Raw genomic sequence first — 110,776 nt, forward strand, 5'->3', positions numbered from 1 at the left:
GCCGCCGAGTGGCGGGTCGACCTCTTCACGCCGTTCACCGACGGCGGCGGGGGCGATCCGGCGCAGGCAGTCGCCGCGCTCGAGCGGCTGGTGGGGCTCCTGCCGAACACCCCGATCCTCGCGACGTTCCGCACCACCGCCGAGGGCGGGTCGGCCGAGATCGCCGCCGACTCCTACGTCGCGCTGATCGACGCCGTGGCCGCCACCGGCCTGGCCGCGGCTGTGGACGTGGAGTACAGGCACCCGCAGGCGGACCGGGCTATCGCCGCGGCGCACCGGCACGGCGTTCCGGTCGTGGCCTCCAACCACGACTTCGACGCCACGCCCCCCACCGAGGTGATCGTGGCCCGACTCGAGGCCATGGAGACTGCCGGGGCGGACGTGGCGAAGATCGCGGTCATGCCGCGCTCGGCTGCCGACGTGGTGTCGCTCCTGGACGCGACCGAACGCCGCTACCGGCAGGCGCGGATCCCGCTCATCACCATGTCGATGGGCACGCTCGGCGCGGTCACCCGTATCAGCGGAGGTGCGTTTGGATCCGCGGCGACCTTCGCCACCGTCGGCGCGGCATCGGCCCCGGGCCAGCTCCCCGCCGACGGGGTGCGGGCCGCGCTGGACCTCCTGCACCGCGGGCGCTAGCTAGCCGTAGCGGCGCAGGACCTCTGTGCGCAGGCCCTTGGTGGCCGTGTCGGCGATGCTCTTCTGCGCCTTCTTGACCACCATGCCGGGGAGCTTGATCTTCAGGTCCACCTCGAGGTCGAAGATCACCTCGGTGGTGCCGTCGCCGTTGTCGGTGAGCCGGTAGCGCGCGTTCTGCAGCTTCTGCGAACCGCTCTCGATCAGCGACCAGCTCACCTCGCCGTCGTACCACTCGTACCTGACGACCATCTCGTCGGTGACCCCGTACTGCGAGATCTTCTCCCACACGACTATCGGCCAGCCGTCCGCGTCCTCCTCACGGACCTCCACCGCACGGTGGGCGTCCGACCAGTCGACGAGGGACCTGACGTCCGCCATGACCTCCATGATCTCGGGGATACCGGCCTCGATGGTGATGACTGATTGCACTGAGACTGCCATGCTCAGTAAAGCTACCCTCACGCCCGCGCAACGGTGCGAGGATCAGTACATGGCGGACCAGCACACGGACTCGGGCACACACCGCGCGGTGGCACTGCTGCGCGGGATCAACGTGGGCAAGGGCAACCGGATAGCGATGGCCGAGCTCCGCGCCGTGACCGAGAACGCCGGCTGCACAGCCGTCGCGACCGTGCTGGCCAGCGGAAACGTGGTGGTCACCGACCCGCGCTCCCCGGCCGAACTGCGGCAGGCACTCGAATCGGCCTACTCCGCGGCCTTCGGTTACGACGCGGTGGTTCAGGTCCTCACGCGCGACGCCGTCGCGGCAGCGGTCGACGCGTACCCGTTCGAGACGCTCGACGAGCACCACGACTACCTGGTGTTCTCCGACTCCGAGGAGGTCACCGCGCGAGTCCTGCGCGACATGACGGACGCAGTCCGGCCCGGCACCACGGAAATCGTGGCTGCCGGGCCGGGCTGCGTGTACTGGCGGGTGTCCCGTGGCGATTCGTTGGCGTCAACGGCGGCGAAGGTCACCGCGGCCAGGGAGTACGCGCGTCATCTCACCACGCGGAACCTCAATACCCTGCACAAGATTCTCGCGCTGGGCTAGAGACGGATCGGTCAGTGACTGATCAGGGCGCCTCGACGGACGCGCCGAGGGTGTCGACCAGGGCCGCCAGGGGGCCGAAGATGGCGGGGAAGATTCCGTCCCACATTGCCTGCAGCTGGGTGAGGTCGAACTGGGGCATCGGTCACTCTCCTTCTATTCAAGGACGGCGCGCGGCTGTTCCGCAGGCACCGCATTCCTATTGTCACAGGATCCAGGCACGCGTGCCCGTTTGCAACCCCGGCGCCGTGGCAGACTGCCTCCGATGCCCCACCACCACGCCCGCCGATCCCTCGCCGCCGCATTCGTGGTGGCCACCCTGACCACGGTCGGCTGCTCGACCGGCGCGTCCGGGAAGGAGGAAACGGCTGTGGGGTCGGACACCCCGGCCACGTCGAGCTCCTCGCCCTCGCCCTCGCCATCGACCGGGTCGCCGTCGACCGGGCCGACGGCGTTGTCGTCGTCGACCCCGTCGCCACGTCCTTCGTCGCCCGCACCGGCCCCCGCCACTCCGCCGTTCGTCGCGTCGGCGACCTGGGGCGACTCCGACTACGGCGTCACCCTTCGCGTGGCGCCGACACCCTCGGCGCTCCGGGCGACCGGCCCCGCCGACGCGGCCACGGCCTGGGCCGAGGTGCTGCGCCTGGCCCCCGACGCCGACACCCCCGGCATGCGCGAGCAGTTCGACTGCCACTGGACCTGGGCGCGGCTGCTCGAGCCGGACAAGCCCACGTGGAACCTCGAACCGTGGCGGCCGGACGTGACGGCTGACGTGATGCTGCTGGAGGGCTGCAACCCGGGAGGGCCGGAGGTATGACGACGACGAGGTCCACGCACACCAGCGCCGGCGGGGACGGGGCGGCCCTGGCCCGCGATCTCCGGGGCGACGGGGCCCCGGTGGTGCAGCTGCACGGACTGTCCTCGAGTCGGCGCCGCGATGAACTGCGGGGCCTGGACCTCACGGCGGGCCGGGAGGGACTGCGCGTCCTGCGTTATGACGCGCGCGGCCATGGCCGGTCGCCCGGATCGCCCGATCCGGCCGCGTACACGTGGCCCGCGCTCGCCGGGGACCTGCTGGGACTGCTCGACGAGGTCTTCCCCGGCCGCGCGGTGCACGGGGTGGGCACCTCGATGGGGACGGCGACCCTGCTCACGGCCGCCGTGGCCGAGCCGGCGCGGTTCGCCTCGCTCACGCTGGGGATCACGCCGACCGCGTGGGAGTGGCGCGCGGAACAGTCGAAGCTCTACGAACTGGGTGCGCGGCAGGTGGCGCGGTGGGGCGTGGCCCGGTGGGCGGAGCTGACGCACCGGCCGCCCACCTCGCCGGCGATCGACCCGGACCGCCCGTTCCTGCCGCCGGATGTGGCGGACGAGTGGCTGCCAGCGGCGTTCCGGGGCGCGGCGGCCTCCGATCTTCCGTCGCGGGACGAGGTGGCGCGGCTGACGATGCCGGTCCTGTTGCCGGCCTGGCCGGACGACGCCTCGCACCCGCTGGAGGTGGCCGCCGAGCTGGCGGGGCTGCTACCCGACGCACGGCTCGAGGTCGCGCGCTCCCCGGTGGAGGTCGAGGCGTGGCCGCGGGCGGTGTCGGCCTTCATCGGGGGCCTCACTGACGAGACCGGAGCAGCCCCGCCTCGGTAGCGCGGGTGGCCACCGCGGCGCGGCTGCGGGCGCCGAGCCTGGTGATGATGCGGCTGACGCGGTCCTTTACCGTGTGCACGCTCAGGTGGACCCGGTCGGAGATCTCCTGGTTGGAGTAGCCGTCGGCGATCAGCGCGATGATCTCCAGGTCGTCCTGCAGACCCATCACTCGCGCCGTCTCGAGCTGGAGCGAGCTCTCCACGGCGTCGAGCGCCTGCTCCGTCCGGCCCGGGTCACCGCCGGCGCGGCCGACCATGAGGTTGAGGCGCCGGTAGACCTCGAGCGCGGCGCGCTGCTGCTCCTCGAGGAGTTCCAGGCGCCTGGTCTTGGTGGCCAGGTTCGCCTGGAGTCGCCGCAGCTCGGTCATGTCCCGGCCGACGCCCTGCCGGCCGACCAGCCGGCCGTCGAGGTAGATGTTCCCGGCGTGGATCTCCAGGTCGCGGAGCTGGCCGTCCGGCTGCAGGATCCGCGTCTCGAAGTAGCGTCCCGGGTCGGCGCTGGCCATCCCCAGTCGGAAGTGTTCGACCGTCTCGGCGAGGGCGTCGGGGTCGATGACCTTGGAGAAGTGCTCGCCGATCAGATCCGCGACGTCCCAGCCGAAGATCCGCTCGCCGGCGGGGTTGATGTAGGTGAACCTGCCGTCGGTGTCGACGGCGTAGACGACATCCGCCAGGCGGGCCAGGAGGTCCCGGTAGTCGAGGGACGGATCGTCGTGCATCAGCCCAGGCTACGGCAGCGTGCGTGTCCGGCCCGGCCCGCCGGGGTCGGCACCCGTTCGGGTGCTCTTCCACGACCTCCGGGGGTGTCACCGCGCCCGCGCGGTGGCCGAGAATGTGAGCCAGCCGACACTGCGACCACCCCGACGAGCCCCAGGAAGCCACCGTGACCTCCACCGCCACCCCGTCCGCCTCCGCGATCGCCACCCGCCTGGCGGAGTCGGGCACCCTCGCCGACCTGTTCCTCGCGACGGCCGCCGCCCACCCGGGCGCGGTCGCGCTCCGCTCCCACGAGACGGGAGCCGAGGTCACGTACGCACAGGCCCGGGCGCGGGTCGGGGCGATCGCCGGCACGCTCCGCGAGCTGGGTGTGGCCCCGGGCGAGCCGGTCGCCCTGATGCTGCGCAACCGGCCGGAGTTCCACCTCGTGGACACCGCCGTGATGATGCTCGGCGCCGTGCCGTTCAGTCTCTACAACACGTCGGCGCCGGATCAGCTCGCCTACGTCCTGGCGGACGCCGGTGTGAAGACCATCGTGACCGAGTCGGCGTTCGTCGAGGTCCTCGAGGCCGCACGGGGCTCCGCCCCGGCGGTGGAGCGGCTCGTCCTGGTGGACGAGAACCCGGACGACCACGACGACCTGCTGGACGAGTTGGCCGCCGAGGAGACCGCTTTCGACTTCTCCTGCGCCGAGGCGATCCGCCCCGACGACCTGCTGACGCTCATCTACACCTCCGGCACCACGGGACCGCAGAAGGGCGTCGAGCTCACCCACGAAGGCATGCTCACGCAGCTTCGCGGGGTCCATGCCGCGGTCCCGCTGCCGGGACACGGGCGCCAGATCTCGTTCCTGCCCGCGGCCCACGTGGCCGATCGCTGGACCTCGCACTACTCCGGCTTCATGGCCTACGCCAACACGGTGACGTGCGTGGCCGACATGGCGGAGCTGCCGGCCGCGCTCGCGGCCACGCGCCCGACCCAGTTCGGCGCCGTCCCGCGGGTGTGGGAGAAGCTCAAGGCCGCGCTCGAGACGGGCTACCCGGGTGACGCGGTGGCCGACTCCGTCGCGAACCCGCAGGTAGCCGAGGCGCTGCGGGCCAAGATCGGACTCGACGAGGCCCGCTGGGTCGTGACCGGGGCGGCCCCGACCCCTCGCGGCGTGCTGGAGTTCTTCACCGCCCTCGGTCTCCCGCTGTGCGAGATGCTGGGGATGTCCGAGGTCTCGTGCTGCGTGGCCACCAACACCCCGGACGCCATCAAGCTCGGGAGCGTCGGAAAACCGCTCGACACCGTCGAGGTCCGGATCGCCGAGGACGGCGAGGTGGCGGTGCGCGGCCCGCAGGTCATGCGCGGGTACCGCGGTGCGCCGGAGAAGACCGCCGAGGCGATCGACGGCGACGGGTGGCTCCACACGGGCGATATCGGCCGGCTCGACGAGGACGGCTACCTGTGGATCGTCGACCGCAAGAAGGAGCTGATCATCAACGCGGCCGGCAAGAACATGTCCCCGGCCAACATCGAGATGGCCATCCGCTCGGCGGGCAACGCGATCTCCCACGTGGCCGTGATCGGCGATCAGCGTCCCTACAACGTCGCCCTGATCGTGGCGGACCCGCAGCGGGCGGGCGACCCGGAACTCGAGGAGACGATCCGGGCGCAGGTCGATCGCGCCAACGCCACGCTGTCGCGGGTCGAGCAGATCAAGAAGTACACGGTGCTGCGGCAGGACTGGCGCCCCGGGCACGAGCTCACGCCCACGATGAAGCTGCGGCGCCGGGTGGTCGACGATCTCTACGCGGCGGAGATCGAGCAACTCTTCGCCTGAGCGCGGCCTCCGGCCTCCGGTGGCGCGCCGCCGCGGCGCATCCACACAATGGGGCCATGCGCGAGAAGCAGCGAACGATCATCGATGCCCTGAGGGTCCGGCCCGAGATCGACCCGGCCGCCGAGGTCGAGCGGCGGATCCGGTTCCTGGTCGACTATCTGCACGCGAGTGGGGCCCGCGGCTATGTGCTGGGCGTCTCCGGCGGCGTGGACTCCACCCTCGCCGCTCGCCTGGCGCAGCTGGCCGTGGAGCGCGTGCGCGCCGACGGCGGCGAGGCGCGGTTCGTCGGGATGCGCCTGCCCTACAAGGTGCAGCACGACGAGGCCGACGCGGCGGCCGCCGTGGAGTTCATCGGCGCCGACGAGGTGCTCACCGTCAACGTGGCGCCCGGTGTCGACGCCCTCGACACCGAGATCGCCCGGGCCGCGGGCGCCGAGCTGACGGACTTCACCAAGGGCAACGCCAAGGCCCGCCACCGGATGGTCGCCCAGTACGCGCTGGCCGGGGACCGGGGGCTGCTGGTGATCGGTGCGGACCACGCGGCGGAGAACGTCACCGCGTTCTTCACCAAGTTCGGCGACGGCGCCGCGGACGTCCTGCCGCTGTCCGGCCTGGACAAGCGCCAGTGCCGAGCGCTGCTCCGGCACCTCGACGCCCCGCGCCAGCTGTGGGCCAAGGTCCCCACCGCCGACCTGCTCGATGAGAACGTCGGGCAGACCGACGAGGACGAGCTGGGCCTGAGTTACGACGACATCGACGACTACCTCGAGGGCCGCGACGTCCCGGACGCGGCGGCCGAGCGCATCGAGGCGGCGTGGGACCGGGGCCGCCACAAGCGCACCATGCCGGTCTCGGTGTCCGACACGTGGTGGCGCCCCGGGCCGCCGACGGCGCTCGCGGTGATCGACATGCAGAACTCGTATTTCGAGTTCCCGGACCTGGCGGAGGTGCGCGACGAGCTGGTCGCGCGCGTCAACGAGCTCATCGCCGCCGCCCACGGCGCCGGCCGGCCCGTGGTGTTGGTGCGGACCGAGCACGCCCGTGACGGTTCCACGTGGACCCTCAACATGTGCGACGACGACGAGGGGTTCGCTTTCCCGGGAACGGAGCAGGCCCAATTCCTGGACGGTCTGGACACCGGCGGGCATGTGGAGGTGGTCAAGACCCGCGACAGCGCGTTCTTCAAGACCTCGCTCGCCGCCGAGTTGGCCCGGCTGGGGGTGGACCACCTGCTGCTGTGCGGGGTCTCGACGCACAGCTGCGTTGCACAGACCGCGATCGACGGGTTCGCGGAGAACGTCCACATCGCGGTGGCGCGCGACGCCATCGCCTCGGATGACGCCGCGCTGTCCGCCGCGCTGCTGGAGTTCCTGTCGGACCAGATGCGCCAACCGATCATCGATCAGTCGGCGGCCCTGGAGCTGCTCCGGACCGGCGACTGGCCGGACTAACTCGCCTCGGCCGGCCGCTTCTCCGTGCCGTCGGGGTAGCGGGCGAAGCGCGTCTGGCCGTGCGGGTGGACCGGTCCGTTGCTCGGCAGGTCCCACTGCCCGAACACCCCGGCGCGGTACTCGTCCATCGCGGCGATGATGTCCTCGCGGGTGTTGCCGACGAACGGCCCCTGCTGGACGACGGGCGCGCCGATGGGCCGTGCCTGGAGGATGAGGAACGCGGCGCCGTCGTCTCCGGCGGTCACCGTGACCGGCTCCGGTGCGAGGACCGCGGCGTCATAGCCGATCTCCTGCCCGTCGACGGTGACCCCGCCGCCGTAGTTGTAGAGCACCCGCCCGGCCGAGGCGTCGAATGCGGGGAGCTCGGTGCTCACGCCGGGGTCGAGAGTGACGATCCAGATGGCCAGGTGGTTCTCCGGGCGGGCGGCCCACGAGTTCGGTGGTGGGTCGAGCGCGCGTACGCCGTCGAGTTCGCCGGCGATCACGCGGAACCGCGCGGCGGCGCCCTCCTCGCCGCGCACGACGATCGGGGTCTCCTCGGCCCAGAACATGTCGAAGTGCGGCTCGGCCGCCTTGTCCTCGGGGGCGAGGTTGAGCCAGATCTGGAAAAGCTCGAGCGGGTTGGGGGCGTCGTCGTTGAGCAGCGGCATCATCTCCGAATGGGAGATGCCGGCCCCGGCGGTGAGCCACTGGGTGTCGCCGTGGCCGAAGCGCGCGGCGGCGCCGAGCGAGTCGGAGTGGTCGACGATGCCGTCGAGCACCACGGTGACGGTCTCGAAGCCGCGGTGCGGATGCTGGGGGAAGCCCGGAACGGTGTCTCCGTGGTACATGGACCAGCCGTCCTTGCCGGAGAAGTCCTGGCCGATCGACCGCCCCTCGAGCGAAGTGGCGGGACGCATGGTGGTGCCGTCGGCGGCAGGGAACTCGTCCCGGTGGTGGGCGGTGAACAGGAACGGGTCGATGCCCGGCCACTGGGCCCCGAGCGGAACGACCTGACGGATGGCGGACATGGGCTCCTCCTATGGCGGGACAATTTTGCTGTCACATCATCCAACTGGCGGCGGGCCGGTGTTATTCCGCGGGCCGCCCGTCAGACTCCAGCCTGGCCTGCGCACGCTCCTGCAGCCACCGGCGCACGAGGAACGCCACCACCAGGACGCCGATCGCCGCCACCACGGCGTTGGAGAACCAGCCGGCCACCGCCTCGATCCGATGCCACTGACCACCGAGCAGGTAGCCACCCACCACGAAGATCGAGTTCCAGATCAGACTGCCGGCGAGGGTCAGCGCCAGGAACAGCGGGAAATTCATGCGTGCCACCCCGGCCGGGATGGAGATGAGGCTGCGCACCACCGGCACCATGCGACCGAAGAACACCGACGCGGCGCCGTGCCGGTGAAACCATCCCTCGGCCTTGTCGAAGTCCTCGACCTTCATCAGCGGGACGCGCCCGAAGATCGCGCGCACGCGGTCGGCCCCGAGCCAGAAGCCCAGGGCATAGGCGAGGATCGCCCCGAGCACCGAGCCGAGGGTGGTCCAGAAGATCGCCCCGGCGAGAGTGAAGGTCCCCTGCGCGGCGCTGAACCCGGCCAGCGGGAGGATGACCTCGCTGGGAATGGGCGGGAAGACGTTCTCCAGCCCCACGATGATGGACGCACCCGGGCCACCGAGCGCGTCCATCAGGCCCACGGCCCAGCCGGCGATGCCGCCGAGTTCGCCCTCGGCCGCGAGGACCGACGACGGGGAACCGGGAACGGGTATCAGCCCCGCGCCACCACGCCGGTGACGGGGATACGACCGTCGACCGCCTGGCGGAAGTTGAGGACCGCCCGGTTGAGGTGGAAGTCGTTGGTCACCACCACGGCGCCGGTGGTGCCGCGCTCACGGAAGATCTGGTCGGTGAACTGGGCGTTCTGCACCGTCGAGTTGGAGTTGCCCTCCTCGGTGATGCGCCACGGGGCGATGCCGGCACCGCGCAGCCAGTCGCCCATCGCGCGCGCCTCGGTGAGACCGTTCTTCGGCACGCCGCCGGTGACGATGATCCGCGAGGTCGGGTACTGGGAGGCGAGCCGGAAGCCCGTACGCAGCCGCTCCTCGAGAATCGGCGGGATATGGCCCTCGGGGCTCAGGCCCGCGCCGAGGATGACGATGTCGGTGGTGAACGGGTTGATCGTGAGCACCGCGGGATCATCTGTGCCGAAATTGTCGAGATCGCCGCACGACGGCAGTAGCGCCTGGTCCACGACCTGGCACCCCAGCATCACGGCGCCGTTGTACAACGCGGTGGTCGACGGCATCTCCGCCGACCCGGCCGAGGCGGTGCCGGCCCCCAAGCTCATCGCCATGGCCGCGGTCGCGGCGACTGCAGCGATACGCTTTTGTGTCTTTCCCACGAATTCGGTCCTCTCCCAAGCAAAGTTGTGACCCATCGGTTATCGGCGCTGGCAGCCGAGGCGTTACCTTCAAACTCGGATCGATCACGAATGCGCGCGTAACGTGCACGTCATGACGGAAGGATACGACAAAGTAACGGCTGTACAACACCTCCGTCGGGCAGATTTTCTGCTTAGCGCCCATATCGATTCTGTCGGCCCCTGCACCCTCAACCCACCCCCGGATGCGGGAACCCACATGCTTTTCGACCGTTTGGCGTCGTCGATCCTGTCCCAGCAACTGTCGGTCAAGGCCGCCGCGACGATCGCCGGACGCCTCCGCGACCGCGCCAGCACCACAGGCCACACTAGCCCCACCGGTGCCCGCCCGCTCCTCGCCCCGGACCTTGTTGCCGCCCTGTCCGACGAGGAGCTGCGCGCGTGCGGGATCTCGCGGCCGAAGGTAGCTGCCCTTCGAGACCTCGCCGACGCGGTCCGGTCGGGACGGATCCCCACCCTCGAGGTGCTTCGCGGATATGACGACGACGACGTCATCAGCGCCCTGACCGCCGTCCGCGGGATAGGCCGCTGGACCGCCGAGATGCAGTTGATCTTCCTGCTGGACAGACCCGACGTCTTTCCCCTGGCCGATGTGGGGGTCCGCCGCGGCTTCGAACGGGTGCTGGGCCTCGAGGCCAAGGCCACGCCCGCCCAGATGGCCGAGCACGCACAGGCCTGGGCGCCGTACCGGTCGGTCGCGTCCTGGTATCTGTGGCGCGCGGTGGACCAGACCGGGGAATCCGCCCCTCCGGCCTGACGCAGACCCCGCCGCCGGCGAAGGGCCCCTGACCTGCAGTGCCCTGCTCACCCTCTCCAGGGCACCCCAGGTCAGAGGCCCGAACGACCTTTCAGTGGATACCGGACACAACCTCTCGCTCTGCCACTGTCCTGTCCTCGCGCTCGCGTCCCTGCCGACGTCTGCAGCCCGCTGACCTGCGGTGCCCTGCTCACCCCGCACAGGGCATCCCAGGTGAGGACCGGGAGCGCCCCGCGCCGACGGTCCACGTCCTAGTCTCGTCCCATGACCACGTCCGCCGAGGGGCCCACGCCCGAGCCGGAGAACCAGCCAGCACTGCCGGCGGAGCGCTGGGCCCGCATGCGCGCGGCGGCGACCCGGGTGGCCACGGGAGCCTACGACGCCAACCGGCACCCGACGTCGGTCGAGATGGCCCGGCGGATCCGGCGGGTGCTGCCGGGGGACTCGGGATTCGGGGACCCGCTCTCGGCGGCGGGACGCGACGGCGCCGGCACTATCGCGCGGATCGCCGGCCGACTGTTCGACGAACGCCCCACGGCCACACGCGAGGTGACGCTCGGCGGCCTGCAGCTGTGGCACGCGCTGCGGGAGCGGGCGGGCCGAGGGGTCGGCGAGCACGAGGTGACGATCGTGTTCACCGACCTGGTGGGGTTCTCGAACTGGGCGATGCGCGCTGGCGACGAGGAGGCCCTGCGGCTGCTGCGGCGGGTCGCGGCCGCCACCGAACCCGAGGTCGTGGCGCACCGCGGGGCCGTGGTCAAGCGGCTGGGCGACGGGATGATGGCCGTGTTCCCGTCCCCGCAGCTCGCGCTCGACGCGGTCGCCGCGTGTCTGGAGGGTGTGGGACGGATCGAGGTCGGCGGGTGGCGGACACGGCTGCGGGTGGGGGTCCACACCGGGCATCCGCGGCGGATCGGCGACGACTACCTGGGCATGGACGTCAACATCGCCGCGCGCCTCGGCGAGAAGGCCGGAGCGGGAGAGATCCTCATCAGCGAGGCGACGCGCGCGGGCCTGGATCCGGCGCGGGTGGCGACCCGCCCCAAGCGGACGTTTCGGCTCGGCGGGGTCAAGGGAGTGCCTGACGACGTGGTGGTCCACGTGGCGACTCCCCACCGACGCTGAGGCCCGCCGTGCGGTAGAACGGACTCATGGCAACCACCGCATTCAAGGGCAACCCCGTCTCCACGTCCGGCGAGCTTCCCGCCGTCGGCTCGACCGCGCCGGCCTTCGACCTGGTCGGCTCCGACCTGTCGGCCGTCACCTCCGAGTCGCTGGCCGGCAAGAAGGTCGTGCTCAACATCTTCCCGAGCGTCGACACCGGCGTGTGCGCGACCTCCGTCCGCACCTTCAACGAGAAGGCCGCCGGCCTGGAGAACACCGCCGTGGTCTGCGTGTCCGCCGACCTGCCGTTCGCCGCCGCGCGCTTCTGCGCCGCCGAGGGCATCGAGAACGTCTCCACGGGCTCGACCTTCCGCAGCACCTTCTCCACCGACTACGGCGTCAAGATGATCGACGGCCCGCTGGCCGGCCTCAACGCCCGCTCGGTCGTCGTGCTCGACGCCGCCGGCAAGGTCCTCTACACCCAGCTCGTCGACGAGATCACCACCGAGCCGGACTACGACGCCGCGCTCGCCGCCCTGAACTGACACACACGACCGCGGCCCGCCCCCTGCACAGGGGGCGGGCCGCTGTCATGCTCACGGCTCAGCGCTCATGCGGCGCGTCGCGCTCTCGAGCTGATCGAACACGGTCGCGATCTCCCGGGTGCGGCGCTCGGCCGGCGCCACGCCGTCGTCGTCGAACTCGGCGAACGTGCTCAGCGGGACCTGCTGGCGCACGCCGAACATGCGGAAGTTGGCGACGATCTGGCGCCAGTGCTCGACCGCCCGGACGCCGCCCTCGGCGCCGTAGGACACGAAGGCCACGGCCTTGTCGGCCCACTCGCCCCCGAGCGAGTCGAAGGCGTTCTTCAGCCCGCCCGGCACGCTGTGGTTGTACTCGGGGGTGACAAAGACGAAGCCGTCGTAGGAGTCAATCGCGGCGCTCCAGCGGGTCACGCGCTCGTCGTCGTACTGCTTGTTCGCCGCGCCCGGCACGGTGGCCGAGGTGAGCAGCGGGACGTCGAAGGTCTTGAGGTCGACCAGCTCGTAGGTCACGCCCTCGCGCGACGCGGCCTGCTCGGCCACCCACCGCGCGACGGACTCGCCGGCGCGCCCCTCACGGATGCTGCCCAGGATGATGCCGATCTTCACGTCTGGTCCCCTCTCGTCGGTCGGTCCGGCCGCCCCTAACCCTGCCCGTAGACGGTGACCGATGCCACCGCGCACACGCGACCGCGGTCGTCGAGCGTGGTGGCCCGCGCGATGCCCCAGCTCCGGCCGTCGTGCACGGCCTCCGCACGCACGGTGACCGGCTCGACCAGGGGGACCTGCCGGATGTAGTGGACCTCGAGCGACGACGAGCTGACCTCGCGCTCGTGCGGGAAGACGGCCGCACCCGCGATCTCCGCGACCGCCGCGAACACTCCCCCGTGCAGATTGCCCAGCGGGTTGGCCAGCGCTGGCTCCGGGGCGATCACGGCCTCCACCGCGCGGGTGCCGCCCGGGCCGTCATCGCGCTCGTCGAGCGTCAGGCACAGCACCTCCGACAGCGTCCCCGGCGCGAGCAGGGAGGGCCACGGGGGCTCGTCGTCGAACTCGTCCGGGTCGACGCCGATCGCGAACTCCATGGACTTGACCAGTGCGGCGGCGACCACCTCGTCGTCGTCGTCGACGATCTCACCGCGCGTGGTGAGGACACGGCCGTCCCCGCCCAGGTGGTCCGAGCGCACGCCCAGGCCGGTCGAGCCCTCGCGCGGCGGCGAGACGAGGTCGATGCGCAGCTCGGTGGTGACCGTCCACATCCCGCTCGGCCGGCGGCGGTGGTTCTCGGCGCCGAGCCCCGAGTCGACCAGGACCGCCAGTCCGCCCGTGGCGAAGCGTCCGCCGGGGCCGATGAACTGGTCGCCGACCGGCTGGTGCCAGGTGATGGATCCGTCCCCGGCCTCGTCGAAGGTCACGCCCAGGCGCGGCTCGGGGCCTCTGTACTGCGATTCTCTCACCCCGCGACGCTAACACGCGTTCTAGTTTCCGCCGGGCACGCACAATGGGACCGTGCCCCTGAACCGCGACGTCCTCACCACTCCCCACCGGTGGCCCATCCGCGTCGCGACCACCGTGATCGCCACCGCGATCGTCATGCTCGTGCTGGCCGCCGCGGCCGGCGGCGCGTGGCTGATGCTGCGCTCGGCCGTGCACAGCACGATCGACACCCTGAACCGCAACCGCGCCGTCGAGGTGGCCGGGCAGCTCGCCACCCGCGGGCCGCAGGCCTCGCTCGAGATCGTCGCCGAGCCGCTCGCGGGCGTCGACATGGTGCGCATCATCACCCCCGACGAGACGATCCTCGCCGGTCAGGTCATGCACGGGCTGGAGAACGTCCCCGTGCTGACCGCGCCGGCGGCGGGGGAATTGGTCCGGCACCGGTTCCGCGCGCCGAACGGCGACGACGTGCGGGTCACCTCCGTCGGCGTCGACGTGCGCGGGACCACGTTCGTCGTGCAGGTCGGCGCCGGTACCGACCGCTACGACTCCCTGCTCGACACCGGCGCGATCCTGTTCCTGTCGTTCGTGCCCGTCGCGGGCCTGGCCACCGCGGTGTTCGTCCACTACGCGATGGGCCGCGTGCTGCGCCCGGTCGAGGCGATCCGCTCACGGGTCGCCGAGATCTCCACGTCCGGCCACGGCGAGCGGGTCCCGGTGCCGGAGGCCGAGGACGAGATCGCCCGCCTCGCCGAGACCATGAACGCCATGCTCGCCCGCCTGGATTCCGCCCGCACCGCGCAGGTGGCGTTCATCGGCGACGCCTCCCACGAGCTGCGCAGCCCGCTGTCCACGCTGTCGACGATGCTCGAGCTGTCCTCCACCTCGGGCACGCCGGTCGACGTCGAGACCGTCGACGAACTGTTGCTGCCCGAGGTCGCGCGGATGCGCTCGATGGTCGAGGACCTGCTGCTGCTCGCCAAGAACGACGAGTACGGCATGCCGCTGCGCCGCGACGACGTGGACCTCGACGACATCGTGCTCTCCGAGGGCACGCGGGCGCGGGGCCTGGGCACCGCGGCCGGCGCTGGGCTGCAGGTGGCAGTGTCGGTTGAGCCGGCGCGCCTGTGCGGTGACCCCGACGCGCTGCAGCGCGTGGTGCGCAACCTGGTGGACAACGCGCGTCGGCACGCGCGCGAGCGGATGTCGCTGGGGCTCACCGTCGACCGGTCGGCCGCCGGGTCGCCGCGCGCGGTGATCGTGGTCGACGACGACGGCGACGGCGTTCCCGCGGACCAGCGACATTCCGTGTTCGATCGCTTCGCCCGCCTCGATGCCGACCGCGCCCGCGGCAAGGGCGGTTCGGGGCTGGGCCTGGCGATCGTCGCGGAGATCACGCGCTCCCACGGCGGCAGCGTGCGGGTCGAGGACGCTCCCGACGGCGGTGCCCGGTTCGTAGTGGAGCTGCCGGTCGAGGAACTCGAGGAGTTCGGGGACTAACCGGCCGTGCTGTCCACGAGCCGGTAGCCCTGGCCGCGGACCGTCTCGATCGAGCGCGCCTTGAACGGCGTGTCGATCTTGCGGCGCAGATAGCCGACGTACACCTCGACGATGTTGTCGTCGCCGTCGTAGGCCGAGTCCCACACGGACCGCATGATCTGGGTCTTGGACACCACCTGGTTGCGGTTCCGGATCAGGTACTCCAGGACCGCGTACTCCCGCGAGGTCACGGTGATCCGGGTGTCACCGCGGCGGACCTCCCGCGCGGCCGGGTCCACCACGAGGTCGCCGGCCTCGAACACCGCGGGGCGCTCGGGGGCGCCCCGGCGGACCAGCGCGCGCAGGCGCGCCTCGAGCACCACGAACGAGAACGGCTTGACCAGGTAGTCGTCCGCTCCGAGGTCGAACGCGTCGGCCTCGTCGTACTCGCCGTCCTTGGCGGTGAGCACGAGCACGGGCGTCCAGATCTCGCGGCGGCGCATCTCGCGCACCACCTCGTAGCCGTTGCGGCGCGGCATCATGATGTCGAGCACCACGACGTCGTACTCCTCGTCGGCGGCCATCGCGAGACCGGCCTCGCCGTCACCGGCGGTGTCGACGGCCCAGCCGCCGGCGACCAGTCCGCGGCGCAGGCTCTCCCGCAGCGCAGGCTCGTCGTCGACGACCAGGACGCGCATCTGCCCTCAGGCCTCGGAGTCGATCTTGTGGTCCATCTGCTCGGCCGGGACCACCGAATCGGCGTGACGGCGCACCACCTTGGCCGGCACCCCGGCAACCGTGGTGTGCGGCGGCACCTCGTGCAGGACCACCGAGCCGCCGGCCACCCGCGCGCAGTCGCCCACACGGACGTTGCCCAGCACGATCGAGCCGGCGGACAGCAGCACGCCGGAGCCGATCTTGGGATGGCGGTCGCCGTCCTCATTGCCGGTGCCGCCGAGGGTGACGCCCTGCAGGATGGACACGCCGTCGCCGATCACGCAGGTCTCGCCCACGACGATGCCGGTGGCGTGGTCGACGAGAATGCCCGACCCCACGCGCGCGGCAGGATGGATGTCCATCGCGAACACCTCGGAGATGCGGCTCTGCAGGAACGAGGCCGCCATGACGCGCCCGGAGTGCCACATCTCGTGAGCGACCCGGTGCACCTGCAGGCCGAGGAACCCCTTGGCGAACAGGTACGGCACCAGGTAGTTGGGGTAGGCCGGGTTGCGCTCGTAGCTCACCACGAGGTCCGCCGCGACCGCCTCCAGGACGTGCGGGTTCTCCGCCAGGACGGCGCGGATCTCCTTCTCCAGCACGTGGCGGCCGATCTCCGGCGTCGCGATGCGGGAGGCCGCCAGCCGGGACAGGGATTCACCCAGGTCATCGCACCCGTCGATGAGGTCAAGGACGAGGCCGGCGATCAGCGGCTCGGTCCTGCTGGAGGCCGCGTCGAGCGACAACTGGTTCCAGACCGCACGCACGGAGGAGTCGGCCTCCGCCTGCGGCACGCACGGGTTCTCGATGCTCAGCTCGATGGTCACCCCACCCAGGGTAGGCCCGCGTCGTGGCGGGGGTCGAGTCGCACCGGTCGGAGAACGCGGCATCATGGGGGCATGATGCTCATCAACGTCCGTTTCGACGTCAAGCCCGAACACGCCGATTCCTGGCTCGAGATCACCCGCGAGTTCACCGAGGCCACCCGCGCCGAGCCGGGCAACCTGTGGTTCGACTGGTACCGCTCCACCGAGACGCCCACCGAGTTCCTGCTGTGCGAGGCGTTCCGCGACGGCGACGCCCCCGCCGAGCACGTGGGGTCCGCCCACTTCCAGGCGTTCACCGGCTCCGCCGCGCAATACCTGCAGCGCACTCCGCGGATCATCAACACCACGCTCGAGGGCGATGCGTGGGGGACGATGGGCGAGATCACCGTCGAGTGAGCTCCCGGGCCGCAAATAGGCGCTGACCTGGGGTGCCCTGCACACAGCGTGCAGGGCACCCCAGGTCAGAGGTGTTCGTGGGTCGGTGCCGGGGCGCGGGTCAGCTCTGGCTGCCGAGCGCCGACTGCGCGAGGGCGGCCGGGTCGATCGACCACCACTGGCCGTAGTCGAGGGCGTAGACGCGGTTCAGGTCCGAAACCACACCACCCACGGTGACCTGCTGCTTGACCGGCAGCTGGTGGATGGTGGCATGCGGGTTGAGGCGCCCGTTCGAGCCCCAGTCGTGCTGCCAGAAGTACTCGCCGAGGTTGCGGCCACGGCACCAGTCGATGGTGGGGGCGTTGGCATACACGCCGAGCTTCATACCCGCGCCGTTGAGATGGTGTCGCCACCGCTCGAGGTACGGCGCGATCTGGTTCTCGAACTGCCACCACGTCGGGTTGTCGTCGATCGCGACGTACATCGGCACCCTGCCGGGGCCGCCGGCCTCACGGTGGATCCGGATACCGACGGGCGCGTGGGTGTCCGCGCCGCCGGCCCCGCTCTTCCAGTCGGCGGTCTCGGCGCGACCGTACTGGTAGCACGACACCATACTGAGGCCGTGGGCGCGGAAGTCGTCCACCTCGCGGCGCAGCAGCGGCTTCCCGCTCATCCACTCGGCGCCGGCACGACGATTGGAACAGTAGCGGACGGCGCCCATGTGCCCGGCGGCGCGGATCGCTGCTGCCGACGGAGGGCCCGAAGCGTAGTCGAGCAGGGTCCCGATCGGGATCCCGGCCGCGGCACCGGGGAGGCCTCCGAGCCCGGCGGGGATGGAGGACTGGGCGCCGACGGCGGGCGTGATGCCCGCCGCGAGGGCGCCGGCCCCGGCCACGCCGATACCGGCGCGACGGAGGAAGGTTCGGCGGTCGAACGTCATGGAGGTACTCCGGGTTCTCGGTCAGTGACGGTGGCGCGTGTGGCGGATGGGGCTCGAGCCCCCGACGAGTGTGACACAAGAACGTCGCGGCGTCTCCCCCCGGCGTTACCACACGGGTGGAGCGCCATCGGCCAGGCGCGGCTGGTTGACTGATGTTCATGACCCGCTCGCGCAGATGGAACACCGCCGACATCACTGATCAGACCGGCCGCACCTTCGTCGTCACCGGCGCCAACACGGGGATTGGCTTCGCCACCACCAGGGCCCTCGCCGAGCGGGGCGCGCGCGTGATCATGGCCTGCCGGAACATCGAGAAGGCCGAGGCCGCGCGTGCCACCCTGCCGGCCGTCTCGCGGGCACTCACCGAGGTCCGCCGGCTCGACCTGGCGGACCTGGACTCGGTGGCCGCGTTCGTCGCCGACGCCACCACCGGCGAGGGCGCGCTCGAGCGGATCGACGTGCTCATCAACAACGCGGGCCTGATGAACATCCCCCACGGCCTCACCGCCCAGGGCCACGAGATGCAGTTCGGCGTCAACACGCTGGCCCACCATGCGCTCACGATGGGGCTGGCGCCGCTGCTGACCGACCGCGTCGTCTGGCTCGGCTCGCTGGCCCACCTGTGGGGCCGCATCGACACCGACGACCTGGACTCGGAGCGCCGCGGCTACCGCCCGCTGGGCGCATACGGGAATTCCAAGCTGGGCTGCATCATGCTCGCCTACGAGTGGCAGCGCCGCTTCGACCGTGAGGGCAGGGGCCTGCGCTCGGTCGCCGCGCACCCCGGGTACACGGCCACCGAGCTCATCCGGCAGAGCGGCCGCCCCCTCGCCGACCGGTTCTTCGAGCTCGGCAACTCGATCCCGGGCGCCGGGCTCAGCCCGGAGCAGGGTGCACTGCCGGTCCTGTACGCGGCCACGGTCCCGGACATCGCCGGCGGCGCGTTCGTCGGGCCCGACCGGGCCGGGGGTCTGCGCGGCTACCCGCGGATCACCTGGTCGACGCGCCGCTCACACGACGCCGCCGTCTCCGCGGATCTGTGGCAGCGCTGCACCGACATGGCGGCGTTCCGCTAGCCGAGCAGGCCGGCGGCGGCGAGCCCGGTCCGGAGCTTCTCCTGGTGCTCGGCCGGCCCCTGGAGCAGCGGCATGCGCAGCCGGTCAGAGTCGATGATGCCCTGCATCTTCAGGGCCGCCTTGACCTGGATCGCGCCCTGCGAGGTGTGCATGATCGCGTCCACGGCCGGAATGAGGCGGGCGTGGATCTCCCGGGCACGGCCGAGATCGCCGGCGTCGACCGCGTCGACCATCGCGCGGTAGTCGTTGCCGGCCACGTGGCCCACGACCGAGACGACGCCGGTCGCACCCAGCGCCAGGAAGGCGAGGTTGAGCACGTCGTCGCCGGAGAACCACAGCAGGTCGGTCTCGGCCATGAGGCGACTGGCCTCGAACAGGTCGCACTTGGCGTCCTTGACCGCGCGCACCTGAGGGATCATCGCGAGCTGACGGATGGTGTCCGTGGTCAGGGCGGTGCCGGTACGGCCGGGGATGTCGTACGCCATGACGGGCCGGTCGGCGGCCTCGGCGATCATCCGGAAGTGCTCGACGATCCCGTGCTGGGTGGGCTTGTTGTAGTACGGGGTCACCACGAGCAGCGAGTCGGCGCCACGGGCGACCATCTCGCGGGCAGCGCGCATCGAGTGCTCGGTGTCGTTGGTGCCGCAGCCGGCCATCACCTTGACCCGGTCCCCGACCGCCTCGACGACGGCCGCGACGGAGTCATAATCCTCGTCGTCGGTGGTCGTCGCGGACTCGCCGGTCGTGCCGTTGACCAGCAGGCCGTCGTGACCGTTGTCGGCCAGGTGGACCGCGAGCCGCTGCAGACCGTCGAAATCGATCGAGCCGTCGTCATGCATGGGGGTCACCATCGCGGTGATGACCCGACCGAAGGGGTTGTCGGACATGCGCACCAGACTAGGCCACATCAGTGGTGATGCGCGCCCGGGCGGGCGCGGGTGCGGCGTACATCACCTCCGCAGGGCCGCCGTCCTAGCGGACCTTGTCGGGGTCGGTGTTGAGGAATCGGCCGAGAGTGTTGTCCACGACGATATGGGCCACCTCGTTGGTGGTGGCTACACCCACGCGAAGGGTGGTGATCAACGCGTTCTGCAGCATCGGATATACCTCCTACATACTGTGACGCTCATCACCGTACGCCGCCCGGTGACACGGCATCAAATATTCGGCAAACTTTCTGGACGGACGTATTGGACGAACGTACTAGACGAGGAGGTCCCCGTGTCAGTGAAGATTCGACGCTCATTCTCGCGCTCCCACGACGGTGGCGGCTGGCTGGACTCGCGCCACTCGTTCTCGTTCGCCCGCCACCAGGACCCGATGAACACCCACTTCGGGCGGCTGCTGGTGAACAACGACGACCGCATCGCCGCCGGCTCGGGGTTCGACACCCACGGTCACCGCGACATGGAGATCGTCACCTGGGTCCTGTCCGGCTCGCTCGTCCACCAGGACTCCGAGGGCCACAGCGGCATCATCTACCCCGGCCTGGCCCAACGCATGAGCGCCGGGAGCGGCATCCTGCACTCCGAACGCAACGACACCCCGACCGATCCGGTCCATCTAGTGCAGATGTGGGTCGTGCCGGACGAGACCGGCGGGGACCCCGGATACGAACAGCTCGAAATCGACCCCGGGGAGCTGGAGAACACGCTCGTCGTCGTCGCCGGAGGGCTCCCCGCCTACGCCGACCGGGCGGCCATCCGGATCCGCAACCGCACGTCGGCCCTGCTCGCCTCCCGCCTGGCGCCGGGCCGATCCGTCCAGCTCCCCGACGCCCCCTACCTTCACCTCTACGTGCCGGTGGGCTCCGTGGCGCTCGAGGGCGAGGGCGTGCTCGCCACCGGCGACGCCGCCCGCATGACCGCCTCAGGCGGGCGGCGCGTCACCGCCGGGGACTCCGGCGCCGAGATCCTCGTGTGGGAGATGCACGCCGGAATGACCATGCTCGACGTGCGCGGACACTAGGTGTCCAGGAGCAACTAGGCCCCGTCGTCCTCCTCGACGCCGGCACCATCCTCGTCGGGGATGGCATGCAGCGGGTGAACCGGCTCGGGCGAGGGCGCCTCCTCGTTCTTCTCCAGCTCATCGGCCGAGTAGGCACGATCCCACTGACGGGTGACCGTGGGCAGGCGGTCGCCCGTGTCGCCGCTGAGCCCCTTCACGAGGCTGTACATCATGACGAAACCCATCACGAAGAAGGGCAATCCGATCACCGTGATGACCTGCTGCAGGGCAGTGAGCCCGCCCTCGCCGGTACTGACGAGGATCGTGGCGGCGACCGCACCCATCAGCACGCCCCAGATGATGCGCTGGTGGGTGGGCGAGACCTGGACGTCGTCGTCCGTGCCCGACGCCATCATGTCGACGACCATCGCCGCCGAGTCGACCGATGTGGTGAAGAAGATCACGACCAGCAACACGGCGATGCCAGAGATGAGAGTCGCCAGCGGGTAGTTCGACAGGAATTCGAACAGGGCGCCGGGGATGTCCCCCTCGACGGCCACCCGCTCTGCCAGCCCGCCGTCGCCGTTGAGCTCGATGTCAAACGAGGCCATTCCGAAGATCCCGAACCAGAGGATGGAGAACGCGACGGGCAGACCCAGGACGCCGAAGACGAACTCGCGGATCGTGCGGCCCCTGGAGATCCGTGCGATGAAGATGCCCACGAACGGCGACCAGGTGATGGTCCACGCCCAGTAGAAGACGGTCCACGTGTTCTGCCACGAGGCCAGGTCGTCACTGGCCGGGAAGACGTTGTTCCACAGCGCCAGCTCCGGCAACGACGTGAGGTACACACCGAGCGACTCGACCGTACCCTTGAGCAGGAACAGCGTGGGGCCCGTGACGAGGATGAAGATCAGCAGGGCGACGGCCATCGCGATGTTGAGGTTGGACAGCCGCTTGATGCCCTTTTCCAGACCCAACGCGACCGAGATGCAGGCGATCGTGGTGACGATCGCGATGATGAGCATCTGCACGTACGGCGACACCGCGATGCCGAACAGCTCGTTGAGCCCGGCGTTGATCTGGAGAGTTCCCAGGCCGACCGAGGTGGCCACGCCGAACACGGTGCCGATGACGGCCACCACGTCGATGGTCTTGCCGAGCGGTCCGAACACCTTGTCGCCGAGCAGCGGCGAGAAGATCGAACTCACGCGCGGCGGCATCTTGCGCTTATAGATGAAGTACGCGAAAGCCAATGAGGGCAGCGCGAAGATCGTCCACGTATGTAGACCGAAATGGTAAAGAGTGAACGCCATGGCCTCGGTGGCGGCCTCGGTACTGCCGGCCTCCATTCCCCCTCGGGGCGGGTTGGCGAAGTGGGAAATCGGCTCGGCCACCCCCCAGAACATGAGGATCGTGCCGATGCCGGCGGCGAACAGCATGCCGAACCAGGCCAGGGTCGAATGCTCTGGTTCCTCTCCGTCCGCACCCAGGCGGACGTGCCCGAATCGGCTCATGGCCACCCAGATGAGGAAGAACAGGAACGCCGTGACGCCGAAGATGTAGAACCAACCCAGGTTCGTCATGATCCAGCTCGAGGCGACGCCGAAGACCTCTCCCACCCAATCGCCGAACAGGATCGTGATGACGACGAACGCCACGATGGTCCCGACCGTGACGAGGAAGATCCCCGGGTCCGTCTTGAGTTTCAGTGCTCGCGTGATCCGTTCGGACATGGTCTCCCTCGTCGCGTGCGTCTCAGATCAACTTCAGTACGCGAAGTTGTGTACCACGAAAACTTTGCCGGCCCCGTAGGCAATGCCCATGCCCGCCGAACGGTAATCGGGATCGAGCAGGTTCACGTTGTGCCCGGGCGAGCGCTTCCAGAGGTCCACGAGACAGGTCGCGCCGCAGAAGGTCCCGGCGGAGACGATGTTCTCGCCGTGCCCGCGGTTGATCAGCGCGTCGTTGTGCACCACCACGTCGCGCGCCGCGAGCCACTCCGCCCACGCCTGGGCCTCGTGGTCGAGTCCGGGGTTCGGCGCGAGTGTGCCGAGGCCGTGGGCCACGCGGTAGCCGTTGATCTCCGCGATGATGCCCTCGCGCAGCCCGCCGGAGACGTCCTGGTAGGTCATGCCCGTCGATCCGGCCGCCGCCCACACCTCGGGGGGCAGCGCCGCGCGCACCTGGGAGAGCACCTGCTCGGCCTGGGGGACCAGGTGCGGCGGGACGAACGACGGCACCGCCTGAGCGGACGCCGTCGCCGCACCGCCACCCCCGATCAGAGCGGCGGAGGTGACGGCAACGGTCGCGAGTGACGTGATGAGCCTGGAGCGCATGGTGGTGATCATGCCGCCTCGGCGAGCCTGAAGCGAACCGTTTGACAGATGAGGTAGCCGATTCGGAAACGCCTGTGACCTGCAGTTATTGATGGGACTCGTGTGACTGAAGTGACCGCGGCACGAGGAACCGACCCGCGCCCGGCAGCACCTCGACCGTGACCGGAAGCGGCGCCACCGAATCGCCGTCGGCGAACGCCTCGACGTCCGGGGCCTCGAGCCGGACCGTCCGGCAGCGCCGCGTCACGACCCGGTCCAGGTCCACGTGCCGCCCCGAGTAGATCTTGGGGAAGTGCCACGCGAACCTGAGCTTGGGGATCCTGCCCACGTACACCACGTCGAGGAGCCCGTCCGAGCGGTCCGCGTCCGGCGCGATCTTCATGTCCCCGCCGTAGCTGCGCGTGATCGCGAAGGCACTGAGCAGCACCTCGGTCTCGACGACCTCCTCGGTCGGCAGCCCGGCGTCGAACGTCATCCGGAAGCGGCGCGGCCGGTAGAGCGGGAACTCGATCACCGACGCCAGCACGTACCGCAGCGGCCCGCCGAGCACCCGCATTTCGTTGACGCGTCGGTTGACCTTGGAGTCCAGCCCGGCACAGAGGATCGATCCGAACACCTGCGGCTCGTCGCCGTCGGGGGTCGCCTGCCCCAGGTCCACGCACTCGACGCGCCCGCCGGCCACCACGTCCGCGGCCGCCTCGGGATCGCCGAGCGGGATGCCGTAGTCACGGGCCAGGTCGTTTCCGGTGCCGGCGGGGATGATGCCCACCGGGACCTCGGAGTGGGCCTGCGCCTTGACCGCGAGCGAAACCATTCCGTCTCCGCCGCACACCGCCAGCGCGTCGACGCCGTCGGCCACCGCGGCGCGCGCCAACTCGAGCGATTCCTGCGCGCTCGTGCCGATCAGCCGGGTCACCGTGATCCCGTGGCCACGCAGCCGCGCCTCGGCTCTGTCCGCGACCGCCCCGACCCTGCCCCCGCCCGCGGCCGGGTTGACCAGCAGGGCGACGGTGCGGATCTCGCGGTCTATCAGCTTCGCGCTCATGGGATGAGTGTCCCCGGGTTGCACACACCGCGCGGGTCGACGGCGGCCTTGACCGCGCGCAGCATCCGCACGCCGACCTCGCCGATCTCCGCCGCGAGGTACGGGCGGTGGTCCACGCCGACCGCGTGGTGGTGGGTGATGGTGCCGCCGTGGGCGCCGATCGCCTCGGACGCGGCGCGCTTGGCGTCCATCCACTGCGCGATCGGGTCCTCGCCGCGCTGCCCGGCCACGACGGTGAAGTACAGCGACGCACCCGTGGGATAGACGTGGCTGATGTGGCACATGACCAGCGCGGGAGTGCCGCTCGCCTCGAGGGAGGTGGCGAGGGCGACGACGACGGCGTCGCGCAGCGCCGGGATCCCCGACCAATCGATGGCCGTCTCCAGCGTCTCCACCAGTGCGCCGTTGTCCAGCAGTGAGTCGCGCAGCACCGGAGCGCCGAAGCGGCCGTGCTCCCACGACTCGGCCGGGCCCGCGCCGAGGGACGTCCCGCCGTGGGCCAGGAGCACCGCGCGCGTCTCGGCCTGTCGCGACTCGGCGTGCTCGGGCGTGCCCTCGAACAGGCACAGGCACAGGCAGCCGCCCTGGTCCCCGCCCTCGGACTGCTGGCCGATCGACTCGGTGGCCGTGGCGAGGTTGACCATCGTCTCCGTCTCGTCGGACAGGCGGATGACGGTGGGGCCGGCGCCCTGCTGCTCGACGGCCCGCAGCGCGGCGGCGCCGGTGGCGAAATCCGGGAAGCGGAACGCCTCGTGCCGCACGACCTCCGGCACGGGGTGGATGCGCACGCGCACGCGGGTGCACACGCCGAACGCGCCCTCGGAGCCCATCAACCACTGCCGCAGGTCCGGGCCGGCCGCCGACGCTGGCGCGCGACTGGCCTCGATCACGCCGACCGGGGTCACCACGGTCAGGCCGCGGACCATCTCGTCGAACCGTCCGTAGCCGGCCGAGCTCTGCCCCGACGAGCGGGTCATGGCGTACCCGCCCAGCGAGGCGTACGGGAAGGACTGTGGGAAGTGCCCGAGCGAGAACCCGTGCTCGGCCAGCAACTCCTCGGCGCGGGGACCGGTGACGCCGGCGCCGAACACCGCCTCTCCGGACTCGGTGTCGATCGACTCGAGCTCGTTGAACCGGATCAGGTCGACGCTCACCACGGCCCGGTGCGCGCCGGCGTCCGGAGTGAGGCCGCCGACCACCGAGGTGCCGCCGCCGAACGGGACCACCGCCACCGACTCGCGTCCGCACCACGCCAGCAGGGCCACCACGTCGTCGTCGCTCCCCGGGGCCACCACCGCGTCAGGGCAGCCCACCTCGGGGCGCAGGCGCCACGCGAGGAGGTCGGGGGTCGACTTGCCCCGGGCCCGGGGCAGGCGCTGGGCGTCGTCGACGGACACGTTGCCGGCACCTACGAGGCCGACCAGCGCGGCGATGTCGTCGTCGCCGAGCCTGGACGGTGAGGCCGTCACCGCGGCCGGGTCGAACATGACGGCGGTCTCGGCGGTCACGCCCAGCACGTCGCGCAGCAGGCCCCGGATCCCCTCGTTCAGGTCCTTGGCCTCGGCTTCGGTGCCCCAGCGGGACAGTGCCATGGGCGGCAGCGGGAGCCCGCCAGCGGAATTGTCGGGATTGTCTGCAGACGAGAAGTCGCTCATACTGGAACAGTAAAGCACAATCTGTTCCATTCTTGCCCGTCTACCAGGAGGACCGGTGGCCGCCCCGACCCCGACCCGTGACCGCGCGCTCGACGCCGCTCACTCCTCGATCCTCGAGCTCGGCACCGAGCGCACCACGATGGTCGAGGTCGCCCGCCGCTCCGGCGTCGGTCGCACCACCCTCTACCGGCACTGGGCCGACATCACCGCGCTGTTCGCCGACCTGCTCACCCGCGAGCTCACCGCGGCCGTCACGCGCGTCGGCCCGGGCCTGGCCGACCCGACCCTCCAACGCGACGCCGACGAGATCGCCGACCAGCTGTGCGGCATCGCCGACCAGATCCGCACGGACCCGCTGCTCGACGCGATGCGCCGCCACGAGGCAGGCCTCCTCGCCGAGTACCTCCTACACCGTCTCGGGGCCTCCCAGCACGCCCTCATCGCGATGCTGACCGGCGTCCTCGCCCACTCCCCCGACCCGCGCCTGGCCGGCCGCGACCCAGGGACCGTCGCGACCATGCTCTACCTGGCCGTCCAGGGCGCCGTCCTGTCCGCACCACTCGCCGACCCACCGCTCGACCCCGTCACCTGGCGGACCGAGCTCCACCGACTCATCAGGGGGTACCTGATCCCATGAACGCGCCCACCACGCCCGACACCGCCCTGTCCGCCGCCCGTCGCGCCCGCGAGCTCGCCGACCTGCGCGAGCGCACGACCCCCGTCGACCTCGTCGTGATCGGCGGCGGCATCACCGGCACCGGCATCGCCCTGGACGCCGCCTCGCGCGGGCTCGAGGTGGTGTTGCTCGAGGCGCACGACCTGGCGTTCGGGACGAGCCGCTGGTCGTCCAAGCTCGCCCACGGAGGGCTGCGCTATCTGGCCACCGGCAACGTCGGTATCGCGCGCCGCTCGGCCGTCGAACGCGGCATCCTCCTCGACCGCACTGCCCCCCACCTGGTGCGCCCGCTCGCCCAGGTGGTGCCGGTGTTCCGCGACACGTCGCCGCTCGGCGCGGTGCTGCCGGGACTGGGGTTCGTGGCGGGCACCCTGCTCTCGCGTCTGGCGGGGACCGGCGCCGACCGCCTCCCGGGCGCGCGGATCGTCGGCCCGCGGCGCGTGGCCGCCTATGTGCCGGGCGTCCGCCGCGAGGGGCTGCGGTTCGGCCACGTGAACTGGGACTGCCAGCTCGTCGACGACGCCCGCCTCGTCACCGCCGTCGCGCGCACTGCCGCCGGGCACGGGGCCCGGATCATCACGCGGGCGCGGGTGGTCGAGGCGTCAGGGACCCGGGTCACCGTGCGGGACGAGGCCCCGAGCCACGACGACGACGCCGGTGCCGCCGGTGCCCGCGAGTTCACCCTCTCCGCCCGGGCCGTCATCTCGGCGACCGGCGTGTGGGCCGGTGAGACCGCTCCGGAGGTGAGGGTGCGCCCGTCGCGGGGTACGCACCTGGTGATCGACGCGGCCGCCCTCGGCCACCCGGCCGGGGCGCTGACCGTGCCCGTCCCGGGCGAGACCAACCGGTTCTGCTTCGCGCTGCCCGCCGGTTTCGGGCGCCTGCACGTGGGCCTGACCGACGTCGACGCACCCGGCCCGATCCCCGACGTCCCCGAGTCCTCCGACGACGAGATCGACTTCCTCCTCGACGTCGTCAACCGCGCGCTCGCCACCGCCCTGACCCGCGACGACGTCCTGGGCACCTTCGCCGGGCTGCGACCGCTGGTCGATTCGGGTTCCGGCTCCGGCGAGACGGCCGACCTGTCCCGCGAGCACGCCGTGCTGCAGTCCGAGAACGGACTCATCACGATCACCGGCGGGAAGCTCACCGAGTACCGGCTCATGGCCGAGCAGGCGGTCGACCTCGTCGTCGACCGGACCGGACTGCCCGCCTCGCCGTGCCGCACCGCCGACCTGCCGCTCGTCGGAGCGCCCGGGCATCCCGTGGCCGTTGGGGCCGGCGGGGCCACGTCCCCCGGCCGCCTGCCCGCGTCGCTCGTGGAACGCTACGGGCAGGAGGCCGCCGCCGTGGTGGCGGCGAGCCTGCTGGACCGGCCACTCGAGCCGGTCGCGGAGGGCCTCGACGTGACGCGCGCCGAGTTCTCGTACGCCGTCACCCACGAGGGGGCGCTGACGGTGGACGACATCCTCGACCGACGCAGCCGTGTGGGGCTCGCGCCGGCCGACCGCGCGGCCGCCGAGGCCGCCGCGCAAGAGGCGGTGGGGCTGATCAGCTGACGGGCGCCGGGGCGGGGAACTCGGCCGTGAAGTTATCGAAAGAGAACGTGGCCAGGGCCCGCGCGCGGGTCAGTCCCAGCGCGCGGACGGCCTCGGCGAACCGGGCGACGTGGGTGTCGCCGTCCCCGGCACCCGCGGCGACCGAGATCGTCGCGCCACCTGCCGGTCGGATCCGGCCGCCGGAGACCGCGGCCTGTGCTCCCACCAGGACGGGCTCGCCGCCCAGGACTTGGATGCAGTTCATGCCGATCGACTGATTTCCCGGCAGCGGGATCCCGCGGCGGGTGTCGAGCCTGATGTCGATGCCCGAGGCGCCGCCCGAGCCGACCGCGCCGAGGCGGGCGTCATCGAGCGCGCCGCCGGCCGTGCCGACCATGTCGCCCTTCCACTTGGGAAAGCCCCACAGCTCGTTGCCGGCGGCCAGCGTGAAGTCCTGGTCGACCGGCAGCTCGTGGATGTGCACCCGCGTCCCGACGCCCGGGACCTTGACCTGGAACGCCAGCCCGACCTCGTGGTACGCGCCCAGCACGTTGCCCGGGACGTCGTGGTAGCGGACGTGGATGACGACGACCGGCGTGCGACCGCCGGGCAGGGCGACGGGCTCGGCGCCGGCCGCGTCGAGCACCGCCGACTGGGCGCCGCCGGCGATCAGTCTGCGGGCGACCGCGGCCTTACCGAGGAAGGCCGCGCCGGAGATCGAGGCGGACACGACGGGAACGGGAAACGTGATCTCACGGCCCGCGACGACCTGTGAAGTGGAAGAGCTCATACCGAGACGGTAGCTGGTCAGGTGACCAGTATCACTATGTTGCGAAGCTAAATTCTCGCGCGTTCGCTACTCCGGCAGCGCGACACCCGGAGGCGCCATGCGGCCCTTGTACTTCGGCCGCAGGAGATTGGCCGGGGACAGGATGTCATCGAGTTCCGCCTCCGAGAGCAGACCCATTTCCAGCACCACGTCCCGCACGCCACGACCGGACCGCGCACACTCGCGGCCCACGAGGTCGCCGTTGTGGTGGCCGATGACCGGGTTGAGATAGGTGACGATCCCGATCGAGTCCATGACGTTCCGGCGCGCGATCTCCACGTTCGCGGTGATGCCCCGCACGCACTTGTCGGTAAGGGTCTCCATGGCCGAGGTGAGAAGCGAGATGGACTCGAACATCGCCTGGGCGATCACCGGCTCCATCACGTTGAGCTGGAGCTGGCCCGCCTCGGCCGCCATCGTGACGGTGACGTCGTTGCCGATCACCTTGAAGCACACCTGGTTGACCACCTCGGGGATCACCGGGTTGACCTTGGCCGGCATGATCGACGATCCCGCCTGCAGTTCCGGCAGGTTGATCTCGTTGAGCCCGGCCCGCGGCCCGGAGGACAGCAGCCGCAGGTCGTTGCAGATCTTGGACAGCTTGGCAGCGGTCCGCTTGAGGGCGGCGTGGACGTTGACGTAGTCCCCGGTGTCGCTGGTGGCCTCGATGAGGTTCATCGCCCCGGAGACCGGCAGCCCGGTCACGGCCCGCAGATGACTGATGACGGACCGGCGGTAGTCGGGCGGGGTGTTGACCCCGGTGCCGATCGCCGTGGCGCCGAGGTTGACGGCCAGCAGCATCCGCGCGGCCGAACCCAGGACATGCAGCTCCTCGTCGAGGGTCACCGCGAATCCGCCGAACTCCTGGCCGAGCGACATCGGGACCGCGTCCTGCAGCTGGGTGCGGCCCATCTTGAGGACCTCGCGGAACTCCTCCGACTTGTCGTAGCAGGCCTCCCGCAGCGCGACGATCGTCGGCTCCAGCCGCTCGAGCGCGTGCCACAGCGCGATCCGGAAACCGGTCGGGTAGGCGTCGTTGGTCGACTGCGAACGGTTGACGTCGTCGTTCGGACTGATGAACTCGTACGCGCCCTTCGGGTGGCCGAGCCGCTCGAGCGCCAGGTTCGCGACCACCTCGTTGGCGTTCATGTTGACCGACGTGCCCGCGCCGCCCTGGAACACGCTGGACGGGAACTGGTCCATGCAGCGGCCGTCTACCAGGATCTCGTCGCACGCCCCGACGATCGCCTCCGCGACCTTCTCGTCGAGGACGCCCATCTCGAGGTTGGCCAGCGCGGCGGCCTTCTTCACCATGACCATCCCGCGGACGAAATCCGGGATGTCGCTGATCGTGGAGGAGCCGATCGGGAAGTTCTCCACGGCCCGCACCGTGTGGACGCCGTAATAGGCATCCGCCGGCACCTCCCGTGTCCCGAGCAGATCTTCTTCCACACGTGTCCGGCTCATTCGTCCTCCCTCTCTCGGATCTGGGGGTCGCGGTGCGTCCCGCCAACAGTAACCGCGCCGCCGCGCCTTCCGTCAGGATCCACGGCGGTTCACCGCACTCGCTGCATAGTGTGGATTCATGTCGCCCCAGACGAGCCACAGCCCCGGCCCCGGCCCCGGCCCCGGCCCCGGCCGGATCCTGCCCCCGGCGCGAGATCTCGTCGGCAGCATCGTCGATCGCCAGGAGGTGCCGCTCCCCCGCGGGACATGGCGGGTCTTCGGTCTCGCGTTCGCCGGATTCGCGACGCCGGTGATCGGCTTCGTCGAGCTGGCCCAGCGCATCCAGGGCGAGGCAAAACTGCCGTTTGATCGCGCACTCATGATGTGGGCCCGCCGCCGACATTCGCCGCGTCGGACCCGGATCGTCCGGGCCGTCACTGAACTCGGCGGTGTCACGGCGGTGCCGGTGGTCGCACTGTCCGCGGCCGGCTATCTCGCCGCCGTCCGGGGCAGCCGCCGACCGGCAACGCTGCTCACGGTCTCACTGGTGGGGTCGACGGTCATCAACTCGATCCTCAAGGTGATGTACCGGAGGGCGCGCCCGACCTTCTTCCCCCACATCGTGCAGGAGAAGAGCTACTCGTTCCCCAGCGGACACGCCATGGCCAGCGCAGCCCTGGCCGGCTGCGCGTGTGTTCTGGCCTGGCCGACGAGGTGGCGCGCTCCCGTCATGGCAGGCTCCGCCGTCTACGTCCCCACCATCGGCGCCACCCGCGTCTACCTGGGTGTGCACTTCCCCAGCGACATCCTGGCCGGCTGGTGCGTGAGCCTGGCCTGGGTCGGCGAGGTCGCCACCATCATGTGGCTCGCGGACCGGTTCGACCGATCCGCGAGCCACTGAGCCGGGCCCACTCATACAGGCCCGCCGGGTCAGATCCGGTCGACCAGCAGCTTGGCGAACGCCGCCGGATCGGCGAGCGTACCGCCCTCCGCCAGGACCGCCGCACCGGAGATCAGCCGCGCCGTCTCCGCGAGCCCGTCCGCCGACGGATCCTCGGCGTGCTGGCGACGCAGCCGCTCCACCAGCGGGTGCGACGGGTTGAGCTCCAGAATCCGCTTGCTCGTCGGCAGCTCCATTCCGGAGGCCCGGTACATCGCCTCGAGCTGCGGGGTCATGTCGAATTCGTCGCCCACCATGCAGGCCGCGGACTCGGTGAGCCGGTGCGACAGCCGCACCTGCTTGACCTCGCCCTCCAGCTCCTCACCGAGCCAGGTGAGCAGGTCGGTGAACTCCGCCGCGTCCGGCTGATCCTCACCCTCCTGCGTGTCCGCACCGATTCCCGACAGGTCCACGTCGCCCTTGGCCACGGACCGCAGCCTCTTGCCCTCGACCTCGCCGACCGCGTCCACCCAGACCTCGTCGACCGGGTCGGTGAGGACCAGCACCTCGACACCGCGCGCGCGGAACGCCTCCAGGTGCGGGGAGCTCTCCACCGCGGCGCGCGACGTTCCGGTCAGGTAGTAGATCTCCTCCTGCCCGTCCACCATCCGGGAGATGTACTCGGCGATGGTGGTGCCCGCCTCGGCGTCCGCAGCACCCTCCGCACCGTCCGCACTCTCGACCGCCGGCCGCGTCGAGGCGAACGTGCTGACCGCGAGCAGCTGATCCCGCGCGTCGACATCCGCGATCAGGCCCTCCTTGAGGACCGCGCCGAAGTTCGCCCAGAAGCTCCGGAACTCCTCGGGACGATCCCGCTTGACCTGCTCGATCGCCTGCAGCACCCGCTTGACCAGCCGCTTGCGGATCGCGCGGATCTGGCGGTCCTGCTGCAGGATCTCGCGGGAGACGTTCAGCGAGAGATCCTGGGCGTCGACGATGCCCTTGACGAAGCGCAGGAACGGCGGAACCAGCTCCTCACAGTCGTCCATGATGAACACCCGACGCACGTAGAGCTGCACACCCCGCTTGACGTCCGGCGAGAACAGATCGAACGGCACCTGCGAGGGAAGGAACAGCAGCGCCTGGTACTCGAACGTGCCCTCCGCCTTGAGCGTAATGGTCTCGAGCGGCTCGTCCCACGCGTGCGAGATATGGCGGTAGAACTCCGCGTACTCCTCGTCCGAGACCTCGGACTTGGGGCGCGTCCAGAGCGCCTTCTGCGAGTTCAGCGTGACGGTCTCGGTGATGGAGTTCTCGGCCGAGGGATCGTTGGCCTCGTCGTGGTCCCCCGTATCGCCCTCCGGCTCCGGCGCGGGACGCTCCACCTCCATCCGGATCGGCCACGCGATGAAGTCGGAGTACGTCCGGACGACACGCCGCAGCGTGTTCTCGTCGGCGTAATCAGGCAGCGCGGCGTCCCCACCGGCAGGCTTGAGCTGCAGGATCACCGACGTGCCCTGGGGCGCGTCCGCGTCCTCCTCGATCGTGTACGTGTCCTCGCCACTGGAGACCCAGCGCGTGCCAGCCGACTCCCCGGCCTTGCGGGTGACGAGCGTGACCGAGTCCGCGACCATGAACGTCGAGTAGAAGCCGATGCCGAACTGACCGATCAGGTCGGCGGTGGCCTGCTCCGAGATCTCGCCCGATTCCTGCGCCGCCCGCGCGGCCGACAGCGCCTCACGCATCTGCCCGGTACCCGACTTGGCGAGCGTGCCGATGAGGTCCACGACCTCCTCACGGGACATACCGATGCCGTTGTCCCTGATCACGAGGCTGCGGGCCTGCTCGTCCGGGATGAGCTCGATGTGCAGATCGGACGTGTCCACGCCCAGCGTCGAGTCCTGCAGCGCCGCCAACCGCAGCTTGTCCAGCGCGTCGGACGAGTTGGAGATGACCTCGCGCAGGAACGTGTCCGGATTGGAATAGATCGAGTGGATCATCAGATCCAGCAACTGTCGGGTCTCCGCCTGGAATTCCCTGGTCTCGGCATTCCCGGTGTGCTGACTCATCGCGACATCCATTCCCTTCCGCGCGTAAATGCGCCCCTGTTTTCGGCCACTGCACGTCCCTTGCGGCCGTGGTCTGACGAGGACAACCTATCCGGCCGGTCCGACATTCCCGGGTGGGCGGTCCTCGTCGTCATCCCCGCCCCGGCCTCCCACCCAGGCCCCACCGCCCACCTGCGGTGCCCTGCGCGATGCCTGCAGGGCACCGCAGGTCAGAGGCCATTTCGAGCGGCTCCGCTGCTGACGATCGTCCCGCGCCGCGCGCCAACCACCGCGCACCAACCACCGCCCGCCGACCGCGCCAGCGGAGCCCGCCCGCGCCACGTCGCCGCACCGCCCTGACCTGCGGTGCCCTGCTCGACATGTTCAGGGCACCACAGGTCAGGGGGACCGAGCGCGCGTGGCCACACCGGGGGCGACGACGACACCATCGCAACCGTGTCGTACCTCGAACATACTGTCGATCCATGACCGCTACCCAGACCTCCTCCCGCACCGATTCCCCGTTCCCCGGCCCGCTGCCCGGCGGGCACTTCGAGACCCCGCCCGGCTTCACCACCACGACCGGCCCGGCGGCCGATGTGCTGGTCCCCGAGGCCTACGCCAGGTGGGACCCCGGGCAGCGCCGCGGCTACCTCGCCAGACGACTGGTCAACGCGGCCGAGGGCGGCACCCTGCTCTACGCCTATGACTGCGTCCGGACGGCGCGCGAACGGGATGAAGTCCGCGACCCGTGGGAGACGGCGGCCACCATGATCGGGGCGTCCATGTCGATGTCGCGGCACGGGGCGGCGCGGCTCATCTCCACCGCCGTGGAACTCATCGACCGGCTGCCGCGGACGGCGGCCCTGTTGCTGACCGGGTGGATCGGGTTGCTCGCGGCGCACACCATCGCCGAGGAGACCGCGCTCGTCGCCGACGAGATGATGCCCGAGATCGACCGCCGGATCTGCGAGGGGCTCGCCCCCACCCGGCGGCGCACCCACCCACCCCGGCTCGGACCGCTGCGGAAGATGCTGACCAAGACCATCAACAAATACGACCCGGTAGGCGCGGATGCCCGCGCTGAACAGGCGCGACGCGGGGTGGACGTGGAGATGGTCCCGCTCGGGAACGACCGCGGGATGCTCAGCGCCACGCTCAAAGCGGAGGACGCGATCGAGATCTTCCAGCGCCTGGAAGGCCTCGTGCGCAGCGCCGATCCGGATGATCCGCGCACTGCCGGGCAACTCCGCGCCGCCGGACTGCTCGCGATGAGCCGCGGCTGGACCTGCCTGCCCGATCCCGACGGCGAACATCCCGCCGACCCCGCCGCGCAGGACGCCGCGAGACGAGTCGTGATCCACGCGTACGACGACGGCAGCGCCGACAATCGCGGGCTCAGTCTCTACGGGTACGGACCGATCACCCGGCACACGGCGGATCAGCTGGACCGCAGCGCCCGGCGCAGGCTCGACGAGCTCGCGCACCTCGCCGACCCGCACAGCGACTCCGCAGGCCGGTACCGCCCGTCGGAGGCGCTGGCCCGGTTCTGTCGCGGAAGGGACGGGACCTGCGTGTTCCCCGGATGCCAGACCCTGGCCGAGCATGCGGACCTGGACCACATCATCCCGTTCGACCACGACGATCCGGCCCGGGGCGGTCGCACGACGAGTGACGATCTGGGCTGCCTGTGCCGGACCCATCACCGGCTCAAGACCGACGGCGTGTGGGCGTATTACCGCGACGTCGACGGGTCGTACGTGTGGCTCCACGGGCCCAACCACCCCGAGCCCGACCGTGGCACCCGCGTCATTACGGGCCCGACCGGATCCCTGGCGCACCTCTCCGCCCCGCGGCATCCCGACAGCAGCCGGCGCCAGATGGCCGCCGCCGAATCCGGGCGCACCGGCGGGCGGGGCGCGGATGACGGGCGCAGGCGCCGTCCGCACCTCGCGGACCGGCGTCGGGCGGACCGTCGGATCCGCCGCGAACGGGCTGAACAGCGCCTGGCGGACCGGTCGAGGCAGGTGACGCCGGTGACGCCGGTGATGCCGGTGATGCCGGACGACGAGCCACCATTCTGAGCCGCGAAACCGAGGCTGCATAACCGTTGCCGACGACAGCTCCGCGGATTAGCGTCCCTGTGGAGGAGACGCCACACGACGCCCCCTGACCCCTACCCAGCGAAAGGTGCCGTCATGGCCCTGACCACCAGTCCCTACCTCTCGTTCCCGGGTAACGCCGGCGAGGCGTTTCCGTACTACCAGGAACTCTTCGGCGGAGAGCTCGAGGTGCAGACCTACGACGCGATGCCGTCACTGGACGGATTCCCGTTCACGCCGCCGCCCGGGGCTGTGGCCCACGCGACGCTGACGGCGCCCGGGATCACGCTTGCCGGGGGCGACGGCATGGGCGACAATCTGCCGTCGCTGTCCAGCGATGTCTACTCGTTCCTGCTCACGTTCGACTCCGTCGACGAGGCCCGCGGGTTCATCGACAAGGTCGTCGGGGGCGGCGGCGCGGCGGGCATGCCGTTCGAGGAGGCTCCGTGGGGAGATATGTACGGACAGGTCACGGACCGGTTCGGGATCCGATGGGACGTCAGCGTGCCGGCCCGACGGTGATTTCGCGCCGCAAGAACACGTAGCCCCCGTAGCGATCAACTCTGCTTGTTACTGTGCGGTCATGGATATTTCTGGAGCAAGTGCGATCGTCACGGGCGGCGCGTCGGGCATCGGCGCCGCCGTCGTCCGTCAGCTCGCCGCGAAGGGCGCGAAGGTCGTCATCGCCGACCTGAACGCCGACAAGGGTGAGGCCCTCGCCAAGGAGGTCGGCGGCGCGTTCGTGTCCGTCGACGTGACCAAGACCGACCAGAACGAGAAGGCCGTCGCGGCCGCTCTCGAGCTGGGCCCGCTGCGCTACCTCGTCAACTCGGCCGGCATCGGCTGGGCGCAGCGCACCATCGGTCGCGACGGCGAGTACTCCTCGGCGTTCGACCTGGACTCGTTCCGCAAGGTCATCGAGATCAACCTCATCGGCTCCTTCGACATGCTGCGTCTGGCCGCCACCAAGATGAGCCTCAACGAGGCCGACGAGGACGGGCAGAAGGGCGCCATCGTCAACATGGCCTCCGTCGCCGCGTTCGACGGTCAGATCGGCCAGGCCGCCTACTCCGCTTCCAAGGGCGGCATCGTGGGCCTGACCCTGCCCGTCGCTCGTGACCTGTCGGCCGCCGGCATCCGCCTCAACACCGTGGCCCCCGGACTGATCGACACCCCGATCTACGGCGAGGGCCCGGATTCGGAGGCGTTCAAGGCCAAGCTGGGCGAGAGCGTCCTGTTCCCCAAGCGCCTCGGCTCGGGCGACGAGCTCGCCTCCATGGTCATGGAACTGCTCGGCAACCCGTACATGAACGCGCAGACCATCCGCGTCGACGGCGGTATCCGGATGCCACCGAAGTGACCTGAAACGGTCAGCACGGCGAAGGGCCCCACCGGAGCAGTTTCCGGTGGGGCCCTTCGCTGTGTTGGTCCCGTGGCTGTGTGGCGTCCCGGCTCAGGACCTGGCGCGCCGCTTCTTGAGACGACCTTCGAGGTACACGGCGAGCTTGGTGAGCGAGTAGTTGATGATGATGAACAGGATGCCGGCGACGATGTACGCCGGCACGGTGTTCGCGTACGCCGACCCGAGTGTCTTTGACCAGGTCAGCAGCTCCAGGTAGGTGATGCCGTAGCCGAGCGCGGAGTCCTTGAGGACCACGACCAGCTGACCGACGAGCGCCGGGAGCATGGCGGTGAGCGCCTGGGGAAGCTCGATCGACCGGAGCACCTGTCCGGGTGTGAGTCCGACAGCGAGCCCAGCCTCGGCCTGGCCCTTGGGCAGACCGTGCACGCCGGAGCGCACGAGTTCGGCGATCACGGCCCCGTTGTAGAGCGTCAGCGCCGTGACCACCGCGGCGAGCGGGGCGTGCACGTTGGGCACCAGGTCAGAGGTGGCGAAGTAGCCGAAGTAGGCGAACACCATCATCAGCAGTACCGGGACCGCGCGGAAGAACTCGACGATGACGCTGCAGAACCAGCGCACCGGGCCGATCGGCGAGAGCCGGCCCATGCCGAAGAGCAGGCCGAATATCACCGCGAGGACGATCGAGATCCCCGCGGCAGTGAACGTGCCCTTGAGGCCGGGAATGAGATAGGACGTCCAGACCTCGGGGTCGATGACGAACGGCTCCCACATCGAGGCCTTGAGCTGGCCGGCCTCGTCGAACTTCAGGTAGACGAAGTAGGCGATCGCGATGGCGATGAGCGCGCCGATCACGGTGAGGATCCGGTGCCGCACCCGGGCCTTGGGGCCGGGGGCGTCGAACAGCACGGTCTGGGTACTCATCGCTTCACCGCCAGCTTCCGGGAGAGGGAGGTGGTCCCCAGGCCGATCGGCAGGGTGAGGACCACGAAGACCATGGCGAAGAAGAAGAACATCGGGAGGCTGGCGCCCTCGTTCTCGGTGATGATCTGCATCAGTCCGGCGGAGTCGCCGACGCCGATCACGGCCGCGACCGTCGAGTTCTTGATGAGCGCGATGACGACCGAGCCGAGCGGGGCGATGGCCCCGCGGAACGCCTGCGGCAGGATCACCTCGCGCAGGGACTGGCCGAAGCCCAACCCGATCGAGCGGGCCGCCTCGGCTTGGCCGACCGGCACGGTATTGATGCCCGAACGCAGGGCCTCGCAGATGTAGGCCGCGTGATAGACGGACAGCATGATCACAGCCCACCAGAAGGCATTGCGGGCGAAGTCGTCCGACATCGACAGCTGCATGATGAAGGACAGGCCCAGGATGCTGAAGACCATCAGCAGGGTCAGCGGCAGGTTTCGGAACGTGTTGACGTACGAGGTACCGATGCCCCGGAGGACCGCCACCGGGGAGACGCGGAGGATCGCGACGATCGTCCCCAGGATGAACGCACCGATGATGCCGAGCACTGAGAGCTGGATCGTGACCCAGACGGCCGCGAGGACGTCATACTCGGCGAACATATCGCCCATGGTCAACCTTCCTTAGGGAGGGCCTCGGCCTCCACACATCCGGGCCGGGATCACCGGCCGGGATGCGTGGAGACGACGACTACCGGATCAGATCAGGAGCAGGGGGCCGGCTCCGGCGGGTTGCCCGGCCCCGGAACGAAGCCGGCGGTGCCGAGCGTCTCGTCGAACGCGGTCTGCCAGCTGCCGTCGTCGATCATCTCGGTCAGGGCCTCGTTGATCTGCTCGCACTTGTCGACATCACCCTTCTGGATGCCGATGCCATACAGCTCCTCGGTGAAGGAGGCGCCGACGACCTTGAGCTGGCCCTGGTACTGCGGCTGCGCAGCGTAGCCGGCCAGGATCGTGTCATCGGTGGTCACCGCGTCCACGGCGTTGGACTGCAGCGCGGAGACACACTCGGAGTAGGTGCCGAACTCCTGCAGGTTGACGCCCGGGACCTGCTCCTGGAGCGTCTGCGCCGAGGTCGAGCCGGTCACGGAGCACAGACGCTTGCCCTCGAGGGACTCCGGGCCGGTGATGGACTCGTCGTCGACCCGGACCAGGAGGTCCTGACCTGCGATGAAGTACGGGCCGGCGAAGCTGACCTTCTCCTTGCGGGAGTCGGTGATGGAGTAGGTGGCGACGATCATGTCGACCTGGCCGGTCTCCAGCAGCGTCTCGCGCTGGGCGCTCGGCGCCTGGATCCACTGGATGTCGTCCGCGGAGGTGCCCATCTTCTCGGCCACGTAGCGTGCGACCTCCACGTCGAAGCCCGTGTAGTCGTTGCCCTCCTTCAGGCCGAGGCCTGGCTGGTCGTACTTGATGCCGATCTTCAGCTTGTCGCCGCCGTCGTCCGAGCTACAGGCGGCCAGGCCGAGGGCCAGAGTCACGGCCGCAGCAGCGGCACCGATCCGTCGGAATTTCATCTTTACTCCTCGTGGGGTGGGTGGATGAGTCGCGTACGGGTCCGCGTGCGGTCCCTGGGGGTCTAATTGGTGAGGATCTTGGACAGGAAGTCCTTGGCCCGCGAGCTCTGCGGGTTGGTGAAGAACTCGTCGGGGGTGGCCTGCTCGACCAGCTCACCGTCGGCCATGAAGACGACGCGGTCGGCGGCCTTGCGGGCGAAGCCCATCTCGTGGGTGACCACGACCATGGTCATGCCGGATTTGGCGAGTCCGGTCATCACGTCCAGGACCTCGTTGATCATCTCCGGGTCGAGGGCGGAGGTCGGCTCGTCGAACAGCATGACCTTCGGGTCCATGGCCAGGGACCGGGCGATCGCCACGCGCTGTTGCTGGCCGCCGGACAGCTGGGCCGGGTACTTGTCGGCCTGATGGTCGACGCCGACCCGCGCGAGCAGTTCCCTGGCCCGCTTCTCGGCCTCGTCCTTGCGCTGCTTACGGACCTTGACGGGCCCGAGCGTGACGTTCTCGAGGATCGTCTTGTGCGCGAAGAGGTTGAACGACTGGAACACCATGCCCACGTCCGCCCGAAGCTTGGCCAGCGCCTTGCCCTCGTCGGGAAGCGGCTTCCCGTCGATGGTGATGCTCCCCTCCTCGAAGGTCTCGAGACGGTTGATAGTGCGGCAGAGCGTTGACTTACCGGAACCGGAAGGCCCGATCACCACCACGACCTCACCTTCCTCGATGGACAGGTTGATGTCCTTGAGGGCGTGGAAGTCACCGAAGTGCTTGTTGACGCCTGAGATCTCGACCAGAGCCATGAGAGGAGCATAAACGCCACATGAGCCTCACGCCCGGAACTCGCCGCAAGGGGTAACGGTCGACATGCTTGCTTATCGACCGTACCGTTTTCCCATGGCGGTATCTGACGTGAAGGACTACGCCCATCTCAGCGCCGAGGACGTCGAGGCGATCGGCGCCGAACTCGACGCGATCCGCAAAGAGGTCGTCGACTCGCTGGGCGCGGACGATCGCCGGTACGTGCGCAACACGATCCGGCTCCAGCGCGGGCTGGTCGCCGGGGGCCGCGCGGTGCTGCTGTTCTCCGGGCACCGGCCCGCATGGGTTCTGGGCACCGGCCTGCTCGCGGCGGGCAAGATCATCGAGAACATGGAGCTCGGGCACAACGTCATGCACGGGCAGTGGGACTGGATGAACGATCCGGAGATCCACTCCACCACCTGGGAGTGGGACATCGTGGGCACCTCCGAGCACTGGAAGGCCACCCACAACCACCACCATCACACGTACACCAACATCATCGGCATGGACGACGACGTGGGCTACGGCGTGGTCCGCGTGACCCGCGATCAGCCCTGGCACCCCGCCTTCGGGCTCAACATCGTGTGGAACGCCGTACTCGCGTTCGCCTTCCAGTGGGGTGTGGGCGTGCAGCACCTGGAGATCGCGCCGGGCACCATCAACTCCTCGGGCTGGCCGGAGCAGAAGCGCCGCATCGGCCAGTTCCTGCGCAAGGCCCGGCGACAGGTCGGCAAGGACTACGTGTGGTGGCCCATGCTCTCCGGGGACGACTGGAAGACGACCCTCACCGCGAACGCCACGGCGAACGTCATCCGCAACCTGTGGTCCAACGCGGTGATCTTCTGCGGCCACTTCCCGGACGGCGCCGACAAGTTCACGCTCGAGGACCTCCAGAAGGAGACGCAGGCCCAGTGGTACCTGCGTCAGATGCTGGGCTCGGCCAACTTCACGGGCAGTCGGCTCACGCACTTCATGTCAGGCAACCTGTCGTTCCAGATCGAGCACCACCTCTTCCCCACCCTGCCCTCGAACCGCTATGCCGAGCTGTCGGAGAAGGTGCAGGACGTGTGCCGGCGGTGGGACCTGCCGTACACGACGGGCCCGCTCTACCGGCAGTACTGGCAGTCCTGGCGCACGATCGCCCGGCTCTCGCTGCCGGACCGGTTCCTGCGGGCGACCGCAGATGACGCGCCCGAGACCAGGTCGGAGCGGATGTTCGCCGGGGAGCCTCGTACCTACGACGACCACGTGGGTCCGCGATCCGGCCTCGTCACCGCACTGCGACACCACCGCGCCAAGAAGGAACACGCGGTGTGAGTAGCGCCTACCCTGTGCGGTGTCGGCCGGCGATCCGGTGCCGTTCTGCCTCGGTCAGGCCACCCCAGACCCCGTAGAGCTCCTTGGTCTCCAACGCGAAGGTTCTACAGGTGTCGAACACTGGACAGACGGCGCAGACCTCTTTGGCCTCATCCTCTTTCTTCCGCCGCTCACCCTTCACCTCGTCCTCGAGACTGTAGAAGAGATCCTCGTGTCCGATACAGGCGGCGGCGTCTCGCCACGACCAAAAGTCGGCAGTGGGTTCGAGGTTCCTGTACCTGGGCATCATGCCTCCGTTTCCGCGAGCTGGAAGCCCTACCGTGGGCGCTGGAACTCCGGCTCGTTGTCCACGGTGTCATCCTGTCAGCGTTCGTCGGACTGTCGACCGAAAACCGGTGCGGACGGACGCATATTGAAGGCCCGAGCAGGCCGATACGCAGGGAAAATTATGGTGCCGGCGCGGAAAGTGAGAATAGACCAATCTGCTCAGGAGGCGGTGCGATCAGCGCGTGAGGACGGTCCTCGTCGTGGTCGTCGTCGTCGACCTGATGACCTCCGCCGCGCGCGAGGCGGCACCGTCCACTCCCCAGTTGTCGCGGATCCCCCCGGACGCCTGATCCAGGGAGCGCGCCACCTGGTCGCACACGGCGTGCGCTACAGCTGTAGGGCCGTCGCCGTAGCGCAGCACGGCCGCCCCATCGAACGCCCCGAGGGCGCCGGCGGTGGCGTCCTGCTCGCCGTACTCATGACGACGCGGGACCACCACCATGGGCACATTGGAGCAGGCCGCGTCCGCGACAGAGGCCTGTCCCGCGCACGTCACCACTACGTCCGCAGAGGTGAGCTCGTCCCACGGATCTTCGCGCCACACGCCGTCCGGGCCGCCCACCTCGAGCCACTCGGCCACGCCGAGGCGCTGCGCTGTCGAGCGCACCGCCCGCCAGAAGCGATGGTCACCGCTCGGGCCGGCACTGTTGAGATGAACCACCCGGGGTCGACGACGACCAGGCTCCCGCTCCCGGTCGCGCCCCTCGAACCGGGAGATCCCCCCGACCTCCCGTACCCGGCCCCGCGTGCCCGCAACGGTGGCCGGGTGCACGCCCGGCGGCCAGGCCGCCAGCAGTGTCTCGGCAGCGCGGCACCGCAGGACATGCGGTTCGTCGTCACGCAGGCCCGGGGGCAGGGTGCTCACCACGGGCGTGCCGGTCATGCGCGCGGCCAACGACATGGCGGGTGGGCCGTCCACCCAGACCGTCCTGGGGCGTGTCCGGTCGATCCACGTCACGGCGGCGCGGCGGGCGGACAGATCGATGTCGTCGGAGTCAGGCCCCACCTCTGTTCGCGTCGCAGGTAGATGAACCACACTGGACCCAGCCGGCCGAGTCCGCTCGTCGAACGGCCCGGCCAGCAGCATCGTCACCTCTTCCCCTCTGTCCCGGAGAGCGGCGACGACCGGCAGCACCCGGTTCAGGTGCCCCCGTCCACGGTTGTGGACATAGACGCCGATCATCGACAAGGCCCCCTCGCTGCGCCCGCGCCTAGTCTGCGCCCCGGATCGCGCCGAGGAGGGCGTCGCAGAACGCCGGGAGGTCGTCCGGGCTGCGGCTGGTGGAGATGCCGTCGTCGGTCACGAGCTCGGCGTCGACCCACTCCGCGCCCGCGTTGGTCAGGTCGGTTCGCAGGCTCGGGTACGAGGTGATGCGGCGGCCGCGGACGACGTCGGCCTCGATGAGCACCCACGGCGCGTGGCAGATCGCGAGTACCGGCTTGCCGGCCTCGACCATCTCGCGGACGAGGGTCAGGGCGTGCTGGTCCTGCCGCAGCGCGTCCGGGTTGGCCACACCGCCGGGCAGGACCAGGACGTCGAACTCCGCGGCGGAGGCGTCGGCGGTCGTGCGGTCCACGGGGTGGGTGCCGGCGGGGCTGAGGTGGTCGACGAGGCCGACCTCCCCGTCGTCGGTGCTCACCAGCACGGCGGTGTGGCCGGCGTCGGTGACGGCCTCCCATGGCTCGGTGAGTTCGACGCGTTCCACGCCTTCACCGGCGACGAGGAAGGCGACGGTACGGGTTTCGGTGGTTGCTTCCTGTGTCTCGGTCATCCCCCGAGGGTGAAGGCGGCGGGATCATATCGCAACCGGACGACGAGGGGTGGACCCCGACGCGTGGGTCCGGCACGATACCGGCATGGGACGTGGAGCGCGGACGGGACGAGGCAACCGGGGCGGCGGGCGCGGCTGCGGCTGCTCGTTGATCCTGCTGGTGTTGCTGCTGGTGGGGCTGGTGGCGGCCGCCGAGTTCGGCACGCGGTGGTACCTGGCGGACCGGGCCGAACGGGAGGTGTCGGTCAGGATCGACGCGCCGGCGGACGTGTCCTTCGGCCGGGGACTGCTGCTGTGGGAGCTGATCAGCTCCCGATCCGCGGGGGAGGTCCACCTGACCTCGCCCGGCTCCGACACCGTGCCGCAGCTCGACGTGACGGCCCACTCGGTGACCCTCGTCGACGGCGCGCTGCACGCCGAGACCCTCGACGGCACCGCGGTGCTCGACGAGCAGCAGATGGTGGCGGCCGCGGCCCGGGGCGGTCCGGAGGGCTCGCCGATCGCGGGGCTGACGGAGGTGCGGTCGGTGCGACCGGACGCGGCGGCGGGTCTCCTGCGCGCGGACCTCGGCGGGATCGCCGAGATCGGGGTGGCGCCGGGCGTCACCGACGGGCGGCTCACGCTGCGGCCCGAGCAGACCGCGCTGCTGGGATTCCCGCTGCCGGACGGCCTGTTCTCCGGCATCACCACGGTGGTCGACTCGGCGGTCGCCGACCTGCCGCAGGGCGTCGTGATCGAGGGCACCCGGGTCGTGACCGAGGGGCTCGAGGTGAGCCTCGGCGGACGCGACGTGGTGCTGGAGACGAACTAGACGGTTCGCGGAACGCAGAGCTCGGTCGGCTCGTCGCGGCCCCGGACCACCTCGAAGCCCGTGGACTCCCAGCGGCGCGCCTCGGCGGGGTCGGAGGCGGAGACGGCGGCGCCGGAGGCCAGGACCAGCCCGTCGCGGTCCTTGGCCAGGTCGCACAGTCGCGAGGCCTCGTTGACCGCGTCGCCGATCACGGTGTACTCGAAGCGGTCGTCCGAGCCGACGTACCCGGCCACCACGTCGCCGTAGGAGGCACCGATTCCGGCCCGGCAGCCCGGGACCCGCTCGGGGAGCCGCTCGGCCAGCGTGCGGGCGCACGCCACCGTGGCCGTGGCCGGGTCCACCATCGATCTGGGCGCGCCGAACACCACGAGCGCGGCGTCGCCGAGGAAGCTGTCGACGACGCCGTCGTACTCCTCCACGGTCTCCACGACCACGGCGAAGAACCGGTTGAGCACGTCGACCACCGCGGCGGCCTCGGACCGGGTGGCCATCTCGGTCGAGCCGATGAGGTCCACGAACACCACCCCGACACGCGAGTCGCGCCCGCCCAGCTCGGGGTCGTGCAGCTCGGCGGCCTCGGCCACCTCGCGCCCGACGTGGCGGCCGAACAGGTCGCGCAGCCGCTCGCGCTCCTGCAGTCCGGCGGCCATCTGGTTGAATCCGCGCTGCAGTTCGCCGAGCTCGGTGCCGTCGTACACCACGACGCGCCGCGACAGGCGCCCCGCGGTGACGTCCTCCATCGCCCAGCGCACGCTGCGCAGCGGGCCGAGCATCGAGCCCGTCGACAGGGAGACCAGCAGGAATCCGGCCAGGAGGGAGGTGGCGGACAGGACGATGATGACGACGACGAGGCGTTCCAACGTGAGTGCCCGACCGGCCAGTGTGTAGATCGCCACGATGATCAGACCTGCGATCGGCACGCCGCTGCCCAGGGCCCACGCCACCCGGACCCGCGTCATGGCCCCGAGGAAGCGGGCCCGCGGCGCCGTTCCCGTGGACAACGCGACCGCGGCGACCGGGCGCAGGCCGAAGTCGGTGAACAGGAACGCCGCACCGCACACGACCATCCCGGAGAAGACGATGGTGAAGCCCACCACCGGGATCGCCGCCGGGTCGATCACGCCGAAGGCCGTGGTGATGAGCGCGGCGCCGAGGATCCACAGGAAACCCTGGATGAGCGTCACCCGTCCGGGCAGGCGCAGTGTCCGAGCCCGCTCGCGGTCGGTGGGGTCGCGGCCGTCGAGGAACCAGCGCACCCGGCGGAAGACCACGGCGCGCACCCACACCAGGCCGAGGATCGTCGCCAGCCCCACGTAGACGGGCACGATCACCGCGTTGGGCCACAGGAACCGCGAGGACAGCAGGTGGGGCCCGGGAAGCACGAACAAGATGAGCACCGCCGCGACCGCGATGCCGACCAGGTTGGAGCCGAGCAGCGTCAGTACCAGCAGGACCCGCACCCGGAGCGCGCGCAGACGGGCGGACTCGCGTTCGCGTCCGAGCAGCACCGAACCCAGCTCCGGGCGGCGCAGCAGGGACAGGTCGAGGCGCATGGTGACTCATCGTGCCACCGCGCGGCGTGCGAGGCGACGGTCTCGTGATGCTCTCCGTCACACATGTGGGAAGCGGGGGCCCGCGACGAGTAGGGTGTGGGCAGTCGGTCCGCACCACGCTTGCCTCGGACCGAGCGGCTGGTCGACCTCCCGTGGTCGCGCACCGGGCGCATCCGCCGATAAGGCGGTGCGACATCCGCGAGCGCGCCGGGCAAGACGCCCCCATCTATGTACGGAGCTTTCTCCTTGTCACGTTCTTTCGCCGATCTCGGCGTTCCTTCCCCCCTGCTCGACGTCCTCGGCGGCGCCGGCATCGTCACCCCCACGCCCATCCAGGACGCCACCCTCCCCGACGCACTCGCCGGGCGGGACGTGCTGGGCCGCGGCCGCACAGGCTCCGGCAAGACCTACGCGTTCTGCATCCCGCTGGTCGCCCGCCTGGCCGCCTCCGGCGGTAAGCGCAAGAAGGGCGCCCCGCGCGGGCTCATCCTCGCCCCCACCCGCGAGCTGGCCCGTCAGATCGACGAGACGCTCGCCCCGCTGGCCGCCGCGATGGGCATGCGCACCACCGTGATCTTCGGCGGCGTCTCGCAGGGCCGTCAGGTCGATGCGCTCAACCGCGGCGTGGACATCGTCGTGGCCTGCCCCGGCCGGCTCGAGGACCTCATGGGGCAGAAGCACTGCAGCCTGGCCTCGACCGAGGTCACCGTCCTCGACGAGGCCGACCACATGGCCGACCTCGGCTTCCTGCCGGGCGTCACCCGCATCCTGTCGGCCACCCCGAAGGGCGCCCAGCGGCTGCTGTTCTCCGCAACCCTCGACGAGGGCGTGAGCAAGCTCGTCGACCGGTTCCTGGTGGACCCGGTCGACCATTCCGTCGACGACGGCTCCGCCACCCCCGGGCCGACCTCCCACTACGTGCTGCGCGTGACCTCCGACGACCGCGTCCGCGCCCTGGCCGATCTGGCCGGCGCGCACGAGCGGACCGTCATGTTCACCCGCACCAAGCACGGCGCCCGGCGGCTGGCCAAGCAGCTCACCGGCCGCGGCGTCGCGAGCGTGGACCTGCACGGCAACCTCTCGCAGAACGCCCGCGTGCGAAACCTCGACGCCTTCTCCTCCGGTGAGGCGACCGTGCTCGTGGCCACCGACATCGCCGCGCGCGGCATCCACGTCGACGACGTGGGGCTGGTCGTGCACTCCGACCCGCCGGCCGAGCACAAGGCGTACGTCCACCGCTCGGGCCGCACCGCCCGCGCCGGCGCCGTGGGCACCGTCGTGACCGTGGCGACCCAGGACCAGGTCGGCGAGGTGCGCGGCCTGCTGCGCGCTGCCGGCGTGACCGCCGGGGAGATCGTCCTGCCCGAGGGCGACGACGCCGGCGCCGCGCTCGCCGACGCTCCCGAGCCGCCCCCGCACGTCCCGGGTGGCGCCGGTGGCGGCGACAGCGCGGCCGAGCCGCCGTCCCGCCGGAACCAGGCACGTCGCGGCCGCGGCCAGAGCCGGCAGCAGCAGAACCGCCAGCGTCAGCAGGGCGGGGAGCGCGGCCAGGGCCGCGAGCAGAATTCAGACGGGTCGGGCGGTACGGGTGGCCCTCGTCGTCGTCCTCGTCGCCCCCAGAACGGCGGCGGCCAGGGCTCGGGCCGTCAGGGTTCGGGCCGGCAGGGCTCCGGCGCGCAGCAGTCCGTCGGCCAGGCCTCGGGCCAGGGCCGGGGCGGCGCCGGCGGCGGTTCAGGCAGCGGACGTCGTCGCTCCACCCGCGCGGCGGGCTGATCAGAGAACGATTCGCCCCTCAGATCTCGATCCACTCCCGGATGCCCGGGTGCCGGTCGAAGTCTGAGGGGCGAATTTCGTTTATGCGGCGGCTATCTGTGCGGTGGCCGACCGTCAGCCGAAGATCGTGATGGACTGGCGGCTGATCGCGGCGAGCTCACCGCCGGGCAGCCAGAGCATGGCGTGCGTGTGCGCGTAGCCGTCGCGGGCCGAGTCGGTCGTGGCGCGGTAGGCGAAGTCAGTGGTGCCGGGGACGGACTGCGGGCCGATCTCCGCGATCAGCTCGAGGGTCCAGGTGAGGCTGCTGCCGGGCGCGAAGCCGTCGAGCATCTGCAGGGGCGCGGGCGGCCAGGCGTCGGCCAGTAGCACCAGATGCTCCTCGGCGAGGTGCTGCGGCTTCTCGCGCAGTCCGGTCCAGCCGGAGATCTCGTGGCTGTCCGAGCCGCTGAACGGCATCTGGCCGCCGACCTGGCGTAGCTCGACGAACTGGTAGAACTCGGGCGTGAGCTTCTCGATGTAGGGGAACGCCTCGATCGACGAGGGCTCGGGCAGCGCCGGTGCCCCGTGCGTCGGCGCGACCGACAGCGCCGACTCGCGGTGCTTGCCGAACGCCGCCAGCGCGGTGGCCACCACCTCACCGGACTGACGCAGCGTGGCCTGGCACTGGGTCACGTTCGAGCCGACGCGCAGGACCCCCGCCTCCAACTCGACCGGTCCGGGCGTGGCGGGGCCGACGAAGGACACGGTGATGGACCGCAGCGGCGGCACGGTGTCGGGCTTGCCGGTGGTGGCGGACAGCTCGGCGATCCGGCCCTTCATCGCCGCCAGCAGCAGCGCTCCGGTGAGACCTCCGAAGATGGCCCGGCCCTGGGTCCAACCGGACTCGACCTCGATCGTCCCGCCTTCAGCGGCGGCCTCCACCATGCTCGTCAGCGACATGCGGCCCAGTCTGCCAGTGCCGACTCAGCGCGCCGCTCGGGCCCGTCGTTTGCGCAGACCGGCGAGCGCCGTGGCCAGGCCCGGCATGGGCGGGGCCAGCGCGAACATCTTCTCGCTGCGGGTCTCCGGGGCGTCGTCGGAGGTGCGGCGCAGGTAGCGGTCCGGCAGGGACAGTCGCGCGATGGTCCGCCACGCCTGCAGATACTGTTTCCCCAGCGGGCCGGTCACGTATGGCAGGTCGTACCGCTCGCACAGGTCGCGGACCTTCAGTGAGATCTCCGAGTACCGGTTGGACGGCAGGTCGGGGAACATGTGGTGCTCGATCTGGAACGACAGGTTGCCCGACATGAGGTTCATGACCGGGCCGCCGTCGAGGTTGGCGCTGCCGAGCATCTGACGCAGGTACCACTCCGCCCGGGTCTCGGTCTCTACATCCGTCAAGGTGAATTTCTCGGCACCGTCCGGGAAGTGCCCGCAGAAGATCACCGCGTTGGTCCAGATGTTGCGGATGATGTTGGCGGTGACCGCCGCGGTGAGGGCCTGGCGGCCGCCCGGCCCGGCGAGGACGGGGAAGAGGATGTAGTCCTTGAGGATCTGCTTGCCGGCCTTGGCGAGGAACCGGCGGGCGCGGCGCCGCTCCTCCGGGGCTTCGGTCGAGCCGGGCAACGCGGCAGCCAGGCTCACCGCCTGCAGCCCGATGCCCCATTCGAATCCCGCCATGAGAAGGGTGTTGACCAGCACGTTTGCTGAGTACCGCGGCTTCCACGGCACGTCGCGGGTGACGCGCAGGACGCCGTATCCCACGTCGTCGTCCATCCCGATGATGTTGGTGAACTTGTGGTGCAGGTGGTTGTGGGTGTGCTTCCAGTCGGCCGCGTTGCCGACGAGGTCCCATTCCCACGTGGTGGAGTGGATCTCGGGGTCGTTCATCCAGTCCCACTGGCCGTGCATGATGTTGTGGCCGAGTTCCATGTTCTCGAGGATCTTGGCCACCGCCAGCACGCCGGTGCCGAGCGCCCACACGGTGCGGTTACGGGCCCCGAAGTACAGCAGCGCGCGCGAGGAGATCTCCAGACCGCGCTGCAACCGGATGATGCTGTGGACGTACCGGTAGTCGCGATCCCCACGAGATTCCAGGACCTCGGCGCGGATCGCGTCGAGCTCCCGTCCCAATTCCTCGATCTGTGCTTGATCGAGGTGGGCGTACTCACCTACTTCGGAGATCGCCATGACCCGAGCCTAAGCCTCCTCGGTGCCCGCGGCTACTGCTACGGCCTCCGGGTGGGGCCGTTCGTGACGACCCTCACGCGGGCGAGCCACTTCAGTCACTCCAGGCCCGCCGCAGCACCTCGAGCGAGCCGTGGGCACGCTCTGGCGACGAGCCGATCGGGGCGATCATCAGCTCGTCGGCGCCCGCACGGTGCGCGAACTCGGTGAGGTAGTCGCGCACCGTCGCGCCGTCGCCGCATGCGGTGTAGCTGATCATGTGGAGGATCTGCTGGCCGCCGGCCGACTCCATGACCATGTCGAGTTCCTCGTCGGTGAAGTTCCGACCCCGCCCGGCCATGAGCCTGACTCGCTGGCGGCGGTACCAGTGCAGCTCCTGCTCGGCACGCGCGGCGTCGTCGTCGGCCACGACATTGACCGCGGCGATCATGTACGGCTCGGACAGCTGCTCGCTGGGCTGGAACCGCTCGCGGTAGACGGCGGAGGCCTGCTCCAGGGCGTCCGGCGCGAAGTGCGAGGCGAAGGCGTACGGCAGCCCGTACGCCGCGGCGAGCTGCGCGCCGAACAGCGAAGATCCGAGGATATAGAGGGGCACCTTGGTGCCGCGGCCGGGCACCGCCACGATCCCCCGCGTGCGGGCCATGTCGCTGGGCGAGTCGCCGAGGAAGGCCTGCAGTTCGCGCACATCGTCGGGGAAGGTCTCGGCGGCGGACGGCTCCCGACGCAACGCGCGCAGGGTCTGTGGATCGGTGCCGGGCGCGCGGCCCAGGCCCAGGTCGATCCGGCCCGGGTGCAGTTCGGCGAGGGTGCCGAACTGCTCGGCGATCACGATCGGCGAGTGGTTGGGCAGCATCACGCCGCCGGAGCCCAGCCGGATGGTCGAGGTCCGCGCGGCGATGTGCGCCATGAGCACCGCCGGAGCGGAGGAGGCGATGGACGGCATGTTGTGGTGCTCGGAGTACCAGACCCGCTCGTAGCCGAGCTCCTCCGCCTTCTGCGCCAGCGCGACCGAGTCCTGCAGCCCCTCCCCGACGGTCTGGCCGGGGCGGACGGACGCGAAGTCGATGACGGACAGGGGCAGGGCGCGGAAGTCAGAGGCGGGCATACCCCGTGCAACCCGCCCCCTCGGCCGGCTATTCCGGGGAGCGGTGGTGCCGCACGGCACACTGGGGGCATGCCTGATGCAACCGAGCAGAGCCCCGCCGATCCCGCCGCCACGGTCGCCCGTCTGGTGACGCTGCTGCGGGAGTCGAGTCCGCTGGTGCACTGCCTGACCAACTCGGTGGTCCGCGAGATCACGGCCGACGTGCTGCTCGCGGCGGGTGCGGCTCCGGCCATGGTCGACCACCCGGCCGAGGCCGGCGACTTCGCGTCGATCGCCTCGGGCGTGCTCGTCAACGTCGGCAACCCGACGAGCGAGCAGATCAAGGGCATGCACGCGGCCATCGCGTCGGCGCGCGAGCACTCCACGCCGTGGGTGCTGGACCCGGTCGCGGTGGGCGGCCTGACGCTGCGCACGGGCCTGGCCACCGGCTGGCTCGACCACTCCCCCGCGGCCATCCGGGCCAACGCCTCGGAGATCGTGGCGCTGGCCGGGGCGGGCGCGGGCGGCCGCGGCGTGGATTCCACCGCCACCGTCTCCAGCGCGCTGCTGCCGGCGCTCGAGTTGTCCGCCCGCACGGGTGGCACGGTCGCGATCTCGGGCGACAGGGACCTCGTCATCACCCAGACCGACGGGCCCACCCGGGCGACCTGGATCGACTCCGGCCATCCGCTGCTGCAGAAGGTGATCGGCACGGGCTGCGCGCTGGGCGCGTTGACGGCCGGCTATCTCGCCGTTGCGCGCTCGGCGGGCGTCTCCGATCACGACGCCGTGGTGGCCGCCCACGCCCACATCGGCGCGGCGGGCACGGCGGCGGGCACCGTGGCGATGGGGCCGGGCTCGTTCGCGATGGCGTGGCTGGACGCGTTGTACTCGCTGGAGCCGGGGCAGATCGCCGAGCTCGCGGTGCTGACGATCGCCGATACCGAGTGAGCTCGCCGGCCGCGCGGCGCCGCACCGCCGAGGCGACCGACTGGCGCCTGTACCTGGTCACCGATCCGCATCTGGGCGGGGTGCGGGACGCGGTGCCGGGAATCGTGGCCGAGGCGGTGCGCGGCGGGGTGGGCGTGGTCCAGGTGCGAGATAAGGAGTGCGACGACGACGAGTTCGCCGCCCACGCTTCCGCCATCGCCGCGGCGGCGGATCGCGCCGCGTCCGAGGTGGGTCGCCGCGTGCCGGTGTTCGTCAACGATCGGCTCGAGGTCGCGCGCGAGCTGGGCCTGCACCTGCACATCGGTCAGCGGGACGAGCTGTTGGCGCGGGCCCGGGCGGCGCTGCCGGGCGAGCTGATGCTGGGACTGTCGATCGAATCGGACGTGCAGTTGGTCGAGGCGCTCGCCGATCCGGCCGTGGCCCCGGACGTGATCGGGGTGAGCCCGGTTTGGTCCACCGCCACCAAGACCGACACCGCCCCTGCGCTGGGGGTGCAGGGCGCGGACCGGATCGCGCGGGTGGCCGCCGACGCCGCGGTGCGGTCGGTGGGCATCGGCGGGGTGGGGCCGGCCAACGTCGCCGATCTCGCGACCACCGCGCTGGACGGGGTGTGCGTGGTCTCGGCCGTCATGGCCGCTCCGGACCCGCGCGCGGCCGCCGCGGATCTGCTCGCCCGCTGGGAGGCCGGCCGCGGAACCCGCTGACCTGCGGTGCCCTGAACGGGATGAGCAGGGCACCGCAGGTCAGGGCCCTGTCCGTCAGGCAGCCGGTCCTGGCGGTGAGCGGGACGCGCGAATCGCTGCCGCCCCACCGATGGCACCCGTAGGTTCGGCCCTATGCAGACACCGTCGCCGACAGACCTTCCCGACGAGCCGTTGCCGATCCTGTTCGGCGCGAACATCAACCCGCTGTGGACCGAGGGCGCCGATCCGGTGGGCCGGGCGCTGGACGCCGAGGACGCCGGGTTCGACTTCGTCACCATTCAGGATCACCCGTACCAGCAGCGGTTCCACGACACGTGGACGCTGCTGACGTTCATCGCGGCCCGGACCGAGCGCCTCACCGTGGTGCCGACCGTGACGTGCCTGCCGTTGCGGCCGCCGGCGATGCTGGCCAAAGCCGCGTCGAGTCTCGACAAGCTCACGGGCGGGCGCGTGCAGCTGGGGCTCGGTGCGGGCGCGTTCTGGACGGCGATCGCCGCGATGGGCGGGCCCGAGCGTTCGCCCCGGGAGGCGGCGGATGCGTTGACGGAGGCCGTCGACGTGATCCACGCGATGTGGTCCGGCCAGCGCTCGGTGAAGGTACCGGGTGAGTACTACCGCCTCGACGGCAGCAAGCCCGGCCCGCCCCCGGGTGGGAATCTCGGGATCTGGACGGGCGCCTACGGGCCGCGGATGCTGCGGCTGACCGGGGCGAAGGCCCGCGGCTGGATGCCCTCGCTGGGCTTCCTGCCGATGGACGAGCTTCCGGCGGCGGTGGCCCGCCTGGACGAGGCGGCACTGGAGGCCGGCCGGGATCCTTCGCGCATCCGGAAGGTGTACAACCTCAACGGCATGATCGGCGCCGAGTCCGGGACGCCGTTCGCAGGGTCTGCCGCGCAGTGGGCGGATCAGATCGCCGGGCTGGTGTCCGAGCAGGGCATGAACGGCTTCGCCTACTGGCCCGACGACGACCACGACCGTCAACTCGCGATCTTCGCCGACGAGGTGGTGCCGCGGATGCGGGAGTTGCTGCCGTCAGGCCGGCCCTGACCCGGATCCTCACTCCGTAAGTGGCCGTGGCCTTCCTTGTTCCCTTTTCGGATTCGAGCGAGTCCCGACCCGGCTCAGCGTACTTTCGAGGCCATGAGCCGTAAGCCACTCGAGATCACCCTGGTCGAGTTCCCCAGCACCTCCATGTCCGCCACCTCCGACTTCCTGGAGAAGGTGTGCGGGTGGACCCCCACCGTGTACGGGCCGTCGTACAGCAACCTGGTCGGCGGCGGGATCGACGTGGGGGTGCAGGGCGACGCCCACGAACAGTCCCCGGCGCCGCTCATGGTGATCCGGGTGAGCGACCTCGACGAGGCCCGCGAGCAGGTCGAGGCCGCCGGGGGCGTGGTGACGTTCGGCCCGTTCGATTTTCCCGGCGGCCGACGTTTTCACTTCCGCGAGCCCGGCGGGAATGAGATGGCGATGTGGGTGGCGGTGACGCGACCCGACCCGCCGACCGAGTAGGGCCCGCTCACCGCTGTTCACGTTCGACCGGCAACCACAGTTCGCACGTGGCGGTGCTGAAGTTGTCGGCATGCTCGAGCACGGTGAGGATCGACGGCCCGGGCCGCAGGCGCCACGGATTGGATGGGAACCACTCCGTGGCGGTGGCCGCCCACATCCGCTGCAGCGCGGCGGGGTGCTCGCCTGAGGAGCGAAATATCGCCCAGGTGCCCTCGGGCACGTCGATGGAGTCGAGGTCGGTGGGGATCGGGGTGTCGACGACGACGGCGACGCCGTGCAGATACGTGAGTTCGGCTCCTTCCGTGTAGTCGGGATCGACGTCGGTACTGACCTGCAGGATGCCGCCGGGTTCGGTGTCGGCGAGTTCTTTGAGTCGGGCGTGTTCTGCGGGCGGGATCGACTCGACGTGTGCGCGGATGTGCGGGTTCACGCCCTCGTGGATGAGTGGCACGCGGGTGGCGTGGCCGATCAGGCGGAGGGCGTGGTGGTCGATGACGCGGGCGTCCATGGGGATGCTCCCTTCAACGGTCAGGCGGAACCTGAGTACGGGTTGACTGCGAAGGGGGCCGCCGCCCCGGCGGACCGCACTGTGGCTGACGTCGTGGACGGCGCGGAATGCCCGGCCGAACGCCTCGGTCGAGCCGTAGCCGTAGCGGACCGCGATAGTGAGCAGATCCTCCTCGCCCATCACGTCCGCCGTTGCGACGGTCATCCGGCGTCGGCGCAGATACTCGGAGACGGGCATCCCCGCGAGGGACGAGAACATGCGGCGCAGGTGATAGTCAGTGGTCCCGGACGCGGTGGCGATCGCCTCCACGTCGAGTTCGCCGGCCAGGTTGTCCTCGATCTCGTCGACGAGGCGGTTGAGGATCTCGATCACGTGTGACTCCCTTCGCCGTCGACTCTGCTCGGAATCGGCTCGGGGCGCCCGACTTCTCCGGACCGGTTCAGTCGGCCGGACGGAACCCCTCCGGCAAGTCCACGCGGGTGAGCTTGTCCGGGTTGGCGTGGAACCAGACCCGCGTGACCCGGCCGTCCGTCGCACCGACCTGACCGATCCGCAGGACGCCCCGCGAGACCACGACCAGCGCCGTCTCCCCGTTGACGTCGACGGGCGCGATCATGCCGTCGGCGAGCTCGGCGGCCTTGACCAGGAAGTACGCGGTCTTGCGCGCGCCCACGATGTCGCGGCGGGCCGCATTGACCTTGCCGTCGCTGTCCGAGACCACACGGGCGTCAGCAGTGAGAGCGGCGATGGTCGCGTCGAGATCCCCCGACATGACGGCCTCGACCAGCTGGCCGATGAGTTCGTCCGAGGCCCGCTCGGGCGGGCGCAGGTCGGTGTCGAGACGGTGCCGGGCCCGGCTCACCCACTGGCGGACCGTCGGCACGGCGGCTTCGAGGATCTCCGCGATCTCGGAGTAGGGCAGCTCGTAGGCCTCCCGCAGGACGAACGCCGCCCGATCGGTGGGCCCTAACTGCTCGTAGGCCAACAGGACCGCGATCCGCAGATCGTCCCGGCGCTCGGCGGCGTCCTCGGGCAGCAGCGCGGTGTCGACTGGCTCGGGCAGCCACGCGCCCGTGTATGCCTCACGCTGACGACGGCGCAGCCGGTCCAGGCACAGTCGCGTGGTGACGGTGGTCAGCCAGGCCTCGGGATTGTCCGGGACCTCGCCGCTTGCCGATTCCACCGATCCCAGCGCGACCAGCCGGGCCAGGGCCTCGTCGGCGGCCTCCTCCGCGTCCGCCCACGTGCCGGTGAGGCGATAGCCGATCCCGAGCAGCCGGCCACGCACGCGCTCCAGCTCCGCCCGTTCGCGCAGCGCGGTCAGCTCGGGCGCACGGGATCGATGTCGCGCTCCTCGACGCCCTTCAGCGAGCGCGGGTCCAGCCTCGTGGCCACGGCGATCCGATTCCATGCGTTGATGGTGACGATCTCCATGAGCAGCTGTCCAGCCCCGGATTCCCCGCGATGTCGGACGACCTCGGCCCAGAGCTCGTCCGGAACGGATTCCTCGCCGTCGATGTGGGTGACGGCGTCAGCGAACCGTGCCACGACCCGCTGGTCCTCGGGCAGTTCGTCGGCGCGGGAGCTCGCGAGCTCGGCCGCGAGGATCCGCGAGTCATCCCAGCCGTCCTTGCGGGCGTCGCGGCGGTGCATGGCCGTGCAGTAGCGGCAACCGTTGACCGCCGAGACGCGGAGCCTGATGAGGTGACTGTCGGCTCGTGAGACACGAGCCCTCGTGTAGGCCTCCATCGCCACCATGGGCGCCATCGCACCCGCGCTGATCTTCTTGCGTCTTTGTGTACTCATATCCCTTCGACGCACGAGTGCCCCGAAACGTGACAGTCGCGCACCGGGGCGGGGGCTGTGGGCGCGACTACGCTGGGAATCCACCGCCCCGACCGAGGAGCTCCAGTCATGACCGAGCCCAGCAGCCCCGACCCCACCGGCCCGGAGCCGGTCCCCGCACCCGACCTACTGCTCTCCGACGCCGAGCGCCTGCACGCGCTGACGGCGCTCGGCGACCACTACGCGGCGGGCCGCCTGGACGACTCGGAGTTCCACGCCCGGTCGGGTGACGTGGCCGCGGCCCGCACCCTGCGCCAGCTCCGCGGGTCCTTCAGCGATCTGCCCGGCGGGATGCCGCTGACCTCGGTCGACGGCATGATCGTCCAGTCGGCCATCACCGCCGACGGGGTGGGCGCGGGCGGGGTGGTGGCGTCGTCGTCGGGCGCTTCTTCCAGTCAGGTTCCGGCGCACCGGGACGTCGACGCGGAGCTGGCGGAACTGCGCAAGCGCGGCAAGACCATCGAGGCGCTGGACGGCGTCGTGGTGGGCGTGACGCTGGTGTCGTTCCTCATCCTGCAGTTCGTGGTGGGCTGGAACTTCGCGTGGATCGTGTGGCCGTCGCTGGCGCTGACGCTCGGCATCCCGCGGCTGATCCTGCGCTACAACGACGACGACGAAGCCACCTACGAGAAGCTCAAGAAGGCCGACCAGAAGGCGCGCGAGGACCGGCTACGCGCGGCGAACGACCGGATCCGCGAGCTGGGCGACGGGCGCGAGGGCCGGGGCTGACATCCTCGTTCATGCCTCTGACCTGGGGTGCCCTGGAAGGGTCGAGCAGGGCACCGCAGGTCAGGTGTCCTCGAGCGCGACGCCCTTGCGCTCCGGCAGGGTGAAGGCCGCCAGGGCGGCGACGACGAAGGCCGCCGCGAACACGGCGAAAACCGTCACCGTGTCCCCCGCATCGAGCAGGAACGGCACGAGCAGAGGCGCGATGATGGAGGCGATCCGCCCGAATGCCGCGGCTGCGCCGGTGCCCGCGCCGCGGGTCGAGGTGGGGTAGAGCTCCGGGCCGATCGCGTACAGCGCTCCCCACGCGCCGAGGTTGAAGAACGAGAGCGCCATACCCGCGGCGATGATCGTGGCCGGGGAGTCGGCGAGTCCGAACAGACCGGCGGCCACGGCGGAGCCGGCGAGGAAGACCGCGAGCGTGATGCGTCGGCCCCACACCTCGATGAGCCAGGCCGCGACCGCGTAGCCGGGCAGCTGGGCCAGCGTGATGATGAGGGTGTACCCGAAGGATTTGACCAGGTCGAAGCCCTGGGCGACGAGCAGGCTGGGTAGCCAGATGAACGCACCGTAGTAGGAGAAGTTGATCCCGAACCACACGATCCACAGCGCTCCGGTCCGGCGGCGCAGGCGCGGGGACCAGATCGACTCGAGCGGCTCCTCGGCGACCGATCCCGATGCGCGTTCCCGGTCGGCCCCGGCGGCGGGCTCGAGACCGGCTGCCTCCTCGAACTCGCGGACCACGTCCTCGGCCTCGGCGTGACGGCCCTTCGACTCGAGGTAACGCACCGACTCGGGCAGCCCGAACCGCACGACCAGCGCGTAGGCGGCGGGGACGAGGCCGATGGCCAGGGCCCAGCGCCAACCGGCGTCGCTGGCCGGCACCACGAAGTAGCCGATCACGGCGGCCAGGATCCAGCCGACGGCCCAGAAGCCCTCGAGGATCACCACCACGCGGCCGCGGATCTTGCGGGGCGCGAACTCGCTGACCAGCGTGGACGCGACCGGCAGTTCGGCGCCCAGCCCGAGTCCCACGATGAAGCGCAGCACGATGAGCATCGCGATGCCGGTCGACAGCGCCGCGGCGCCGGTGGCGATGCCGTAGACCAGCAGTGTGGCGGCGAAGACCTGGCGGCGGCCGATCCTGTCGGCGAGCAGCCCGCCGAACGCCGCGCCCAGGGCCATGCCGACGAACCCGATGGAGCCGATCCACGACAGCTCGGTGGGCGTGAGCGACCAGTGGACGGCCAGCGCCGCCATGACGAAGGAGATGAGTCCGACGTCCATGGCGTCCAGGGCCCAGCCGAGGCCCGAGCCGAGCAGCAGCTTCCGATGCTTGCGGGTGAACGGCAGGCCGTCGAGCCGCTCCGTGCGAGTGGTCATGGTCGTGACGCTACTCCGCCTCTCGGACAGGTCGGTCGACCGTCCTGACCAGCCGAAGTCGCCGACAGATTCGTCCAGGCACCAGGCGCGACGATCGGCTTCACCGATGCGGGCGCGCGCCGCGGGCCGGTTCGATGTCCGACCCGTCTGCGATGCTGCGCCGCGTGGACCGGGTCGATGGGTTGAGAATGTTCCGGCGGTTGATTCCCCGCCGGTGGAAGCGCGTGGTCGGAATCGCCGTGCTCATTGGAATGGTGGCGCGTCCGGACCTCGCGGCGCAGGCGGCGTCGTGGGTCTGGGAAGAGCGCGCCCAGCGGATGGGCTCGATCATGACGGACACCTTCCGCCCGGAAGCCCCACCCGGCTTCTGAGCGGCACACTGGAGACGGCAGGGCCGGCGTCACGCTGGCCACCGGTAACCCGATAGGAGTCGCCATGTCCACCACACCCCTCGCCGACGATGTCCGCGAACTGCTCCTCAAGCCCAACCCGGCCGTGATGGCCACCGTCCGCAGGGACGGCTCGCCGGTCACCGTGCCCACCTGGTACCGGCTGGTGGGAGACCGGATTCTGCTCAACCTGGATAAGAGCCGCGTGCGGCTGCAGCACATCCAGCGGGACCCGCGGGTGGCGCTGTCGGTCATGGAGGCCGGCAACTGGACCACACACGTGAGCATCCAGGGCCGGGTGGTGGAGATCATCGACGACCCGAACCTGGAGGGGATCGACTCGCTCGCGCAGCACTACACCGGTCAGAACTACTTCAACCGGGAGGATCCGCGCGTGGACGTCCGGGTCGAGATCGACCGCGTGCACGTATGGGGCGATCTCGCCCGCTCCTGACCTCCGAGGGCGGTGTCAGGCCCGGTCGGCGACTCCGGAGTGCTCGGCGCAGTGCGCGCAGCAGTAGATGGTGCCGTCGACCTCCACACCGTGGCCCAGGATCCGGCAACTACAATGCGAGCAGGTCGGCGCCATCGCGTGGGCCGCGCACTCGAAACTGTCGAACGTTCCGGATCTGTCGCCCTGGGTGAGGGTGAAGGCCTTGTCGTAGTCGTTTCCGCAGGTATCGCACTTAGCCATGTCCGCCTCCTCGGCTCGTAGGTTCGGCGCTTGGCGCCAACGTAGGTGCGGCCTGTGCCCCTCACAACCGGTCGGGGGGACGTGGGGCGATCCCGATCCGGGACGACGACGAGCAGCCCTACCCTGTGAGGGCGCTCACTCGCCTGGGAGCCACCACGTCGGTGCCGAGTCCGGCGCCCTGAGATCTCCGGAGCCCCGCATGTCCGATCGTTATCCCCTCGCCGAGCTCGACGACCTGCCCGAGGATCTGCGCGAGCGCATCCTCGCCGAGCAGGAGAAGGCCGGGTTCATCCCGGAGGTGTTCCTGATGTTCGGCCGCCGCCCGGCGGAGTCGCGGGCCTTCTTCGCCTATCACGACGCACTGATGGAGCGTGAGGGCTCGAACATGTCCAAGGCGGACAAGGAGATGATCGTCGTGACCATCTCCGGGCAGAACAACTGCCAGTTCTGCGTGGTCGCGCACGGCGCCATCCTGCGGATCGTCAAGAAGGACCCGTACATCTCCGACCAGTTGGCCGTGAGCTACCACAAGGCGGATCTGACCCCGCGTGAGCGCGCGATCTGCGATTTCGCGACCAAGGTCAACCTGCGTTCGGACGAGTTGTGCGACGCCGACTACGACGCGCTCTACGAGCACGGCCTCGACTCGGAGGACGCCTGGGACATCGCCGCCATCACGGGCCTATTCGGTCTCAGCAACCGGCTCGCCAACGCCTCGGAGATGCGTCCGAACCCGGAGTTCTACGTCATGGGCCGTATCCCGCGGCAGAAGTGACCAAATGCTGACGGCCGGCGCGCGGCACAATCACGCGCGCCGTCCGTCTGCGAATGTACTACCGAATGTGTTCGGCGTCAGCCGTTCTCGGTGACGACACCGCACGCGATGCGGCTGCCGCCGTCGCCGGCCATGTGCGTATCTTCGTCCGGCCCGTCGGGCGCGTAGCGCTCAGGGATGTTGGCCAGGTTGTCCGACTTCTCGTGGATCATCACGGCCGATCCGTCGTCGTCGAGAAGCTGGTCGCGGTCCAGTCGGTCGGTGAACGTGACGATCTCACCGGTTCCGTCGTCGGCCACGTAGAGGGGCGGCAGATCGCCGGCGTGATTCGGGTGGACGGCCTCGTCGTCGTCTCCCTTCAGGTGACCCCCTGCGGACAGGAACGCTCCGCGCTCGCCGGGGTCACTGGGGTTCTCGCTGTCGGGTTCACACACACCGGTGGTATGGATGTGCAGGCCGTGGAAACCGGGCGGCAGGTCCATCGCCTTGGCGGTGACCATGGTGCCGCCGTCCACCTCGGCGAACTCGACAGTGCCGCGCGGTTCGCCCTCGGGAGTGACCAGGTCAGCGACGGCAAACCGCTCACCCTCGTCGGAGTCGGCGACCTCGGTGGAGGTGTCGCTCTGCGGCGTGACCTCGCCCTGGGCGGCCGGCGAATCCTCGCCGGTCCCGCAGGACGCCGCCAAAAGCGCGGCCGCGGAGAGTGCGACGAATGTAGAACTACGGCGGAAACGTCGTGCTGAGGTCGTGGTGCGTGGAGTCATCGAAGGGCCTCCTCGTCGGCGGTGCTACAGCGCCCCCGCGGCGCCGGTGGCGGCCACGGTACCGACCCTCAGCAGCGGTGCAACCGTGAACGCAGCGGAGTGGACGGAACCTCACCGGCGAAGCCGATTGTGGAGCTACCACAAAGTAAGGAAGCCTTACCTCAAACTGCCGGAGAGTCGTACGTTCGTCCGGCTGACAGTCGGACTCGCGTCCCACTAGATGGCCCCGGCGCGGTCCGCCCTCAGACGGAAATCTCTTGTGCCACGTGCTGTCTCACCTGCACAAGGTCTGTACACGCGTACACATCGCTCACGGAGTGATGTTCGTTACAGATAGTTTTCCAAAGGCTTGCACTTGCGTGACCGGCGCTGCATACTCTTCTCAGCGCCAACTCAGAAAGAGCGAGGCGCAACCCCTCCCCTCGAGCCGCCTCGGCTCATTCCCTCGCAAGAAAGGGTTCATCATGAACCAGCTCTACTTCGCCATGGCCACCATGCAGGCCTTCTTCGCCGACCGCTTCGAGGACCGCAAGGACCGCGGTGCTACGGCTGTTGAGTACGGCCTGATGGTCGGGTTGATTGCCGTCGTGATCATCGCCGCGGTGGTTCTCCTCGGAGAGAACTTGGACAAGCTGTTCGACAAGGTGAACGCCGAAATGGCGCCCAAGGTCACCGGCTAATATGGCTCCATAGCTTTCCCGGCGCGGAGCCGCACACGAATTCTGCGCCGGGTTAGCGAGCTCCTCCCCACGTCCCAGAATCCCCTCCCTCAAACCCCTCAGGCGCCGCAATGCTCACGCCCTCACGTGAGCGCGGGGCCACGGCCGTCGAGTTCGCGATTCTCCTGCCGGTTCTGTTGTTGCTCGTCCTGGGCATCATGGAATTCGGTAGGGCGTTTCACGTGCAGACGACGCTCTCCAATGCGGCGCGCGACGGCGTGCGTGTGATGGCACTGCAGGACAGTGCCACCGCCGCGCGCTCGACGGCCAAGGCCTCCGCTCATGGTCTCCCCCTCACCGACGCGATGATCAGCGTCACCCCCACCACCTGCATCTCCGATGCCGCCACTCCTGGCATGGCGTCGGTGACCATCAGTTATCCGTTCTCGCCGGTCTCGGGCTTCCTGCCCATCGACGACCTCACCCTCACCGGTAAGGGGACCATGCGATGCTTCGGTTAGACGACGATCGAGGCGCGGCCGCGGTCATCATCGCGATCCTGATGGTGCCGCTCCTGGGTTTCGCCGCAATCTCCATCGACATCGCAGCTATGCACGCCGAGAAGCAGCAACTCCAGGCCGGCGCCGACGCGGCGGCCCTCGCGATTGCCCAGGACTGTGCACGGGACACGTGTGGTTCGCCCCGGACCACGGCGCAGACCTTCGCGACCGCGAACAGCAACTCCGGCAACGCTGTTGCCACTCTGGCGAGGGTCCCGACGGCAGCCACCGGCCGCGTGACCGTCGAGAATTCAGCGGTGCGGCAGCACTGGTTCGCCCCGGTCCTGGGAATCGACGAGTCCGAGATCAACGTGCGCGCCAGCGCGAGCTGGGGCGCTCCGACCGGTGGCACCGCTGTGCTACCGCTGACCATCTCGCTCTGCCACCTCTACCACTCGGATATCGGCGGCGCACCGTCCTGGACGGTCGAGCGGGTGATCAAGCCCGCCGACAACGTCAAGGGCTGTGACATGGGTGCCGAGAGCATCCCGGGCGGATTCGGCTGGCTGGAAACCGATCCAGGCCAGACCTGCTACGTCACCACCCGCATCGGCGAACGGGCCGGCAGCGAGCCCGGTAACACGCCCAAACGCTGCGACCTCACCGCGATCCGCGGTAAATCGGTGCTCCTCCCGCTGTACGTCGACCGGGGTGGCAATGGCCGCAATGCCTGGTACGAGGTGTACGGCTACGCCGCGTTCACCGTGACCGGCTACTACTTCTCCGGCCAGAGTTGGAATCCGCCATGTCGGGGAAGCGACCGCTGCATCAGCGGCTACTTCACCCAGATCCACCACACCGAACCCGACTTCGACTACGGCCCCGGCGCACCCAACCTGGGCGCGGCAGCCGTCTTCCTACTACCCGATTAGCGAGCAATCCCATGAGTCGTCGCCTCATCGCAGGCCTGGCCGCCGGGCTGGTGGCCCTCCTCGGCGCCATCCTTCTCATCACGTACGTCAACGCGGCGGATGAGCGGGCGATGGCCAACCTCGATCCGGTGGAAGTCCTGGTCGCCTCAGCCCCCATCGTTCAGGGCACCCCAGCCGAGGATCTGGCCACGCTGGTCGTGGTGAATGAGATCCCGTCCGCCGCAGTCGGTCCGGCCCCGGTACGGTCACTGGCCGAGCTGGAAGGGCTGGTCGCGGCTACTGACATCCAGCCCGGCGAGCAGCTCCTCGCGGGCCGTTTCGCCAGTCCCCTGGACATGCAGAAATTCGGTGGCATCCCCGTCCCCCCAGGTCTGCATCAGGTCACAGTTCCTTTGGACTCGGCGCGAGTCGTCGGGGGAACAATCACCCCGGGAGATCTCGTCGGTGTTTTCGCATCTTTCAACTTCGAGACCCCTGTGACTCACCTCGTGCTGGACAAGATCCTGGTCACCCGCGTTCAGGGCGGGCTTAACCCGTCGGCTGCTGGCTCCCCGAGCCCAAAGGGAACTGACGACGAGGCCAGCACGTCAGCGAGCGACGACCCCTCCGCCGCTCCCGTCCACGACGGGGGTGCCATGGTGACCCTCGCGGTCCCTGCCCGAGCCGCCGAGACCATCGTCTTCGGAGCTGAGCACGGAACCATTTGGCTCTCCATCGTCGATCCTGAAGCGCCCGCTGACGGAATCCGCATCGTCGACCCAGGGAACGTGTACGAATGAACCGCCTCCTCCTCATCTCCGACTCCCCGGACCTCGGCGGCCACGTCGCCGACGCGATCCAGTCGCAGATCGCGCTGATCAGCGGCCCCGAGGTCCCGGCCGGGCCCTCGCAGCTGTTCCAGCAGCTGGGCCCCGGCGCGCCCATCCCCCTGGTGGTCGTGATCGACACCGCCGGCCGCGAGGACGAGGCGCTCGGACTCTCGGCCCGCCTGTCGACGGAGTGCCCCGGGATGGCCGTGGTCCTGTTCAGCGAGCAGCCCGACGCCTTTGCCCTGTCCGCTCTGCGGGCCGGCGCCTGCGACGTGGTGCACCCCCACACCCCGCTCGAAGAGCTCGGCCGGGTACTCCAGCGCGCCGCGCAGGTCGCCCAGTCCTCCGCTTCTGCCCAGCCGGTCCCCGGCGACCCCGCGATCAGCGGGCACGCCGACGCCCGCGGGCGGGTCATCAGCGTCCTGTCCCCCAAGGGCGGCGTGGGCAAGACGACCGTGGCCACCAACCTCGCCGTGGGTCTGGCCCGCTCGGCGCCCCTGTCGACGGTCCTGGTGGACCTGGACGTGCAGTTCGGCGACGTGGCCAGCGCCCTCAACATGCACCCCGACCACACCCTCCTCGACGTGACCCGCGGCCCGGCCGCGCGGGACTCGATGGTCCTCAAGACCTTCCTCACCCAGCACGAGACCGGCCTCTACGCGGTGTGCGGCCCGACCAACCCCGCCGACGCCGACGCCATCACCCCCGCCGACGTAGCCCGCCTGCTCGAGACCTTGGCCGCCGAGTTCCGCTACGTCGTGGTGGACACCGCCCCCGGCCTGGGCGAGCACGCCCTCGCCGCACTGGACCACACCAACGACCTCGTGATCATGACCAGCCTCGACGTGCCCGGCGTACGCGGACTCCGCAAGGAACTCGATATCCTGCGCGACCTCGGTCTGGGCTTCGATCGCCGCCATGTGGTGATCAACTTCGCCGACACCCACAGCGGTCTGACCAAGTCAGACGTAGAGGCCACCATCAACGCCGGCGTCGACCTGGTCCTGCCCCGCAGCCGCCCCACCGCCGCCTCGGTCAACCAGGGCGTGCCCCTGCTGCAGAGCGACGTCCGCGACCCGATGACCAAGAAACTTCGCACACTCGTCGAGCGCTTCGCCCCCGCGCCCGCCGGCGCACCGGGCACGCCCGCCGCCCACAGCACCGTCGCACCGGGCGGCGCCACCACGAACACCGGCCGCACCCGCCGCTTCGCCCTCCCGGGCCTGAAGTCCGGCCGCGACCAGAACCAGAGCACCGAGGGCGGCCGCCACCGCTTCCTCCGTAAGAGAGTCGAACGATGAGCCTCACCGAGCGCCTGCGCGCCGCCCGCGGCGAACACCCCGGCGACGTCGTCGTCGACACCACTGCGCCGACCACCGCCGTGGCGCCGGACGTCGCGACCACCGTTCCCACCGCGGCGTCCGTGCCGACCACCGCAATGATGACCACGACGACGACGCCGTCGACCGCCGCCCCCACACCGGCACCATCGCAGTCGCCGGAGGGCACAGATCCCGCCGCCACCGACGCGCTGGCCACGCTCAAGGAGAACGCCGCCCACGCCCTGTTCGAGCGGATCGGCGCCCGCTTGAACAACCCCGCGCTCACCGAGGAGCAGCTGCACACCATGGTGCGCAGCGAGCTCAACAAGGTGGTCGAGGAACAGACCGTGCCGCTGACCAGTGACCAGCGGAAGCGCCTCATGATCGACGTCCAGGCCGACGTGCTGGGCCACGGACCGCTCGAGAAGCTGCTCGAGGACCCGGACGTCACCGAGATCATGGTCAACGGGCCCGACATGATCTACGTCGAGCGCGCCGGCCAGATCACCCGTAGCCGCGAACGCTTCACCTCCGAGGAGCACCTGCGGCAGGTCATCGAGCGGATCGTCTCCCGCATCGGCCGCCGCATCGACGAGTCCTCGCCGCTCGTGGACGCGCGCCTGGCCGACGGCTCCCGCGTCAACGCCGTGATCCCGCCGCTCGCCGTCAACGGCTCCTCGCTGACCATCCGAAAGTTCTCGCGTGACCCGTTCCAGGTCCACGACCTCATCGGGTTCGGCACGCTGACGCCCGAGATGGCCGAACTGCTGCAGGCCTGTGTGCAGGCGCGGCTGAACATCATCGTCTCCGGCGGCACGGGTACCGGTAAGACCACGCTGCTCAACGTGCTGTCCTCGTTCATCCCCGAGGGCGAGCGGATCGTCACCATCGAGGACGCGGTCGAGCTGCAGCTGCAGCAGGACCACGTGGTGCGGCTCGAATCCCGCCCGGCGAACATCGAGGGCAAGGGCGAGATCAGCATCCGCGACCTCGTCCGCAACTCCCTGCGTATGCGGCCCGACCGCATCGTGGTGGGCGAGGTCCGCGGCGGCGAGACCCTCGACATGCTCCAAGCCATGAACACCGGCCACGACGGCTCGCTGTCCACCGTGCACGCCAACTCCCCGCGCGACGCCATCGCCCGACTCGAGACTCTCGTGCTCATGGCCGGGATGGACCTGCCGCTGCGGGCGATCCGCGAGCAGATCGCCTCCGCCGTGGACGTGATCATCCAGCTCACCCGTCTGCGCGACGGCACCCGCCGCGTCACCGCCGTCACCGAGGTCCAGGGCATGGAGGGTCAGACCGTCACGCTGCAGGACGCCTTCCTGTTCGACTACTCCGCCGGTATCGGACCCGACGGCAGGTTCCTCGGAAAGCCCCTGGCCACCGGTGTGCGGCCCCGCTTCACCGACCGGTTCAACGAGCTCGGCATCACCCTCTCGCCGCGCGTGTTCGGGGCCACCACCGACAACCCGGGAGGCATCCGGTGAACACCGCGCTGACCGCCGGCGGGATCGGCGTGCTCGCCCTGACCCTGGCGCTGCTGGTGGGCACCTATCTCGTGCTCTCCCCCGCGCCCGGCAACATCCCCCGCGACCGGCGCAGGCCCGGTGTCTCCGCCGGCCCGGGAGCCCTCTCCCGGGTCGCGACAGCAGCCACCGAGGCGATCGACAAGATCCTGAGCAAGCGTGGGGCCCCCGGAGCCGGCGCGCTCGAACAAGCGGGTGTCCGCATGCGGCTCCAGGACTTTGTCTTTCTCGTCGTCGTCGCCGCCCTCGTCGCCTTCGCGGCAGGCCTCGTCGCCTCGGGCCCGCTCTTCGGCATCTTCCTCGTGATCCTCACGCCGATCGGCGCGGTCGGGCTGCTCAAGATCCTCGCCGCGCGGCGGCGTGCCGCCTTCGCAGACCAGCTCGACGACTCGCTGCAACTCATGGCCTCCAGCCTGCGCGCCGGGCACAGCCTCCTTCAGGCGCTCGCCTCCGTCGCCCGAGAGGCCGAGGAACCCACCTCCGAGGAGTTCGCGCGCATCATCAACGAGACCCGCGTCGGCCGCGACCTCGGCCCCGCGCTGGAAGAGACCGCGAACCGGATGGGCAGCCAGGACTTCGTGTGGGTCACCCAGGCCATCGCCATCAACCGCGAGGTCGGCGGCAACCTGGCCGAGGTGCTCGACGGCGTCGGCCAGACCATCCGCGAGCGCAACCAGATCCGGCGCCAGGTCAAGGCACTGGCCGCCGAGGGCAAGCTCTCCGCCTACGTGCTCATGGCGCTGCCGTTCGGCATCGGCGGGTTCCTGTTCATCTCCAACCCGTCGTACATCGGCACCCTCACCGAGAGCCCGCTCGGGTGGGGGATGATCGGCGCCGGTGTGGTGATGCTGATCGTCGGCGGCTTCTGGCTGTCCAAGGTGGTCAGCATCAAGTTCTAGCGGTGCCGGGCGTCCCCTTCGCCCCGCATTTCGACCGTCATTCCCCCGTCCCTCGCACAGTCCCCTCCCGCCCCGCGCCCCTCGAGCGCGGCCCACAGATAAGGAGCACCCCGGATGTCGCTGACCGCCGCATTCGCCGTGTTCGTCCTCACGGTCTCGGTGTTCCTGCTGGCCTACGTCGTGTTCACCGGCCGCGACTCCGCACGCGCCCGCACCCTCGACAACCTGCGCAGCGGGTTCGACGACGGCTACGCGGCCGCGCCCGCCCTCGACGCTGCCGATGACGACGTCTCCGGCAGCTCCGTGGTGGCGCTCGCCCGTCGGCTGACACCCGCCAGCACCGTCCGGCGGCTCGAGCGGCTCATCCTCCGCGCAGGCCGACCCGATGGCTGGACCATCGACCGGCTGATCGTGCTCAAGATCGCGGCGCCGCTGCTCGTGGTGGTGCTGGGTCTGCTGTTGGTCAGCACCAACCCGGCGCCGCTGCTGATCCTGCTCATGCTGGGCACCGCGGTGGTCTGCTACTTCCTGCCCGAACTGCTGCTCAAGAGCCGCAGTCAGGAGCGCAACGAGGAGATCGCACTCGAGCTGGCCGACACGCTCGACCAGATGACCATCGCGGTGGAGGCCGGGCTCGGCTTCGACTCGGCCATGGCGCGCGCCGGGCGCAACGGCACCGGGCCGCTCGCCCAGGAGCTCATCCGGACCCTGCAGGAGATCCAGGTGGGTCAGCTGCGCCGGACCGCGTACGAGCAGCTCGCCCAGCGCACCGACGTGCCCGACCTGCGTCGCTTCGTCCGCGCCCTCATCCAGGCCGACGCCTACGGCATCTCCGTGGCGGACGTGCTGCGCACGCAGGCCGCCGAGCTGCGGCTCAAGCGGCGGCAGCGGGCCGAGGAGAAGGCGCAGCAGGTGCCGGTGAAGGTGATCTTCCCCCTCCTGGTGTGCATCCTGCCCGTACTGTTCATCGTGCTGCTCGGACCGACCGTGATCAACATGATGGAGGCGTTCTCCTGACCGTGCGTTCTCATCACCTCCCCGTAGTCCTTCACTTCCTGCGCCGGGTGCCGTCGTGTTGTTCATGATCGCCGTCGCTTTCGGTCTCGTGTGCGCGGTGGCCGCGGCCGTGCTCGGCCGGTGGATGCGTGGCCTCGCCGACTCCGACTCGCGCTGGCTACGTATCGGGCTGCACGTCGTGCTCGCGGCCGGCGGCGGCTTCGCGGCCGCCTATCTCGCGCGGGGCTGGGCTGATCTCGTGACATTCGCCGCGCTGTCCGTGGCCTGCGCGCTGCTGGTGACGATCGACCTGGCCGTCTTCCGCCTGCCGGACAAGATCGTGTTGCCGATGTATCCGGTGGTGTTCGGCGGGCTGCTCCTGGCGGCCGCGGTCTCGAACGAGTGGGGCTCGCTCGGCCGAGCCGCCGCCGCTGCCGCCGCGCTGCTGGCCTTCTACTTCATCCTGGCGCTGATCAACCCCTCCGGAATGGGGCTGGGCGACGTAAAATTGTCCGGGCTGCTGGGCGCGTTCCTCGGCTGGCTGGGCTGGCCTGCCGTCATGGCGGGCACGCTGGCCGCATTCGTCATCAACGCGGCCGTTGCGCTGGTGCTGCTGGCCGCGCGGCGGGTGGGCGCCAAGAGCGGGATCGCCTTCGGCCCGGCCATGGTGATCGGCGCGGCGCTGGGGGCCGCCTACTTCGCGGTGCGCTCCGGCGGGGTGGCCTCACTGGGGGCGGCCTGAGCGGGGTTACCCGGCCGGGTCGCGGTTACGGGCGCTGCTGCGGCTATGCGCTCGAGCGCGAGCGCGCTGTCACGTTCGCGGCGACGGCGATGAACAGCACCACGATCACCGCGAGTACGGCGGTCCACACCAGCTCGGGCGACTCGTACGCCCCCTCGGTGCGTCCGACCGATACCCAGGCCAGGCCCCAGCTCGTGGCCAGGGCCGGAGCGATCCGCCCGCCGCTGAGCAAGGCGGTTGCGATGCCTATCCCGGCGGCCACAACGATGCCCACCACCCCGAGTTGGATTCGCGTGAAGATGCCGATCCCGGCGTCGGCGAGCCAGGCGTAGGTGTTGGCCAGGAACGCCACAGACACCCAGCCCAGGTAGAGCCCGAACGTCCAGTCGGTCACTACCTTCTCGATGACCCCGCCGGTCCGCGGCGCGCCGAGGAGGAACATCAGGCGGATGATCACGGCCAGCAGCACTACGATCACCAGGACGGACACCGCCAGCCAGCCGAGCTGAACGGTCCAGATCCAGAGCGCGTTGAGCACCGCGGAAGCCAACGCCCACGGTCTGACCGCCTCCTGCCGCGGAGAGCGCCGGGCGGTGGGGGTGAGCTGCCAGATCGCGTAGGCGGCCAGACCCAGGTAGATGACGCTCCAGATGCTGAACGCCGTGCCCGCCGGGGCGATCGGTGTGGCGTCGGCGGACAGCGCGCCGCCTGCGGCCTCGTTGATCGGGGTGCCGCCCAGTGCGCCACTGCCGATGAACGCGGCCACGATCGCGGCGGCGACACCCAGCACGGTGACGATCGGCAGGAACCAGCTTGTTGCCGCAGTAGGGACCCCGCCGGGGTGGGTCGAGGTTCTGTCGGATGCGGGAGTGCTTCTCTGTGACCTCATGGCCCCACCACACCACGAACAGGCACTGGACGGAACCGTGACGAGGTGTCGAGGTCGTTCACGGTGGGGCGGCGGGACGGGCGGTCCACCGTCAGGCGCCGGCCGCGGCTGCACGCCCTCAGCCCGCGGTTGCAAGACATCGCCCCGGGGCTGCAAGACGTCTCGTGCGAGATCCGGCAAAGAATTCGCACAGTATGTCGTGCGACCGGAGGGGAGAGTCTTGCAACCGGGGCCATCTTGTCCGCGGGCAGTACTTCAGCGATGACAGTCCCGAGCCCCGGACCAATCCTGACCGCGCGGCCACAGGTGTCGTCCGTCGTCCAGGGCCCCGACGACAATGCCGCCATCACCCCCGACCGGTTCAGTGGCCGGGTGGAGCCGAATCGTCGCGCCACAGCTCGCCGCGTAGACGCTGAGTGCGGTCACTCGCATGCGTACCCGGTGGAGCTGCCCCACCGGGTACGCAGTAGCTCAGACGGCGGCCCGGGACCTCCGCAGCCGCAGACTGTTCGCCACCACGAACACCGAGGAGAACGCCATCGCGGCGCCGGCGATCATCGGGTTGAGCAGCCCGGCCGCGGCCAGCGGGAGCGCTGCCACGTTGTAGGCGAATGCCCAGAACAGGTTGCCGCGGATCGTGCCCAGGGTCCGGCGCGAGAGCCGGATCGCATCCGCCGCCGAACGCAGGTCGCCGCGGACCAGGGTGAGATCGGAGGCCTCGATCGCGGCATCGGTACCGGTACCGATCGCCAGCCCGAGGTCGGCGGTGGCCAGGGCGGCCGCGTCGTTGACGCCGTCGCCGACCATCGCCACCACCCGGCCCTCGGCCTGCAGCCGGCGCACCTGCTCCACCTTGTCGGCGGGCATGACCTCGGCGATCACCGTCTCCGGCCCGGGGTCGATCCCTACCTGCTCGGCCACCGCGGCGGCCACCTTGGCGTTGTCGCCGGTCAGCAGGATCGGGGTGAGCCCCAGCTCGCGGAACCGGCGGATCGCCTCGGCCGAGGTCTCCTTGATCTGGTCAGCCACCACCAGCACGGCGCGGGCCCGGCCGCCCCAGCCCACCGCGACGGCGGTCTGGCCGCGCTCGGAGGCGGCGTCCATGGCCCGCTGCAGTTCCACGGGCAGTGGCATGGCACGGTCCGCCAGCAGCGCGGGCCGGCCGACGATGATCTCCTCGGAGGCGTTGTCGTCGTCGCCCCTCTCACCGGGGCCGACGCCTGCGGCGACGTGACCGGAGACGCCCAGGCCCTCGTGGTTACGGAAGCCCTCCACGGCCGGGAGGTCGCCGGCCTTCTCGCGCGCACCCGCGGCGATCGCGCGGGCGATGGGGTGCTCGGAGGCGTCTTCGACCGCGCCGGCCAGACGTAGCACCTGCGCCTCGTCCTCGTCGTCCGCGACGGTTGTAGAGACCAGGGCGTGCTTGCCGGTGGTGACGGTGCCGGTCTTGTCCAGCACGATCGTGTCGACCTTGCGCGTGGACTCCAGCACCTCCGGGCCCTTGATGAGGATGCCCAGCTGGGCGCCACGGCCGGTGCCGACCATCAGCGCCATCGGCGTGGCCAGTCCCAGCGCGCACGGGCAGGCGATGATGAGCACGGCGACCGCGGCGGTGAACGCCATCGCGGCGCCGGCGCCGGTGATCATCCAGAATGCGAACGTCGCCACGGCCAGGACCAGCACGACGGGCACGAAGATGCCCGAGATGCGGTCGGCCAGACGCTGCGCGGCGGCCTTGCCGGACTGGGCGTCCTCGACCATCTGCGCCATCTGCGCGAGCTGGGTGTCCGAGCCGACGCGGGTGGCGCGCACGACCAGGCGGCCGCTCGCGTTGACGGTGCCGCCGACCACGGCGTCGCCTTCGGACACCTCGGCGGGGACGGACTCGCCGGTGACCATCGAGGTGTCGACCGCGGAGGCGCCGTCGACGATCTCGCCATCGGTGGCGATCTTCTCGCCCGGGCGGACGACGAACTCCTCGCCCACCTGCAGCGCCTCGACCGGGATGCGGGTCTCGACGCCGTCCCGCAGCACGGCGACGTCCTTCGCGCCCAGCTCGAGAAGCGAGCGCAGGGCGGCGCCGGCGGTGCGCTTGGACCGGGCCTCGAAGTACCGACCGAGCAGGATGAACGTGGTGACGCCGGCCGCGGCCTCGAGGTAGATGTCGCCCGCGCCGTCACTGGGCGAGAGCGAGAACTCGAAGCCGTGCGTCATGCCCGGCATGCCCGCGTGGCCGAGGAACAGGGCGTACAGCGACCAGGCCAACGCGGCGATCGTGCCCATCGACACCAGCGTGTCCATGGTGAACGTGCCGTGCCGGAGGTTGATCCAGGCCGCGCGGTGGAACGGGTACGCGCCCCACACCACGACGGGCGCGGCGAGCGTGAGCGAGAGCCACTGCCAGTAGGTGAACTGCAGCGCGGGGATCATGGCCATCGCGATCACCGGGATCGACAGGGCGGCCGAGATGATCACGCGCTGTTTGAGGCTCTCGACGCGGTCGACGCCGGCGGCGTCGTCGGTGGAGTTGCCCGCGTTGCCCATTGCCGTTCCGGACCCCGGGGTGCCGGGTGTCCCGTCGGCCCGGGGAGCAGCGGTGCGTGGCTTCGGCAGCCGCGCCGAGTAGCCGGCCTGCTCGACGGTGTCCAGCAACAGCTGCGGCTCGATCCCGGCGGCGATCTGCACGCGCGCCTTCTCGGTTGCGTAGTTGACCGCCGCCGAGACATTGTCGAGCTTGTTGAGCTTGCGCTCGATGCGGTTGGCGCACGACGCGCAGGTCATGCCCTCGATCTCGAGCTCGAGCTGAGTGGTGGCCGCGTCCTCGCTCGCGGCGCCCTCACTCGCGGTGGTGGTGTGCTCACTTGTGGTCACGGTGCACTCACTCCCCTGCTGTGACGGTGTACCCGGCCTCGTCGATCGCGGCGCGGACCGCCGCGGGATCGACCGGGTCGGGGGAGACGACGACGAGACGGCCGGACTCCAGCTCGACCTCGACGCTGGATACGCCGGGGATCTCGAGGACCTCCTCCTCGACCGAGTTCACGCAGTGGCCGCAGGTCATGCCCGAGACGGTGAAGGTGGCGGTGTGGTTGTCGGCGGCAGACATGGTTTCTCCTCTGATTTCGGGCGCCCCGCAGTGCGGAGTCCGGCGTGGATTGTCAGGACTTGACCAGGCGCGCGATGGCCTCGTTGGCTTCCTTCAGCTTGGCTTCGGCCTCGGGGCCGCCGTGCTCGATGGCGCCGGCGACGCAGTGGCCCAGGTGCTCCTCGAGCAGGCTGAGCGAGACGGACTGCAGCGCCCGCGTCATGGCGGAGACCTGCGTGAGGATGTCGATGCAGTACTTGTCCTCCTCGACCATCCGCTGCAGGCCGCGGGCCTGCCCCTCGATGCGGCGCAGTCGCTTGAGGTGGTTCTCCTTGTTGTGGGTGTATCCGTGCTCGGCCATGACCCATACGGTACCCCCCTAGGGTATCTAACGCAAGGGGTGCACCCGCGGCCCCACGCGGGCGGCACCCCGACGGGGGCCGGACCGGTTCCCGTTCCCCTCACCCCGGCTTAGGGTCGGCCTTGTACCGGGTTGCAGACGACGGAAGGAGCCACCATGCCCAAGACAGGCAAGGACGGACACGCCAAGGAGAGCGAACTGCCCTCGACGCTGCAGCGCAGCGACCAGAAGGCCAAGGACACCTTCGCGAAGGCCTACGACTCCGCGGAGGAGGAGTACAGCGACGAGTCGCGGGTGGCCCGCACCGCGTGGGGCGCCGTCAAACACACGCACGAGAAGGTCGGCGACCACTGGGAGCCCAAGGATTCCGCCGGGCCGTCCGACTCGCAGTCCGCCAGCGGCGGCCCGAATCCGTCCGGCGAGTCGAAGGGCGGCGTGGACGCCAACGCGAGCAAGGAGCACCTGTACGAGCAGGCCCAGAAGCTCGACATCGAGGGCCGGTCCGACATGACCAAGGACGAACTCGTCGAGGCGCTGCGCAAGGCGAACGATCGGAAGACCAAGAAGGCACGCGAGAAGAGCGACTGACGGCCCTTCTTCCGGGCGGGGCGGTCTAGAGCGAGTGGTCGGCGGGGTCGGTGTCGTCCGACGCCAGGGATTCGATGCGCTGCAGGTCCTCTGGGAGTAGGTCGGTCTGATCTGCTGCCGCCTCCAGGAGCAAACGCATCTGCTGCTCGAGGGCGCCGGCCCGCTGCGGGTGACCTTCCTCGTTGACATGGGTGATGAGCATGCGCAGCACGCGCAGCAGCGCGGCCACCACCTCCGTCTGGTTCAGGCTCGCCTGACGCAGCTGATCGAAGGCGTGCTCGACGTACTCGTCGTGGTCTAGATTCCACGGCTGGACCAGCACCCGGCCCGCGTCATCGCGCAGCGCCTGCGGGGCCAGTGGGCCGGTGAGGACCGTGCGCAGCACGGTGCCCAGACGCAGCAGGACCTCTACCGCGGGGTGGTGGGGTCGTTGATCGCCGAGCTCAGGGCCCGCAGGCCGATGTCGACGAGCTGGCGGATCGCGAAGTCCGCGTCCTGGAGCATGGTCCGCATCTCGGATATCGCGACGGCCCCCGCGATCTTCTGCGAGCGCGACGGGGGCGGCCACGCCGTGAACAACGGCTCCCCCTGGTGGATGTACGCCCCGACCCTGGTCTCCAGCCGCAGCACCGTCCCCGCGGAGACGGCGGCGAGCAGCTGGCCCATGTGCACCTGGCTGACCCACCCGCTGCGGCCGGCCGGGATCACGATGGCGCCCTCCGGGGCGGGGAAGTCCTCGGGGTCGACCGTACTGAGGCCGGCGGGAAGTCGTCCCAGACGCGTTGCCACCACCTGCCCCTCGTCCGCGATGCTCTGGGCGAGGTTGCCGACCTGCAGGCCGCGGGCCAGGTGATCCAGGTGGACGATGATCCCCACCACGGTAACCAGTGTCAGACCTATGGCGATGGTCAGCGAGATCCGTGGCGCCGGGGCCGTGGCCTCCCCGCTGAAGCTCGGCAGGATCAGCACGCAGTAGAAGAACGTGCCCACCAGGAGTCCGATCACGCCCTGACTCAGCCGGTCGCGGATGAACGAGCGCATCACACGGGGCGAGAACTGGTTGCTGGCCAGCTGCAGACTCACCACGGTGAGCGAGAAGACCACTCCCACGGTGGTGATCATGGCCCCGGCCACGGTCGAGACCAGCCAGGTGGCGGCGTTGCTGCTCATCGCCAACGTCCACGGGATCTCGGCGTTGTGCCCCAGGCGGTTGTCGATCACGGTCGCGCCGACCGCCAGCAGGACCCCGCCCAGCATCACCAACGCCGGGAGGAGGAACAGGCTCTCCTTGAAGCGGTAGCGCGCCGCCGACAGGCGCAGCCTCCACGCCAGCCCACCGCTCCCCGTCATCGCGCCCCTCCCACCGGCCATACCCGCTGACATTACGCGTGCGGGCCGGGCCGGGGCGGTACTCAGCTCTGGCGTGACCGGCCGGCTCGGGCCGACCATCGACCCTGCCGGTGATCGACCTCGATCGGATACTCGAAGGCCTCCGTCACCAGCTCCGAGGTGAGCACGTCCCGGGCGGGACCGGAGGCGTGGATCCGGCCCTGGGCGATCAGCATCGCGTGGGTCGTCGACGTGGGCAGCTCCTCGAGGTGATGGGTGACCAGGACTGTCGCGAGGTCGGGCTGCGTGTCATGCAGCTGGTCGAGGGTCGCGAGGAACTGCTCCCGGGCCGCCACGTCGAGACCCGTTGACGGCTCGTCGAGGAGCAGCAGGGCGGGGTTCGGCAGGAGCGCCCTCGCGATGAGCGCCCGGCCGCGCTCGCCCTGCGACATGGTGGGCCACACGGCGTGCCGGAGCCCGTCCAGGCCGAGCATCTCGATGAGGTGGTCGGCCCGGTCGAGCGTGGGCTGATCCGGTTCCCACCGGCCCATCAGGTCCGTCGTGCCGGTGGCGCCGGTGAGCACGACCTGCCGCACCGTCAGCGGCGAGCGCAGCGGGTGGCGGGGATTGACGTGCCCGATCGACTCCCGCAGCTTACGGATCTCGACCCTGCCCAGCTGGTGGCCGAGGACGTGGACCGAGCCGCGGGTCGGGTGGGCCTCGGCGCCGCACAGGCTCATGAGCGTGCTCTTGCCTGCACCGTTGGGGCCGATGAGCGCCCACCGCTCGCCTGCCCGGACCGTGAGGTCGATGCCGGAGAGGATCCGCTCGGACTGACGGACGAAGTCGACGTCGCGAAGGCGCAACACCTCGGCCCCCGCCCCGTCGGCCATGCCGGAGTTCGCGCCGGGGCCTGCCGCTCCGTCACCCGCACCGGGGCCTCGCGCCCCGCTCACGACAGCGCCTCCCGCAGCTCGCCGAGGTGAGCACGAGAAAGGCGCGACGCGGTCGCGTCGTCGCGGTCCGCGATGGCGTCGGCCAACTCGACGTGCGCCCGCTGGTCGGCGTCACTGCCGAACTCCCCGCGGAGGCGGAGCATGTCGATCATGGCCGCGCGGACCCTGGGCGTGAAACTGTCGAACATCTCCACGAGGACCGGGTTGTGGGCGGCCACCACTATCGCCCGGTGGAACTGCGTGTCCACGTCCACGTGGCGCTCGATGTCGGAGCGGTTCTCGGCCCGCCGGGCGAGCGCGCGCCGGATCGCCCGCAGGTCGGCGGGGGTCCGCCGTGCGGCGGCGAGCGCTGCGGCCTCGGCCTCGATCGCCACGCGGGCCTCGATCACCGAGACGATGTCCGCACGTCGGAGCACGGCATCCCAGTCCTCCGGCACCTCGAGCGCCGTGACGAACACACCCGCCCCCTGCCGGGAGGTCAGCACCCCGCGGCCGGCGAGTTGGCGGATGGCCTCGCGGACGGTGGAGCGCCCCACGCCAAGTTGGGGCGCGAGCGTCGTCTCGCCGGGCAACTTCTCACCCAGCGCCCACTCTCCCGACCGGATCCGCTCCAACAGCAGCTCGGCGGCCTGATCCGCCAGCGATGCCCGTCTCACCTGCGTCACACGTTCCATGCCGACAACTCTACTTGTCTGAGGAGTTGTGGTAGTTTCCACCCATGCGTTTTCTCGAGTGCCTTCTCCTTGGTCGCCACGGCGGGGCGTAGTCGGACCGGCTCCCGTCGTGGAGCCGAGCCTGCGCCGGTCACCCGACCCGAGAAGTGAAGGACCAGCTCGACATGACCGCATCATTTCCCCGCATCACCACGCCCGACGGGCCTGTGCCCGGCCACGCCCCCGCGTGGAACCGGCAGCGGCACTCGCGGATGCCGTCCCACCGGTACTCGGACGTCCACTCCCGCGTGGACGTGCCCGTGACCCGGCCGGAGTGGCCGACCCGCCGCCTCACCGCGGCGCCCCTGTGGGTGCCGGTCGACCTGCGCGACGGCAACCAGGCGCTGGCCGAACCGATGGACCCGGCCCGCAAGCGCCGGTTCTTCGAGCTCATGGTGGCGATGGGCTACAAGGAGATCGAGGTCGGTTATCCCTCGGCCTCGCAGACCGACTACGACTTCGTCCGCCTCATCGCCCAGAGCGAGATCGCCCCGGACGACGTGACCATCGTCGTCTTCACCCCGGCTCGCCGCGACCTCATCGAACGCACGGTGGCCTCGGTCCGCGGCATCACCAACCCGGTCGTCATCCACATGTACACGGCGACCGCCCCCACCTGGCGCGACACCGTGCTCGGCTACGGGCCGGACGAGCTCAAGGACCTCATCGTCGCCAGAGGCCGCGACGTGCTGGAGTTCGCCGGCGACCTGCCGAACGTGCGGTTCGAGTTCTCGCCGGAGGTCTTCAACCTCACCGAGCCGGACTACGTGCTCGACCTCTGCGACACCATGACCGCACTGTGGGACGCCACGCCCGAGCGCCCGGTGATCCTCAACCTGCCCGCCACGGTCGAGATCGCCACCCCGAACGTGTACGCCAACCAGATCGAGTACATGCACACCAATCTCGCCCGCAGGGACGCGGTGATCCTCTCCGTACACCCGCACAACGACCGCGGCACCGGTATCGCCTGCGCCGAACTGGCCGTGCTCGCGGGGGCGCAGCGTGTCGAGGGCTGCATCTTCGGCAACGGCGAGCGCACCGGAAATGTGGACATCGCCACGCTCGCGCTGAACCTGCACGCGCAGGGCATCGACCCGATGATCGACTTCTCCGACATCGACGAGATCCGCCGCACGGTCGAGTACTGCAACCGGCTCGAGGTCCCCGCGCGCCACCCCTACGTCGGCGACCTCGTCCACACGGCCTTCAGCGGCACGCACCAGGACGCCATCAAGAAGGGCTTCGCCGAGCACCGCGCCCGGGCCGCCGCGCAGGGCCGCCCCGAGCGGGAGATCGCGTGGAAGGTCCCGTACCTGCCGATCGACCCCGCCGACATCGGCCGCAGCTACGACGCCGTGATCCGCGTGAACTCCCAGTCCGGCAAGGGCGGCATCGCCTACCTGCTGGAGACCGAGTACGGCATCGAACTGCCCCGCAGGCTCCAGATCGACTTCGCCCGCACGGTGCAGCAGCACACCGACTCGACCGGCCTGGAGTTCACGGCGGCCCAGCTGTGGACGGTCTTCCAGGACGCCTACCTCAACCGGGCGCCCGGCGCCGAGCCGATCGTCCTCACCGAGTTCTCCACGTCCGAGACGGGCGGGCGGGCCCACACCCGGATCGCTCTGAGGATTGACGACGACGACGAGGTCAGCGTCCACACCGAGGTCGGCCCGGTCGAGGCGCTCACCAGGGCCCTCGCGGCAGGCGGCATCGACGTGGAGGTCCTCAGCCTGCACCAGACCAGCGTGGGGGCGGGCAGTCAGAGCGAGGCGCTCACCCTGGTCGAATTCCGTGCCGGCGCCGACGTCCGCTGGGCAGCCGGGAGGGATCGCTCCGTCCTCGCGGCCACCCTGGCCGCGGTCATGGCCGCCGCGAACGACCTCTGGCGGGCCAGCTCAACGGCAGGAGTTCAGCCGCGGCCCATCCCATAGAACTCGGGGTTGGGGCGCAGGCTGGCGACGTTGGCGATCCTGTTGGACAGGCCGAAGAACGCGGAGATGGAGGCGATGTCCCAGGCGTCGTCCTGGGTGAAACCGTGGCCTTCGAGGATGGCGAAGTCCTCGTCGGACACGGCATAGGCCTCGGCGGAGACCTTAAGCGCGAAGTCGAGCATGGCCTTCTGCCGGTCGGTGATGTCCGCCTTGCGGTAGTTCGTGGCGATCTGGTCGGACACGAGGGGATCCTTGGCCCGGATCCGCAGGATCGCGCCGTGGGCGACCACGCAGTACTGGCACTGGTTGGGGCCCGAGGTCGCGACGACGATCATCTCCCGCTCGGCCTTGGTCAGATTCCCCGGCCTGTCCATCAGGGCGTCGTGGTAGGCGAAGAACGCGCGGAACTCGTCCGGGCGGTGGGCCAGCATCAGGAAGACGTTGGGGATGAAGCCGGATTTCTCCTCGACGGTCAGGATGGCCGCCCGGATGTCCTCGGGCAGGTCGTCGAGCTCGGGTACCGGGAAGCGGCTGGGGGCCTTGGTGTCGCTCATGGTGGTCGGTTCCTTTGATCAGTTGTCGGTGAGGGGGACGATGACGCGGCCGCGCACGGTTCCGTCGAGCAGTGCGTCAGCGACCGGGATGCAGTCGTCGAGGGTGATCTTCTCCGTCATCGACTCCAGCAGGGCCGGGTCGAGGTCGGTGGCGAGCCGGCGCCAGGCCTCCCGGCGCTCGTCCACGGGGCACATCACGCTGTCGACGCCGGCCAGGGTGACCCCGCGCAGGATGAAGGGCGCGACGGTGGCGGGGAAGTCCATCCCGGCGGCCAGTCCGCACGCCGCGACCACAGATCGGTACTTCATCTGCGCGCAGACGTTTGCGAGCACGCGGCCGCCCGCCACATCGATCGCGCCCGCCCACTGCTCCTTGGCGAGTGGCTTCCCGGACTCGGTGAAGTCCGACCGCGGCAGGATTCGGGTCGCGCCGAGCCCCGTGAGGTAGTCGGATTCTTCCGGGCGACCGGTCACGGCGACCACCCGGTAACCGAGCTTGGCCAGCACGGCGATGGCGACGCTCCCCACGCCGCCGGCAGCGCCGGTGACCAGGACCTCCCCGGAGTCAGGAGTCACCCCGTGGCGCTCGAGTGCCATCACGCACAGCATCGCGGTGTACCCGGCGGTGCCGATGCTCATGGCCTGCTCGAACGTGAACGCCTCCTCGAGCGGGATCAACCATTCGCCCTTCACCCGGGCGTATTCGGCGAGCCCGCCCCAGTGGCGCTCCCCCACGCCCCAGCCGTTCAGTACGACGCGGTCACCGGGCGCGAAGTCCGGATTCGTGGACTCCTCCACTGTGCCCGCGAAGTCGATCCCGGGCACCATCGGGAAGGATCGGACCACCGAGCCCCTGCCCGTGATGGCGAGCGCGTCCTTGTAGTTGAGGGTCGAGCAGGCCACCCGCACGGTCACATCGCCCTCGGGGAGCTGCGCCGGCGACACATCGGCGACCTCCGCCGAGTGCCCGCTGTCGCCTCCACTGATCAGTACTGCTCTGAAGTTCTCGCTCATCACTGCCTCTCATGGGTGTCGTCGGCGATCATCGCCAGGAACTGTTCTGCAAACGTGTCCAGCGCGGCGGGGTCGCGTTCGAGCTTCGTGCGCAGAACGGCCCCCTCCCACCCGATCCAGAAGAACTCGGCCAGTCGGACGCAATCCGCGTCTGCCGGTATCTCGCCGGCGTCTCGCGCTGCCGTCAGACACCGCGCGGTGCGCGCTTCCCAATCACGGAGAACCGCGGTGAGGCGGTCCCGGAACGAGGGCGGCAGGGCGCCCATCTCCTGGCCGAGATTGCCGACGAGGCAACCACGCCGGAACTCGTGCCGGGCCATGCCCTCCCGCGCGTCCGCGATGAACGCGCGGAGGCGGTCGAGCGGGGTGAGTGTCTGGTCCTCGAACCAGCGATCGAGTTTGGCTGCGAAGTAGTCGGCGTATTCGTCGATCAGGGCGAAACCGAAATCCTCTTTGCTGCCGAAGTAGTAGTAGAACGACCCCTTCGGCACCTCGGCCGCGGTGAGGACCTCCTCGATCCGCACGGCGCTGAATCCCTTCTCCGTCAGGATCGCCACGCCCCGGCGCAGCAACCGCGCTCGAGGGGCATCCGGCTGTGACTGGTCCTTGCGCGGACGACCCCGCCGCCGCGGCGCCACGACCATCTCGCCCGTGTCCATGAATAAATTAGTAGACCGGTCGACTATTAAAAGTCAAGGGCCGAACCGCCGCGCAGTGGCGGGGTGAACGGACTGCCGTCCACATTGTGCGCTTACACTCCCCACAGCTAGTGATCCGAAACACAAAGTCCGGGGGGACCGTGCAACTTCGTCGAACCGCGATGCGCGCAGCCGCATTCGCCGCCGCCATCACCACCACCGTCGCCGGAGGGGCCCTCGTCGCCCCTGCCGCATCAGCACAGGGATCGTCCAACGACCCGGCGCCCGCGTTCTATCAGCCGCCGGCCGACCTGCCTGACGGTCCAGGGACCTTCGTCAAGACGCAGCCGTTCCCTCTGGCCGGGGCGATCCCGCCGATCCCGGGAGCCGAGCACCTCTCGGACGGCGCCGGCGCACTGTCGACCGACGCGCAGCGGATCATGTACACCTCGATCGGCTCACGCGGCCAGGAAATCGCCGTGACCGGCGCCTACCTCCAGCCGCGCACGCCGTGGACCGGGCCGGGAACGCGACCGCTCGCGGTGGTGGCACCGGGAACGCAGGGCCAGGGGGACCACTGCGCTCCGTCCAAGTCGTTCCAGAACCTGGCGAACGTGCGCACGGATCCGCCCGGGATCGGCTTCGGCTACGAGATCATCCAGGCGTACGCCCTACTCGACCGGGGATTCGCCGTGGCGATAACCGACTACGAGGGTCTCGGCACGCCCGGCATCCACACCTACGTCAATCGAGAGTCTCAGGCGCACGCGGTGCTCGACCTCGCCCGCGCGGCCTCGGACGTCCCCGGTGCCGACATCGGCCCCGACCCCCGCACCGTCATGGTCGGCTACTCGCAAGGTGGTGGCGCCGTCGCCGCCGCCGCGGAACTGCAGCCGCAGTACGCACCGGACGTCAACCTCGTCGGCACAGTAGCCGGTTCGCCGCCGGCCGATCTGCTGGCCACGCTCGGGCAGGCCGACGGCTCGGCGATCGCCGCGGGGATCGGCTACACCCTCAACAGCCTCATCGTGAGCTACCCCGAGTTCGGCGAGCTGATGGAGCCGCACCTCAACGAGCAGGGGAAGAGAATGCTCCAGCTCACTTCAGACCAGTGCATCGCCGAGTCGGCAGTCCAGTTCTTCATGCAGAACACGAACCAATACACCGTAACGGGAGAGTCGGCCACCGAGCTCGCGCTGCGGAACCCGGAAATCCTGGCGTTCCTCGAGCGCCAGCGGGTGGGCACCCTCACGCCCACCACGCCGGTCCAGATCCTCTCGCCCGTGAACGACGACGTGGTGCCCGGACCGCAGTCCCAGCAGCTCGGTCGCGACTGGTGCGCGAAGGGCGCGACGGTGAACATGGTCATCGACCACACTCCGCCGGTCGCGCCGGGGATGGTCCTCAACCACGCGACGCCGATGCTCGCCGGCCTGCCCGGGACCGTGCAGTATCTGGCCGACCGGATCGACGGGGTCCCCGCGCCCACCAACTGCGGGACCTACTGACGGAGCCACCCCGCCGCTGGCCCACCTTCGTCGAACAGAGCGTTCCGCACACTCCCTGAGACCGCCCTCGGGAAACGTGTGCGGAACGCTCTTCGCGATGCCCGGGCGGGGGCGGGAGCGAGCGGGGGCGCCGACTCCGCAACGTAGTTGCGCAACTTGGTTGTACAGTTGGGAGGGTGACCCTCCCCGCCGACCCCGCCACATTGGCCGCGGAACTGCGTGATGCCCTGCGCCCACTGTGGAGACGGTTCAACGCCCACCGCACCCTGTCGCTCGGCAAGGTCGGCATCTTGTCGCACCTCGCCAGCCGCGGCCCGCTGACGGCGACCGACCTGGCGGGCCTCGAGCGGATCAGCCACCAGGCGATCGCCAACGCAGTTCGCGAGCTCGAGGAGCTCGGCCTGATCCGGCGCAGCCCGGATCCGGACGACGGCCGCCGCGTCCTGGTCCAGCTCACCGACTCCGGCCGCGAACGACTTCGCGCCGAACAGACCGCCGGGCAGGACTGGCTGGCCCGCTCGGTCGCCGACCACCTCGACGACGCCGACCGCGCCACCATCGCCGCCGCGATCCCGCTGCTACGCCGGCTGGACGCGGACGCCCCCGGCGCAGCGGACGCCCCCAATGCCGCCGACTCTCCCAGCGCGCGGCGATGACCGCCGTCGACCGCCGCCCCGCGCCCCGCTGGTTCGTCCAGGCCCTGGTGTACGCCGCGCTGACCAGCTCGGTCGTCAGCTCACTCGGCATGCTGCTGGTGCCGTCGGTGGCGACCCAGTTCGACATCCCGGTCAGCCAGGCGCAGTGGATGCTCACCGTGAACCTGCTGGTCGGCGCGGTGGCGACCCCGGTCATGGGTCGCCTCGCCGACGGCCCGCACACCCGGCGACTGCTCCTGATCAGCCTGGCCGTGATCTTCGTCGGCTCCGTCGTCGCCACGGTCGCGACGAACTTCACGGTGTTCCTCCTCGGCCGCGCGCTGCAGGGGCTCCTGTACGGGACGGTGCCGGTCACCATCGCCCTGGCCCGCCGGCACATGAGCTTCGCCGACTCACAACCCGCGATCTCGACCCTGTCGGTGACCGTGTCGATCGGCCTGGGACTGGGCTATCCGCTGACCGGGGTCCTCGCGGCGACGTTCGACCATCGTGCCGCGTTCGCGTTCGCGGCCGTCTTCGTCGTCACCGCCGCGGTCGGGGTGTGGCGCTTCGTGCCGGGCGGCCCCGACCCGCTCGCGCCGCGTATTCCGTTCGACCTGCGCGGCGCGCTCCTGCTGGGCGTCGGCCTGGCCGCGCTGGTGCTGTGGATCTCCGAGGCGCAGGACTGGGGCTGGGCGGCGCCGGCGACACTGGCGGTGCTCGCCGTGGCGCTCGTCGCCCCGGTCGCGTGGGGCCTGCACAGCGTCCGGACCCCGCATCCGCTGGTCAACCTGAGGGTCGTGCGCACCCCGGAAGTACTGCTGGCCAACGCCACCGCGATCGGCCTCGGCGTGGCCATGTACATCGGGTTGTCCATCGCCAGCCTCGTCGCGCAGGCGCCCACCTCCACCGGCTTCGGTCTGGCAGTGCCCTTGATGTGGGCGGGCTTCATGATGGCCCCGCTGTCGATCGGCAGCCTGACCGCCAACCGCTCGGTGCGCGTGCTCTCCCGCCGCGTGGACATGGCGGTGTTCCTGCCGGTCGGTGCCGCGGTGATGACGGCCGCGTCGGTACTGTTGTGGCTCAACCACGACCACATCTGGTCCCTCGCCCTGGGGATGTTCCTGTTCGGCGTGGGGATCGGCTCGGGCTATGCGGCCATGCCCGCGCTGATCGCCCGCAGCGTGGCGGTGCACCAGTTGGGCAGCGCGGTGAGCTTCAACCAGGTGTTGCGCACGGTCGGCGGGGCGTTCGGCGCCGCCCTCTCCGCCGCGGTGCTCGCCGCCCACCCGTCGGATTCGACCTACTCGACCGACGAGGGCATCACCGTCGCATTCGGCGTGGGCGTGGCGTGTTGCGTGGTGGTGACGGCAGCGCTGCTGGTCCACGCGGTCGTGGGACGACGACGAGGACGACGACGAGCCGCCCTGTAGCCCCACGCCCGCATCTGCGGGCGATACCGTTCACCGCATGCCCCTGCTGAGCTGGATCCCCGTCGTGGTCGTGACCCTGGCCCACCTGATCGCGCTGGTGGCCGATGCGACGACCGCGGCCGCGTGGACACAGGTCTTTCTCATGCCCGCGCTGGCAGTGGTGCTGCTGACGGTGCCTCGCGACGACCGCGGGCCCGCCTGGCCCTGGGCCCTGGGCGCGTTGGCCGGCAGCTGGGTGGGCGATTCGTTGCCGCGGGTCATGCCGGAGGACGCGAAGTTCCTGGCGATGGTCGGCGGGTTCGCCGTGGCGCAGGTGCTGTGGATCGTCGCCTTCACCCGCGTCGAGCGGGGCCGCCCGCCGATGGCGTGGACGCTGCTGCTCGTGGTGGTGGCGGCCGCGCTGCTCGCGGTCACGGTGCCGTCCGCGGGCGTGCTCGCCCCGGCCGTCGTGGTCTACGGACTGCTGCTGCTCGCGGTGGCGTACCTGGCGGCGAGCCACGGCTGGGTGGGCGGCCTCGGCGGCGCGCTGTTCGTCCTCTCCGACGGGCTGATCGCCCTGGGCGCCTTCCGGCCGGAACTGGTCGACTGGCCGCAGCGCGATCTTGTGGTGATGGCCACCTACGTGGCGGCGCAGGCTCTGTTCGTGGCGGTCATCCTGCTCACCCGCTCGCCCGACCGCACCGCCGGCCGCTCACCGCTGCGCCGAGACCGACCCGAACCCGTCACCAGGTGATGCGCTCCGGGCGGGCGTCGGCGAGGATCTCCTCGCGGTCGTCGGCCAGCAGAAACCCCTCCGCGATAAGCCGGTCCGTGGCCGCGGCGTAGGCGGCCAGGTACTGCGCCCGACTCTCCCACCGCTCGCGCAACTCCTGCTCGTCCACCTCCAGCGTCCGGCCCAGCAGCATGCACATCGGCTGCGCATCCCGATCCGGCTCGCCGGTCAGATGCTCGACCGGCGCGTCGACCACCGGGGTGCGCACGCCGCCCCGACTGTTGCCGACCGTCCCGGTGACGGGGTTGCGGGTGGTGGCGTTGTCGTCGTCGATCTCTACCGGTGGCGCGGCGGGTGGGCGCGCTCCCCCGCCCGCCCATGACACCAGGTGGCGCAGCCCGGCGCGCAGGACGAACACCTGCTGGCCGGAGTTGATCGGGCCGTTGCAGTCGACGAACTGCGCGAACTCGCCCAACTGGTACAGGTCCGCGTGCGCCTGGCCAGCGATCTCCCACGTGGTGACCCACTCCGAATCGGGCTGGCGCGCCGGCAGCGACCCGATCATCCCGATGAGATCGCCCTCCGCCTGCACGAGCAGCACCGGCACGCCGACGTCCTCGCGCAGCCGCGCCGGACCCACGCTGAGCGCCGCCCGGATGTCGGCGCCGCGGCCGCGGTCGTCGAACGGCAGGAAGCCGGCTCCACGGCTGTGGAGGAGGAACGCGTCGAACACCCCGGCGCGGGCGTGCACGCCGTTGACGTACGAGGTCAGCGCGAACGCCGACTGCGATTCGCCCACCGCGATAACCTGCTGCGGCCGCAGATCGCCGAGAGGGCCCGCGGGTGCGGCTCCGGCCTGCGGATCGCGCGCGTAGCGGCCGACCTGCGTGATGATGTCGTAGGCGTAGGCGTCGCCGGGGTGGTGCAGGTCGCCGTACCGCCCGGGCCGGGTCGCACGCAGCCCCGTGGTCTGGCCGCCCATCCCCACGGCGGCGTCGCCACCCTCGACCGCGATGAACTGCGCAGAGACACCCACCCACGCGTGCCCGGCGCGCAGGATCTCGTCGGCGAGGTAGGTGAAATCGGGGGCGGCGTCCTGGCCGCCGCTGACGTTGAGCCACTCCACCAGCACCACGCCGCTGAACGTCGCCGGGTCGGCCGGGCGGCGCACGAGAGCGCGGGTGGCATACGGCGCGGTGTCGGCGTCGGTGAGCTCGAACCGGCCGTCCCCCGGCGTGACCGCCGCGTCGTAGGAGGCGGCCTCACCGGATACGGCCCACTCCGACTCGACGAAGCCGGCGGCGGCCAGGTCTGCGGGCGCCCGGCCGGTCATGGGCGGGAACGGCCTGCCCTCGGTGAGTTCGGTGAACGTCGCGCGTGCGGAGTCAGCCATGCCTGAGATTGTGCCTGTTGGCGAGTCGTCCAGTCCGCGTTTGCCCGGGCCCGCTGGGTTTGGCCTGTGCGCTTCGCGATATGTGGTTACCGTCACACCATGACTGATCGTGGATACGGTTCCTGGCTCACCCAGCACGCGCTGCGCAACGGACAGCGGACGGCACTCGTCGACGACGTGGGTGGCGCCGTGACCACCTACTCCCAGCTCGAGACGCGGACCAACCAGCTCGCGGCAGCCCTCGATGCCAGCGGGGTTCAGCGCGGTGACCGCGTGGCGATGCTCCTGCTCAACAGCCCGCAGATGATGGAGATCTACTTCGCGGTGGCCAAGCTGGGCGCGATCGCGGTGCCCGTCAACTTCCGCCTCCACGCCTCGGAGGTGGCCTACGTGCTCGAGGACTCCGGGTCGTCATTCCTGTTCCACAGCACCGCGTTCGCCGAGCTGGCCACCGACGCGACCGCCGACAACCGGCGGATCCAACGCTCCGTGACGGTGCCGACCCTGGCAGAGCGCGCCAACACCTCGGGGGGCGGCAGCGCCGGCGACTACGAGGAGTTCCTCGCCGCTGGGTCGCCGGAGCGGGTGGAGCGCGAGATCTCCCACGACGATATCTGCGTGCTCATGTACACCTCGGGCACCACTGGACGCCCGAAGGGCGCCATGCTCACGCACGGGAACTTCTTCTACAACGCGGTCAACGGGATGGGGTTCGACTCAGGTCTCGGCCGCACCGACATCACCATCTCCGCCGCGCCGCTGTTCCACATCGGCGCGCTCGGCGTGCACACCCTGCCGTTCCTGTTCATCGGCGCCCAGGTGGTGATCACGGAGGCCTTCGCGCCCGACGCCTGGCTCGAGGCGGTCTCCCGGCACAGGGTGACCAAGGCGTTCCTCGTCCCCGCGATGTGGGCGGCCGTCGCCCAGTCCGGGGCGCTCCAGACCGCGGACCTGTCCACGCTGCGCTCCGGCATCAGCGGCGGAGCGCCCTGCCCGATCACGGTGATCACCGCCCTGCGGGAGGCCGGCATGGAGTTCACCGAAGGGTTCGGGATGACCGAGACCGCCCCCATCGCGGCCTGCCTCCAGCCGGAGGACGTCGTCGCGCACGCCGGCTCCATCGGCCGGCCCGCGCAGTTCAACGACTTCCGCATCGTTGACGAGGAGGGCGTGCAGGTACCGATCGGCGAGGTCGGCGAACTGTGCGTCCGCGGACCCAACGTGTTCATCGGCTACTGGAACAAGCCCGACGAGACCGCCAAGGCGCTGCGGAACGGTTGGTTCCACACCGGGGACCTGGCCCACGTCGACGAGGAGGGCTTCTACACCCTGGTGGACCGCAAGAAGGACATGGTCATCACGGGCGGTGAGAACGTCTACCCCATCGAGGTCGAGCAGGTGATGTACCAGCACCCGGAGGTTCGCGAGGTGGCGGTCATCGGCGTGCCCGACGCGAAGTGGGGTGAACGGGTGATGGCGGTGGTCGTCCGCACCGAGGGGGCGAGCGTCGACGCCGACGGGCTGCGGCAGTGGACCAGAGGCCGCATCGCCCATTTCAAGGCGCCGTCCGAGGTCGTGCTGGTCGACGAACTCCCCAGGACCGCCACCGGCAAGCTCCTCAAGCGCAACCTCCGGCAGGAGCTGGGCGGGCCGGACGCGGCGGTCAGCCGCTGACCGCACCCTGCTCGCCTCCGGCGGGTCCGCCGCACCGGCCTATCCGACCTCCACGGAGCGGGACGTGGCCCCGGCGGCTGGCGTCGTTGTCGTCGTCGGGGTTGTCGTCGTCGTACTCGTCGCGCCCGTCGAACCCACGGGGGTCGACGAGCTCGGTGGGCTGGCCGGGGGCGTCGGGATCGTCGGCCTGGTCGGGCTACCGGGAGGCGGCGGCGGGGTGGGCCGCACGCTCGGGCGCGTGACCGGCGTCGGGGGGTTGAGCGACGGGCAGGTGTTCAGATGTCTGTCCGCCAACCACGCCGGCGCCCCCTTGGCGATGGCCTCGTCGGGGCAGGTCATCAGGTACATCGAGACGTCGCGAACCGTGCGCCAGCGACCGTCGCGGAAGGACACCCAGTACGGATCGCCGGAGTGCTCGCTGGCCATGACGGCCCACCCGCCGCCGCAGTCGATGATGCGCGATCCGCTGCGCGGGTAGCCGAGGTCGGCGTTGATCGCGCGCGCATCGCACGCGGCGGTGGCGCGGCGGGCGGTCGTCGCGGTGGCGGTGCCGGTCGTGGTGGACCGCGTGCTGCGATCCGGTCGCGTGACCGGGGTCCTCGTGCTGGTCGGCAGCGGGCCCGAGGCGACCTCCTCGCCCAGGTAACTACCGCTGAGGCGCAGGCCGACCACCACAGCGACGCCGATCGCCAACAACGCGACCAACACGACCGCCGCGGCGATCACGCCCCGGGGTGGGCCCGGGCGCGACCCCCCGGCCTCCGCGGGGGCCTCGTCTGCCGGTCGCTCCGGCCCGGACCCGTCCACGACGTCAGCTCACCACGTCAGATGGTGATGCCGGGCGGCAGCGGCCCGATCGGGGTGGCGTCGCCGTCGCCCGCGAGGGGGTTCCAGACGTAGACGGTGGTGAGGTAGCCGGCGTCGGCGTTGGCCTCGCCCTCCGCGGGCGGCTGCTGGATGCGCAGCGCGACGTGGAAGTCACTGTGGCCGCCGAGCAGGACGCGGGGCGTGTCGCCGGGCTGCGTCGCGACCTGCTCGCCGTGGTGGTAGAGCAGGACCTTGGTGGGCGAGGAGACGGTGCCGCCCTCGGTCTCGAGGAACAGATAGCCGAGGTTGCCGCACAGGTTGCCGTGCTCGCCGACCGTCCAGCCGACGCCGTCGGAGGGGCCGGGCGTCTCCTCGGCGACCTGCTCGACGTCGACCTCGCACCCGGCCGGCGGGCCGCCGAGCGAGTCGGTGTTGATGGCGTTCGCGGCGGGCGCGACCGCAGCGATCAGGCCTGCTGCGCACGCCGTGGCGGTGAGTGTTCTGGTGGTCCGGGACATGAGGGCCGTCCTTTCCAAACATTGGCACAAAGACTGTCTGCCTTCACAGGTCATATCCCCCGCGGCATCGATGGTGTTACCCGTCACATCTCCCACGTTGTGTCCTGCGTCTCACCGCGCCACCCGGCGTGGGTACGGTGGATCCAGCCGGCGGCTCGCCCCACCCGCGTCCCGTTCCGCCGCCCGCCAGGAAGGTGCACCGTGCCCGAGACCTCCATCGACGAGACCCCCACGCACGTCCTCGACCAGGTCGTCGCCCTGACGCCCGACGGCGAGCACCGGTTCCGTGGCCGCACCCACGAAGCCTGGGCCAACATGGTGGGCCCGTTCGGCGGCACCACGGCGGCGACGATGCTCAATGCGGTCCTGCAGCACCCCGAGCGGCACGGCGACCCGCTGGCGCTCACGCTCAACTACGCGGGCCCGGTCGCCGACGGCGAGTTCCTCATCGAGGCCCGCCCCGTGCGCACGAACCGCTCCAACCAGCACTGGGTCCTGGAGATGCGCCAGGGCGACGAGGTGGTCACCACCGCCACCGCGCTGACGGGCCTGCGCCGCGAGACGTGGTCGGAGACCGAGACCGGCCCGCCGGAGGTCCCGGCGCCTGAGGAGTTGCCGCGCGCATCGGAGGATCGCGGAGTGCGCTGGATCGGGAACTACGACATGCGGTTCGTCACCGGTGGGTGGGACGACGTCGCGGGAGACGAAGGGACGACAACGACGTCGACCACGACCATGTGGATCCGCGACTCGCCGGAACGCGGTCTCGACCACCTCTCATTGACGGCCCTGGGTGATTCGTTCTTCCCGCGCTCGTTCCTGCGGCTCGGTCGGCCGGTGCCCGCGGGGACGGTGACGCTGTCGATCTATTTCATGGCCACGGCGGACGAGCTCGAGGCGCAGGGCACGGATTTCGTGCTCGGTAGCGTTCACGCGCACCGCTTCCACGGCAGCTATCACGACGAGTCGGCACGCCTGTGGTCCCGCGACGGCACGCTGCTCGCCATCAGTAACCAGTTGATGTACTTCAAGTCCTGACTTTTACTCCTGTCGAGGGGCAGCACATGTCGACGACGCGCAACAGCACCACCCACGAGGTCCTCAACCAGGCTGCGCCGCGGGTCGGGGTGGACGAGTTCGCCCTCAACCCGGCGCTTCAGGAAGCGCTGGCGGCGTTCGCGCCGAGCGCGAAGTCCGAGTGGTTCCACGAGATCGGTCGGCACGTGGGCACGGAGCAGTACCAGCATGATGCGGAGCTGGCCAACACGATCACCCCGGTGCATCACTCGCACGACCGGTGGGGCAACCGCGTGGACGAGATCGAGTTCCATCCGGCCTACCACCGGATCATGGAGTTCTCGGTCTCCCGCGGCCTACATACGTCGGCGTGGGCGGACCCCGGCGTGGGCGCGAACGTCGAGCGGGCGGCCGGGTTCATGCTGGTCTCGCAGATCGAGGCCGGGCACGGCTGCCCGCTGTCGATGACGCACGCGGTGGTGCCGTCACTGAGGATGAGTCCGGAGCTCGCCGCGGAGTGGGAGCCTGCGCTGCTGTCGACGGTCTACGACCCCCAGCTGCGCGATCCCGCCACCAAGTCGGGCGTGCTGTTCGGGATGGCCATGACCGAGAAGCAGGGCGGCTCGGACGTTCGCGCCAACACCACCACGGCCGAGCCCGTGACCGTGGAGTCCTCCGCCGCGGCCGCCGGCTCCGGCATGTACGCCCTGCGCGGCCACAAGTGGTTCTGCTCCGCACCGCAGTCGGACGCGTTCCTCGTGCTCGCGCAGGCCCCGGAGGGGCTGAGCTGCTTCCTGGTGCCGCGCGTCCTGCCGGGCGGCGAGAGCAACCCGTTCCTGGTCCAGCGGCTCAAGGACAAGCTCGGCAACAAGTCCAACGCCTCCTCCGAGGTCGAGTTCGACGGCACGCTGGGCTGGATGGTCGGCGAACCCGGCCGCGGGGTGCGCACGATCATCGAGATGGTCGGCCGCACCCGTCTGGACTGCGTACTCGGCGCGGCCGCCGGCATGCGCCAGGGCGTGGCCGAGGCGGTGTGGCACGCCCGCCATCGCGCGGCCTTCGGCGCGACCCTGATCGATCAGCCGGCGATGGCCGCGGTGATCGCCGACCTGCAGCTCGAGTCCGAGGCCGCGACCTGGACCGCACTGCGCCTGGCCGCCGCCCACGACGACGAGGACGCCGCCCCCTTCCGCCGACTCGCCACCGCCGTGGCCAAGTACTGGATCTGCAAGCGCGGGCCGAACCACGCCTACGAGTCGCTCGAGTGCCTCGGCGGTAACGGATACACGGAGGCGTTCCCGTTGGCCCGCCGGTATCGGGAGCAGCCGGTGCTCGCGGTGTGGGAGGGATCGGGCAACGTCATCGCCCTGGACGTGCTGCGGGCGATGGCCCGCGAGCCCGAGTCCGTGACCGCGTTCGACGCCGAACTCGCCGCCCAGCTGGGCCGGAACGGGCTGTTCGACCAGCACGTCGAGCGGGTCCGCGACCTCATCGGCCGGGCCGCCTCCGATCCGGTCGCGGCGCCCGCGATCGCCCGCCGCCTGGTTGAGGCGATGGCGCTGGCGCTGCAGGCCGCGACCCTGCTCGCCTACGCCCCGGCCCCGGTCGCGGCGGCGTTCTGCCTGGCCCGGCTCGGCCCCGATCGCTCGGCCGAGTACGGCGCCCTGCCCGACGGCGTCGACATCGCCGCCCTCGTCGCCCGCGCCTGAGCAGCGCCAGCCCGCGCGTGACCCCCGCGCTCGCGCCTGACTCCGACCCGGCCTCAGCGGGCCCCCGGCCGACCACGCCCACCGACTTGGTCGCGGCCGTGGCGGACATGGTCGTCATCGTTTGGGGCACGCCGCGTGTCGCCGCGCTGGTGACGACCATGTCCGCGCTGATGACGACCCTCCGCCACTAGCCCACGCGTGGCGAGGGCGGCGGGTGCGGCGGGGCCAGCGCAGCGCGCCTGACACGTGAGTCGACGACCGCAATGGGCCCGGGCGCGCCGCTTGGGCAGGTTGTCAGTTTTCAGCGTTCGCCCGGATCTGCTGCGCCGTTGTCTGCAGTAGTCCGGTCCATGCCGACTCGAACTTGGCGACACCCTCCGCCTCCAGCTTGTCGAACACCTCGACCAGATCCACGCCGACCCGCTCGAGGCTCCGGAAGGTCTCCGCAGACTGCTCGGCCCGACCGACGACCGGGTCCTTCTCGACCCGGCCGTGGTCCGCGAAGGCCTCCATGGTGGACGCGGGCATGGTGTTGACCGTGCCCGGAGCGATGAGACCGCTCACGTAGAGGGTGTCGTCGTACTCCGGGTTCTTGACGCCGGTCGACGCCCACAGTGGACGCTGTGGCCGGGCGCCCCGGCCGGCCAGCTCGGCGAAGCGGGCACCGGAGGAGAACACCTCGCAGTACTCGGCGTACGCGAGCCGTGCGTTGGCGAGGGCGGCCTTGCCCTGCAGGTCGCGCGCCTCCCCGGTGTCGAGTTCTTCGAGCCGAGCATCGATTTCGGTGTCCACCCGGGACACGAAGAACGAGGCGACCGAGTGGATGGAACCCAGGTCGTGGCCCGCCTCGGCGGCGGCGGACAGCCCCTCCAGATAGGACTGCATGACCTGCACGTAACGATCGACGGAGAAGATCAGCGTGACGTTGACGCTGATCCCCTCGGCGATCACCCGGCGGATCGCCTCCAGTCCCGCCACGGTGGCCGGAATCTTGATGAGGAGGTTGGGGCGATCAACGATCCGCCACAGTTCGATCGCCTGCGCGACAGTGGCGTCCGCCTCGTGGGCGAGGCGCGGGTCCACTTCGATCGACACCCGGCCGTCGACCTCGTCCGACACCGCGAACACCGGGTCGAGCACGTCACAGGCAGCGCGGACGTCGTCGGTCGTGGTCGTCCGGATCACGGTATCGACATCAGCGCCCTCCGCGGCGAGTGCTGCGACCTGGGTGTCATACGCGGTTCCCGAACTGAGCGCCGCCTGGAAGATGGACGGATTGGTGGTCACGCCGACGACCGAGCGTGTGGCCACCAGTTCAGCCAGCTTGCCCGAGGAGATGAGGTCGCGCGACAGATCGTCGAGCCACACGGAGACCCCCGCCTCAGACAGTGCGGACAGGTTCTGGTTCTGGTTCTGGTTCTGGTTCATGGGAACCTTTCTGCGGCGGCGTGCCGCCGCGCTCGGTGCGAGGGTTGCGTCGGTGGATGGTCGGGACGGGTTCAGCAGGACGGGCCGCGGAGGAAAGCCGGCGAGAGCGGAAACAGGCATGCGGGCACGGATCAGTCGTCGAGCTCCGCGATCTCGAACGCCGCCCCGTACTCTGCGGCGCGGGCCGGGTCCAGCCCGGGATCGGTGACCAGCACGTCCACCTCGTCGAAATCGGCGACCCGCGCCAGCGTGCGGGTGCCGAACTTAGTGCTGTCCGCCACCACGACGGAGGTGGCCGACGCGGCGAGCATGGCCCTCTTGACCGGCACTTCCAGGGTGTTGGTGTTGGTGATCCCCGCCGCCGGGTCCACGGCATCGGCGCCGAGGAATGCCCAGGTGGCGGAGAAGTCCGAGAAGAAGTCCGTCGCGCGCGGACCGACCAGCGTGTAGACCGTGTTCAGCAGCTCACCGCCGGCGAGGAAGAGTCGGACACCCGGTAGCCCCGCGAGCAGGGTGGCGATCCGCAGGTCGTTGGTGATGAAGGTCAGATCCGGGACGTGCCGCAGCGCCACCGCCACCTGGAACGTGGTCGATCCACTGTCGAGGATCACGCTGTCGCCCTCGTGCACACGCTTGGCGGCATGACGGGCGATGGCCACCTTCTGCCGGCGGTGCTCGAACTCCTTGACCGCGTAGGGGACTTCGAACGCCGCACCGCCGACAGGCCGGGCTCCGCCATGTGTGCGCTCGGCCTGACCACCGCGCACCAGCCCGTCGAGGTCGCGCCGGATCGTCGATGCGTCGACCCCCAACTCCACGGAGAGCTTCTTGGCCTCGACATACCCGTCCCGGTGCAGCCTTCGGACTATCTCTCGGCGTCTCTGCTGGACCGACACATCTCCCCCTGCGCGGGCGTCTCTCGCCACGTCTGCGGCCACCCTAAACGATTGTGCGCAATCCCCGGCCTGGTTTGCACGCTTACTGGTACTTTCAGACTTTGCTGCACGGATTCGTGCAGCACGCAGCGACGCGAAATGAGTAGACACGCATGCTCCGACTCGGACTCAAGGCCTCGGCGGAACAGTTCGCCCCACGCGAGTTGGTGGAGATCGCCGTCTCCGCCGAAGCGCACGGAATGGACTCGGTGACCGTCTCCGACCACTTCCAGCCGTGGCGACACAACGGCGGCCACGCCCCGTTCTCCATGGCCTGGATGGCCGCGGTGGGCGAACGGACCGAGCGGGTCCAGATCGGCACCTCCGTCATGACACCGACCTTCCGTTACAACCCCGCCGTGATCGCCCAGGCATTCGCGACCATGGCGTGCCTGTACCCGGGACGCATCATGCTGGGCGTCGGGACCGGCGAGGCCCTCAACGAAGTGGCCACCGGCGGGATCGACGGCGAGTGGCCCGAGTTCCGGGAGCGCTTCGCCCGGTTGCGCGAATCCGTGCGCTTGATGCGTGAACTGTGGACGGGCGAGGAAGTGACGTTCGACGGTGACTACTTCCACACCAAGGGCGCCTACATGTACGACGTGCCCGAACAACCCGTGCCGGTCTACATCGCCGCCGGCGGGCCGGTCGTGGCCCGCTACGCCGGTCGCGCCGGTGACGGGTTCATCTGCACCTCCGGCAAGGGCATGGAGCTCTACACCGACAAGCTCATCCCGGCCGTGTACGAAGGCGCCGAGAAGGCAGGCCGGGAGCTATCCGCGATCGACCGGATGATCGAGATCAAGATCTCCTACGACACCGATCCGGAGAAGGCATTGGAGAACACGCGCTTCTGGGCGCCGCTGTCGCTGACCGCGGAACAGAAACACAGCGTCGGCTCCTCACGAGAGATGGAGGAGCTGGCCGACGAGCTGCCCATCGAGCAGGTCGCCAAACGCTGGATCGTCGCCTCCGACCCCGACGACGCGGTGGAGCAGATCACGCAGTACACCGACGCCGGCCTCAATCACCTGGTCTTCCACGCCCCCGGCCACGACCAGAACCGCTTCCTCACCCTGTTCGAACGCGACCTCGCGCCGCGGTTGCGCGCGCTCGGATGAAAGGGACCCGAACCATGCCGACCTCCCCTCAGCACGGACCCGCCTGGAAAGCCCTCGCCGACCACCAGGACGACGCGCGCTCCCGGAGCCTGACCGACCTCTTCGCCTCCGATCCCGCCCGCGGATCGGACCTCACCGTGGCCGCGGCGAGTCTGTACATCGACTACAGCAAACACCTCATCACCCGAGAAACCCTGACTCTGCTGCTCGTCCTCGCCCGCGAGCGCGGCGTCGAGGCACGTCGAGATGCCATGTTCGCCGGGGCCCGAATCAACACCACCGAGAACAGGCCGGTCCTGCACACCGCGCTGCGACTGCCCGCCGATCACGAACTCGTCGTGGACGGCCGGAACGTGACCACCGACGTCCACGAGGTCCTCGGGCGGATGGCCGACATCACCGACAGGGTCCGCTCCGGCGAATGGACCGGGGCGACAGGCCACCCCATCCGCACCGTGATCAACATCGGGATCGGCGGCTCGGATCTCGGCCCGGCCATGGCCACGCGGGCCCTGCGGCATCACTGCGACGGCCCGCAGGTGCGCTTCGTCTCGAACGTCGACCCGGCAGACCTGACCTCCGTGCTCGCCGATCTCGACCCGGCCAGCACCCTCGTCGTCGTCGTCTCCAAAACCTTCACCACCCTGGAGACCATGACCAATGCCGCGGTGGCCAGGGCCTGGATCACAGGCGCCCTCGGCGCCGACGCGGTCCCCCGCCACTTCGTGGCGGTCTCCGCGAACACCGAACGCGCCGCCGAATTCGGCATACCCGCGGACAACGTGTTCGGCTTCTGGGACTGGGTGGGCGGCCGCTACTCCGTCGGCTCCGCGGTGGGCCTGAGCCTCATGTTCGCGATCGGCTCCGAGCGGTTCGCCGAGTTCCTCGCCGGCATGCGCAGCATCGACGAACACTTCCTCGCCGCGCCCGCGCACGCCAACGCGCCCATCCTGCTGGGCCTGTTGGGGGTCTGGTACTCCAGCTTCTACGGCGCCGACTCCCGCGCCGTGCTGCCGTACTCCCACGATCTCGCGCGACTACCCGCCTACCTGCAACAACTGTCCATGGAATCCAACGGCAAATCCCCAGTCTTCCCCGTCCCGGCGGACCAGCCCCCTGCGCTCGAACTCGGCGAACCAGCCGGGCGCCGGCCACTCTCCCCAGCGCCGGGCGTAGTGGGCGCCGTTCCGGAGCAGGTCGTCGAGGTGGTCGACCGGCGGGTCGGACACCGGGTGCCAGCGGTGATAGGCGTGCGCCCCCGCGACCAGCACCACGGGCACGCGGCGGTAGAGCAGTCGGCGCCCGAAATCGGTGTCCTCGGCGCCGTAGCCGGTGAAGGCCTCGTCGAAGCCACCGAAGTCCTCGCGGATGTACCGCCACAACGCGGGTCGCAGGGCGAAGGACAGCGACCAGAACATCCCGTACTCGTCCGGCTCCAGCGGCCGTGTGCCCCGGGCCGGGAAATCGCGTGCCGGGTGCGGGTCCGTGAGCCCGGGCAGGTCGGCCGGGTCGGGAGCGCCGGCGGACTCGGGCAGATAGGTCACCGGCCCCAGGCCCACGGCCCCGTCGGGGATCTCGGCGTAGCGGCACCCGAGGTCCGGGCCGGGCATGCAGTCCACGTCCAGGAAGACGATCAGGTCCACCCCCAGCTCGGTCGCGCGGTCTCCGCCGAGGTTGCGTGATCGCGCCACGGGCAGGTCGGGCCCGGCCGGAAGCTCCACCGTGATGGCGCCGAGCTCGGCCAGTTCGGCAGCCAGCTCCGCGCTGCCGGGGCGCTCCGGGAGCACCACCACGTGCCGGGCCTCCGGCAGGTTCGCCGCAAGAGCCTCGCGTTGGGAGCGCAGGTGGTCGATGCGCCCGGGAGTGCACACGGTCACCACGGCGATCGAGGTCCCCGCGCTCATCGCCCGGCCCCCTGCGCGGCGAACCCCGGCGCGACGGGCTCCAGCACAGCCGGCCCCTGGGCGAGGGGCTCCCGCGCGACAGACTCCAGCACCCCGGCCAGCCGTTGCGCTGCGCCGTCGACCTCCCACGCCTCCCGCAGTCCGGACCCTGCGCCCGGGGTGGATCGGGCCCGCTCGAGCGTTAGTCGTACCGCGGCGACCAGGTCGTTCACGGAGTCCTCGCGTCGGACCACCGCGCCGAGTCCGAGCCGCTCGAGGTGGGCCGCGGTGGAGTCCTGTTCGTCGAAGGGCCGCACCTCGGGCGCGGCCACCACGTGGGCGTCGGCGGCGGCGAGGTCGGCGATAGAGCTCTGCCCGGCAGCGCTGACCACCACGTCCGCGCGGCACATCTCGTCCCACGGGTCGGCGACCCATCTGCCGCCGGGTCCACCGAGCGACACCCAGTCGACCTCCGTCAGCTGGGCGCGGACCGCGTCCCAACGGGGGTCCGCGGCGTCGCCGCCGGAGCCGCGCAGGTGCAGCACCCGGGGACGGCCCCGCCCGCGAGCAACGGAGCGCGCGTCTGCCGGGGCCCGGTCCGCGAATCGGGAGACCCCGCCCACCGGGACGAGGGGTCGGTCCGCGCCCGCGGGCACGGGAGCGCCTGCCGAGCGCGGCCAGCCCGCGACCAGGGCCGAACACACGCCGTGGGCCAGGGCGTGCGGGGCGTCGACGCGACGGCCGGGCAGAACCGTGGCGACGACGGGGGTGCCGGTGAGCCGGGCGGCCAGGGTGACCTCGACGGAGATGTCGGTCCACAGCAGCGCCGGCTCGGTGCGGTCGATCCATTCGGCGAGAAGAGCCATGCGGCGGCGCAGCCCCGGCTGGTGCACCGGCGCCCAGTGCAGGCGGCCCCCGGCGGTCGGGTCGATTCCCGTGGCGGATCCGTCGTGGTCCAGCGGCAACGGCAGTATCTGCACGCGATCCGGGTCGGGGTTCGTGCCGGGGGCGACCGGCGCGGAGGTGAGGATGGTGACCTCGTCACGGAGTTCGGCCGCCACCGCCAGGGCCCGCTGCAGGTGGCCGCTGCCATGGTGGTGGGCGTAGATACCTATCACGGGGCCGCCCCCACAGGCAGTCCGCGCAACCGGGCCTCGAGGGAGTCGATGCGGGCGTCGTGGGAGAAGGCCGCGGCCGCCGCCCGGGCGGTCGCTGTGCGGTCCATGGTCAGCGCAGCGGGGATGCCCGCGGCCAGCGCGGACGCCGGGTCCGGGCCCGGTTTGACCAGTACCACCCCGGGCTGCCCGCTGAGGATCTCGCGGGTACCACCGCGGGCCAGCGCGACGACCGGGGTGCCGCAGGCCAGTGCCTCGACGGAGGTGAGCCCGAACGGCTCCTCCCAGCAGGGGGTCACGAGCGCGACCGACGCCCCGGCCACCAGCGGGACCAACGCGTCCCGGCCGAGCGGTCCGTGGAAGCGGACGGCCTCGCCGGCCGCGCGCAGTCGGGGGGCCAGGACTCTGTTCATGTAGTCGCGGTCGCCGACGCGGCCCGCGATATCGAGCTGCAGGCCTGCCCGGCGGGCCGCCTCCACGGCCAGGTGCGGCCCCTTCTCGGGCACGATCCGCCCCATCCACACCGCTCGGTGCGGACCGGTGGGCGCGGGGCGGGGCGACCAGATACGTATGTCGACGCCGTTGGGCAGGACCTCGGCGCCGTGCGGGATCTGCCACGCGCTCAGCACCGAGCGGCTCACCGCCAGGACCTGCCCGGTCGCGGACCCGAGTCGGTCGAACGCCTCCTGCATCGCACCCAGGGGCGGGCAGTGCAGCGTCGTGATCACGGGCGCGGGCATATCGGCGGCCCGCACGAGCGGGACGTGACTGAGGCTGTGGTTGAGGATCACGTCGAACGTGGGCCCGGCCAGGTGGTCCATCAGGCGGTCGAACTCGGCGGCATCGGCCTCGTAGCCGCCGGGCGGGTAGAAGCTGTCGCCGAAGCCGGTGGCCGCGGCCATGGTCGTGAACTCGAACCGCCGGTCGTGGCCCTCGCTGCCTGCCGCCGCGAACAGGGAGACGCGGTGCCCGCGGTCGAGCAGGGCCCGCACCTCCTTGGCCACCACCACCTCGAGACCGCCGGCGTACGGCTCGCGGATGGGGAACCTCGATGGGCCGATCACGGCGATGTCCAGCCGGTCCTCTCCTCGGATGTCCACGATCCCCCTGCCGCTGACGGAGCTCCCCGGGCCTTCCGGGTATGCCAGATCATCGATCGTGGCCCCCCGGGGGGTCCTCCGCCACCGGAGCGACACCCCCGCTCTCACCAGCCGCCCACCACGCGTTCGAGTCGCACTCCTGTTCCGTCGTCGCCCGGTGGCCTGATTCCGAGGTCCCGCGCCGCGACCCGCACGGGGTCGGGCGGCTGCTCACCCCACTCCTGCTCGCGCGCCAGTGCTCGCGACCTGCGCACGTGGGCGAGGGTGCGGCCCTCGTCGTCGTCGAACCTCACGCTCCCGACGGGTGGGCACAGTGCGCGCAACCGCTCCACGGGGAGATCCCCGAGCGCGCAGGGGCGGTGGATGTCGACCAGGATGTCGGGACGACGACGAGGACCCGCCCCCTGCCCGCCGGGCCGCCACCACCGGCCGCGCTCCCCCACGTCGATCCGTGGGTCGTCGGCGAACAGGCCGGCGATCACCCCGGAGTCCGAGGTGGCGGGGTCGACGGTCGCGGCCACATCGCCCCAGCGCAGCAACGAGATGCAGGTCGCGGCGGCCGAGCCGGCCCCGGAGAACGCCGACCTCGCGGCATGGACGTGGACCGCGATGAACGGGAGGGCGAAAATCCCACCGGCGGGGCGCGTGAAGGGCGAGGCGATGAGCGGTGCCAGACGGGCGGTCTCGGCATTCTTCTGGGCCAGGTGTCGGACGTCGTCCCGGCCGTCCCCGGCGCCCGTGCGGCCCGCCCAGTCCGGACCGTCGTGCCACGCCACGGCGTCGGGGAGGTAGCGCAGGCGACCGCCGGCCTGTTCGCAACGCCAGGCCAGGTCCCAGTCCTCGCCGCCGTAGCCGATGATCCCCGGATCGAATCCCCCGACGAGGTCGTAGAGGCGGCGGTGCAGGCCGCACACCGCGGACAGGACCCCGCGCCACAGGCCCTCGCCGCGGGACAGGTTGTCGGTCTCGGCGTAGAACGCGGCGGGCCAGGCGGGATCGGGCAGGATCACCTCCGGCTCAACCGCTGTAGTGACCGGGCCGAAGCGCCCGTAACGGCGGCGGCCCACGACCAGCAGGTCGGGCGCGTCGGTCAGGGCGGCGGCCATCGTGGCGACGTAGTCGGGCCCGGGGACGGTGTCGCCGTCGAGGAACAGCAGGAGCTCGCCACTGCCCGCCTGCGCACCGAGGTGCCGCGCGGCCGACGCGCGAAAACCCCGGTCGTCCTGGCGCACCACCGTGACCCCGGGCGGCACGGAGGGCGGGGTGGGTGACCCGTCGTCCGCGACGATCACCTGCATGGACGGCATTCCCGCCGGCACGAGCCCTGCCGGCACGTGCCCCGCCGAATCGTTCCCGACCGGATCGCGCACCGCCCGCTCACGCCCGACCCCGGCGAGTCCGCGTTGCCCGCTCAGGGCAGCGAGGATCCGGTCGAGCATCTGTTGGTCCCGGTAGTACGGGATCACCACGTCCACGCTCAGCGGGGGCCGGCCGTTCATGTGAGCCACCCCCGCCAGGCCTGCAGGTACGCCCGCCCGAGCTCGTCCAGGCCGGGCGGCGGGATGTCGCGCACGGTGGGCGCGGGGTCGTCGAGGAGTGCGCGCAGGCCCGCGGCCAAATCGGCGCCGCTGGCCAGCAGCAGGGATCCCGGCCGGATCTGCTCCATCTCCCGGGTGTAGTCCGAGTCGTTGACCAGGGGGCGGCGGCCTGCGGCGGCCCAGGTGTTGAGGGAACCCGAGGCCGAGACGTTCCGGAACAGGGCGACCGGCACGGTCACCTCGCCGAGCGTGCCGGCGAGCTCGTCGTCGTCGATCCGTCCCGTCACCTCCGCCCGACCGCCGGCGGCGCGCACGGTCTCCAGCGCGGCGGCCACGTACTCCTCGTGCCCCTCGGCCGGCGCGCCCAACAAGCGTAGGGTCACGCGGTCGTCGCCGTCGGCCGCGAGCCGCGCGACGGCCTCCGCGACCACGTCAACCGCCTTGCCCGGGTGCAGAAAGCCGAAGACGCCCACCGAGCGAGGGTCGAGGGAGGGGACGGCGCGACCGGTCGGGGCCGCGCCCGTCCGGGCCGAGGTAGGCAGGGCGGGAACAGGCAGAGCGGGAACAGGCAGCGGGACGACGACGTCGACGGCGATGCCCTCGTCCGCGCAGAGTCGGTGCTCGTGCCCGGAACTCACCATGACCAGGTCCGAAGCGGCTGCGATTCGACGATAGGCCCGGGCCCGGCTCCGGCATCGCTCGGCGCCCTCGGCCGGCTGCGGGACGTCATGCAGGGTCACCGCGACGGGGCGGTCACGCGACAGCGACTCGACCGCCCCGGCGGCCTCGTCAGGTGTCGAGCCGAACAGTGGATCGGTGATGTGCAGGTGCACGGGCGTGCCGGGGTGCGCGGTCAGGGCGTCGGGCAGGTCGTCGACGTGGGCGACCTCCATCAGCGTGGTCCCGGCGGCGCGGGCGCAGTCGACGGCGAAGCGGGCCACCCCGTGCTCGGGCGGCCCCAGGGCGACCGTGAGAGGTGGCCGGGCGGCCGGGACGTCGGCGTCGGCGTCGGCGTCGCCGTCGGAGCCGATCACGCGGCCATCAGCCCCAGCAACTCGATGCGGGCCGCGTGCCTGCGCAAGCCCTCGTCGACCACGCCCGGGGTGGCGGCGTACCAGGCGAGGTGGGCGTCCACGATCTCGCGCTCAGGCACCGGCGCGCCGTCGACCAGCCAGTCGCGGGGCCCGGTCTCGGGCAGACCCAGCGCACGCTCCACCGCGGGATCGACGGGAGCGCGGGTGGCGCCCAGGGGCTCGCGGTCGCCGATCCGGGGAGGGTCCGACAGCAGGCCGGCGGGCAGGTGCCCGAGGATGCGGTCGAACACCGTGGCCAGCGTGTGCCGGTCGGGGTGGTTGATGGTGTGCCAGCGCGGGTAGCCCTCGAGGAGATCCGAGACGGACAGGGCGCCGTGGGTCTGCTCGCGCACACGCAGCGCCTCGACGGATTCATCCGCCGAGGCCCGGGCCTGCTCGGCGGTCGGAGTGGCCTCGAGGAGATCGTGGTCGCCGGTCTCGGCGGCCACGAGGGTGCGCAGGTCGTGGTAGGGCGCGATCGGTGGGACGAGTGAGCGATCCCGTGGTGGGCGCACCAGCACCTGGTACGGGTGCAGACCGGCGTAGCGCAGCACCGGCACCAGAGCCACGGAGGCCGACGTCGGGAGTCGGGCCGCGAGCTGGCGGTGGCCCAGTGGCAGGTCGCGGTAGTCGTCGCGGATCGGCTGGATGATCAGCACATCAGTGCGGGCGAGGTCCGCGTGCAGGCGCGGGAGGTCGCCGGCCGTCATCTCGTACACCGGTCGGACATCGATCACGGCGACCTCCTGCGAGGTGCGCAGCAGGTCACGGTAGACGTCGGCCTGGCAGTTCCCGATCACCATGATCGTGGGCTGATCCGGAGTGCTCATCGGGGCGAGCGTAGGCACGGCCGGGGGTGGCGGCAACCGGCTGATGCGGCAGCCGCGGCGGCAAGCGGTGGCGACGGCGTGCGTCGGCGGGCACCGTGACGGGGTGATCTCCGGCCCCTCCTCGACCCCACGGACCCGGGTCCTGTCCGTCCCCGCCGGCCACGACTACGTCCGGCATGCCGTCGGCCCGGCCACCGACGTCGAGGTGCTGGCCGATCCCGTACTCGACCCCGCCGAGCCCGCGCGGTGGTGGCCGCACCCGGCGTTGGAGGCCGCCGAGCGCCCCGAGGTGCTCGACGGCGCCGACCTCGTCCACGTTCACTTCGGCTACGAGCACCGCACCCCCGGGCAGGTCGCGGAGTTCGTCGCCGCGGTCCGCGCGCGCGGGTTACCCCTGGTGGTGACCGTGCACGATCTGACGAACCCCCACGAGCCCGACCCCGCGGCGCACCTCGCGCGCACCGGGCACCTGGTCCGCGGCGCGGATGCGGTGATCACGCTGACCGCGGGCGCGGCCGCCGAGATCCGCCGGCTCTGGGGCGTGGACGCGCACGTCATCCCGCATCCCCGGCTCATGCCGCCCGAGATCACCGAGCCGCACCGTCGGGGTCGGCTCGACACGCTTTGCGACCAGCACGCACGTACCCGGGAACCAGCGCCTCGCGCGGTGGGCGTGGTGCTGGGCTCGCTGCGGGCCGGGGTCGCCGTCGAGGAACTCCTGGCCCCGCTGGCCGCGGCCCTGCCGCCGGGCACGCGGTTGGCCGTCATGGTCCGGTCGGATGCGCTGGCCGCGGCCCGCGAGCCCGGCCACCCCCGGCACGCCGCGGCGATCGAACTCGACCGACTCGCGCCGGCCGTCGAGGTCCGCGCGCACGAGCACCTGTCCGATGCCGACCTGTGCGCGGCACTTGCCGGGTTCGGCGCGCTCGTGCTTCCGCACCGCCACGGCACGCATTCCGGCTGGCTGGAGCTGTGCCGAGACCTGGGCCTCCCGCCGGCCATCCCCGCAATCGGCCATCTCGTGCAGCAATGGGGCCCCGATGCCGCCTCGTACGATCCGGCCCGCGTCACCGCGGGCGTCACCGCGGAGGCGCTGACGTCGGAGTTGCACTCCGCCCTCCTGACCGCCCTCGACGGCCCACCGGTTCCACCCCGAGCGCCCGATGCGGAGGACGCCGCCGTCGCCCGGGCCCACGGCGAGCTCTACCGCGACGCCGTCCGGAATTCCGCCCGTGATGCCTACTTCCACACCGGTCGGCCCCTCAGCAACCGCCGCTTGGTCGATCCCGCTCACGTTTCCCCAGGTGGCGGTCACTGAACGCCGTGATCTTCGACCACTCGACGGGGCGAAAGACGGTGCGTGCGTCAACCCTCCTTGCGGCGCACCATCTCGGTGATCCACTCCGGCGCGTACGGGGACGTGCAGTTGGCCGGCGTCGGGTAGTCCCGCAGGACGCCCAGCCGCTCGCCGATCTCCAGCGCGCGCGGCCGCAGGTCCGGGTTCTCGATCCCGATCTGCGCGAGCGTGGTGTTCATCTCCCACTGCAGCCGCTCGTGCGCCCCGGCCATCTCGGCCTCGATCTGGTCCAGCAACGCGGGCAGGTCCAGCCCCCCAGGCTTCTTGACCACCCGGTCCGCGGTCAACGCCCAGCCGGCACTCGCCACGACCGGGTCCGCGTCGGCCAGCCACGCGACCCGCAGCTCCTCGGCGTGCGGGCCCTTCATCACGACGTAGCCCACCAGCCAGTCGTGTACCTTGCGGGTGCGCGCCTCGCGGATCATCGCGTCGAGGTCGTCCGCCGAGAACTCCCGCGGCCGGCAGATGAGCAGCGCCAGCAGCCGCGCCGCCGAATCGCCGGTGCCCCACAACCCGACCGCCAGGGGATGGTTCTTCTTCACCCTCTTGGCCACGGCGCGCAGCTTGGTCAGATTCACCGCGTGATCGTCGCCGTGACGCTCGTTGACCTCCCGGATCCGGGCATCGGCGAGCTCCGCGAGCTCGGCCATCACTTCGTCGAGTGTGGGCGTTGTCGTCGTCGTCATGGCCCGTCGCCTCCGTCTCGCACCGTCACCGAACCGATCCCACCACCATACGAGCGCGGCCTCCGACGCCGCGGCGTGCGCACTCGCGCGGCCACGCTGTCGCGCGCCCTATACTCACCGGGTGCGCCTGTGGAGTATCCACCCCGACCTCCTCGACCGCTCCGCGCTGGTCGCCGGGTGGCGCGAGGGCCTGCTGGCGCAGAAGGTGCTCCGCGGGCTGACCACCGGTTATCGCAGCCACCCGCAGCTCGAGCGGTTCCGCACGCTGCCCGATCCGGTCGCGGGCATCGCCACATGGCTGCACGCGCTGGCGGATGGCGCGGACGCGCGCGGATACCGGTTCGACCGCACCCGCGTCGTGGTGCCCGCGGGCGCCGAACGACTCGAGCTCACCGACGGTCAGCTCGCGCTGGAGTGGGCGCACCTTCGCGGCAAGGTCACCGCGCGCGACCCGGCGTGGCTGGAGCGGCTCACGGAGCCGCGCCCGCACCCGATGTTCGACCTGGTGCCGGGCCCGGTGGCCGACTGGGAACGCGCACCCCGGCCGGAGGCCTGACATGACGCTGCTCCCCCGCCCGATGCGACGCCCGCTACCGCTGCCGGCCGTGCTCGCGCCCGCCGCGGCATCGACGCTACTCGCGCTCACCCCGATCCGCCGCCCCTTCGCCGCCGCCACCGCCGGCTGGGTGCTGAGCCTGCCGGCGCTGGAGCTGCCGCTGCACGTCGGCGTGCTCGTGGGTGCGGCGGCCGCCCCGGCGCTGGCCCGCCGCAGCACGCGCCCGTCCGACGTGATCGGCGTGGGGATGGCGGTACTGACCTACGCGGGACTGGGTCTGGTGTTGGCCCGGCAGCTCGCCGCCACGCGCGTGCTCGACCGGGCCCTGGCGGAGCCGCACGACGTGGCGGGAGAGACGGCGGGAAAGTCGACGACGACGACGACACCGCCCTCGCCCCGCCACCGCACGCCCTGGCCCGCGGTGCTGCTCGCGCCGTGGCCGAGCGTGCCACGCGGCGTCCGCGCCCGCAGGGGCGTGGTCTACGGCCCCGACCCGACGGCCAACCGGTTCGATCTCTACACCTGTGCCGACGGAGCCCCGGCGCGCGGCGTGCTGATCCACATCCACGGCGGGCACTTCCGGGCGGGCGCGCCGAGCCGCGAATCGCGGGCGATGCTGTTCGACCACGCGCGCCGCGGCTGGGCGGCGATCAGCGCGACCTACCACCTCTCGCCCACCCCGGAGTCGGGGTTCCCGCAGCACCTGGTGGACATCAAGCGGCTCATCCGGTGGGTCCGCACCGAGGGTCCGGACCACGGCATCCCGATGAACACGCCGATCGTGGGGGCCGGCAGCTCGGCGGGGGCACATATCGCGATGATGACCGCGCTGACGGCGGGCGACCCGGAATACCAGCCGGGCTTCGAGGACGTTGACACCTCGCTGGCCGGCGCGATCGGACTGTACGGCTACTACGGCCGGCTGGGCCCGGCGACCAAGGAGACGTCCGACCCGGTGCGCTGCCCGGCAACCGGCGCGCCGCCGGTCGCGATCATCCACGGCACCCTCGACACGTACACCCCGGTCAAGGGCGCCCGGCGGCTGGTCAGGCACCTGCGCACCGCCTCGGCCAACCCGGTGGTCTACGCGGAGCTGCCCGGCGCCCAACACGGCTTCGACGCCGTACGGTCGCCGCGCTACCTCGCGGTGGTGGCGGCGATCCGCCGATTCACCGAACCGCTTGCCGGATGATCGGCGCTACCGTTAAACATCACTAACCCCACGACAATCCACCCGATCACCCCATCACCCCAGGAGGGACCCCGGATGAACCGAACCGCCCTCGTCATCGGCTGCGGTGGGACGATCGGCGCGGCGTGGACGATCGCCGCCCTCCACGCGCTGGCCGAGCAGACCGGCTTCGAGCCCCGCGACGCCGACGTGCTGCAGGGCACCTCCGCGGGCGCCGAGCTGGTGACCATGCTGGGCGGCGGCGTCGGCATCGACGAACTGGTGGACATGCAGCGCGGCGAGGCCGAGGACCCCCGGCTCCGCAGCCACATCGCGGCCACGCCGCCCGGCGTCCCACCGCTTCCCGGGCCGCCACTGCTCAACCCCGGACTCCTGCGGACGCAATCCGGGCTGGCCGCCCTCACCGGCCTGGCCCCCACCGGGCGCGGTGACATGACGTGGCTGCAGCGGCTGGCCGACGGCTTCGAGGTGGGATCCTGGCTGCCGCATCGCGCCGCGCGGATGATCGCCTACGACGTGCGGGCCGGCGAGCGGGTCGTGTTCGGCGCGCCGGGTTCGCCGATCGCGACCGTCGGCGAGGCGCTGCGGGCGTCCTGGTCGACCCCTGGGTGGATGCCTCCGGTCGCCATCGGGGACCGCATCTTCGTCGACGGCGGTATGGGCTCGTCCGCCTCCGTGGACCTGATCTCGCCCGAGGACGCGGATCTGATCTACGTCGTCGCCCCCATGACCTCGGCGCCCGGCGTCCGCGTCCCCGGCTTCGGCGGCGCGGTCGAGTACCGACTCCTGCGGCGTCCGATGTCCGCGGGCCTGGCCGCCGAGGTCGCGGCCGTCCGGGCCCGGGGGACCACCGTCGTCCCCATCCTGCCCACCGCCACCGACCTCGCCGGTCTGGGCGCCCACTTCATGAGCGCGTCCCGGCGGATGGCGGCGTTCGAGCACTCCATGAGGACCGCGCCGGAGACCGTCCGCGCCGCGCTGTCCGCGAACGGGGCCGGCGTATGAGTCCTGCCCACCCGCGCGAACCGCGCGTGGTGATCATCGGGGCGGGGGTCGCCGGCATCACCGCCCTCCACGTCTTCCGCGAGCAGGGATTCACCGACGTCACAGTCCTCGAGAAGGGCTCCGACGTGGGCGGGGTCTGGCACTGGAACCGCTACCCGGGCCTGACCTGCGACGTGCCCTCGCAGCTGTATCAGTTCGGGTTCGCCCCCAAGCCGGATTGGTCTCACGTGTGGGCCGACGGGAGTCAGATCCAGCGTTACCACCGCCGGGTGGTCGACGATCTCGGCCTGGACCGGTTCATCCGGACGAACACCGAGGTCGTCGCCGCCCGCTGGCACGAGGACGACGCCCACTGGGAACTGACGACAGCCTGCAGCGAGACGCTCCACGCCGACGTGGTGGTGTTCGCGACCGGGGTGCTGCACCACCCGTCGGTGCCTGCGATCCCCGGGCTCGAGGACTTCGCCGGCGAGGTGGTCCACACGGCGCGCTGGCCAGACGGGCTGTCCACCGCCGGCCGGCGCGTCGCGGTGCTCGGTACCGGCTCCACGGGCGTCCAGGTGGTGTCCGCCCTCATCCGGGACGCCGCCTCGGTCACGCATCACGTCCGATCGCCACAGTGGATCCTGTGGGCCCCGATGGGGGTGCGCCAGCTCGTCGTCGTCGGATCCGTCCTCCGGCGGTTCCCGACCGCCCACCGCGCGCTGTACGCGGCGCTGCAGTGGGGCTCGGGCATCCTCGCCGACATCACCACCCGGCCGTCGTGGCGACGACGCGCGGTACAGACCTACGCGCGGCTCTCACTGCGCTTACAGGTCCGTGACCCCGACCTGCGCGCGCAACTCACCCCGGCCGACGAGCCGCTGTGCAAACGTCAGGTGGTCTCGGGGACCTACTACCGCGCCATCCAACAGGACCACGCCGAACTGGTGACGGCGCCGATCGCCCAGGTGACACCCGGCGGGATCCGCACGGCCGACGGCGTCGAGCGCCCGGCCGACGTCATCGTGCTGGCGACGGGATTCCGGGCGCACAACTACATGCTGCCCATGGAGATCGTCGGCCGCGACGGTCGGACTCTGGACGATGAGTGGCGCCACGGCCCGCGCGCCTACCGGATGACGGCGATCCCGGGATTCCCGAACGCCTTCACCGTCCTCGGCCCCAACTCCCCGACCGGCTCCATCTCCCTGCAGCACACCGCGGAGCTCACCGCCCGCTACATCGCCCACTGGTTGGGGCTGCTGCGCGACGGCCCGATCTCCTCGGTGGAGGTGACCGAGGAGGCGACCGCGGACTTCAACGCCGAGGTGGCGGACGCGATGGGCCCGACGGTCTGGAACACCGGGTGCAACTCCTGGTACTTCCACTCCGGCGGCGCGATCGATCTGTTCCCGTTCGACCGCGCCCGTCTCGCCGAGTTGCTCGCCGAGCCCGACCGCTCCCACTTCCGGGTGCGGTGACCGGTCGCGCCGCGTGTGACGGTCGGGGCGCGGTTCAGCGGGCCGCGCGCCGGGATACGGGCCGCGTCCCGTCGCCGAGGTCCGGGTCGGGCAGGCGGCGGCTCGGGTCGGCCAGCCCGATCAGGTGTCCGTCGGCGGCGAGGCGGCGCATGCCGTCGAGCAGCATCCGGCGGGCGCTGGTGTTGACCGACGACACGCGGCTCAGATCCAAGGTCACCTCACCGTCGCCGGGCGGGATCTCGGCGAGGCGTCGCAGGACGAGTTCGGCGCTGGCGAAGGTCATCGCACCCTGCAGCCGGAAGACGCGGCGGTCGTTTGCCTCGTCGTAGCGGACCGAGCGGACGGCCTCCACATCCATCACGGCGGTGTTCATCAGATGCAGGTCGAGGTCCCGCGACATCCGCTCGAACGCCCGCACC

General features: G+C 70.7%; 115 protein-coding genes and 1 pseudogene (1 of these 116 cut by a window edge). 58 read left to right on the top strand and 58 right to left on the bottom strand.

Features of this window, described 5'->3' with window-relative positions; translation table 11 throughout:
* Positions 1–639: type I 3-dehydroquinate dehydratase (aroD, locus tag ACWIFB_RS02260; protein ID WP_454057148.1), on the top strand; the 639-nt coding region annotated here is incomplete at its 5' end.
* On the opposite strand, the gene ACWIFB_RS02265 is transcribed toward aroD, so the two are convergent.
* Entirely contained in the window at positions 640–1,080 is a 441-nt protein-coding gene (locus ACWIFB_RS02265) for an SRPBCC family protein (RefSeq protein WP_230929149.1), read from the bottom strand.
* A gap of 49 nt (positions 1,081–1,129) precedes the next feature.
* Between ACWIFB_RS02265 and ACWIFB_RS02270 the strand changes: the two genes are divergently transcribed.
* The 3 genes from ACWIFB_RS02270 (at position 1,130) to ACWIFB_RS02280 (ending at position 3,331) form a co-directional block, all read left to right on the top strand.
* Positions 1,130–1,693: a DUF1697 domain-containing protein gene (locus ACWIFB_RS02270; protein WP_454057149.1), complete on the top strand. Its 564-nt coding sequence runs from the start codon at positions 1,130–1,132 to the stop codon at positions 1,691–1,693.
* 262 nt (positions 1,694–1,955) lie between these two features.
* Positions 1,956–2,507, top strand: coding sequence for a DUF2599 domain-containing protein (locus tag ACWIFB_RS02275; RefSeq protein WP_454057150.1), 552 nt, complete (start codon positions 1,956–1,958; stop codon positions 2,505–2,507).
* Positions 2,504–3,331: an alpha/beta fold hydrolase gene (locus ACWIFB_RS02280; protein ID WP_454057151.1), complete on the top strand. Its 828-nt coding sequence runs from the start codon at positions 2,504–2,506 to the stop codon at positions 3,329–3,331. Before ACWIFB_RS02275 ends, ACWIFB_RS02280 begins: the two co-directional genes overlap by 4 nt.
* Here the strand turns inward: ACWIFB_RS02280 and ACWIFB_RS02285 are convergent.
* Positions 3,297–4,049 (bottom strand): PAS domain S-box protein, encoded by a 753-nt coding sequence (locus ACWIFB_RS02285; protein ID WP_454057152.1) that lies wholly within the window; start codon positions 4,047–4,049, stop codon positions 3,297–3,299. The genes ACWIFB_RS02280 and ACWIFB_RS02285 overlap by 35 nt on opposite strands.
* Before the next feature lie 164 nt (positions 4,050–4,213).
* Here ACWIFB_RS02285 and ACWIFB_RS02290 point away from each other — a divergent pair, with 164 nt between their 5' ends.
* The 3 genes and pseudogenes from ACWIFB_RS02290 (at position 4,214) to ACWIFB_RS02300 (ending at position 7,323) form a co-directional block, all read left to right on the top strand.
* A complete protein-coding gene (locus ACWIFB_RS02290; protein WP_454057153.1) occupies positions 4,214–5,872 on the top strand; it encodes an AMP-dependent synthetase/ligase in 1,659 nt (552 codons plus the stop codon).
* Between the two features lie 56 nt (positions 5,873–5,928).
* A pseudogene (nadE, locus tag ACWIFB_RS02295) lies at positions 5,929–6,747 on the top strand (ammonia-dependent NAD(+) synthetase); the annotation flags it as partial.
* A gap of 24 nt (positions 6,748–6,771) precedes the next feature.
* A complete protein-coding gene (locus ACWIFB_RS02300) occupies positions 6,772–7,323 on the top strand; it encodes a cysteine hydrolase family protein (RefSeq protein ID WP_454057329.1) in 552 nt (183 codons plus the stop codon).
* Here ACWIFB_RS02300 and ACWIFB_RS02305 read toward each other — a convergent pair.
* From ACWIFB_RS02305 to ACWIFB_RS02315, 3 genes are all read right to left on the bottom strand, one after another.
* Positions 7,320–8,333 carry a pirin family protein gene (locus tag ACWIFB_RS02305; protein ID WP_452100770.1) on the bottom strand — a complete coding sequence of 338 codons (1,014 nt, stop codon included), beginning with the start codon at positions 8,331–8,333 and terminating at the stop codon, positions 7,320–7,322. The genes ACWIFB_RS02300 and ACWIFB_RS02305 overlap by 4 nt on opposite strands.
* A gap of 61 nt (positions 8,334–8,394) precedes the next feature.
* Positions 8,395–9,003: a DedA family protein gene (locus tag ACWIFB_RS02310; RefSeq protein ID WP_454057154.1), complete on the bottom strand. Its 609-nt coding sequence runs from the start codon at positions 9,001–9,003 to the stop codon at positions 8,395–8,397.
* An 80-nt stretch (positions 9,004–9,083) separates the two neighbouring features.
* Entirely contained in the window at positions 9,084–9,716 is a 633-nt protein-coding gene (locus ACWIFB_RS02315; protein ID WP_452100768.1) for a YdcF family protein, read from the bottom strand.
* Positions 9,717–9,954: 238 nt separating this feature from the next.
* On the opposite strand from ACWIFB_RS02315, the gene ACWIFB_RS02320 reads away from it, so the two are divergent.
* The 3 genes from ACWIFB_RS02320 to tpx all read left to right on the top strand — a co-directional run bounded on the left by ACWIFB_RS02320 (position 9,955) and on the right by tpx (position 12,161).
* Entirely contained in the window at positions 9,955–10,512 is a 558-nt protein-coding gene (locus ACWIFB_RS02320; RefSeq protein ID WP_452100767.1) for a DNA-3-methyladenine glycosylase family protein, read from the top strand.
* Positions 10,513–10,776: 264 nt separating this feature from the next.
* On the top strand, positions 10,777–11,637 hold the full coding sequence (locus tag ACWIFB_RS02325) for an adenylate/guanylate cyclase domain-containing protein (RefSeq protein WP_454057155.1): 861 nt from the start codon (positions 10,777–10,779) through the stop codon (positions 11,635–11,637).
* Positions 11,638–11,663: 26 nt separating this feature from the next.
* Positions 11,664–12,161, top strand: coding sequence for a thiol peroxidase (gene tpx, locus ACWIFB_RS02330; protein ID WP_452100765.1), 498 nt, complete (start codon positions 11,664–11,666; stop codon positions 12,159–12,161).
* Positions 12,162–12,212: 51 nt separating this feature from the next.
* On the opposite strand, the gene ACWIFB_RS02335 is transcribed toward tpx, so the two are convergent.
* Positions 12,213–12,767 (bottom strand): NADPH-dependent FMN reductase, encoded by a 555-nt coding sequence (locus tag ACWIFB_RS02335; protein ID WP_454057156.1) that lies wholly within the window; start codon positions 12,765–12,767, stop codon positions 12,213–12,215.
* A 35-nt stretch (positions 12,768–12,802) separates the two neighbouring features.
* A complete protein-coding gene (locus tag ACWIFB_RS02340) occupies positions 12,803–13,615 on the bottom strand; it encodes a PaaI family thioesterase (RefSeq protein WP_454057157.1) in 813 nt (270 codons plus the stop codon).
* A 52-nt stretch (positions 13,616–13,667) separates the two neighbouring features.
* Between ACWIFB_RS02340 and ACWIFB_RS02345 the strand changes: the two genes are divergently transcribed.
* Positions 13,668–15,095: a sensor histidine kinase gene (locus tag ACWIFB_RS02345; protein ID WP_454057158.1), complete on the top strand. Its 1,428-nt coding sequence runs from the start codon at positions 13,668–13,670 to the stop codon at positions 15,093–15,095.
* Here ACWIFB_RS02345 and ACWIFB_RS02350 read toward each other — a convergent pair.
* A complete protein-coding gene (locus ACWIFB_RS02350) occupies positions 15,092–15,772 on the bottom strand; it encodes a response regulator transcription factor (protein WP_344994547.1) in 681 nt (226 codons plus the stop codon). The genes ACWIFB_RS02345 and ACWIFB_RS02350 overlap by 4 nt on opposite strands.
* Before the next feature lie 6 nt (positions 15,773–15,778).
* A complete protein-coding gene (locus tag ACWIFB_RS02355) occupies positions 15,779–16,618 on the bottom strand; it encodes a serine O-acetyltransferase (RefSeq protein WP_452100943.1) in 840 nt (279 codons plus the stop codon).
* Between the two features lie 72 nt (positions 16,619–16,690).
* On the opposite strand from ACWIFB_RS02355, the gene ACWIFB_RS02360 reads away from it, so the two are divergent.
* A complete protein-coding gene (locus ACWIFB_RS02360) occupies positions 16,691–17,014 on the top strand; it encodes a putative quinol monooxygenase (protein ID WP_452100944.1) in 324 nt (107 codons plus the stop codon).
* Between the two features lie 100 nt (positions 17,015–17,114).
* On the opposite strand, the gene ACWIFB_RS02365 is transcribed toward ACWIFB_RS02360, so the two are convergent.
* Positions 17,115–17,933 carry a DUF1906 domain-containing protein gene (locus ACWIFB_RS02365; protein WP_454057159.1) on the bottom strand — a complete coding sequence of 273 codons (819 nt, stop codon included), beginning with the start codon at positions 17,931–17,933 and terminating at the stop codon, positions 17,115–17,117.
* A 158-nt stretch (positions 17,934–18,091) separates the two neighbouring features.
* On the opposite strand from ACWIFB_RS02365, the gene ACWIFB_RS02370 reads away from it, so the two are divergent.
* Entirely contained in the window at positions 18,092–19,009 is a 918-nt protein-coding gene (locus tag ACWIFB_RS02370; protein ID WP_452100946.1) for an oxidoreductase, read from the top strand.
* On the opposite strand, the gene dapA is transcribed toward ACWIFB_RS02370, so the two are convergent.
* Positions 19,006–19,896, bottom strand: a complete 891-nt coding sequence (dapA, locus tag ACWIFB_RS02375) for a 4-hydroxy-tetrahydrodipicolinate synthase (RefSeq protein ID WP_454057160.1) — start codon at positions 19,894–19,896, stop codon at positions 19,006–19,008. The two genes, ACWIFB_RS02370 and dapA, sit on opposite strands and share 4 nt — an antisense overlap.
* An 85-nt stretch (positions 19,897–19,981) precedes the next feature.
* Complete coding sequence (locus tag ACWIFB_RS02380; protein ID WP_269074846.1) at positions 19,982–20,107, bottom strand: hypothetical protein; 126 nt, start codon at positions 20,105–20,107, stop codon at positions 19,982–19,984.
* Positions 20,108–20,230: 123 nt separating this feature from the next.
* Between ACWIFB_RS02380 and ACWIFB_RS02385 the strand changes: the two genes are divergently transcribed.
* Entirely contained in the window at positions 20,231–20,977 is a 747-nt protein-coding gene (locus ACWIFB_RS02385) for a pirin family protein (RefSeq protein ID WP_454057161.1), read from the top strand.
* A gap of 14 nt (positions 20,978–20,991) precedes the next feature.
* Here ACWIFB_RS02385 and ACWIFB_RS02390 read toward each other — a convergent pair whose 3' ends face one another.
* The 4 genes from ACWIFB_RS02390 to ACWIFB_RS02405 all read right to left on the bottom strand — a co-directional run bounded on the left by ACWIFB_RS02390 (position 20,992) and on the right by ACWIFB_RS02405 (position 25,932).
* Complete coding sequence (locus ACWIFB_RS02390) at positions 20,992–22,692, bottom strand: BCCT family transporter (protein WP_454057162.1); 1,701 nt, start codon at positions 22,690–22,692, stop codon at positions 20,992–20,994.
* A 33-nt stretch (positions 22,693–22,725) separates the two neighbouring features.
* Complete coding sequence (locus tag ACWIFB_RS02395; RefSeq protein WP_452100950.1) at positions 22,726–23,307, bottom strand: CAP domain-containing protein; 582 nt, start codon at positions 23,305–23,307, stop codon at positions 22,726–22,728.
* A 73-nt stretch (positions 23,308–23,380) separates the two neighbouring features.
* Complete coding sequence (locus ACWIFB_RS02400; protein WP_454057163.1) at positions 23,381–24,340, bottom strand: diacylglycerol kinase; 960 nt, start codon at positions 24,338–24,340, stop codon at positions 23,381–23,383.
* Positions 24,337–25,932 carry an FAD-binding oxidoreductase gene (locus ACWIFB_RS02405; protein WP_454057330.1) on the bottom strand — a complete coding sequence of 532 codons (1,596 nt, stop codon included), beginning with the start codon at positions 25,930–25,932 and terminating at the stop codon, positions 24,337–24,339. Before ACWIFB_RS02405 ends, ACWIFB_RS02400 begins: the two co-directional genes overlap by 4 nt.
* A 118-nt stretch (positions 25,933–26,050) precedes the next feature.
* Between ACWIFB_RS02405 and ACWIFB_RS02410 the strand changes: the two genes are divergently transcribed.
* Both ACWIFB_RS02410 and ACWIFB_RS02415 read left to right on the top strand, forming a co-directional pair.
* Positions 26,051–26,632 (top strand): TetR/AcrR family transcriptional regulator, encoded by a 582-nt coding sequence (locus tag ACWIFB_RS02410; protein ID WP_454057164.1) that lies wholly within the window; start codon positions 26,051–26,053, stop codon positions 26,630–26,632.
* Entirely contained in the window at positions 26,629–28,230 is a 1,602-nt protein-coding gene (locus tag ACWIFB_RS02415) for a glycerol-3-phosphate dehydrogenase/oxidase (protein ID WP_454057165.1), read from the top strand. The genes ACWIFB_RS02410 and ACWIFB_RS02415 overlap by 4 nt, the downstream gene beginning before the upstream one ends.
* On the opposite strand, the gene ACWIFB_RS02420 is transcribed toward ACWIFB_RS02415, so the two are convergent.
* A complete protein-coding gene (locus tag ACWIFB_RS02420) occupies positions 28,223–28,999 on the bottom strand; it encodes an acetoacetate decarboxylase family protein (protein WP_454057166.1) in 777 nt (258 codons plus the stop codon). The genes ACWIFB_RS02415 and ACWIFB_RS02420 overlap by 8 nt on opposite strands.
* Positions 29,000–29,065: 66 nt before the next feature.
* Positions 29,066–30,505, bottom strand: coding sequence for an aspartate ammonia-lyase (gene aspA, locus ACWIFB_RS02425; protein ID WP_452100955.1), 1,440 nt, complete (start codon positions 30,503–30,505; stop codon positions 29,066–29,068).
* Between the two features lie 118 nt (positions 30,506–30,623).
* Between aspA and ACWIFB_RS02430 the strand changes: the two genes are divergently transcribed.
* Positions 30,624–31,385 (top strand): phosphatase PAP2 family protein, encoded by a 762-nt coding sequence (locus ACWIFB_RS02430; RefSeq protein ID WP_454057167.1) that lies wholly within the window; start codon positions 30,624–30,626, stop codon positions 31,383–31,385.
* A gap of 29 nt (positions 31,386–31,414) precedes the next feature.
* On the opposite strand, the gene htpG is transcribed toward ACWIFB_RS02430, so the two are convergent.
* Entirely contained in the window at positions 31,415–33,433 is a 2,019-nt protein-coding gene (htpG, locus tag ACWIFB_RS02435) for a molecular chaperone HtpG (RefSeq protein WP_454057168.1), read from the bottom strand.
* Positions 33,434–33,897: 464 nt separating this feature from the next.
* Between htpG and ACWIFB_RS02440 the strand changes: the two genes are divergently transcribed.
* The 3 genes from ACWIFB_RS02440 (at position 33,898) to ACWIFB_RS02450 (ending at position 36,874) form a co-directional block, all read left to right on the top strand.
* Positions 33,898–35,496 (top strand): DUF222 domain-containing protein, encoded by a 1,599-nt coding sequence (locus ACWIFB_RS02440; protein WP_454057169.1) that lies wholly within the window; start codon positions 33,898–33,900, stop codon positions 35,494–35,496.
* A 114-nt stretch (positions 35,497–35,610) separates the two neighbouring features.
* Positions 35,611–36,036, top strand: coding sequence for a VOC family protein (locus ACWIFB_RS02445; protein WP_454057170.1), 426 nt, complete (start codon positions 35,611–35,613; stop codon positions 36,034–36,036).
* A gap of 61 nt (positions 36,037–36,097) precedes the next feature.
* Positions 36,098–36,874, top strand: coding sequence for an SDR family NAD(P)-dependent oxidoreductase (locus ACWIFB_RS02450; RefSeq protein WP_452100961.1), 777 nt, complete (start codon positions 36,098–36,100; stop codon positions 36,872–36,874).
* 93 nt (positions 36,875–36,967) lie between these two features.
* Here the strand turns inward: ACWIFB_RS02450 and ACWIFB_RS02455 are convergent, their stop codons facing one another.
* From ACWIFB_RS02455 to ACWIFB_RS02470, 4 genes are all read right to left on the bottom strand, one after another.
* Positions 36,968–37,798 carry an amino acid ABC transporter permease gene (locus ACWIFB_RS02455; protein ID WP_454057171.1) on the bottom strand — a complete coding sequence of 277 codons (831 nt, stop codon included), beginning with the start codon at positions 37,796–37,798 and terminating at the stop codon, positions 36,968–36,970.
* Positions 37,795–38,457: an amino acid ABC transporter permease gene (locus ACWIFB_RS02460; protein WP_452100963.1), complete on the bottom strand. Its 663-nt coding sequence runs from the start codon at positions 38,455–38,457 to the stop codon at positions 37,795–37,797. The genes ACWIFB_RS02455 and ACWIFB_RS02460 overlap by 4 nt, the downstream gene beginning before the upstream one ends.
* A gap of 92 nt (positions 38,458–38,549) precedes the next feature.
* Positions 38,550–39,362: a glutamate ABC transporter substrate-binding protein gene (locus ACWIFB_RS02465; protein ID WP_452100964.1), complete on the bottom strand. Its 813-nt coding sequence runs from the start codon at positions 39,360–39,362 to the stop codon at positions 38,550–38,552.
* Positions 39,363–39,424: 62 nt separating this feature from the next.
* Positions 39,425–40,159, bottom strand: a complete 735-nt coding sequence (locus ACWIFB_RS02470; RefSeq protein WP_454057172.1) for an amino acid ABC transporter ATP-binding protein — start codon at positions 40,157–40,159, stop codon at positions 39,425–39,427.
* Positions 40,160–40,253: 94 nt separating this feature from the next.
* On the opposite strand from ACWIFB_RS02470, the gene ACWIFB_RS02475 reads away from it, so the two are divergent.
* Positions 40,254–41,477 carry a fatty acid desaturase family protein gene (locus tag ACWIFB_RS02475; RefSeq protein ID WP_454057173.1) on the top strand — a complete coding sequence of 408 codons (1,224 nt, stop codon included), beginning with the start codon at positions 40,254–40,256 and terminating at the stop codon, positions 41,475–41,477.
* Between the two features lie 7 nt (positions 41,478–41,484).
* On the opposite strand, the gene ACWIFB_RS02480 is transcribed toward ACWIFB_RS02475, so the two are convergent.
* From ACWIFB_RS02480 to ACWIFB_RS02490, 3 genes are all read right to left on the bottom strand, one after another.
* Positions 41,485–41,763, bottom strand: a complete 279-nt coding sequence (locus ACWIFB_RS02480; RefSeq protein WP_295651720.1) for a WhiB family transcriptional regulator — start codon at positions 41,761–41,763, stop codon at positions 41,485–41,487.
* A 216-nt stretch (positions 41,764–41,979) separates the two neighbouring features.
* Positions 41,980–42,987 (bottom strand): glycosyltransferase, encoded by a 1,008-nt coding sequence (locus ACWIFB_RS02485; RefSeq protein ID WP_454057174.1) that lies wholly within the window; start codon positions 42,985–42,987, stop codon positions 41,980–41,982.
* A 28-nt stretch (positions 42,988–43,015) separates the two neighbouring features.
* On the bottom strand, positions 43,016–43,576 hold the full coding sequence (locus ACWIFB_RS02490) for a type 1 glutamine amidotransferase domain-containing protein (protein ID WP_454057175.1): 561 nt from the start codon (positions 43,574–43,576) through the stop codon (positions 43,016–43,018).
* 85 nt (positions 43,577–43,661) lie between these two features.
* Here ACWIFB_RS02490 and ACWIFB_RS02495 point away from each other — a divergent pair, with 85 nt between their 5' ends.
* On the top strand, positions 43,662–44,387 hold the full coding sequence (locus ACWIFB_RS02495; RefSeq protein ID WP_454057176.1) for a DUF2993 domain-containing protein: 726 nt from the start codon (positions 43,662–43,664) through the stop codon (positions 44,385–44,387).
* Here the strand turns inward: ACWIFB_RS02495 and ACWIFB_RS02500 are convergent.
* Positions 44,384–45,940, bottom strand: coding sequence for an adenylate/guanylate cyclase domain-containing protein (locus ACWIFB_RS02500; RefSeq protein WP_454057177.1), 1,557 nt, complete (start codon positions 45,938–45,940; stop codon positions 44,384–44,386). The two genes, ACWIFB_RS02495 and ACWIFB_RS02500, sit on opposite strands and share 4 nt — an antisense overlap.
* Before the next feature lie 228 nt (positions 45,941–46,168).
* Here ACWIFB_RS02500 and ACWIFB_RS02505 point away from each other — a divergent pair, with 228 nt between their 5' ends.
* Positions 46,169–47,713, top strand: coding sequence for a DEAD/DEAH box helicase (locus ACWIFB_RS02505; RefSeq protein ID WP_454057178.1), 1,545 nt, complete (start codon positions 46,169–46,171; stop codon positions 47,711–47,713).
* 114 nt (positions 47,714–47,827) lie between these two features.
* On the opposite strand, the gene ACWIFB_RS02510 is transcribed toward ACWIFB_RS02505, so the two are convergent.
* The 3 genes from ACWIFB_RS02510 to ACWIFB_RS02520 all read right to left on the bottom strand — a co-directional run bounded on the left by ACWIFB_RS02510 (position 47,828) and on the right by ACWIFB_RS02520 (position 50,984).
* Positions 47,828–48,652: an acyl-CoA thioesterase gene (locus ACWIFB_RS02510; protein ID WP_454057179.1), complete on the bottom strand. Its 825-nt coding sequence runs from the start codon at positions 48,650–48,652 to the stop codon at positions 47,828–47,830.
* 24 nt (positions 48,653–48,676) lie between these two features.
* Positions 48,677–49,882, bottom strand: a complete 1,206-nt coding sequence (locus ACWIFB_RS02515; RefSeq protein WP_454057180.1) for a fatty acid desaturase family protein — start codon at positions 49,880–49,882, stop codon at positions 48,677–48,679.
* Positions 49,883–49,973: 91 nt separating this feature from the next.
* Positions 49,974–50,984 (bottom strand): LLM class flavin-dependent oxidoreductase, encoded by a 1,011-nt coding sequence (locus ACWIFB_RS02520; protein WP_454057181.1) that lies wholly within the window; start codon positions 50,982–50,984, stop codon positions 49,974–49,976.
* A gap of 69 nt (positions 50,985–51,053) precedes the next feature.
* Here ACWIFB_RS02520 and thiM point away from each other — a divergent pair, with 69 nt between their 5' ends.
* The 4 genes from thiM (at position 51,054) to ACWIFB_RS02540 (ending at position 54,130) form a co-directional block, all read left to right on the top strand.
* Complete coding sequence (gene thiM, locus ACWIFB_RS02525) at positions 51,054–51,914, top strand: hydroxyethylthiazole kinase (RefSeq protein ID WP_454057182.1); 861 nt, start codon at positions 51,054–51,056, stop codon at positions 51,912–51,914.
* Complete coding sequence (thiE, locus tag ACWIFB_RS02530) at positions 51,911–52,618, top strand: thiamine phosphate synthase (protein ID WP_454057183.1); 708 nt, start codon at positions 51,911–51,913, stop codon at positions 52,616–52,618. Before thiM ends, thiE begins: the two co-directional genes overlap by 4 nt.
* A gap of 132 nt (positions 52,619–52,750) precedes the next feature.
* Positions 52,751–53,665, top strand: coding sequence for an LLM class flavin-dependent oxidoreductase (locus ACWIFB_RS02535; protein ID WP_454057184.1), 915 nt, complete (start codon positions 52,751–52,753; stop codon positions 53,663–53,665).
* A gap of 93 nt (positions 53,666–53,758) precedes the next feature.
* A complete protein-coding gene (locus tag ACWIFB_RS02540; RefSeq protein WP_230929200.1) occupies positions 53,759–54,130 on the top strand; it encodes a VOC family protein in 372 nt (123 codons plus the stop codon).
* 7 nt (positions 54,131–54,137) lie between these two features.
* Here the strand turns inward: ACWIFB_RS02540 and ACWIFB_RS02545 are convergent, their stop codons facing one another.
* From ACWIFB_RS02545 to ACWIFB_RS02555, 3 genes are all read right to left on the bottom strand, one after another.
* Complete coding sequence (locus ACWIFB_RS02545) at positions 54,138–55,010, bottom strand: AraC family transcriptional regulator (RefSeq protein ID WP_454057185.1); 873 nt, start codon at positions 55,008–55,010, stop codon at positions 54,138–54,140.
* Between the two features lie 67 nt (positions 55,011–55,077).
* A complete protein-coding gene (locus ACWIFB_RS02550; RefSeq protein ID WP_454057186.1) occupies positions 55,078–55,926 on the bottom strand; it encodes a sigma-70 family RNA polymerase sigma factor in 849 nt (282 codons plus the stop codon).
* A 32-nt stretch (positions 55,927–55,958) separates the two neighbouring features.
* Positions 55,959–56,444, bottom strand: coding sequence for a carboxymuconolactone decarboxylase family protein (locus ACWIFB_RS02555; RefSeq protein ID WP_454057187.1), 486 nt, complete (start codon positions 56,442–56,444; stop codon positions 55,959–55,961).
* A 108-nt stretch (positions 56,445–56,552) separates the two neighbouring features.
* Here ACWIFB_RS02555 and ACWIFB_RS02560 point away from each other — a divergent pair, with 108 nt between their 5' ends.
* Positions 56,553–57,212: a DUF1707 SHOCT-like domain-containing protein gene (locus tag ACWIFB_RS02560; protein ID WP_454057188.1), complete on the top strand. Its 660-nt coding sequence runs from the start codon at positions 56,553–56,555 to the stop codon at positions 57,210–57,212.
* A gap of 60 nt (positions 57,213–57,272) precedes the next feature.
* Here the strand turns inward: ACWIFB_RS02560 and ACWIFB_RS02565 are convergent, their stop codons facing one another.
* Positions 57,273–58,592: an MFS transporter gene (locus ACWIFB_RS02565; RefSeq protein WP_454057189.1), complete on the bottom strand. Its 1,320-nt coding sequence runs from the start codon at positions 58,590–58,592 to the stop codon at positions 57,273–57,275.
* A gap of 134 nt (positions 58,593–58,726) precedes the next feature.
* Between ACWIFB_RS02565 and ACWIFB_RS02570 the strand changes: the two genes are divergently transcribed.
* Complete coding sequence (locus tag ACWIFB_RS02570; RefSeq protein WP_452098000.1) at positions 58,727–58,963, top strand: hypothetical protein; 237 nt, start codon at positions 58,727–58,729, stop codon at positions 58,961–58,963.
* A 64-nt stretch (positions 58,964–59,027) separates the two neighbouring features.
* Positions 59,028–59,435, top strand: a complete 408-nt coding sequence (locus tag ACWIFB_RS02575) for a PPOX class F420-dependent oxidoreductase (protein WP_454057190.1) — start codon at positions 59,028–59,030, stop codon at positions 59,433–59,435.
* A 15-nt stretch (positions 59,436–59,450) separates the two neighbouring features.
* Here the strand turns inward: ACWIFB_RS02575 and ACWIFB_RS02580 are convergent, their stop codons facing one another.
* On the bottom strand, positions 59,451–59,675 hold the full coding sequence (locus ACWIFB_RS02580) for a hypothetical protein (protein WP_295651682.1): 225 nt from the start codon (positions 59,673–59,675) through the stop codon (positions 59,451–59,453).
* 199 nt (positions 59,676–59,874) lie between these two features.
* On the opposite strand from ACWIFB_RS02580, the gene ACWIFB_RS02585 reads away from it, so the two are divergent.
* Positions 59,875–60,450, top strand: coding sequence for a peroxidase-related enzyme (locus tag ACWIFB_RS02585; RefSeq protein WP_344996707.1), 576 nt, complete (start codon positions 59,875–59,877; stop codon positions 60,448–60,450).
* 77 nt (positions 60,451–60,527) lie between these two features.
* On the opposite strand, the gene ACWIFB_RS02590 is transcribed toward ACWIFB_RS02585, so the two are convergent.
* Complete coding sequence (locus tag ACWIFB_RS02590; RefSeq protein ID WP_454057191.1) at positions 60,528–61,214, bottom strand: superoxide dismutase family protein; 687 nt, start codon at positions 61,212–61,214, stop codon at positions 60,528–60,530.
* 464 nt (positions 61,215–61,678) lie between these two features.
* Between ACWIFB_RS02590 and ACWIFB_RS02595 the strand changes: the two genes are divergently transcribed.
* The 9 genes from ACWIFB_RS02595 (at position 61,679) to ACWIFB_RS02635 (ending at position 69,605) form a co-directional block, all read left to right on the top strand.
* Positions 61,679–61,894 carry a Flp family type IVb pilin gene (locus ACWIFB_RS02595; RefSeq protein ID WP_454057192.1) on the top strand — a complete coding sequence of 72 codons (216 nt, stop codon included), beginning with the start codon at positions 61,679–61,681 and terminating at the stop codon, positions 61,892–61,894.
* A gap of 110 nt (positions 61,895–62,004) precedes the next feature.
* Complete coding sequence (locus ACWIFB_RS02600; protein ID WP_454057193.1) at positions 62,005–62,394, top strand: TadE/TadG family type IV pilus assembly protein; 390 nt, start codon at positions 62,005–62,007, stop codon at positions 62,392–62,394.
* On the top strand, positions 62,382–63,305 hold the full coding sequence (locus tag ACWIFB_RS02605; protein ID WP_454057194.1) for a pilus assembly protein TadG-related protein: 924 nt from the start codon (positions 62,382–62,384) through the stop codon (positions 63,303–63,305). Before ACWIFB_RS02600 ends, ACWIFB_RS02605 begins: the two co-directional genes overlap by 13 nt.
* A gap of 11 nt (positions 63,306–63,316) precedes the next feature.
* The gene (cpaB, locus tag ACWIFB_RS02610; protein WP_454057195.1) at positions 63,317–64,084 is read left to right on the top strand and encodes a Flp pilus assembly protein CpaB; all 768 of its coding nucleotides are present in this window, start codon (positions 63,317–63,319) and stop codon (positions 64,082–64,084) included.
* Entirely contained in the window at positions 64,081–65,415 is a 1,335-nt protein-coding gene (locus ACWIFB_RS02615; protein WP_454057196.1) for an AAA family ATPase, read from the top strand. Before cpaB ends, ACWIFB_RS02615 begins: the two co-directional genes overlap by 4 nt.
* On the top strand, positions 65,412–66,929 hold the full coding sequence (locus ACWIFB_RS02620) for a CpaF family protein (RefSeq protein WP_454057197.1): 1,518 nt from the start codon (positions 65,412–65,414) through the stop codon (positions 66,927–66,929). Before ACWIFB_RS02615 ends, ACWIFB_RS02620 begins: the two co-directional genes overlap by 4 nt.
* Positions 66,926–67,867 (top strand): type II secretion system F family protein, encoded by a 942-nt coding sequence (locus tag ACWIFB_RS02625; RefSeq protein WP_454057198.1) that lies wholly within the window; start codon positions 66,926–66,928, stop codon positions 67,865–67,867. The genes ACWIFB_RS02620 and ACWIFB_RS02625 overlap by 4 nt, the downstream gene beginning before the upstream one ends.
* 114 nt (positions 67,868–67,981) lie before the next feature.
* On the top strand, positions 67,982–68,884 hold the full coding sequence (locus tag ACWIFB_RS02630; RefSeq protein WP_454057199.1) for a type II secretion system F family protein: 903 nt from the start codon (positions 67,982–67,984) through the stop codon (positions 68,882–68,884).
* Positions 68,885–68,948: 64 nt separating this feature from the next.
* On the top strand, positions 68,949–69,605 hold the full coding sequence (locus tag ACWIFB_RS02635; protein ID WP_454057200.1) for a prepilin peptidase: 657 nt from the start codon (positions 68,949–68,951) through the stop codon (positions 69,603–69,605).
* Between the two features lie 43 nt (positions 69,606–69,648).
* On the opposite strand, the gene ACWIFB_RS02640 is transcribed toward ACWIFB_RS02635, so the two are convergent.
* The 4 genes from ACWIFB_RS02640 to ACWIFB_RS02655 all read right to left on the bottom strand — a co-directional run bounded on the left by ACWIFB_RS02640 (position 69,649) and on the right by ACWIFB_RS02655 (position 73,940).
* On the bottom strand, positions 69,649–70,494 hold the full coding sequence (locus ACWIFB_RS02640; RefSeq protein ID WP_454057201.1) for a tryptophan-rich sensory protein: 846 nt from the start codon (positions 70,492–70,494) through the stop codon (positions 69,649–69,651).
* 471 nt (positions 70,495–70,965) lie between these two features.
* Positions 70,966–73,365: a heavy metal translocating P-type ATPase gene (locus tag ACWIFB_RS02645; protein ID WP_454057202.1), complete on the bottom strand. Its 2,400-nt coding sequence runs from the start codon at positions 73,363–73,365 to the stop codon at positions 70,966–70,968.
* Between the two features lie 7 nt (positions 73,366–73,372).
* Positions 73,373–73,600, bottom strand: coding sequence for a heavy-metal-associated domain-containing protein (locus tag ACWIFB_RS02650; protein WP_454057203.1), 228 nt, complete (start codon positions 73,598–73,600; stop codon positions 73,373–73,375).
* 52 nt (positions 73,601–73,652) lie between these two features.
* Complete coding sequence (locus tag ACWIFB_RS02655; protein ID WP_454057204.1) at positions 73,653–73,940, bottom strand: metal-sensitive transcriptional regulator; 288 nt, start codon at positions 73,938–73,940, stop codon at positions 73,653–73,655.
* A gap of 156 nt (positions 73,941–74,096) precedes the next feature.
* Here ACWIFB_RS02655 and ACWIFB_RS02660 point away from each other — a divergent pair, with 156 nt between their 5' ends.
* A complete protein-coding gene (locus ACWIFB_RS02660; protein ID WP_452098017.1) occupies positions 74,097–74,528 on the top strand; it encodes a ChaB family protein in 432 nt (143 codons plus the stop codon).
* Positions 74,529–74,553: 25 nt separating this feature from the next.
* Here the strand turns inward: ACWIFB_RS02660 and ACWIFB_RS02665 are convergent, their stop codons facing one another.
* The 4 genes from ACWIFB_RS02665 to ACWIFB_RS02680 form a co-directional block, all read right to left on the bottom strand.
* Complete coding sequence (locus ACWIFB_RS02665; protein WP_454057205.1) at positions 74,554–74,913, bottom strand: DUF2254 family protein; 360 nt, start codon at positions 74,911–74,913, stop codon at positions 74,554–74,556.
* A gap of 23 nt (positions 74,914–74,936) precedes the next feature.
* Entirely contained in the window at positions 74,937–75,878 is a 942-nt protein-coding gene (locus tag ACWIFB_RS02670) for a DUF2254 domain-containing protein (protein ID WP_454057206.1), read from the bottom strand.
* A gap of 62 nt (positions 75,879–75,940) precedes the next feature.
* On the bottom strand, positions 75,941–76,750 hold the full coding sequence (locus ACWIFB_RS02675; RefSeq protein ID WP_454057331.1) for an ABC transporter ATP-binding protein: 810 nt from the start codon (positions 76,748–76,750) through the stop codon (positions 75,941–75,943).
* 59 nt (positions 76,751–76,809) lie between these two features.
* Entirely contained in the window at positions 76,810–77,487 is a 678-nt protein-coding gene (locus ACWIFB_RS02680) for a FadR/GntR family transcriptional regulator (RefSeq protein ID WP_454057207.1), read from the bottom strand.
* A gap of 164 nt (positions 77,488–77,651) precedes the next feature.
* On the opposite strand from ACWIFB_RS02680, the gene ACWIFB_RS02685 reads away from it, so the two are divergent.
* A complete protein-coding gene (locus tag ACWIFB_RS02685; RefSeq protein ID WP_454057208.1) occupies positions 77,652–79,463 on the top strand; it encodes a 2-isopropylmalate synthase in 1,812 nt (603 codons plus the stop codon).
* On the opposite strand, the gene ACWIFB_RS02690 is transcribed toward ACWIFB_RS02685, so the two are convergent.
* The 3 genes from ACWIFB_RS02690 to acuR are packed head-to-tail and all read right to left on the bottom strand — an operon-like array spanning position 79,442 to position 81,690.
* The gene (locus tag ACWIFB_RS02690) at positions 79,442–80,017 is read right to left on the bottom strand and encodes a peroxidase-related enzyme (RefSeq protein WP_344996759.1); all 576 of its coding nucleotides are present in this window, start codon (positions 80,015–80,017) and stop codon (positions 79,442–79,444) included. The two genes, ACWIFB_RS02685 and ACWIFB_RS02690, sit on opposite strands and share 22 nt — an antisense overlap.
* 18 nt (positions 80,018–80,035) lie before the next feature.
* The gene (gene acuI, locus ACWIFB_RS02695) at positions 80,036–81,031 is read right to left on the bottom strand and encodes an acrylyl-CoA reductase (NADPH) (protein WP_454057209.1); all 996 of its coding nucleotides are present in this window, start codon (positions 81,029–81,031) and stop codon (positions 80,036–80,038) included.
* Positions 81,031–81,690 carry an acrylate utilization transcriptional regulator AcuR gene (gene acuR, locus ACWIFB_RS02700; RefSeq protein WP_454057210.1) on the bottom strand — a complete coding sequence of 220 codons (660 nt, stop codon included), beginning with the start codon at positions 81,688–81,690 and terminating at the stop codon, positions 81,031–81,033. Before acuR ends, acuI begins: the two co-directional genes overlap by 1 nt.
* 161 nt (positions 81,691–81,851) lie before the next feature.
* Here acuR and ACWIFB_RS02705 point away from each other — a divergent pair, with 161 nt between their 5' ends.
* From ACWIFB_RS02705 to ACWIFB_RS02720, 4 genes are all read left to right on the top strand, one after another.
* A complete protein-coding gene (locus ACWIFB_RS02705; RefSeq protein ID WP_454057211.1) occupies positions 81,852–83,177 on the top strand; it encodes a lipase family protein in 1,326 nt (441 codons plus the stop codon).
* Positions 83,178–83,353: 176 nt separating this feature from the next.
* Complete coding sequence (locus ACWIFB_RS02710) at positions 83,354–83,833, top strand: MarR family winged helix-turn-helix transcriptional regulator (protein ID WP_454057212.1); 480 nt, start codon at positions 83,354–83,356, stop codon at positions 83,831–83,833.
* Positions 83,830–85,245 carry an MFS transporter gene (locus tag ACWIFB_RS02715; protein ID WP_454057213.1) on the top strand — a complete coding sequence of 472 codons (1,416 nt, stop codon included), beginning with the start codon at positions 83,830–83,832 and terminating at the stop codon, positions 85,243–85,245. Before ACWIFB_RS02710 ends, ACWIFB_RS02715 begins: the two co-directional genes overlap by 4 nt.
* A gap of 37 nt (positions 85,246–85,282) precedes the next feature.
* A complete protein-coding gene (locus ACWIFB_RS02720) occupies positions 85,283–85,978 on the top strand; it encodes a lysoplasmalogenase family protein (protein WP_454057214.1) in 696 nt (231 codons plus the stop codon).
* On the opposite strand, the gene ACWIFB_RS02725 is transcribed toward ACWIFB_RS02720, so the two are convergent.
* Entirely contained in the window at positions 85,968–87,350 is a 1,383-nt protein-coding gene (locus tag ACWIFB_RS02725; RefSeq protein WP_454057215.1) for an alpha/beta hydrolase domain-containing protein, read from the bottom strand. The two genes, ACWIFB_RS02720 and ACWIFB_RS02725, sit on opposite strands and share 11 nt — an antisense overlap.
* Positions 87,351–87,449: 99 nt before the next feature.
* On the opposite strand from ACWIFB_RS02725, the gene ACWIFB_RS02730 reads away from it, so the two are divergent.
* From ACWIFB_RS02730 to ACWIFB_RS02740, 3 genes are all read left to right on the top strand, one after another.
* Complete coding sequence (locus tag ACWIFB_RS02730; RefSeq protein ID WP_454057216.1) at positions 87,450–89,024, top strand: acyl-CoA synthetase; 1,575 nt, start codon at positions 87,450–87,452, stop codon at positions 89,022–89,024.
* Between the two features lie 64 nt (positions 89,025–89,088).
* On the top strand, positions 89,089–89,502 hold the full coding sequence (locus ACWIFB_RS02735) for a hypothetical protein (RefSeq protein WP_454057217.1): 414 nt from the start codon (positions 89,089–89,091) through the stop codon (positions 89,500–89,502).
* A 12-nt stretch (positions 89,503–89,514) separates the two neighbouring features.
* Positions 89,515–89,670 carry a hypothetical protein gene (locus ACWIFB_RS02740; protein ID WP_454057218.1) on the top strand — a complete coding sequence of 52 codons (156 nt, stop codon included), beginning with the start codon at positions 89,515–89,517 and terminating at the stop codon, positions 89,668–89,670.
* A gap of 178 nt (positions 89,671–89,848) precedes the next feature.
* Here ACWIFB_RS02740 and ACWIFB_RS02745 read toward each other — a convergent pair whose 3' ends face one another.
* Complete coding sequence (locus tag ACWIFB_RS02745) at positions 89,849–90,349, bottom strand: hypothetical protein (RefSeq protein WP_454057219.1); 501 nt, start codon at positions 90,347–90,349, stop codon at positions 89,849–89,851.
* Between the two features lie 201 nt (positions 90,350–90,550).
* Here ACWIFB_RS02745 and ACWIFB_RS02750 point away from each other — a divergent pair, with 201 nt between their 5' ends.
* Both ACWIFB_RS02750 and ACWIFB_RS02755 read left to right on the top strand, forming a co-directional pair.
* Positions 90,551–91,387 carry an acyl-CoA thioesterase gene (locus ACWIFB_RS02750; RefSeq protein WP_454057220.1) on the top strand — a complete coding sequence of 279 codons (837 nt, stop codon included), beginning with the start codon at positions 90,551–90,553 and terminating at the stop codon, positions 91,385–91,387.
* 26 nt (positions 91,388–91,413) lie between these two features.
* A complete protein-coding gene (locus ACWIFB_RS02755; protein WP_454057221.1) occupies positions 91,414–93,075 on the top strand; it encodes an acyl-CoA dehydrogenase family protein in 1,662 nt (553 codons plus the stop codon).
* Between the two features lie 294 nt (positions 93,076–93,369).
* Here ACWIFB_RS02755 and tal read toward each other — a convergent pair whose 3' ends face one another.
* Together tal and ACWIFB_RS02765 are read right to left on the bottom strand one after the other, a co-directional pair.
* The gene (gene tal, locus ACWIFB_RS02760; RefSeq protein ID WP_454057222.1) at positions 93,370–94,503 is read right to left on the bottom strand and encodes a transaldolase; all 1,134 of its coding nucleotides are present in this window, start codon (positions 94,501–94,503) and stop codon (positions 93,370–93,372) included.
* Positions 94,504–94,634: 131 nt separating this feature from the next.
* Complete coding sequence (locus tag ACWIFB_RS02765) at positions 94,635–95,399, bottom strand: DeoR/GlpR family DNA-binding transcription regulator (protein ID WP_452098033.1); 765 nt, start codon at positions 95,397–95,399, stop codon at positions 94,635–94,637.
* A gap of 152 nt (positions 95,400–95,551) precedes the next feature.
* On the opposite strand from ACWIFB_RS02765, the gene fgd reads away from it, so the two are divergent.
* Both fgd and pgi read left to right on the top strand, forming a co-directional pair.
* Positions 95,552–96,559, top strand: a complete 1,008-nt coding sequence (gene fgd / locus ACWIFB_RS02770; RefSeq protein WP_454057223.1) for a glucose-6-phosphate dehydrogenase (coenzyme-F420) — start codon at positions 95,552–95,554, stop codon at positions 96,557–96,559.
* 14 nt (positions 96,560–96,573) lie between these two features.
* The gene (pgi, locus tag ACWIFB_RS02775; protein WP_454057224.1) at positions 96,574–98,241 is read left to right on the top strand and encodes a glucose-6-phosphate isomerase; all 1,668 of its coding nucleotides are present in this window, start codon (positions 96,574–96,576) and stop codon (positions 98,239–98,241) included.
* A gap of 218 nt (positions 98,242–98,459) precedes the next feature.
* Here pgi and ACWIFB_RS02780 read toward each other — a convergent pair whose 3' ends face one another.
* The 5 genes from ACWIFB_RS02780 to ACWIFB_RS02800 form a co-directional block, all read right to left on the bottom strand.
* Positions 98,460–99,560 carry a glycosyltransferase gene (locus ACWIFB_RS02780; protein ID WP_454057225.1) on the bottom strand — a complete coding sequence of 367 codons (1,101 nt, stop codon included), beginning with the start codon at positions 99,558–99,560 and terminating at the stop codon, positions 98,460–98,462.
* Positions 99,557–100,657, bottom strand: coding sequence for a glycosyltransferase (locus ACWIFB_RS02785; RefSeq protein ID WP_454057226.1), 1,101 nt, complete (start codon positions 100,655–100,657; stop codon positions 99,557–99,559). Before ACWIFB_RS02785 ends, ACWIFB_RS02780 begins: the two co-directional genes overlap by 4 nt.
* Positions 100,658–100,761: 104 nt before the next feature.
* Positions 100,762–102,156, bottom strand: coding sequence for a glycosyltransferase family 2 protein (locus ACWIFB_RS02790; RefSeq protein ID WP_454057227.1), 1,395 nt, complete (start codon positions 102,154–102,156; stop codon positions 100,762–100,764).
* The gene (locus ACWIFB_RS02795; protein WP_454057228.1) at positions 102,153–103,229 is read right to left on the bottom strand and encodes a hypothetical protein; all 1,077 of its coding nucleotides are present in this window, start codon (positions 103,227–103,229) and stop codon (positions 102,153–102,155) included. Before ACWIFB_RS02795 ends, ACWIFB_RS02790 begins: the two co-directional genes overlap by 4 nt.
* Positions 103,226–104,098 (bottom strand): WcbI family polysaccharide biosynthesis putative acetyltransferase, encoded by an 873-nt coding sequence (locus ACWIFB_RS02800; protein ID WP_454057229.1) that lies wholly within the window; start codon positions 104,096–104,098, stop codon positions 103,226–103,228. The genes ACWIFB_RS02795 and ACWIFB_RS02800 overlap by 4 nt, the downstream gene beginning before the upstream one ends.
* Positions 104,099–104,201: 103 nt before the next feature.
* Here ACWIFB_RS02800 and ACWIFB_RS02805 point away from each other — a divergent pair, with 103 nt between their 5' ends.
* Positions 104,202–105,416 carry a glycosyltransferase family 4 protein gene (locus ACWIFB_RS02805; protein ID WP_454057230.1) on the top strand — a complete coding sequence of 405 codons (1,215 nt, stop codon included), beginning with the start codon at positions 104,202–104,204 and terminating at the stop codon, positions 105,414–105,416.
* A 47-nt stretch (positions 105,417–105,463) separates the two neighbouring features.
* Here ACWIFB_RS02805 and ACWIFB_RS02810 read toward each other — a convergent pair whose 3' ends face one another.
* The gene (locus ACWIFB_RS02810; protein ID WP_452098054.1) at positions 105,464–106,141 is read right to left on the bottom strand and encodes a DNA alkylation repair protein; all 678 of its coding nucleotides are present in this window, start codon (positions 106,139–106,141) and stop codon (positions 105,464–105,466) included.
* Between the two features lie 121 nt (positions 106,142–106,262).
* Between ACWIFB_RS02810 and ACWIFB_RS02815 the strand changes: the two genes are divergently transcribed.
* The 4 genes from ACWIFB_RS02815 (at position 106,263) to ACWIFB_RS02830 (ending at position 110,357) form a co-directional block, all read left to right on the top strand.
* Positions 106,263–106,697: a pyrimidine dimer DNA glycosylase/endonuclease V gene (locus ACWIFB_RS02815; RefSeq protein ID WP_452098055.1), complete on the top strand. Its 435-nt coding sequence runs from the start codon at positions 106,263–106,265 to the stop codon at positions 106,695–106,697.
* Position 106,698: 1 nt separating this feature from the next.
* Positions 106,699–107,889 carry an alpha/beta hydrolase gene (locus ACWIFB_RS02820; protein WP_454057231.1) on the top strand — a complete coding sequence of 397 codons (1,191 nt, stop codon included), beginning with the start codon at positions 106,699–106,701 and terminating at the stop codon, positions 107,887–107,889.
* 75 nt (positions 107,890–107,964) lie between these two features.
* The gene (locus ACWIFB_RS02825; protein WP_454057232.1) at positions 107,965–108,894 is read left to right on the top strand and encodes a patatin-like phospholipase family protein; all 930 of its coding nucleotides are present in this window, start codon (positions 107,965–107,967) and stop codon (positions 108,892–108,894) included.
* Complete coding sequence (locus ACWIFB_RS02830; RefSeq protein ID WP_454057233.1) at positions 108,891–110,357, top strand: flavin-containing monooxygenase; 1,467 nt, start codon at positions 108,891–108,893, stop codon at positions 110,355–110,357. Before ACWIFB_RS02825 ends, ACWIFB_RS02830 begins: the two co-directional genes overlap by 4 nt.
* Positions 110,358–110,391: 34 nt before the next feature.
* Here ACWIFB_RS02830 and ACWIFB_RS02835 read toward each other — a convergent pair whose 3' ends face one another.
* Positions 110,392–110,776, bottom strand: the 3' end of a protein-coding gene (locus ACWIFB_RS02835; RefSeq protein ID WP_454057234.1) for a glutaminase. Its footprint extends 872 nt past the window's final position; only the last 385 of its 1,257 coding nucleotides appear in the window; its start codon lies beyond the right edge, outside the window; its stop codon occupies positions 110,392–110,394.

The organism is Dietzia sp. NPDC055340 (genome assembly GCF_053645335.1).

Coding starts and splice junctions, on each gene's coding strand:
- ACWIFB_RS02265 (WP_230929149.1), bottom strand. CDS start 1,080: ATGGCAGTCTCAGTGCAATCAGTCATCACCATCGAGGCCGGTATCCCC.
- ACWIFB_RS02270 (WP_454057149.1), top strand. CDS start 1,130: ATGGCGGACCAGCACACGGACTCGGGCACACACCGCGCGGTGGCACTG.
- ACWIFB_RS02275 (WP_454057150.1), top strand. CDS start 1,956: ATGCCCCACCACCACGCCCGCCGATCCCTCGCCGCCGCATTCGTGGTG.
- ACWIFB_RS02280 (WP_454057151.1), top strand. CDS start 2,504: ATGACGACGACGAGGTCCACGCACACCAGCGCCGGCGGGGACGGGGCG.
- ACWIFB_RS02285 (WP_454057152.1), bottom strand. CDS start 4,049: ATGCACGACGATCCGTCCCTCGACTACCGGGACCTCCTGGCCCGCCTG.
- ACWIFB_RS02305 (WP_452100770.1), bottom strand. CDS start 8,333: ATGTCCGCCATCCGTCAGGTCGTTCCGCTCGGGGCCCAGTGGCCGGGC.
- ACWIFB_RS02310 (WP_454057154.1), bottom strand. CDS start 9,003: ATGGACGCGCTCGGTGGCCCGGGTGCGTCCATCATCGTGGGGCTGGAG.
- ACWIFB_RS02320 (WP_452100767.1), top strand. CDS start 9,955: ATGCTTTTCGACCGTTTGGCGTCGTCGATCCTGTCCCAGCAACTGTCG.
- ACWIFB_RS02325 (WP_454057155.1), top strand. CDS start 10,777: ATGACCACGTCCGCCGAGGGGCCCACGCCCGAGCCGGAGAACCAGCCA.
- tpx (WP_452100765.1), top strand. CDS start 11,664: ATGGCAACCACCGCATTCAAGGGCAACCCCGTCTCCACGTCCGGCGAG.
- ACWIFB_RS02350 (WP_344994547.1), bottom strand. CDS start 15,772: ATGCGCGTCCTGGTCGTCGACGACGAGCCTGCGCTGCGGGAGAGCCTG.
- ACWIFB_RS02360 (WP_452100944.1), top strand. CDS start 16,691: ATGATGCTCATCAACGTCCGTTTCGACGTCAAGCCCGAACACGCCGAT.
- ACWIFB_RS02365 (WP_454057159.1), bottom strand. CDS start 17,933: ATGACGTTCGACCGCCGAACCTTCCTCCGTCGCGCCGGTATCGGCGTG.
- ACWIFB_RS02370 (WP_452100946.1), top strand. CDS start 18,092: ATGACCCGCTCGCGCAGATGGAACACCGCCGACATCACTGATCAGACC.
- dapA (WP_454057160.1), bottom strand. CDS start 19,896: ATGTCCGACAACCCCTTCGGTCGGGTCATCACCGCGATGGTGACCCCC.
- ACWIFB_RS02380 (WP_269074846.1), bottom strand. CDS start 20,107: ATGCTGCAGAACGCGTTGATCACCACCCTTCGCGTGGGTGTAGCCACC.
- ACWIFB_RS02390 (WP_454057162.1), bottom strand. CDS start 22,692: ATGTCCGAACGGATCACGCGAGCACTGAAACTCAAGACGGACCCGGGG.
- ACWIFB_RS02395 (WP_452100950.1), bottom strand. CDS start 23,307: ATGATCACCACCATGCGCTCCAGGCTCATCACGTCACTCGCGACCGTT.
- ACWIFB_RS02400 (WP_454057163.1), bottom strand. CDS start 24,340: ATGAGCGCGAAGCTGATAGACCGCGAGATCCGCACCGTCGCCCTGCTG.
- ACWIFB_RS02405 (WP_454057330.1), bottom strand. CDS start 25,932: ATGGCACTGTCCCGCTGGGGCACCGAAGCCGAGGCCAAGGACCTGAAC.
- ACWIFB_RS02415 (WP_454057165.1), top strand. CDS start 26,629: ATGAACGCGCCCACCACGCCCGACACCGCCCTGTCCGCCGCCCGTCGC.
- ACWIFB_RS02420 (WP_454057166.1), bottom strand. CDS start 28,999: ATGAGCTCTTCCACTTCACAGGTCGTCGCGGGCCGTGAGATCACGTTT.
- aspA (WP_452100955.1), bottom strand. CDS start 30,505: ATGAGCCGGACACGTGTGGAAGAAGATCTGCTCGGGACACGGGAGGTG.
- ACWIFB_RS02430 (WP_454057167.1), top strand. CDS start 30,624: ATGTCGCCCCAGACGAGCCACAGCCCCGGCCCCGGCCCCGGCCCCGGC.
- htpG (WP_454057168.1), bottom strand. CDS start 33,433: ATGAGTCAGCACACCGGGAATGCCGAGACCAGGGAATTCCAGGCGGAG.
- ACWIFB_RS02440 (WP_454057169.1), top strand. CDS start 33,898: ATGACCGCTACCCAGACCTCCTCCCGCACCGATTCCCCGTTCCCCGGC.
- ACWIFB_RS02445 (WP_454057170.1), top strand. CDS start 35,611: ATGGCCCTGACCACCAGTCCCTACCTCTCGTTCCCGGGTAACGCCGGC.
- ACWIFB_RS02450 (WP_452100961.1), top strand. CDS start 36,098: ATGGATATTTCTGGAGCAAGTGCGATCGTCACGGGCGGCGCGTCGGGC.
- ACWIFB_RS02455 (WP_454057171.1), bottom strand. CDS start 37,798: ATGAGTACCCAGACCGTGCTGTTCGACGCCCCCGGCCCCAAGGCCCGG.
- ACWIFB_RS02460 (WP_452100963.1), bottom strand. CDS start 38,457: ATGGGCGATATGTTCGCCGAGTATGACGTCCTCGCGGCCGTCTGGGTC.
- ACWIFB_RS02465 (WP_452100964.1), bottom strand. CDS start 39,362: ATGAAATTCCGACGGATCGGTGCCGCTGCTGCGGCCGTGACTCTGGCC.
- ACWIFB_RS02470 (WP_454057172.1), bottom strand. CDS start 40,159: ATGGCTCTGGTCGAGATCTCAGGCGTCAACAAGCACTTCGGTGACTTC.
- ACWIFB_RS02475 (WP_454057173.1), top strand. CDS start 40,254: ATGGCGGTATCTGACGTGAAGGACTACGCCCATCTCAGCGCCGAGGAC.
- ACWIFB_RS02480 (WP_295651720.1), bottom strand. CDS start 41,763: ATGCCCAGGTACAGGAACCTCGAACCCACTGCCGACTTTTGGTCGTGG.
- ACWIFB_RS02485 (WP_454057174.1), bottom strand. CDS start 42,987: ATGATCGGCGTCTATGTCCACAACCGTGGACGGGGGCACCTGAACCGG.
- ACWIFB_RS02490 (WP_454057175.1), bottom strand. CDS start 43,576: ATGACCGAGACACAGGAAGCAACCACCGAAACCCGTACCGTCGCCTTC.
- ACWIFB_RS02495 (WP_454057176.1), top strand. CDS start 43,662: ATGGGACGTGGAGCGCGGACGGGACGAGGCAACCGGGGCGGCGGGCGC.
- ACWIFB_RS02500 (WP_454057177.1), bottom strand. CDS start 45,940: ATGCGCCTCGACCTGTCCCTGCTGCGCCGCCCGGAGCTGGGTTCGGTG.
- ACWIFB_RS02505 (WP_454057178.1), top strand. CDS start 46,169: ATGTACGGAGCTTTCTCCTTGTCACGTTCTTTCGCCGATCTCGGCGTT.
- ACWIFB_RS02510 (WP_454057179.1), bottom strand. CDS start 48,652: ATGTCGCTGACGAGCATGGTGGAGGCCGCCGCTGAAGGCGGGACGATC.
- ACWIFB_RS02515 (WP_454057180.1), bottom strand. CDS start 49,882: ATGGCGATCTCCGAAGTAGGTGAGTACGCCCACCTCGATCAAGCACAG.
- ACWIFB_RS02520 (WP_454057181.1), bottom strand. CDS start 50,984: ATGCCCGCCTCTGACTTCCGCGCCCTGCCCCTGTCCGTCATCGACTTC.
- thiM (WP_454057182.1), top strand. CDS start 51,054: ATGCCTGATGCAACCGAGCAGAGCCCCGCCGATCCCGCCGCCACGGTC.
- ACWIFB_RS02535 (WP_454057184.1), top strand. CDS start 52,751: ATGCAGACACCGTCGCCGACAGACCTTCCCGACGAGCCGTTGCCGATC.
- ACWIFB_RS02540 (WP_230929200.1), top strand. CDS start 53,759: ATGAGCCGTAAGCCACTCGAGATCACCCTGGTCGAGTTCCCCAGCACC.
- ACWIFB_RS02555 (WP_454057187.1), bottom strand. CDS start 56,444: ATGAGTACACAAAGACGCAAGAAGATCAGCGCGGGTGCGATGGCGCCC.
- ACWIFB_RS02560 (WP_454057188.1), top strand. CDS start 56,553: ATGACCGAGCCCAGCAGCCCCGACCCCACCGGCCCGGAGCCGGTCCCC.
- ACWIFB_RS02565 (WP_454057189.1), bottom strand. CDS start 58,592: ATGACCACTCGCACGGAGCGGCTCGACGGCCTGCCGTTCACCCGCAAG.
- ACWIFB_RS02570 (WP_452098000.1), top strand. CDS start 58,727: ATGTCCGACCCGTCTGCGATGCTGCGCCGCGTGGACCGGGTCGATGGG.
- ACWIFB_RS02575 (WP_454057190.1), top strand. CDS start 59,028: ATGTCCACCACACCCCTCGCCGACGATGTCCGCGAACTGCTCCTCAAG.
- ACWIFB_RS02580 (WP_295651682.1), bottom strand. CDS start 59,675: ATGGCTAAGTGCGATACCTGCGGAAACGACTACGACAAGGCCTTCACC.
- ACWIFB_RS02585 (WP_344996707.1), top strand. CDS start 59,875: ATGTCCGATCGTTATCCCCTCGCCGAGCTCGACGACCTGCCCGAGGAT.
- ACWIFB_RS02590 (WP_454057191.1), bottom strand. CDS start 61,214: ATGACTCCACGCACCACGACCTCAGCACGACGTTTCCGCCGTAGTTCT.
- ACWIFB_RS02595 (WP_454057192.1), top strand. CDS start 61,679: ATGAACCAGCTCTACTTCGCCATGGCCACCATGCAGGCCTTCTTCGCC.
- ACWIFB_RS02600 (WP_454057193.1), top strand. CDS start 62,005: ATGCTCACGCCCTCACGTGAGCGCGGGGCCACGGCCGTCGAGTTCGCG.
- ACWIFB_RS02605 (WP_454057194.1), top strand. CDS start 62,382: ATGCTTCGGTTAGACGACGATCGAGGCGCGGCCGCGGTCATCATCGCG.
- cpaB (WP_454057195.1), top strand. CDS start 63,317: ATGAGTCGTCGCCTCATCGCAGGCCTGGCCGCCGGGCTGGTGGCCCTC.
- ACWIFB_RS02615 (WP_454057196.1), top strand. CDS start 64,081: ATGAACCGCCTCCTCCTCATCTCCGACTCCCCGGACCTCGGCGGCCAC.
- ACWIFB_RS02620 (WP_454057197.1), top strand. CDS start 65,412: ATGAGCCTCACCGAGCGCCTGCGCGCCGCCCGCGGCGAACACCCCGGC.
- ACWIFB_RS02630 (WP_454057199.1), top strand. CDS start 67,982: ATGTCGCTGACCGCCGCATTCGCCGTGTTCGTCCTCACGGTCTCGGTG.
- ACWIFB_RS02635 (WP_454057200.1), top strand. CDS start 68,949: ATGATCGCCGTCGCTTTCGGTCTCGTGTGCGCGGTGGCCGCGGCCGTG.
- ACWIFB_RS02640 (WP_454057201.1), bottom strand. CDS start 70,494: ATGAGGTCACAGAGAAGCACTCCCGCATCCGACAGAACCTCGACCCAC.
- ACWIFB_RS02650 (WP_454057203.1), bottom strand. CDS start 73,600: ATGTCTGCCGCCGACAACCACACCGCCACCTTCACCGTCTCGGGCATG.
- ACWIFB_RS02655 (WP_454057204.1), bottom strand. CDS start 73,940: ATGGCCGAGCACGGATACACCCACAACAAGGAGAACCACCTCAAGCGA.
- ACWIFB_RS02660 (WP_452098017.1), top strand. CDS start 74,097: ATGCCCAAGACAGGCAAGGACGGACACGCCAAGGAGAGCGAACTGCCC.
- ACWIFB_RS02670 (WP_454057206.1), bottom strand. CDS start 75,878: ATGACGGGGAGCGGTGGGCTGGCGTGGAGGCTGCGCCTGTCGGCGGCG.
- ACWIFB_RS02675 (WP_454057331.1), bottom strand. CDS start 76,750: ATGGCCGACGGGGCGGGGGCCGAGGTGTTGCGCCTTCGCGACGTCGAC.
- ACWIFB_RS02680 (WP_454057207.1), bottom strand. CDS start 77,487: ATGGAACGTGTGACGCAGGTGAGACGGGCATCGCTGGCGGATCAGGCC.
- ACWIFB_RS02685 (WP_454057208.1), top strand. CDS start 77,652: ATGACCGCATCATTTCCCCGCATCACCACGCCCGACGGGCCTGTGCCC.
- ACWIFB_RS02690 (WP_344996759.1), bottom strand. CDS start 80,017: ATGAGCGACACCAAGGCCCCCAGCCGCTTCCCGGTACCCGAGCTCGAC.
- acuI (WP_454057209.1), bottom strand. CDS start 81,031: ATGAGCGAGAACTTCAGAGCAGTACTGATCAGTGGAGGCGACAGCGGG.
- acuR (WP_454057210.1), bottom strand. CDS start 81,690: ATGGACACGGGCGAGATGGTCGTGGCGCCGCGGCGGCGGGGTCGTCCG.
- ACWIFB_RS02705 (WP_454057211.1), top strand. CDS start 81,852: ATGCGCGCAGCCGCATTCGCCGCCGCCATCACCACCACCGTCGCCGGA.
- ACWIFB_RS02715 (WP_454057213.1), top strand. CDS start 83,830: ATGACCGCCGTCGACCGCCGCCCCGCGCCCCGCTGGTTCGTCCAGGCC.
- ACWIFB_RS02720 (WP_454057214.1), top strand. CDS start 85,283: ATGCCCCTGCTGAGCTGGATCCCCGTCGTGGTCGTGACCCTGGCCCAC.
- ACWIFB_RS02725 (WP_454057215.1), bottom strand. CDS start 87,350: ATGGCTGACTCCGCACGCGCGACGTTCACCGAACTCACCGAGGGCAGG.
- ACWIFB_RS02730 (WP_454057216.1), top strand. CDS start 87,450: ATGACTGATCGTGGATACGGTTCCTGGCTCACCCAGCACGCGCTGCGC.
- ACWIFB_RS02745 (WP_454057219.1), bottom strand. CDS start 90,349: ATGTCCCGGACCACCAGAACACTCACCGCCACGGCGTGCGCAGCAGGC.
- ACWIFB_RS02755 (WP_454057221.1), top strand. CDS start 91,414: ATGTCGACGACGCGCAACAGCACCACCCACGAGGTCCTCAACCAGGCT.
- tal (WP_454057222.1), bottom strand. CDS start 94,503: ATGAACCAGAACCAGAACCAGAACCAGAACCTGTCCGCACTGTCTGAG.
- fgd (WP_454057223.1), top strand. CDS start 95,552: ATGCTCCGACTCGGACTCAAGGCCTCGGCGGAACAGTTCGCCCCACGC.
- pgi (WP_454057224.1), top strand. CDS start 96,574: ATGCCGACCTCCCCTCAGCACGGACCCGCCTGGAAAGCCCTCGCCGAC.
- ACWIFB_RS02790 (WP_454057227.1), bottom strand. CDS start 102,156: ATGAACGGCCGGCCCCCGCTGAGCGTGGACGTGGTGATCCCGTACTAC.
- ACWIFB_RS02800 (WP_454057229.1), bottom strand. CDS start 104,098: ATGAGCACTCCGGATCAGCCCACGATCATGGTGATCGGGAACTGCCAG.
- ACWIFB_RS02810 (WP_452098054.1), bottom strand. CDS start 106,141: ATGACGACGACGACAACGCCCACACTCGACGAAGTGATGGCCGAGCTC.
- ACWIFB_RS02820 (WP_454057231.1), top strand. CDS start 106,699: ATGACGCTGCTCCCCCGCCCGATGCGACGCCCGCTACCGCTGCCGGCC.
- ACWIFB_RS02825 (WP_454057232.1), top strand. CDS start 107,965: ATGAACCGAACCGCCCTCGTCATCGGCTGCGGTGGGACGATCGGCGCG.
- ACWIFB_RS02830 (WP_454057233.1), top strand. CDS start 108,891: ATGAGTCCTGCCCACCCGCGCGAACCGCGCGTGGTGATCATCGGGGCG.